At 69.4% G+C, this 98,333-nt stretch carries 85 protein-coding genes, 1 tRNA gene, 2 pseudogenes and 1 other annotated feature; of the genes and pseudogenes, 51 read left to right on the forward strand and 37 right to left on the reverse strand.

Translation table 11 applies throughout. The annotated features are described in order from the left end of the window. Positions 1–504 precede the first annotated feature (504 nt). The 5 genes from U1T56_RS16580 to U1T56_RS16600 all read right to left on the reverse strand — a co-directional run bounded on the left by U1T56_RS16580 (position 505) and on the right by U1T56_RS16600 (position 15,196). Complete coding sequence (locus U1T56_RS16580; RefSeq protein WP_418160686.1) at positions 505–6,099, reverse strand: GH36-type glycosyl hydrolase domain-containing protein; 5,595 nt, start codon at positions 6,097–6,099, stop codon at positions 505–507. Between the two features lie 454 nt (positions 6,100–6,553). Beyond that, positions 6,554–7,390, reverse strand: coding sequence for a nucleoside triphosphate pyrophosphohydrolase (gene mazG, locus U1T56_RS16585; RefSeq protein WP_418160602.1), 837 nt, complete (start codon positions 7,388–7,390; stop codon positions 6,554–6,556). 20 nt (positions 7,391–7,410) lie between these two features. Further along, complete coding sequence (xseA, locus tag U1T56_RS16590) at positions 7,411–8,904, reverse strand: exodeoxyribonuclease VII large subunit (RefSeq protein ID WP_418160603.1); 1,494 nt, start codon at positions 8,902–8,904, stop codon at positions 7,411–7,413. 81 nt (positions 8,905–8,985) lie between these two features. After that, positions 8,986–10,014 carry a glycoside hydrolase family 26 protein gene (locus tag U1T56_RS16595; RefSeq protein WP_418160604.1) on the reverse strand — a complete coding sequence of 343 codons (1,029 nt, stop codon included), beginning with the start codon at positions 10,012–10,014 and terminating at the stop codon, positions 8,986–8,988. A 178-nt stretch (positions 10,015–10,192) separates the two neighbouring features. Then, on the reverse strand, positions 10,193–15,196 hold the full coding sequence (locus U1T56_RS16600) for a PAS domain S-box protein (RefSeq protein ID WP_418160605.1): 5,004 nt from the start codon (positions 15,194–15,196) through the stop codon (positions 10,193–10,195). Positions 15,197–15,512: 316 nt separating this feature from the next. On the opposite strand from U1T56_RS16600, the gene U1T56_RS16605 reads away from it, so the two are divergent. Continuing rightward, positions 15,513–16,151 (forward strand): LysE family translocator, encoded by a 639-nt coding sequence (locus U1T56_RS16605; protein WP_418160606.1) that lies wholly within the window; start codon positions 15,513–15,515, stop codon positions 16,149–16,151. Positions 16,152–16,188: 37 nt separating this feature from the next. Here U1T56_RS16605 and U1T56_RS16610 read toward each other — a convergent pair whose 3' ends face one another. The 3 genes from U1T56_RS16610 to leuB form a co-directional block, all read right to left on the reverse strand. Further along, the gene (locus tag U1T56_RS16610; RefSeq protein ID WP_418160607.1) at positions 16,189–17,205 is read right to left on the reverse strand and encodes an aspartate-semialdehyde dehydrogenase; all 1,017 of its coding nucleotides are present in this window, start codon (positions 17,203–17,205) and stop codon (positions 16,189–16,191) included. Positions 17,206–17,293: 88 nt separating this feature from the next. Next, positions 17,294–17,791 carry a DUF29 domain-containing protein gene (locus U1T56_RS16615; RefSeq protein WP_418160608.1) on the reverse strand — a complete coding sequence of 166 codons (498 nt, stop codon included), beginning with the start codon at positions 17,789–17,791 and terminating at the stop codon, positions 17,294–17,296. Positions 17,792–17,796: 5 nt separating this feature from the next. After that, entirely contained in the window at positions 17,797–18,906 is a 1,110-nt protein-coding gene (leuB, locus tag U1T56_RS16620) for a 3-isopropylmalate dehydrogenase (protein ID WP_418160609.1), read from the reverse strand. 161 nt (positions 18,907–19,067) lie between these two features. Here leuB and U1T56_RS16625 point away from each other — a divergent pair, with 161 nt between their 5' ends. After that, positions 19,068–19,508 carry a hypothetical protein gene (locus U1T56_RS16625; protein WP_418160610.1) on the forward strand — a complete coding sequence of 147 codons (441 nt, stop codon included), beginning with the start codon at positions 19,068–19,070 and terminating at the stop codon, positions 19,506–19,508. A 194-nt stretch (positions 19,509–19,702) separates the two neighbouring features. Then, positions 19,703–20,248, forward strand: coding sequence for a low affinity iron permease family protein (locus U1T56_RS16630; RefSeq protein ID WP_418160611.1), 546 nt, complete (start codon positions 19,703–19,705; stop codon positions 20,246–20,248). A gap of 139 nt (positions 20,249–20,387) precedes the next feature. On the opposite strand, the gene U1T56_RS16635 is transcribed toward U1T56_RS16630, so the two are convergent. Further along, complete coding sequence (locus U1T56_RS16635) at positions 20,388–21,026, reverse strand: rhomboid family intramembrane serine protease (protein ID WP_418160612.1); 639 nt, start codon at positions 21,024–21,026, stop codon at positions 20,388–20,390. A gap of 79 nt (positions 21,027–21,105) precedes the next feature. Further along, entirely contained in the window at positions 21,106–21,735 is a 630-nt protein-coding gene (leuD, locus tag U1T56_RS16640; RefSeq protein ID WP_418160613.1) for a 3-isopropylmalate dehydratase small subunit, read from the reverse strand. 113 nt (positions 21,736–21,848) lie between these two features. Here leuD and mgtA point away from each other — a divergent pair, with 113 nt between their 5' ends. Then, on the forward strand, positions 21,849–24,452 hold the full coding sequence (gene mgtA, locus U1T56_RS16645) for a magnesium-translocating P-type ATPase (protein WP_418160614.1): 2,604 nt from the start codon (positions 21,849–21,851) through the stop codon (positions 24,450–24,452). Next, on the forward strand, positions 24,449–25,111 hold the full coding sequence (maiA, locus tag U1T56_RS16650; RefSeq protein ID WP_418160615.1) for a maleylacetoacetate isomerase: 663 nt from the start codon (positions 24,449–24,451) through the stop codon (positions 25,109–25,111). The genes mgtA and maiA overlap by 4 nt, the downstream gene beginning before the upstream one ends. A gap of 55 nt (positions 25,112–25,166) precedes the next feature. Here the strand turns inward: maiA and leuC are convergent, their stop codons facing one another. From leuC to U1T56_RS16685, 7 genes are all read right to left on the reverse strand, one after another. Beyond that, on the reverse strand, positions 25,167–26,573 hold the full coding sequence (gene leuC / locus U1T56_RS16655) for a 3-isopropylmalate dehydratase large subunit (RefSeq protein WP_418160616.1): 1,407 nt from the start codon (positions 26,571–26,573) through the stop codon (positions 25,167–25,169). Positions 26,574–26,610: 37 nt separating this feature from the next. Beyond that, the gene (rplS, locus tag U1T56_RS16660; RefSeq protein ID WP_418160617.1) at positions 26,611–27,006 is read right to left on the reverse strand and encodes a 50S ribosomal protein L19; all 396 of its coding nucleotides are present in this window, start codon (positions 27,004–27,006) and stop codon (positions 26,611–26,613) included. Positions 27,007–27,062: 56 nt separating this feature from the next. After that, entirely contained in the window at positions 27,063–27,758 is a 696-nt protein-coding gene (gene trmD / locus U1T56_RS16665) for a tRNA (guanosine(37)-N1)-methyltransferase TrmD (RefSeq protein ID WP_418160618.1), read from the reverse strand. Next, the gene (rimM, locus tag U1T56_RS16670; protein ID WP_418160619.1) at positions 27,755–28,303 is read right to left on the reverse strand and encodes a ribosome maturation factor RimM; all 549 of its coding nucleotides are present in this window, start codon (positions 28,301–28,303) and stop codon (positions 27,755–27,757) included. The genes trmD and rimM overlap by 4 nt, the downstream gene beginning before the upstream one ends. A gap of 22 nt (positions 28,304–28,325) precedes the next feature. Then, positions 28,326–28,658: a 30S ribosomal protein S16 gene (gene rpsP / locus U1T56_RS16675; RefSeq protein WP_418160620.1), complete on the reverse strand. Its 333-nt coding sequence runs from the start codon at positions 28,656–28,658 to the stop codon at positions 28,326–28,328. Positions 28,659–28,713: 55 nt separating this feature from the next. Next, entirely contained in the window at positions 28,714–30,066 is a 1,353-nt protein-coding gene (ffh, locus tag U1T56_RS16680; protein WP_418160621.1) for a signal recognition particle protein, read from the reverse strand. 156 nt (positions 30,067–30,222) lie between these two features. Further along, complete coding sequence (locus tag U1T56_RS16685) at positions 30,223–30,774, reverse strand: Uma2 family endonuclease (protein ID WP_418160622.1); 552 nt, start codon at positions 30,772–30,774, stop codon at positions 30,223–30,225. A 306-nt stretch (positions 30,775–31,080) separates the two neighbouring features. On the opposite strand from U1T56_RS16685, the gene U1T56_RS16690 reads away from it, so the two are divergent. The 6 genes from U1T56_RS16690 to U1T56_RS16715 all read left to right on the forward strand — a co-directional run bounded on the left by U1T56_RS16690 (position 31,081) and on the right by U1T56_RS16715 (position 36,355). Further along, positions 31,081–32,169, forward strand: coding sequence for a glycosyl hydrolase (locus tag U1T56_RS16690; RefSeq protein ID WP_418160623.1), 1,089 nt, complete (start codon positions 31,081–31,083; stop codon positions 32,167–32,169). A 67-nt stretch (positions 32,170–32,236) separates the two neighbouring features. Then, positions 32,237–33,076: a diaminopimelate epimerase gene (dapF, locus tag U1T56_RS16695; protein ID WP_418160624.1), complete on the forward strand. Its 840-nt coding sequence runs from the start codon at positions 32,237–32,239 to the stop codon at positions 33,074–33,076. Further along, on the forward strand, positions 33,063–34,340 hold the full coding sequence (gene mtaB, locus U1T56_RS16700) for a tRNA (N(6)-L-threonylcarbamoyladenosine(37)-C(2))-methylthiotransferase MtaB (protein WP_418160625.1): 1,278 nt from the start codon (positions 33,063–33,065) through the stop codon (positions 34,338–34,340). The genes dapF and mtaB overlap by 14 nt, the downstream gene beginning before the upstream one ends. Before the next feature lie 45 nt (positions 34,341–34,385). Then, entirely contained in the window at positions 34,386–35,333 is a 948-nt protein-coding gene (ftsY, locus tag U1T56_RS16705; RefSeq protein WP_418160626.1) for a signal recognition particle-docking protein FtsY, read from the forward strand. Between the two features lie 36 nt (positions 35,334–35,369). Then, a complete protein-coding gene (mlaD, locus tag U1T56_RS16710) occupies positions 35,370–35,903 on the forward strand; it encodes an outer membrane lipid asymmetry maintenance protein MlaD (protein ID WP_418160627.1) in 534 nt (177 codons plus the stop codon). Next, positions 35,900–36,355 (forward strand): DUF2155 domain-containing protein, encoded by a 456-nt coding sequence (locus U1T56_RS16715; protein WP_418160628.1) that lies wholly within the window; start codon positions 35,900–35,902, stop codon positions 36,353–36,355. Before mlaD ends, U1T56_RS16715 begins: the two co-directional genes overlap by 4 nt. Here U1T56_RS16715 and aat read toward each other — a convergent pair. From aat to U1T56_RS16755, 8 genes are all read right to left on the reverse strand, one after another. Beyond that, positions 36,247–36,954: a leucyl/phenylalanyl-tRNA--protein transferase gene (gene aat / locus U1T56_RS16720; RefSeq protein WP_418160629.1), complete on the reverse strand. Its 708-nt coding sequence runs from the start codon at positions 36,952–36,954 to the stop codon at positions 36,247–36,249. The genes U1T56_RS16715 and aat overlap by 109 nt on opposite strands. Positions 36,955–36,990: 36 nt before the next feature. Further along, complete coding sequence (accC, locus tag U1T56_RS16725; RefSeq protein WP_418160630.1) at positions 36,991–38,337, reverse strand: acetyl-CoA carboxylase biotin carboxylase subunit; 1,347 nt, start codon at positions 38,335–38,337, stop codon at positions 36,991–36,993. Between the two features lie 16 nt (positions 38,338–38,353). Next, positions 38,354–38,824, reverse strand: coding sequence for an acetyl-CoA carboxylase biotin carboxyl carrier protein (accB, locus tag U1T56_RS16730; protein ID WP_418160631.1), 471 nt, complete (start codon positions 38,822–38,824; stop codon positions 38,354–38,356). 387 nt (positions 38,825–39,211) lie between these two features. Further along, a complete protein-coding gene (acuI, locus tag U1T56_RS16735; RefSeq protein WP_418160632.1) occupies positions 39,212–40,207 on the reverse strand; it encodes an acrylyl-CoA reductase (NADPH) in 996 nt (331 codons plus the stop codon). Then, complete coding sequence (locus tag U1T56_RS16740; RefSeq protein ID WP_418160633.1) at positions 40,204–40,980, reverse strand: arginyltransferase; 777 nt, start codon at positions 40,978–40,980, stop codon at positions 40,204–40,206. The genes acuI and U1T56_RS16740 overlap by 4 nt, the downstream gene beginning before the upstream one ends. Positions 40,981–41,127: 147 nt before the next feature. Continuing rightward, on the reverse strand, positions 41,128–42,543 hold the full coding sequence (locus tag U1T56_RS16745; protein WP_418160634.1) for a sensor histidine kinase: 1,416 nt from the start codon (positions 42,541–42,543) through the stop codon (positions 41,128–41,130). Next, a complete protein-coding gene (locus U1T56_RS16750; RefSeq protein ID WP_418160635.1) occupies positions 42,521–43,222 on the reverse strand; it encodes a winged helix-turn-helix domain-containing protein in 702 nt (233 codons plus the stop codon). Before U1T56_RS16750 ends, U1T56_RS16745 begins: the two co-directional genes overlap by 23 nt. 108 nt (positions 43,223–43,330) lie before the next feature. Next, positions 43,331–44,755, reverse strand: coding sequence for a DegQ family serine endoprotease (locus tag U1T56_RS16755; protein ID WP_418160636.1), 1,425 nt, complete (start codon positions 44,753–44,755; stop codon positions 43,331–43,333). A 280-nt stretch (positions 44,756–45,035) separates the two neighbouring features. Between U1T56_RS16755 and U1T56_RS16760 the strand changes: the two genes are divergently transcribed. The 4 genes from U1T56_RS16760 to U1T56_RS16775 all read left to right on the forward strand — a co-directional run bounded on the left by U1T56_RS16760 (position 45,036) and on the right by U1T56_RS16775 (position 48,416). Then, positions 45,036–45,827, forward strand: a complete 792-nt coding sequence (locus U1T56_RS16760; RefSeq protein WP_418160637.1) for a nitrilase-related carbon-nitrogen hydrolase — start codon at positions 45,036–45,038, stop codon at positions 45,825–45,827. A gap of 104 nt (positions 45,828–45,931) precedes the next feature. Then, a complete protein-coding gene (locus U1T56_RS16765) occupies positions 45,932–46,786 on the forward strand; it encodes a universal stress protein (RefSeq protein WP_418160638.1) in 855 nt (284 codons plus the stop codon). Positions 46,787–46,831: 45 nt separating this feature from the next. After that, positions 46,832–47,017 (forward strand): hypothetical protein, encoded by a 186-nt coding sequence (locus tag U1T56_RS16770; RefSeq protein WP_418160639.1) that lies wholly within the window; start codon positions 46,832–46,834, stop codon positions 47,015–47,017. A 103-nt stretch (positions 47,018–47,120) separates the two neighbouring features. Continuing rightward, a complete protein-coding gene (locus U1T56_RS16775; protein WP_418160640.1) occupies positions 47,121–48,416 on the forward strand; it encodes an OmpA family protein in 1,296 nt (431 codons plus the stop codon). 12 nt (positions 48,417–48,428) lie between these two features. On the opposite strand, the gene U1T56_RS16780 is transcribed toward U1T56_RS16775, so the two are convergent. Further along, on the reverse strand, positions 48,429–48,938 hold the full coding sequence (locus tag U1T56_RS16780) for a plastocyanin/azurin family copper-binding protein (protein WP_418160641.1): 510 nt from the start codon (positions 48,936–48,938) through the stop codon (positions 48,429–48,431). A 199-nt stretch (positions 48,939–49,137) separates the two neighbouring features. Between U1T56_RS16780 and U1T56_RS16785 the strand changes: the two genes are divergently transcribed. From U1T56_RS16785 to U1T56_RS16845, 13 genes are all read left to right on the forward strand, one after another. Then, positions 49,138–49,782 carry an MlaC/ttg2D family ABC transporter substrate-binding protein gene (locus U1T56_RS16785; RefSeq protein WP_418160642.1) on the forward strand — a complete coding sequence of 215 codons (645 nt, stop codon included), beginning with the start codon at positions 49,138–49,140 and terminating at the stop codon, positions 49,780–49,782. A 129-nt stretch (positions 49,783–49,911) separates the two neighbouring features. Then, the gene (gene betI, locus U1T56_RS16790; RefSeq protein WP_418160643.1) at positions 49,912–50,511 is read left to right on the forward strand and encodes a transcriptional regulator BetI; all 600 of its coding nucleotides are present in this window, start codon (positions 49,912–49,914) and stop codon (positions 50,509–50,511) included. Between the two features lie 126 nt (positions 50,512–50,637). Beyond that, positions 50,638–51,576 (forward strand): choline ABC transporter substrate-binding protein, encoded by a 939-nt coding sequence (locus tag U1T56_RS16795; RefSeq protein ID WP_418160644.1) that lies wholly within the window; start codon positions 50,638–50,640, stop codon positions 51,574–51,576. Between the two features lie 73 nt (positions 51,577–51,649). Then, complete coding sequence (gene choW, locus U1T56_RS16800) at positions 51,650–52,498, forward strand: choline ABC transporter permease subunit (RefSeq protein WP_418160645.1); 849 nt, start codon at positions 51,650–51,652, stop codon at positions 52,496–52,498. A gap of 4 nt (positions 52,499–52,502) precedes the next feature. Further along, on the forward strand, positions 52,503–53,687 hold the full coding sequence (gene choV, locus U1T56_RS16805) for a choline ABC transporter ATP-binding protein (protein ID WP_418160646.1): 1,185 nt from the start codon (positions 52,503–52,505) through the stop codon (positions 53,685–53,687). A 316-nt stretch (positions 53,688–54,003) separates the two neighbouring features. Then, positions 54,004–56,031, forward strand: a complete 2,028-nt coding sequence (locus U1T56_RS16810; protein ID WP_418160647.1) for a calcium-binding protein — start codon at positions 54,004–54,006, stop codon at positions 56,029–56,031. 188 nt (positions 56,032–56,219) lie between these two features. Beyond that, entirely contained in the window at positions 56,220–57,230 is a 1,011-nt protein-coding gene (locus U1T56_RS16815; protein WP_418160648.1) for an ABC transporter permease subunit, read from the forward strand. 3 nt (positions 57,231–57,233) lie between these two features. Then, positions 57,234–58,145: an ABC transporter permease subunit gene (locus U1T56_RS16820; RefSeq protein WP_418160649.1), complete on the forward strand. Its 912-nt coding sequence runs from the start codon at positions 57,234–57,236 to the stop codon at positions 58,143–58,145. Between the two features lie 4 nt (positions 58,146–58,149). Then, a complete protein-coding gene (locus U1T56_RS16825) occupies positions 58,150–59,160 on the forward strand; it encodes an ABC transporter ATP-binding protein (protein ID WP_418160650.1) in 1,011 nt (336 codons plus the stop codon). Further along, a complete protein-coding gene (locus U1T56_RS16830) occupies positions 59,157–60,143 on the forward strand; it encodes a dipeptide ABC transporter ATP-binding protein (protein WP_418160651.1) in 987 nt (328 codons plus the stop codon). The genes U1T56_RS16825 and U1T56_RS16830 overlap by 4 nt, the downstream gene beginning before the upstream one ends. A gap of 27 nt (positions 60,144–60,170) precedes the next feature. Beyond that, complete coding sequence (locus U1T56_RS16835; protein ID WP_418160652.1) at positions 60,171–60,410, forward strand: hypothetical protein; 240 nt, start codon at positions 60,171–60,173, stop codon at positions 60,408–60,410. Between the two features lie 227 nt (positions 60,411–60,637). Further along, on the forward strand, positions 60,638–61,138 hold the full coding sequence (locus U1T56_RS16840) for a DUF2937 family protein (RefSeq protein ID WP_418160653.1): 501 nt from the start codon (positions 60,638–60,640) through the stop codon (positions 61,136–61,138). Positions 61,139–61,397: 259 nt separating this feature from the next. Beyond that, complete coding sequence (locus tag U1T56_RS16845) at positions 61,398–61,799, forward strand: type II toxin-antitoxin system VapC family toxin (protein WP_418160654.1); 402 nt, start codon at positions 61,398–61,400, stop codon at positions 61,797–61,799. Here U1T56_RS16845 and U1T56_RS16850 read toward each other — a convergent pair whose 3' ends face one another. After that, a complete protein-coding gene (locus U1T56_RS16850) occupies positions 61,800–62,282 on the reverse strand; it encodes an Lrp/AsnC family transcriptional regulator (protein ID WP_418160655.1) in 483 nt (160 codons plus the stop codon). 163 nt (positions 62,283–62,445) lie between these two features. Here U1T56_RS16850 and U1T56_RS16855 point away from each other — a divergent pair, with 163 nt between their 5' ends. From U1T56_RS16855 to U1T56_RS16865, 3 genes are all read left to right on the forward strand, one after another. Beyond that, on the forward strand, positions 62,446–65,922 hold the full coding sequence (locus tag U1T56_RS16855; protein ID WP_418160656.1) for an indolepyruvate ferredoxin oxidoreductase family protein: 3,477 nt from the start codon (positions 62,446–62,448) through the stop codon (positions 65,920–65,922). Between the two features lie 118 nt (positions 65,923–66,040). Beyond that, positions 66,041–67,156: a TRAP transporter substrate-binding protein gene (locus U1T56_RS16860; protein WP_418160657.1), complete on the forward strand. Its 1,116-nt coding sequence runs from the start codon at positions 66,041–66,043 to the stop codon at positions 67,154–67,156. Between the two features lie 146 nt (positions 67,157–67,302). Beyond that, the gene (locus U1T56_RS16865) at positions 67,303–68,406 is read left to right on the forward strand and encodes a TRAP transporter substrate-binding protein (RefSeq protein ID WP_418160658.1); all 1,104 of its coding nucleotides are present in this window, start codon (positions 67,303–67,305) and stop codon (positions 68,404–68,406) included. 25 nt (positions 68,407–68,431) lie between these two features. On the opposite strand, the gene U1T56_RS16870 is transcribed toward U1T56_RS16865, so the two are convergent. Both U1T56_RS16870 and U1T56_RS16875 read right to left on the reverse strand, forming a co-directional pair. Next, the gene (locus U1T56_RS16870) at positions 68,432–70,381 is read right to left on the reverse strand and encodes a TRAP transporter large permease (protein WP_418160659.1); all 1,950 of its coding nucleotides are present in this window, start codon (positions 70,379–70,381) and stop codon (positions 68,432–68,434) included. A gap of 21 nt (positions 70,382–70,402) precedes the next feature. After that, positions 70,403–70,969 carry a TRAP transporter small permease subunit gene (locus U1T56_RS16875; protein WP_418160660.1) on the reverse strand — a complete coding sequence of 189 codons (567 nt, stop codon included), beginning with the start codon at positions 70,967–70,969 and terminating at the stop codon, positions 70,403–70,405. A 571-nt stretch (positions 70,970–71,540) separates the two neighbouring features. Between U1T56_RS16875 and U1T56_RS16880 the strand changes: the two genes are divergently transcribed. Next, a complete protein-coding gene (locus tag U1T56_RS16880) occupies positions 71,541–72,584 on the forward strand; it encodes a hypothetical protein (protein ID WP_418160661.1) in 1,044 nt (347 codons plus the stop codon). 105 nt (positions 72,585–72,689) lie between these two features. Here the strand turns inward: U1T56_RS16880 and U1T56_RS16885 are convergent, their stop codons facing one another. From U1T56_RS16885 to U1T56_RS16905, 5 genes are all read right to left on the reverse strand, one after another. Next, positions 72,690–73,460, reverse strand: a complete 771-nt coding sequence (locus tag U1T56_RS16885; RefSeq protein ID WP_418160662.1) for a DUF2182 domain-containing protein — start codon at positions 73,458–73,460, stop codon at positions 72,690–72,692. Positions 73,461–73,471: 11 nt separating this feature from the next. Beyond that, positions 73,472–74,116 carry a DUF1326 domain-containing protein gene (locus U1T56_RS16890; RefSeq protein ID WP_418160663.1) on the reverse strand — a complete coding sequence of 215 codons (645 nt, stop codon included), beginning with the start codon at positions 74,114–74,116 and terminating at the stop codon, positions 73,472–73,474. A gap of 120 nt (positions 74,117–74,236) precedes the next feature. Continuing rightward, positions 74,237–75,625, reverse strand: a complete 1,389-nt coding sequence (locus tag U1T56_RS16895; RefSeq protein ID WP_418160664.1) for a TRAP transporter large permease — start codon at positions 75,623–75,625, stop codon at positions 74,237–74,239. 21 nt (positions 75,626–75,646) lie between these two features. Further along, the gene (locus U1T56_RS16900) at positions 75,647–76,201 is read right to left on the reverse strand and encodes a TRAP transporter small permease subunit (protein ID WP_418160665.1); all 555 of its coding nucleotides are present in this window, start codon (positions 76,199–76,201) and stop codon (positions 75,647–75,649) included. Positions 76,202–76,211: 10 nt separating this feature from the next. Next, complete coding sequence (locus U1T56_RS16905; protein ID WP_418160666.1) at positions 76,212–77,144, reverse strand: SMP-30/gluconolactonase/LRE family protein; 933 nt, start codon at positions 77,142–77,144, stop codon at positions 76,212–76,214. Positions 77,145–77,328: 184 nt separating this feature from the next. Between U1T56_RS16905 and U1T56_RS16910 the strand changes: the two genes are divergently transcribed. Together U1T56_RS16910 and U1T56_RS16915 are read left to right on the forward strand one after the other, a co-directional pair. After that, positions 77,329–78,765 carry an aldehyde dehydrogenase family protein gene (locus U1T56_RS16910; protein WP_418160667.1) on the forward strand — a complete coding sequence of 479 codons (1,437 nt, stop codon included), beginning with the start codon at positions 77,329–77,331 and terminating at the stop codon, positions 78,763–78,765. A gap of 19 nt (positions 78,766–78,784) precedes the next feature. Beyond that, a complete protein-coding gene (locus tag U1T56_RS16915; protein WP_418160668.1) occupies positions 78,785–79,264 on the forward strand; it encodes a GNAT family N-acetyltransferase in 480 nt (159 codons plus the stop codon). 537 nt (positions 79,265–79,801) lie between these two features. Here the strand turns inward: U1T56_RS16915 and U1T56_RS16920 are convergent. Both U1T56_RS16920 and U1T56_RS16925 read right to left on the reverse strand, forming a co-directional pair. Then, a tRNA-Pro gene (locus U1T56_RS16920) sits at positions 79,802–79,878 on the reverse strand. 57 nt (positions 79,879–79,935) lie between these two features. After that, on the reverse strand, positions 79,936–80,955 hold the full coding sequence (locus tag U1T56_RS16925) for a polyprenyl synthetase family protein (RefSeq protein WP_418160669.1): 1,020 nt from the start codon (positions 80,953–80,955) through the stop codon (positions 79,936–79,938). A gap of 124 nt (positions 80,956–81,079) precedes the next feature. On the opposite strand from U1T56_RS16925, the gene U1T56_RS16930 reads away from it, so the two are divergent. From U1T56_RS16930 to U1T56_RS16975, 10 genes are all read left to right on the forward strand, one after another. Further along, positions 81,080–81,310 carry a putative signal transducing protein gene (locus U1T56_RS16930; protein ID WP_418160670.1) on the forward strand — a complete coding sequence of 77 codons (231 nt, stop codon included), beginning with the start codon at positions 81,080–81,082 and terminating at the stop codon, positions 81,308–81,310. Further along, a complete protein-coding gene (locus U1T56_RS16935) occupies positions 81,291–82,058 on the forward strand; it encodes a tRNA1(Val) (adenine(37)-N6)-methyltransferase (RefSeq protein WP_418160671.1) in 768 nt (255 codons plus the stop codon). The genes U1T56_RS16930 and U1T56_RS16935 overlap by 20 nt, the downstream gene beginning before the upstream one ends. Positions 82,059–82,094: 36 nt before the next feature. Continuing rightward, positions 82,095–82,928: a S49 family peptidase gene (locus tag U1T56_RS16940; RefSeq protein WP_418160672.1), complete on the forward strand. Its 834-nt coding sequence runs from the start codon at positions 82,095–82,097 to the stop codon at positions 82,926–82,928. Positions 82,929–82,953: 25 nt separating this feature from the next. Beyond that, the gene (locus U1T56_RS16945; protein WP_418160673.1) at positions 82,954–83,199 is read left to right on the forward strand and encodes a hypothetical protein; all 246 of its coding nucleotides are present in this window, start codon (positions 82,954–82,956) and stop codon (positions 83,197–83,199) included. Between the two features lie 79 nt (positions 83,200–83,278). Continuing rightward, entirely contained in the window at positions 83,279–84,160 is an 882-nt protein-coding gene (locus U1T56_RS16950; RefSeq protein ID WP_418160674.1) for a glycine--tRNA ligase subunit alpha, read from the forward strand. Between the two features lie 3 nt (positions 84,161–84,163). Continuing rightward, entirely contained in the window at positions 84,164–86,257 is a 2,094-nt protein-coding gene (glyS, locus tag U1T56_RS16955) for a glycine--tRNA ligase subunit beta (protein ID WP_418160675.1), read from the forward strand. 136 nt (positions 86,258–86,393) lie between these two features. Next, the gene (gene ppdK, locus U1T56_RS16960) at positions 86,394–89,066 is read left to right on the forward strand and encodes a pyruvate, phosphate dikinase (protein WP_418160676.1); all 2,673 of its coding nucleotides are present in this window, start codon (positions 86,394–86,396) and stop codon (positions 89,064–89,066) included. Beyond that, a complete protein-coding gene (gene meaB, locus U1T56_RS16965) occupies positions 89,063–89,998 on the forward strand; it encodes a methylmalonyl Co-A mutase-associated GTPase MeaB (protein ID WP_418160677.1) in 936 nt (311 codons plus the stop codon). The genes ppdK and meaB overlap by 4 nt, the downstream gene beginning before the upstream one ends. Positions 89,999–90,014: 16 nt before the next feature. Further along, positions 90,015–90,473, forward strand: a complete 459-nt coding sequence (locus U1T56_RS16970) for a GNAT family N-acetyltransferase (RefSeq protein WP_418160678.1) — start codon at positions 90,015–90,017, stop codon at positions 90,471–90,473. A 132-nt stretch (positions 90,474–90,605) separates the two neighbouring features. Then, positions 90,606–92,414 (forward strand): glycoside hydrolase family 15 protein, encoded by a 1,809-nt coding sequence (locus U1T56_RS16975; RefSeq protein WP_418160679.1) that lies wholly within the window; start codon positions 90,606–90,608, stop codon positions 92,412–92,414. 165 nt (positions 92,415–92,579) lie between these two features. Here U1T56_RS16975 and U1T56_RS16980 read toward each other — a convergent pair whose 3' ends face one another. Then, complete coding sequence (locus U1T56_RS16980; protein ID WP_418160680.1) at positions 92,580–92,951, reverse strand: DUF4112 domain-containing protein; 372 nt, start codon at positions 92,949–92,951, stop codon at positions 92,580–92,582. Between the two features lie 149 nt (positions 92,952–93,100). On the opposite strand from U1T56_RS16980, the gene U1T56_RS16985 reads away from it, so the two are divergent. The 7 genes and pseudogenes from U1T56_RS16985 to U1T56_RS17015 form a co-directional block, all read left to right on the forward strand. Then, positions 93,101–94,255, forward strand: coding sequence for a DNA topoisomerase IB (locus U1T56_RS16985; RefSeq protein ID WP_418160681.1), 1,155 nt, complete (start codon positions 93,101–93,103; stop codon positions 94,253–94,255). Positions 94,256–94,315: 60 nt separating this feature from the next. Then, complete coding sequence (locus tag U1T56_RS16990; protein ID WP_418160682.1) at positions 94,316–95,170, forward strand: SDR family oxidoreductase; 855 nt, start codon at positions 94,316–94,318, stop codon at positions 95,168–95,170. Positions 95,171–95,266: 96 nt separating this feature from the next. Further along, positions 95,267–95,446: a hypothetical protein gene (locus U1T56_RS16995; protein WP_418160683.1), complete on the forward strand. Its 180-nt coding sequence runs from the start codon at positions 95,267–95,269 to the stop codon at positions 95,444–95,446. A gap of 117 nt (positions 95,447–95,563) precedes the next feature. Further along, positions 95,564–96,118: a YciE/YciF ferroxidase family protein gene (locus U1T56_RS17000; RefSeq protein ID WP_418160684.1), complete on the forward strand. Its 555-nt coding sequence runs from the start codon at positions 95,564–95,566 to the stop codon at positions 96,116–96,118. Between the two features lie 150 nt (positions 96,119–96,268). Beyond that, positions 96,269–97,636, forward strand: coding sequence for a deoxyribodipyrimidine photo-lyase (locus U1T56_RS17005; protein WP_418160685.1), 1,368 nt, complete (start codon positions 96,269–96,271; stop codon positions 97,634–97,636). A 133-nt stretch (positions 97,637–97,769) separates the two neighbouring features. Then, positions 97,770–97,949, forward strand: a pseudogene (locus tag U1T56_RS17010) (IS630-like element ISAli3 family transposase); the annotation flags it as partial. After that, a pseudogene (locus tag U1T56_RS17015) lies at positions 97,921–98,302 on the forward strand (IS3 family transposase); the annotation flags it as partial. The pseudogenes U1T56_RS17010 and U1T56_RS17015, both read left to right, overlap by 29 nt. Then, positions 98,049–98,164 (forward strand) — a sequence feature (AL1L pseudoknot). It overlaps the preceding pseudogene by 116 nt. Positions 98,303–98,333: the final 31 nt, after the last annotated feature.

Here is a 98,333-nt window from a genome sequence, read left to right on the forward strand (position 1 = left end):
CCGCCGCCTGCGCGGCGTGCTCCCCTTCCTGCTCGCGTCCGAGGCGGACGGCGCGCGCGGCTCCGCCGGGTACGGCTCCGGCTCCGTCGTTCCCATGGCTGTATCCGTCCCAAAGCGGAGCCTTCGGGAAGCCTGGCGCGGTTCGAAGCGCCGGCGCCGCTCGCTGCCGGTGATCAGCTCGATCCGCCGTCGTGCCATGTCGCTTGCCACACGCTTGCCAGCCTGCTTGCCGCGGCCGAGCCCGCAGCCGGCCCAGCATCAGCCTCAGCAGGTGGTTCCTCGCAAGGCAGCCCACGCCGGACGGATACGGTCTACAAGCTGGTCAAGTCGGCCGAGCGCAGCTGGCGTCGGCTGGACGGCCCCGAGCGACTCGCCCAAGTGATCCGGGGCATCCGCTTCCGCGATGGTGAGCCCGGGCAAGCTGCCGAGGAACACGCCGCTGCCTGAACCCGTACACCAAACTTGCGCATAGCCCATACCCGATGGCGCCTGTCCTCATCGGCATCATTCCATGCTGCTCTTGCTGTCGGCGACGCTTCGCTCACCGCCCCCGGCTCCGCACGAGGCAGGGTAGCGGTGGATCTGCGTGGCGGGCTGGCTCGGTGCGGCCAGTACCCGACCGCGATGGATGACCCGATGGAGCCGAAGCGCATCGTGCGGACCCGGGCCGTTCTCCGCGATGCGCAGTTCGCCATCCGAGAGCCGCAGGCCCAGCAACGCGTAGGCTGCGCTCAGCATCCGGCCGGCCGCGCCGGTGTACCAGCTCCAGCCGCCATGGCCTTCGTAGCCGGGGCCGAAGTAGATGTCGGCCGGCTGCTGGTGCGGTGGCAGACCATAGACATCGAGAAGCTCCGCGTCCGTCTTGCCCAAGGGCGAGATCTTGCGCCAGAGCGCGAAGGCGCGTTCCCGCAGGTGCGCAGCCAGACTCTCCTCGCCCGCGGCGTGCGCCTGCTCGGCCAGCAGCACGGCGGCATCGACCAGCCAGGAGGAGCCGTGCGAGTACTGGCCGCCGTTCTCGCGCACCCCCGGCGGATAGTCGGCGATCTTGCCGGGCACGATCGGGGACTGCTCGGTGAAGGGTGGCGTGAGCAGGAGGATCACGTTCTCCTGCTCGAGGCCGGCCAAGGCACCTTCGAGCGCCTCGCGCCCGCGTGCCGGCGCGACCGCCCCGGAGAGAATCGGCCACGAGCCCATGAGAGCATCGAGCCACTGCAGCTCCTCGCCGTCGTCGGTGATGGCCCGGACGTAGCGATCGCCGCGCCACATCCGCTCCAGGCTCGCCTGCAGCCGTTTCGCCTCGGCCATGCAGCGGGCCGCTTCGGCCGTCTCGCCGCGCCGGGCCGCGAGCCCCGAGAACCCGGTGAGCACGTCGTGAAGGAAGAAACCGAGCCAGCCGCTCTCGCCTCGACCCTTATGACCGATGTCGCTCAATCCGTCGTTCCAGTCGTGCGTGCCGATCAGCGGCAGGCCGTTCGTTCCCATGCGGCTCAGCGTGAACCCGATCGCCCGCCGGCAATGCTCGTAGAGCGTGACCACGTCGCGCGAGGGGCGCGGGACGATGACGATGCCCTCGCTGCCGCGCGGCACGGCACGGCCCTCGAGGAACGGGACCGGCTCGTCGAGGATGGCATGGTCGCCGGTCGCCCGCACGTAGCGGGTCACGACATAAGGCAGCCAGAGATGCGGGTCGGAGGCCCGGTTGCGGGCACCCAGCCCGGTCTTGCCCTCCCAGGACCGGTGCCACCATTGCAGGACGTCGCCCTCGACGAACTGCTGCGCGGCATGGAGCAGGATCTGACGTCGTGCGAGTTCCGGCTGCAGGAGCAGCAACGACAGGACGTCCTGCAGTTGATCGCGGAAGCCGAAGGCACCGCCACGCTGATTGGGGCCGGTACGGCCCCACAGGCGGGCACTCAGCACCTGATAAGGCAGCCAGTCGTTGACGAGCCGATCGAAGGCGGGCTGGTTGGTCTCGATCCTGAGCGTGCCGAGGATCGAAGTCCAGAACTGCCTGGTGCGATCGAAGGCGCGCTCGACCGTCGCGACATCGGCATAGGCTCGGGCGAGGCGGTCCGCCTCCTCGAAGCCTGCCACCTGCCCCAGCGCCAGGCTGATCGTCGCCTGCCCGCCGGCCGGCACGTCGACATGCCCGACGAAGCTCGCGACCCGCCTGCCGTCGTCGGGCTGCGACGTGTCGCTCTGCCCGGTCGCGACGAGATAGGGGCACTCGAGATCGTGCTCGGGTCCGCCCAGGAAACGTCGCCGTACGGTTTCCCGATGCTCGCAGGCGAGACTCGTCGCCACGAACGCCCAGCCGCGATGGAACGCGTTGCGCGGGTTGCGGAAGAAGAGCGCGCCCGGAGCCGCATCGGCGCGAACCTCGAGGCCGCCCCGGCTGTCGCTCGGCAGCTCGGCCAGCATCATCTCGAGATAGGGCACCACGCGGTAGCGGGCGGCGGACACGCCGTGATTGCGGATCGTCAGCAGCCGCAACTCGACCGGCTGATCCGGCGACACGAACACGGTGAGCTCGAGCTCGAGATCGTCGCGGCGTTTGCGAAACACGGCGTAGCCGCGGCCGAACGTGACCTCGTGCCGCGCATCGCTTCGGCGGTGCGGCACGAAGCAGGGCGTGTCGACCTCGCCCGTGGCGACATCGACCACGTAGATCGCCTGGCCGGGAAGCTGGCAGGGGACGCTGTCGAGATTGCAGGGAGTGAGCCCGTTCTGCTGAGCGTTCGCGGCGAAGGAGAAGATCTCGCCGTCGTTGCTCACCACCGCACCGTGACCGAGTGGATTGGCGAGGACGTGCGTCCAGGGCCGCGGCGTCGGGCCGCTCAGATGCAGCTCGGTGCCATCGGGCGAGAAGCGGTAGGGAAGCTCGGTCGCGAACGGCGGCCGCAAGGTGCTGTCCAGGATGCGCGGCCGGGTGAAGCGCGCCGCGAGATGGGCACGATCCGGCATCGGCCGGCCGAGACGATGCGCGATCGTACGGGCGGCTGCCGTCTCGTCCGCGGCATAGCCGTCGACGAACAGCAGCTCGGCCGAACCGTCGGGCGGGAGCTCGATCAGGAGCTGCAGGCTCGCGATCGGGTCGAAGCCGTAGAGCTGACCCTCGTCCTCGACGCTTCGCATCCTGCCGCGGGTGAGGGCCTCCGGGTCGGCGAGCGTGCCGGAGCCGATGAAGCAGGGGCGCGCGTCCTGGTAGCCGATCAGATCGACCTTGGCCGCGCCGACGGCGCCGACGGCATGGAAGGCGACCTCGCGTGCGAACGGGTAGGATGCGCCGGGGGCGGGACGGGACGGCTTCAGCAGCCGGTTGCGGGCGATGATGGCGCCGAGCGCACGGACGAAGCAGGTGGCGACATGCAGGTTGTTGTAGGAGGGTGTGCGCCGGTAGCCGTCCCAACCGTTGATCGCCAGCTCCTGGTAACTCGTGAGCTCGATCGTCCTCGGCCGGTCGGTCAGGTTGACGAGCCGCAGCCGCCACAGCTCGAGTGCTTCCCGCTCGGCCACGGTGACCGTCGCCTCGACCCGTACGCCGTCGCAGCTGTTGACGAAGCGGAGGCTGGTCGGGCTCGGCTGAGTCACCTCGTAATCCGGTCCGGCATGGCGGACGGGCTGCCAGCCCACCGACCAGAGCCGCCCCTCCGCCTCCTGCGCGCGGAGATAGAAGAACTTCCCGGTCAGCAGCAGAGGGTCGTCGGAGCGCCGGTTCAGATCGATCTCCGGCCCACGGCCGCCCCGGAGCGCATGGCTGTTGGTGCGACCGTCGGCCGAAGCCGTGAAGGTGTAGAGCCCGTTGCTCAACCGGAACCAGCGATCGGGATCGAAGGGAGGGGCCACTGCCGGCGCCTGCGCCGGCAGCACTCCGACCGCGGCCGCCCGGCTGCGCCGGCGAAGACCGAGCGCCAAACCGAGTGCCACGAGGGCGAAGAGCCCGTAGCCGACGAGAACGGTCCCGACCGGCGGCAGCAGGCCCGGTGCCGCAGCCTGCATGCGCTCGGCCTCGCTCCAGACATAGTCCCACTCGCTGCCGCGAGGAATGTAGAACGGGATCAGGAGCGGCGCCCAGGTGGCGAAGCGGCGGATGGCCTCCGGGATGACGTGGGTGCGCCCGGAATGGCCGAGCGCTCGCGCCGCACGCTCGTCGACGATGTCGCCGCCGATGAACGACAGGTTTACGAGCGTGGCGACCCTGAGCCCCATATGGTCGAACCAGATCAGCACCCGGAACCAGTCGTAGGCGAGAAGGCCCAGGAACACCTGGAGGCTCCAGGCGCGGAACGCGTCGGGAGAGAGATGCCAGGACTGGATCGTGGCGACGACGGTCCGCACGGCGCCGTCCTGGTTGTACCAGGTCGGATCGGGTGCCATACGGAGGAAGGAGTAGATCACCGGCGCCATCCACAAGCCCCAGCGGAGCACCCGGATCGCCTGCTCGACCATGCCCACCAGCCCGCGAGCGCTGAGCAGCCCGCGGAGCGGCTGCAGGCTCCGCTCGACGAGCGCCGTCAGCAGCACGAGGTTGATGCTGAAGAGCGGAGCCGCCAGCGACCAGTTGATGATGCCCGAGAGCGACTCGTCGTAGAGGAGCCTGACCCCGCCCGCGACCGGGCCGAGGTTGGTCGCTCCCCATTTGCTGAACAGGGGGTAGATGACGTAGTTCTCGACCGGACGTCCGTTCGCCGGATAGTAGATGCCGGCATAGCTCCAGAATTTGGTCGTGACCGCGGCGATCTGCGCGGCATCGGCGTACCAGGCAACGGCCCCGCCGACCACGCCGCCGAGGCTCAGGCCCAGGGCGTAGAGGCGCCAGGTCTGAAAGCGCAGCCGACGGCCGCGCACGATGCTCGCGCCATCCACCAGGAGATCGATGCCGCCATAAGCGGCGGCCCCGATCGCGAAGCCGCATGCGAACCGGGTGTAGCTTCCCGCGAGCGGCAGGCCGGCCGCGAGCAGCAGCCCGATCCCGGCGCCGATCACGGTACCGCGTGCGTAGCCGGTCCATGCCGTGGCGTTGCGGGCCAGCCGGGCGAAGAAAGGAGCGCTGCCGTCGAAGCTCTCGATGATCGTGCGCGCGAGGGGAAAGAGCGCTGCGCCCGCAAGCGCGCCGCCGAGCGCCGGGGCCGAGGCGAAGAGCGCGCGCGCCGTCGGGCTGCCCGCGACCAGGGCCAGCACCTGCACGATCAGCATGAAGACGCCGCTGTAGACGGCGCCCTTGGCCGCTCCACCGCGCCAGTGGTCCAGCGCCGCCACGAAGGTCGGACGCCGGCCGCGCAGGGCGTCGAGCACGATGCCCGTGCTCAGGAAGGTCTGGGCCCAGAGGCCGGCCAAGGCGATCGCGGCCGTCGCGGGAACGAGGCCGATCTGGAGCAGCCGGGGCAGCGCCGCCAGCGGCGCGCTCGCGCCGAGGCTCGCGAGCTGCGGCGTGAGGGCCGCGAACAGGGCGCTCGCGACGAGGAGGCCGTGCACCCTGAGATCGCGCGTCCAGCGACGATCCATGAGCCAGCCGATGCCCACGACCATGATCTCGCTCAGCGTGAGCAGCAGGATCGTGCGGCCGAGGACGAGCGCCGCCGTGGGGCCGGCGCCCGCTGCGAGGAAGGAGCCCGGCTCGGCCAGGAGGTGCGGCGAGCCCAGGAGGAACAGGGCGGCGAACAGATAGGGAAGGGCCAGCAGGGTGAGGGTCTGCGCCGGGCCGGGACGATCGTGCCGCCCGGAATGCCAGAGCGATGCTCCGAGAACCATCGCCATGGCCAGCCCGGCTCCGACCGGCGAGAGAGCGAGCACGTCGGCCCAGCGTGCCGGAGCCTGCCAGACCTTGACGCCCGCATCGGCCGAGAGCGCCAGGAGGCCCACCGCCAGCGCCGGACCCAGGGCAGTCCGTCCGGCTGCGGCCCAGCCGAGCCGGTCCTTCGTCCCGAGCCCGAGACCGAGGGTCACCATGGCAGCGGCAAGCACGGCGTGCCACGGCGGCCCGCCCCGGGCCCCGAGCAGGATCGCGCCGACGAGGAGGCTTCCCCCGGCGACGGCGCGGATCGCACGGGTCCAATCCACCTGCGAGGCCCGCGCGGCCGTGAACGGCAGGATCGGCATGCTCACGCGCTACGCCCTTTCTCGATGGCCGGAGCTCCGGCAGCTATCACCACACCTGCCCCAGGCTCGTCCGATGCCATTCTCGGCCATCATCATGAATGTTGTATTAACGGCCGACGGCGCAGCAGTGCGGATGATCACATCCGTGCGGTTTCCGATGCACCGTGGTCGGCGTGCCCGTGCAAGTGTTCAGCTTCGGGTAGCCGGTTATCAGACCTGCCGTGCGGCAAGCCATTGGAAAGCTCGAAGCTGCGACCTTATTGATCTTTATCCACTATTGATTGATGTCGCAAATCGAGCCCCTCGCCTCTTCCGAGGCCGATCGGTCCTTTTCGCCCGATAGGCGCAACTGAAGCGAGAGCGGCGCTCGAGATCGGAGCGGGCCGTCCCCGATCCCACCCGCGACGACGGTCGGCGCCGTTCTCGGTCCGAGACGCCGGGTGCATCCGGCGTCTCACCTGTCGTCCGCAGGCGCCGCCCGGCGTTCCTCGGCCTTCGCCTGCTGCCACAGCGCCTCGAGCTCGTCCAGCGTCAAGGAGCCGACCGGCCGACCCTGCCGGGCCGCCGCCGCCTCGATCCGCCGGAAGCGCCGCTCGAACTTGGCGTTGGTGGCGCGCAGCGCCGCCTCCGGGTCGAGCTGCAGATGCCGGGCGAGGTTGACGACGCTGAAGAGGAGGTCGCCCAGCTCGAGCGCGAGCTCGTCCTTGGACACCGCCTCGGCGAGCGCCGTCTCGAGCTCGTCCAGCTCCTCGCGGAGCTTCGAGAGCACCGGCGCCGCCTCGCCCCAGTCGAAGCCGACACGGGCCGCCCGCTTCTGCAGCTTCAAGGCGCGGGTGAGGGCCGGCAGCGCCACCGGTACGTCGGCGAGCACGCTCGCGTCCGCGCCGCGCGCTTGCGCCTTCGCCGCCCGCTCCCGCGCCTTCCGTTCCTCCCAGATCCCCATGAGCGCCGCACTGTCCGCGACCTCGTCGCTCCCGAACACGTGCGGATGCCGCGCGATCATCTTGTCGGCGATGGCGCGTGCCACGGCATCGAAGTCGAACCAGCCGCGCTCGTCCGCCATCTGCGCATGGTAGACCACCTGCAGCAGGAGATCGCCCAGCTCGCCCTCGAGATCGGCCCAGTCCGCGCGCTCGATCGCATCCGCGACCTCGTAGGCCTCCTCGATCGTGTAGGGGGCGATGGTGGCGAAGCTCTGCTCGATGTCCCAAGGACAGCCCGTCCTCGGGTCGCGCAGGCGCCGCATCACCGAAAGGAGCCGATCGATCCCGCGCCCGTCGCCATCTGCCATCGGTTCGTCCTTGCTCCTCGTCACAACAGGCGGCCCTGCGGCCCGACCTCGTCCTTCGCGTCCGCATGCCGCGGCTTCGGCTTCGTCCTCGTCGGCTGGTCCGCCCGCCGCACCGCGAGCTCGCCGTCCGCGAACACCACCGTGAGCTCGCTCTCGACACCGACCGCGGCGAGACGCGGCAGCACGTGGCCGTCCGTCCGACCCTTGATGATGGCGTAGCCGCGCTCGAGCACCCGCGTGTGGCTCAAGGCCTCGAGCTGCCGGACGCTCGCCTCGAGCCGCTCGCTTTTCCGCCGCAACACGGTGGTGATGGCGGTACCGAGTGCTTGTGCCTCGCGCGCGAGACGCGGCCGCAGCAGCTCGACCCGGCTCGTGATCAGCGCCGGCGCCAGCCGGTCCGTCTGGCATTCGAGCCCGCTCTCGGCGTGCCGGATCCGGTCGCGCACGAGCTCCTCGAGCCGGGCGGCCCTGGCCTCGAGCCGCTCGCCCTGCAGCCGCACGAGCTCCGTGGGGCTGCGCAGCTTCAGCCGCTCGCCGAGATCGTCCAGCCGCTGGGCTGCCATGCCGAGCACCATTTCCGGCCGCGGCAGTCCCCGTGCCAGCCCGTCGAGCTGCTGCCCCAGCACGTCGAGCCGCCGGTCCATCGCATGCTCGAGCCGTGCCTGCAGCGCTTCGACCTGCAGGACGAGATCGCGCCGCACCGGGACCGCCATCTCCGCGGCCGCGGTCGGCGTGGGTGCCCGGCGGTCGGCGACGAAGTCGATCAGCGTCGTGTCGGTCTCGTGGCCGACGGCCGAGATCAGGGGAATGGTGCAGGCCGCCGCCGCGCGCGCCACCCGCTCCTCGTTGAACGCCCACAAGTCCTCGATCGAGCCGCCGCCGCGCGCCACGATCAGCACGTCCGGGCGCGGGACGGGCCCGCCCGGCGGCAGGGCCGAGAAGCCCTCGATGGCCGCCGCCACCTGCTCGGCCGCCCCTTCGCCCTGCACCAGCACCGGCCAGACGACCACACGGCGCGGAAACCGGTCGGCGAGGCGGTGCAGGATGTCCCGGATCACGGCCCCGGTCGGCGAGGTGATCACACCCACGACCTCGGGCAGGAAGGGCAGGGGCCGCTTGCGCTCGGGCGCGAACAGGCCCTCGGCTGCGAGCATCCGCTTGCGCTGCTCGAGCAGCGCCATCAGGGCGCCGAGTCCCGCCGGCTCGATCCGCTCGACCACGAGCTGGTACTTGGAGCGGCCGGGATAGGTGGTGAGCTTGCCGGTGCAGATCACCTCGAGCCCGTCCGCGGGCTCGAAGGTGAGCTTGGGCGCCAGCGTGCGCCAGGCTACGGCGTCCAGGACCGACTTGTCGTCCTTCAGCGCGAAATAGAGGTGGCCCGAGGCCGCCTTCTTGAATCCGGACAGCTCGCCGCGCACGCGCACGAGCCCGAACGCATCCTCGACCGTGCGCTTGAGCGCGAAAGCGAGCTCGGTGACGGTGTATTCGGCGATGTTGGTGACGGTGGCGAGCATGGGCCGGATGTAGCAGAGTGGTCGGGGAGCGTCGACCCGAACCACGAGGGTGCAGAACCCGTGCCCACCGGCGGCAGCGGCTCAGTCCGGACCGCTGCCGCAGTAGGTCGCGAATGCCTCCGCCGCCCTGCGGTTCCTGGGCTCGGTGAGGTCGTACCAGGGCGAGTGGCGGCTGCCGTTGAAATAGACATAGTAGAGGACGTTGTTGGCCGGATCGCGCGCGAACGCACACAGGTTGCGCACGTGCATCGGATTATCGAACCCCTGGATATGGTACGGATCGGCTGAGCCGGTCGTGTTCCAGATCGCCCATTCCGGGATCGCCATCCGCTTGCCCCGCGCCCGCGCGAAGTCGCGCACCATCGTCAAGGATCGCAGCACCCTGCCCCAGCGGCAGGCCGCATCGGTCGCCGGCGCACAAGGGCGGTTGTCGAAGCCCTCGACGCTGACGATGTCGACCACGTCGTCGCCGGGATAGCCGCTGCTCAGGAGCGGCAGCCCGCCCCGGTGCGCGATGCCCGTGGTGCTGTTGAAGTCGAACAGGAGGTTCCTGGCCGAGCCGCCGTAGCCGGCCCGAATGTTGCGTGCAATGTTCCGAAAGCAGCGGCGGTAAAGGGCGGCCCTGCCGCTGTCGCCCTCGATGCCCATGGGATTGGCGCTGCCGTCCCACTCCCAGCCGACGCGCAGCACGATCCTCCCCAGGCCCGCCGCCTGCATGGCCCGGCCATAGCGCCGGTAGCGGGCGTCGTAGGCGCCCTCGGCGCAGTCCTCCAGCGTGGCCCCGCTCTGCGGCATGCCGGCATAGGAGACGAGGATCAGCCGATCCGGGAAGCGGTCCTGCGCTGCCCGAGCCTCGCCGATCCTGGCGGCCTCCCGATCGCTCCCGTCGAACCCGCCCCAGCCGCGATCCGCCTCGACATAGTAGTGGAACACGTGGTTCGGCTTGCCCAACGCCGTGGCCTGGCCGTTGAAGGGCCGCACGCCCAGGAGCGGCATCTGCTGCGCCGTGGCGGGCTTGCCGGCGAGGGTCAGCACCGTCCCGACCACCACCGCCGTCCACCGGCATCCCGTCCTGCCGCCGGCGCGCGTCACCGTTGCCGGATGCTGCATGCTCGTTCCTCCCTGTGACAGGGAAGATGACGGCAGGACCCGGCGACATTATTCCATGTGCCGGCGGCTTCTCGGCAAAGACAATATTGCAGTACGCTAAGTCTTACCGCAGTATGATCTGTGGGCGCTCGAAAGCGAGCGGCTCACGAGTTCGGGCGACGGGCCGGCGTGCGACGTCTCACCTGCCGAGATTCTCCGCAGGCACCCTGATCTGGACGGCTAGCCCCTCCGGTCGCCAATCGTAGGCGATCCGTCCGCCGAGCTGACCCGTGACGCTTCCTTCCGCGAGGAGGCTGCCGAAGCCCCGGCCCGCCGGCGGACCGGCGAGGGCCGGCCCGCCTTTCTCGTGCCATTCCAGCAGAAGCTCGCCGTCTTCCAGTGACCAGCCGACCAAGACACGGCCATCCGGTTCCGACAGGGCACCGTACTTGGCGGCGTTCGTCGTGAGCTCGTGCAAGGCGAGGGCGAGGCTCGTGACAGCGCTGCTGCCGATGCCGACCACAGGCCCCTCGATGACGAACCGCCCGCGGCCCGCATCGGCCCGCGGATCGGCATAAGGCGACAGAACCTCGCGCACGACCTTCTCCAGAGTGACGCTCCGATCGGCCGGGGCCTCCATCCCCGTCAGGCCGGGCCGGATGAGCTCGTGGGCACGGGCGAGCGCATCCAGCCTGCCCCTCAGCGTCTTGGCCAGTTCCTCGGCCGTCGAGGCCGACCGGGCGCTCAACGTCACCATGCTGCCCAGGACGGCGAACAGGTTCTTCACCCGGTGGTTCAGCTCCCTGAGCAGCAGGGCCTGCTGCTCTTGCGCACGCTGGCGCTCCGTGATGTCGATGAAGGTGCAGACCGCACCCTCGAGCTCGCCGTTGCGGAAGATCGGGTGAACCCAGTACTCGACCGGAAGGCTGGTCCCATCGGTGCGGAAGAAGATCTCGCTTCCGACATGAGCCGGGCGGCCGGTCTGCGCCGTCCGATAGATCGGGCATTCCGAGCTCGGGTAGGGCGAGCCGTCCGGATGCGCGTGATGGATCACCGCATGGAGCTGCCGGCCGATGACGTCCTCGGCCCGCTCGAAGCCGAGCATGCGGAGGAAGGCGGCGTTGCAGAGCGTGGTCCTGCCCTCGCGGTCGACACAGTAGAAGCCATCCGCGGCCGCGTCGAGCATCAGGCGGAGATAGGCCTCGCTCTCGCGCAGAGCCTGCTCCTTCTGCTGGAGCGTCTCCGCGAGCTCCTTCTGCTCGTGGATCTCGGTGTTCGAGCCGATCCACATGGAGATGTTCCCGGCCGCATCCCGCATCGCATGCGCGCGGCTGAGATGCCATCGGTGCGCGCCGTCGAAACGCCGGAAACGGTGGACGAGCTCGAAGGGCTCGCCGGTGTCGATGGAATGCCGCCAGACTCGAATGTTTTCTTCCACGTCATCCGGATGGATGAACCGCGTCCAACCCCAGCCTTCGATCTCCTCGAAGGAAAGACCCGTGAACTCCATCCATTGTCGATTAAAGTAGGTGATGTTGCCCTTCGCATCGGCCGTGAAGATCTTCTGGGGCATGGCTTCGGCCATGAACCGGAAGCGCTGCTCGGACTCCGCGATGGCGCGACGGGCTTGCACCTGGGCGGAGATGTCCCGGAAATAGCAGACCACGCCGTAGCCGCCCTCCGGGAGCGGGATGCGGTTGATCTGCCACTCGTAATACTCGGTCACGCCGCGGTCGCGCCGCTCCTCGACCAGCTCGGGGACGAAGTAGGGCTCGCCCGTCTCGAGCGTGTGGCGGAAGCGTTCGACGACCTCGTCGGCGCAGGCTTTCGGCCACAGGATGTGGATCACCTCGTCGAAGTCCCGGCCGATCGGGTCGGGAATGTCGCCGAAGATCGGCCGTGCGGTCGGGTTCACCTGCCGGATGCGGAAATCGGCACCGACCAGATAGACGCCGACGGGTGCTTCGTTGAGCAGAGTCTCGAACTGGGCCGTGCGCCGGCTCAAGGCCGCGCTCGCCCGCCTGCGCTCGATGACGAGCGCGGCCGTTCGCGCGGCGACCTCCTGCAGCTCCAAATCCGATCCAGTGGGCTGGCGCGTCTCGCGACAGTACGTGGCGAAGGTACCCAGCACCTCGCCGCTGCTCGACAGGATGGGGGTGCACCAGCAGGCGCGCAGGCCGTGCGACAGCGCCAGATCCTGGTACCCGATCCAGAGCGGGTCCGTGGCGATGTCGGCGATATGGACCGGCTTCTTCGTGTAGGCCGCGGTGCTGCACGAACCCACGTCCGGCCCGATGGGCAGCCCGTCGATGGCCTTCGTGTACGCCTCGGGCAGGCTCGGCGCCGCACCGTGGCGCAAGTGCCGGCCGTCGGAGTCGACCAGCAGGATGGAGCTGACAATGCCCGGATCGGATTGCGCCTCGACGGTTCGCACCAGCATGTCCAGCACCTGGGCCAGCGGCGCATCTTCGATGGCCAGCTCCAGCGCGCGCTTCTGCGCCGCCTGCAGGGCCTCGGCGCGCTTGCGCAGGGTGACGTCGACGCAGGCACCCGTCATGTAGGCGGGGCGTCCCTGCGCGTCGCGGAACGTCTTGCCCCGGTCGTAGAGCCACCGCACGCTGCCGTCCGGCCAGACGACCCTGAACTCCATCTCGAAGTCGGTGCCCTCGCTGGCGCACTGCCGGCAACGCTCGGCGACGCCGCTGCGGTCGTCGGGGTGCACGAGCGCGAGGAACTGGTCCAGGCTCGGCGCCGTCCTGCCCGGCGGCAGCCCGAACAGACGGTCCAGCGCTTCGTCCCATTCGAGGGCGTTCGAGCGGATGTCCCAGCGGAACGTGCCCGTGCCGCTCGCTTCCAGGGCCGCCCGCAGCCGTTCCTCGCTCCGCCGGATCGCCGCCGTCGCCTCCTGGCGGAGCCGGCTGAGGGCGAGGTTCGCCGCGATACGGGCCAAGAGCTCGCGGGCGCTGAAAGGCTTGACGAGGTAATCGTCGGCACCGGCCTCGAGGCCTTCGATGCTCGCCTCCTCGCCGGCGCGCGCGGACAGCATGATCACCGGCAGGTCCCGGGTCTCGGGATCGGCCCGCAGCGCCTTCACGACCCCGAAGCCGTCGAGATGGGGCATCATGACGTCGGTGATGACGAGATCCGGCCTGCTCGTCCGGACCGCCGCGAGGGCGGCGCGGCCATCGGAAACGGTCACGACCTCGTAGCGCGTCGACAGGAGCCGGCGGACATAGTCGCGCATGTCGGCGTTGTCGTCGGCCAGCAGCACGCGTGCCCGCTCCACGCCCTTCGCGGCCGGTACGTCCGCCGCGGAATCGGCGAAGCTCTTCTCCGTCATCTCCTCGATGGCGGCACCTTCGGGCAGCCAGCGCAGGGCCTCCTCGACGTAGGCGTGCGCGCGGACGGCCGTGGAGGCGAGCGCACGCTCGCTGCGGATGCGCTCTTGCGGCAGGTGCCCGGTGCCGAACGGGATGCCGATAGTGAAGGCGGTGCCGCGCCCTTCCGTGCTCTCGACCTGGATCGTGCCGCCGTGCAGCTTCACGAGCTCCTGCACCAGGGCGAGGCCGATGCCGCTGCCTTCGTAGGAGCGGCCCTTGGCACCTGCGACCCGATGGAAGCGCTCGAACAGGCGCGGCAGCTCGGAGGCGGGAATGCCCGTGCCGGTGTCGCGCACCGTGAGCACGGCGACACCGTCGCCCGGCCGCAGCTCGACCGCGATCGCACCCTCGAAGGTGAACTTGAACGCGTTGGAGACGAGGTTGAGGACGATCTTCTCCCACATCTCGCGGTCGACGTAGACCGGTTCCGGCAGAGGCGGGCAGTCGACCACGAGGTCGAGGCCGGCGCGCTCGCAGGCCGAGCGGAAGTTGCTCGCGAGATCGGTCGTGAGCGCCGCGAGGTCGGTGGCCTCGTAGGCCGCCTGCACCCGGCCGGCCTCGATCCGCGAGAAGTCGAGCAGCGAGTTGACGAGCTTGAGAAGACGCAGGCCGTTCCGGTGCGCCACCTCGATGAGCGCCCGGTCGTCCGGCGGGACCTGATCTTTGGGCTTCGCCAGGACCTCCTCCATCGGTCCCATCATCAGCGTGAGCGGGGTGCGGAACTCGTGGCTGACGTTCGAGAAGAACAGGGTCTTCGCCCGGTCGATCTCGGCCAGGGCCTCGGCGCGCTTGCGCTCCTCCTCGTAGGCCTGGGCGTTCGCGATCGCCGCCGCGATCTGCCCCGCCACGAGGCCGAGAAAGCTGCTGTAGCCTTCGTCGAACAGGCGGAACGGATTGAGGCCGACGACGAGAACACCGGCCCGACCCTTCTCGCCGGCTGGAAAGATCGGCAGCGCCGCGGCCCGGGTCGGAGGCTGGCACCAGGCACCCGTCGGCAGGCGGCTCCCGAACCGCGCCGCCAGGTCCGGAACGAGGCGTACTTCGCGGCCGTTCAGGACGTCGGCGAACGGCCAGACGGACGAATCACCCAGCGGCACGGCTGGCGGCGCCGCGGCATGGCCGGCCTCGATGCCGCACGCGGCCGCGAGCGACACTCTCCCGCCGTCCGGCTCGGCCATGTAGATCATCGCGAAGGGCAGGTCGCGCGGATCGGTCGCGAGCGCTGCAGCGCTCCTTGCGCAGGCGTCCCGCCAGGTGCGGGCATCGGCCGTCCCGGCCGCGAGCTCGCGCAGCAGCAGGAGCTGACGCTCGCCGATCACGCGCCGGGTGTCGTCGGTGTTGGCGCAGATGATGCCGCCCACGCCGCCGTCGTCGTCGGGAATCGGGCTGTAGGAGAAGGTGTAGTAGGTCTCCTCGGGGTAGCCGTTGCGCTCCATGACGAGGAGCTGCTGCTCGACGTAGGTGCCTTCGTCGCCCCGCAGCGCCGTGGCCAGCATCGGGCCGATATCGTCCCAGATCTCCTGCCACACTTCCGAGGTCGGGCGCCCGAGCGCCCATGGATGCTTGCCGCCGATGATCGACTTGTAGGGATCGTTGTAGAGATAGAGCAGCTTCTCGCCCCAGCCGATCCAGATCGGCTGGCGGGAGGTCAGCATGATCCGCACCGCGGTCTTGAGACTCCGCGGCCACCGCGCCGGCGGGCCGAGGGACGTGTTCGCCCAGTCGTGCGCGCGGATGAGGGCGCCGAGCTCGCCGCCGCCGGAGAGGAAATCCGGAGCGGGCTGGTCCGACCGGAGCAGGAGGGGTCGCGCGGCGTCGCTCAAGGCCACCTCGTCGCTGTTGCTGCCGGCGCGCTCCTCCGTGGAGGCGTTCCAGCGGACCCATCCGCCGGGGAGCGCGCACGGGCCATGTACATAGTAGAGGTGGACACGACCGAAACCTAGATGCTTCGGGCTCGGGCGGCCCTGTCGCCGCTGGCCTCTGCCACCCTGCGGCCGCTCGTGCTAGAGGGGCGGCCGCACCTGCTGGAAGCCGCCTCATGCCGGAACCGCTCGCCCGATCCCGCCTTCGCCGCGCACCGCCCTGCGATCGTGCCCGCCACGTCGCGTCGTGCCTTCGTCGGCCGGGGAGCAGGCGGCCGTGAGCGCTCTGCCGGTTCTGTTCGGCAAGGGCGTCGTGCTGGGGCTTTCGATCGCGGCTCCGATCGGGCCGATGGCGCTCTTGTGCCTGCGCACGACGCTGGCGCACGGACTCGTACCGGGGCTTCTGGGCGGGCTCGGCGTGGCGGCGGGCGACGTGTTCTACGCCTCGCTCGCGGCCTTCGGCCTGCAGGCGGCGACCGCGCTCCTCACCGGTCAGTCGCTCTGGCTCGGTGTCCTGGGCGGGCTCTATCTGCTCTGGTTCGGGCTCGGCACGATGCGCCAGCCGCTGCCGACCGAAGCCGCCGCCACGGGCGGACGCCGGCGGGGGCTCGCCACCTTCGTCACCACCTTCCTGCTGACGCTCGCCAATCCGCCGACGATCATGATCTTCGCCGCCATGTTCGCGAGCCTCGGCCTGATCGAGGCGCAGGCCGGAACGGCTTCGGCGGCAGCCGTCATCTTCGGCGTCCTCGTGGGCTCGGCCGGGTGGTGGGTGCTGTTCGCGGTCGTGGTGAGCCGGCTCCGCGGCCAGCTGCAGGGCCCGGTGTTCCTGTGGGTCAACCGGATCTCGGGCGCAGCGCTCGCCGGGTTCGGCGCCTGGGCGCTGCTGAGGGCCGGGCTCGCCGCCGCGGCCTGACGCGGCGCCGCCGGACAGGCGGCGCCGCGGGCGGCGATCAGATCAGGCCGTCCTCGATCAATGCCTCGGCGATCTGGACGGCGTTCAGGGCGGCACCCTTGCGGAGATTGTCCGAGACCACCCACATGTTGAGGCCGTAAGGCACGGTCGGGTCCTTGCGGATGCGCGAGACGTAGACGCCGTACTCGCCGACGCACTCGATCGGTGTCACGAACTCGTCGCGGGCGAGATCGTCGACCACGACCACACCCTCGGCCTCGCGCAGGGCCTCGCGCGCCTCGTCGGGGCTCAAGGGGCTCTCGAACTCGACGTTGACCGCCTCGGAGTGGCCGACGAAGACCGGCACGCGCACGCAGGTCGCGGTGACGGCGATGTTCGGGTCCAAGATCTTCTTGGTCTCGACCATCATCTTCCACTCTTCCTTGGTCGAGCCGTCCTCCATCCAGACGTCGATCTGCGGGATGACGTTGAACGGGATGGGCTTCTTGAAGACCTCGGGCTGTTTGCGATCGTTCATGTAGATCGCCTTGGTGTGGTCGAAGAGCTCGTCCATCGCCTCCTTGCCGGCACCGCTGACCGACTGGTAGGTCGCGACCACCACCCGCTTGATCCGGGCGATGTCGTGGAGCGGCTTCAGGGCCACGACCATCTGGATGGTCGAGCAGTTGGGGTTGGCGATGATGTTCCTGCGCTCGAAGCCCGCGAGCGCTGCCCGGTTGACCTCCGGCACCACGAGCGGCACGTCGGGGTCCATGCGGAACTGCGAGGTGTTGTCGATGACGATGCAGCCCTCGGCCGCGGCCTTGGGCGCGTACTTCGCCGAGACCTTCGCACCCGGCGAGAACAGGCCGATGTCGACGCCGCGGAAGTCGAAGGTGGCGAGGTCCTGGACCTTGAGGGTGTGGTCCTCGCCGAACGAGACCTGTTTGCCGGTCGAGCGTTCGGAAGCGAGTGCGAACACCTCGTCGACCGGGAACTTCCGCTCGGCGAGGATCTGCAGCATCTCGTTGCCGACATTGCCGGTGGCACCGACGACCGCGACCCTGTAGCCCATGACGACCTGACCTCGTTGCGACGGAACAGCCCGCCGCGTTTAAGGCAAGCGGGCCGCGCTGCAAAGGGTCCAAATCAACACGGGGGAGCTAGAGCGGCTCGTCCTCGAGGCCGTGGCGGTTCGCCGGCGGCCAGGACCGATCCAGGAGCTGCTCGAGGTCGTAGGGGCAGGTCGTAGGCAGCCCTCGCGCCGCCTCGATCTCGCCATGGTCGGCGAGCGCCGCGGCCGCCGCCTCCAGGGCGTCGCCGTAGCTCTCGGGCAGCTCCTGCTCGATCAGCCGGTCGATGGTGCGCGAGCGGCGGCGGCCGATCTCGGCACGGGCGCTTCGCACCGAGACGCGCCATTGTCGCCTGGGAGCCGGGGCGGGGCTGTGCTCGAGCTTGAGGAGATGCTCGATTAGGCGCTGCATCTGGCTCGCCACCGACGCGTAGCGCTCGGTCGCCAAGCCCTCCACCGCCTCCGCCAGATGCTCGAGGTCGAGCGGACCGTTCCCGCGCTCGGCCGCCAGCCGCCGCAAGGCCTGCGCCTGGTCCTGCGCCCAGGCGTAGAAGTCGCGCTCGTAGAGCTTATCGACCGTGTCCGCCATGTCCCTCACGCCGCGAGCCGGTCCAGCTCCTTCAAGATCGCATCGCCCATGCCGCTCGTCGAGACCCTGGTGCAGCCATCCTGCGCGATGTCGGCGGTGCGGTAGCCCTGGTCCAGCACGTTGCTGATCGCCTTCTCGAGCCGGTCGGCCTCGGCCCCGAGGTCGAAGGAGTAGCGCAGCAGCATGGCGAAGCTCATCAGGCACGCGATCGGGTTGGCGATGCCCTGGCCCGCGATGTCGGGTGCCGAGCCGTGGACCGGCTCGTACATGGCCTTGCGGCGGCCATTCGCGTCGGCGGCGCCCAGGGAGGCCGAGGGCAGCATGCCGAGGCTGCCCGTGAGCATGGCGGCACAGTCGGAGAGGAGATCGCCGAACAGGTTGTCGGTGACGATGACGTCGAACTGCTTGGGGCGCCGGACGAGCTGCATGGCGCAGTTGTCGGCGTACATGTGCTCGAGCTCGACGTCCGGGTAGTCGCGGTCGCGGAGCGCCTGCACGGTCTGACGCCACAGGACGCCCGTATGCATGACGTTGGCCTTCTCGACCGAATGCACCTTGTTCCGGCGCTTGCGCGCGAGCTCGAAGCCGACCCGTGCCACGCGCTCGATCTCGGACGTGGTGTAGACCTGGGTGTCGACTGCCCGCTTCTGCCCGTCCGCGAGCTCGGTGATGCCGCGCGGCTCGCCGAAATAGACGCCTCCGGTGAGCTCGCGCAGGATCATGACGTCGAGCCCCTCGACCAGCTCGGGCTTGAGCGAGGAGGCTCCTGCGAGGGCGGGGAAGACGATGGCAGGCCGCAAGTTCGCGAACAGGTCCATCTCCTTGCGCAAACGCAGGAGGCCGCGCTCGGGCTTCAGCGCGAACGGCAGGTCGTCGTACTTGGGTCCGCCCACGGCGCCGAACATGACCGTGCCGATCTCGTTCGCTTTCGCCATGGTGGCGTCGGTCAGCGGCACGCCGTGCACATCGTAGGCCGCCCCGCCGACCAGATCCTCCTCGACCGCGAACTCGATCCCGCGCCGGGCGAGCCAGCCGATCACGCGCCGGACCTCGGTCATGACCTCGGCACCGATGCCGTCACCGGGAAGGAAGAGGATGCGACCGACCTGGGCCATGACTGCTCCGCGCTCGTCGTCTCGAAGGGTACCAGAAGGTGGAGGCTCTCTAGCGTTCGGGCAGAGGAAAGGCAAACCCTCAGCCGTCGATCGTGCCTTGGCCCGAACGTGCGATGCCCGAACCAGCGGACATTGCACGCGGAAGTTTCGGTGGGATAGAGATGACGAGAACGCCACAACGAGGCGCATCCAGGCGTTCTGCCATTCTTTCCGGCGTGTTCGTCCTGCTCGTCGTCTCCTCCGTCCATGCCCAGCACCCGCAGCTGTGGAGCGACAGCTTCGTCCTTCCGTCGCCCCGGGCCACCTCGGCCACGCCAGCGCCCGCCGAGCCGCAGACGAGCGCACCGGGCACCACGCAGCGATGGGCGGACCCCGTCTACACCAAACGTCGGACGGATGCCGAAAATCAGGGGATCGTCGACCGGATGGTCGAGCGTGCCCGGCAGGATGCTCGCGCAGGGCGTGGTGTCGGGCTCGATCATCATGGCAACGCTGCAGCGCACCTGCCCGATCGGCTGTGGCAGGAGCACATGGCTCGCGACCGGGCCAACGAGGCATTCCAAGGCAACGAGGACGAGCATTACAGGCGCCGGAAATACTAGAGCGGCAATTGAGGCACGCCCGCCTGGATCATTCGTTTGCCTTGCGCGTTCCCGCAGCAGCATCGAGCGACCACGCTCGAGGTGACGCGCCCTCCTCGCCGGCAGCCGGCGAGGAGGGCACGACGAGGTGGATCGCGGTGGCCCGGACGGAAGCACCCGGACCGATGATGCCAGGGAACGGAGCGAGCCGCATCGTGCTGCGGCCGGAGCCGGCGGCGATGAAACTCCCGGCTCGTCATGTTCGTTTCAGTGAAGCTCGACCGTTCCTGCAGCCGAAGGAGAAGGTGGTGGGCACCCCGAACGAACTTTTCTCCCGGATCGCCAACTGGATTTCGCGACAAGCCGGCCGCTCCTACACTTTCATCCTGGCGATCGCGGTCGTCGTGGTCTGGGCTGCTACTGGACCCTTGTTCGGCTTCTCCGACACCTGGCAGCTCATCATCAACACCGGAACGACCATCGTCACGTTCCTCATGGTGTTCCTGATCCAGAACACCCAGAACCGGGACACCCAGGCCATTCAGCTCAAGCTCGACGAGCTGATCCGGGTCCACCGCGAGGCCCGCAACCGACTGCTCACGCTCGAGGACCTCACCGACGCCGAGCTCGACCAGGTGAAGGAGCGCTTCGCGCGCCTGGCGAGAAGGCATCCGCAGGCGGCGCCGCACCTGCACGACGCCAGGGAGAACCTCGAGGAGGTTGAGGAGTATTTCGAGCAAGCACAGGCGCAGATGCGCTGACGTGCGCCGCATCGGGCCGGGTGCCAGCTTCTCCCGCGGCGGGAGGGAAGCCGTTCCGGAACGCGGGACCGGCTGGGGGGTGACGAGGCTCGCCCTGCTCGTGGGCCTGCCCGGAGCAAGGGCTTTGGCGCTTCGCGCGTCAGCCCCGACGTCCGGCCCGGTCCGGAATCCGGCGACGCCCGCCGCCGTAGAGCCAGCCGGCGAGGAAGCCGCCGGCGTGGGCAGCGTAGGCGATCGGGCTGTCGTGGAAGAGCACGATCCCGACCAGGTTGAAGAGGATGAACAGAGCACCGTAAAGGTTCACCGCCTGGTCGAGATGACCGAACCCGCGATGCTCGCGGATCTGGCGCAAGGACCAGCCGATGAGGGCAGCCGCCGAGGCCGAGGCGCCGATGAGCGCGGCATCGCCGCCGGTCGCGATCTGCACCAGCGTGTGGGCGAGAGCGCCGGCGAAGGCACCCAGAAGAAGGACGAGAATCAAGGCGGCCGAGCCGAGACGGCGCTCCACGAGCGGCCCCAGGATGACGATGCCGAGCAGATTGCCTAAAAGATGCATGAAGCCGGCATGGAGCAAACCGTAGGTGGCCGCACCCGTGACCCAGCGCACCGGTCCGGCGAAGGGGTCGAAGGCAAGATAGTAGAACGCGACGAAGCGCAGATCCGGTACCAGGCTCGCGAGGAAGCCCAGGAGGAGCACGGCCGCCACGAGCCTGGTCGTGGGCGGCAGGTTGAGGATGGGCGGCTGTCGGCGCCCGTTCCCGAGCGGGCGCCGGATCATGGGCATAAAACTCCTCGGTGCCGCGGACCGATGCCGGTCACGCGGGCGGCCGGACGACAGGTCCTCGGTGGCCCGCCGGTCAGGCGGCGGCCTCGCCGCGGTAGAGCCAAGGCGCGCGCATGCGCTGGGCCGCCTCGAAGCGGTCGATCTTCTCGCTCTGCTGCAGGGTGAGGCCGATCTCGTCGAGGCCGTTCAGGAGCTTCTCGCGATGCGCGGGATCGAGCTCGAAATGGATCGGCTCGTTGCCGGTCGGGCGGTCGATGACGTGGTGCTCGAGGTCGACCGTGAAGGTGGGGTCGGCCGCGACGCTGGCCTCGTGGATCAAAAGATCGACCTCGTCCTTGTTGAGCACGATCGGCAGGATGCCGTTCTTGAAGCAGTTGTTGTAGAAGATGTCGGCGAAGCTGGGAGCGATGATGCAGCGGATGCCGAAGTCGAGGAGCGCCCAGGGCGCGTGCTCGCGCGAGCTGCCGCAGCCGAAGTTCTGGCCGGTGATCAGGATCTGGGCCCGGCGGTAAGGCTCCTTGTTCAGAACGAAGTCGGGATTCTCCGAGCCGTCCGGCAGGTAGCGCAACGATTCGAACAGGCCGACACCGAGGCCGGTGCGCTTGATCGTCTTCAGCCACTTGGCCGGGATGATCTGGTCGGTGTCGACGTTGACCATTGGCAGAGGCGCGGCGATGCCGGTGAGCTTCGTGAACGGCTGCATGGGGCGGGACTCGTCAGGATCGATCGAACCTCGGCCTTGTGCCCGGCTTGCAGGCATTTGTCCAGATCGGGCACTGTCGAGGCCCTCATACCGAGCCTGTGGGGAACGGGGCCATGACGCTGTCGGCGAGTCTGCACGCCGCCCGACCGGGAGGCGGGAAGCCGTCCTCGTCCGGAGACGGCGAGGCGTTCTGGAACCGGCCGCTCGCCGCCCTTATGGAGGGCCTCGGAGCGACGTCCAGAGGCCTCACGAGCGCCGAGGCCGAGGCGCGCCTCGAGCGCTTCGGCCCGAACGATGCGCTCTCGCGGCCGGCACGGTCGCTCTGGCTACGGTTCCTGGCCCGGTTCGGCAATCCTCTGATCCTCATCCTCCTGTTCGCGAGCGCACTCTCGGCGGCGAGCGGCGAGACCCTGAGCTTCGTGCTCGTGGTCACCATCGTGCTCATGAGCGTCGTGCTCGACTTCGTGCAGGAGGTGCGGGCCGAAGGTGCCGTGGAGGCGCTGCGGCGTTCCGTGGCGCTCACCGCGAAGGTGCTGCGGGACGGTACCGAGGCAGTGCAGCCGGTGGACCGGCTGGTGCCGGGCGACGTCGTCCGGCTTGCGGCCGGGGACGTCGTGCCGGCCGACGGCCGGCTGCTCGAGGCGCACGACCTGTTCGTGAACCAAGCGCTTCTCACGGGCGAGCCCTATCCTGTGGCGAAGCAGGCCGGTGACCTCGCCGTACCAGCCCCGGATCCGACGGCCGCCCTCAACGCACTCTTCATGGGTACCTCGGTCATCAGCGGCACCGGGCTGGTCCTCGTCTGCCGCACCGGGCGCGACACCGCGCTGGGTGGCCTCGCCGGCGCCCTCGCCGCCCAGCGCCCGCCCGACGCGTTCGAGATCGGCATCCGCCGCTTCGGCTTCTTGATGCTGCGGCTCACCGTGTTCCTCGTCCTGTTCGTGCTCGTGGTGAACGTGCTGTTCGACCGGCCGTGGCTCGAATCCCTGATGTTCGCGCTGGCGCTGGCGGTGGGCCTGACGCCCGAGCTCCTGCCCATGGTCGTCACGGTGACGCTCGCGGGTGGTGCCCGACGGATGGCGCGACGCCGGGTGATCGTGAAGCGGCTCGCCGCCATCCACGATCTCGGCGCCATGGACGTGCTCTGCACCGACAAGACCGGGACGCTGACCGAGGCGCGGATCCGTCTCGTCCGCCACCTCGACGCTCGCGGGGAGGAGAGCGAGCGCGTCTTCCGGCTCGCCTACCTCAACAGCGCCTTCGAGAGCGGGATCAGGAGCCCGCTCGACGAGGCCGTGCTCGAGCACGGGCAGATGGACCTTTCGGGCTGGCGCAAGCTCGACGAGGTGCCGTTCGACTTCGAGCGCCGGCGGGTTTCGGTGCTGATCGAGGGCGAGGAGGGACGCCTTCTGATCGTGAAAGGAGCGCCCGAGGACGTGATCCGGCTCTCGAGCCGCTACGAGGCCGGGCCCGGCTCGGTGCTGCCGCTGGACGGAGGGGCGCACAGGATGCTGCTAGAGCAGTTCGAGCGGTTGGGCGAGGAGGGCTTTCGCGTGCTCGGGATCGCCTCGCGCAGTGTGGGCCCGGAGCACGGAACCGCGCACGTCCCGGACGAGAGCGAGCTCGTGTTCGCGGGCTTCGCCGTGTTCCTCGACCCGCCCAAGGCGGACGCCGCGGCGGCGATCGAGGCGCTCGCGGCCTCCGGCGTCGCGGTGAAGATCTTGACCGGGGACAACGAGCGGGTGACGCGGCACGTCTGCGGCGAGCTGGGGGTGAGCGTGCTCGGCGTGATCACGGGCGAGGAGCTGGCACGGATGAGTGACGAGGCGCTCTTCGCCCGGCTGCCTGCGGTGAACCTGTTCTGCCGGGTGACGCCGCAGCAGAAGCGGCGCGTGCTCCTGGCCCTGAAGCGTCGCGGCCACGTCGCGGGCTTTCTCGGCGACGGGATCAACGACGCCTCGGCGCTGCACGCGGCCGATGTCGGGATCTCGGTGGACAGCGCCGCCGATGTGGCGAAGCAGGCGGCCGACCTCGTGCTGCTGGCGCACGACCTCGGCGTGGTCCATGCCGGCATCCTCGAGGGGCGGCGGACGGTCGAGAACGTCACCAAGTACATCCTGATGGGGAGCAGCTCCAACTTCGGCAACATGTTCAGCATGGCCGGTGCCGCCCTGTTCCTGCCGTTCCTGCCGATGCTGCCGATCCAGGTGCTCTTGAACAACCTGCTCTACGACGGCTCGGAGCTGGGCGTGCCGCTCGACCGGGTGGACGCGGAAGCACTGGCGCGGCCGGTGCGCTGGGACTTCAGGCTGATCGAGCGCTTCATGCTGGTGCTGGGGCCGGTGAGCTCGCTCTTCGACTTTTTGACCTTCGCTGCCCTCTGGTGGCTGTTCGGCGCCGGGGAGACGCTGTTCCAGACCGGCTGGTTCGTGGAATCGCTGGCGACACAGGTGCTCGTGATCCTCGTCATCCGTACCCGCGGCGCGCCCTGGCGCAGCCGGCCGCATGGGCTGCTGCTGGGACTGTCCCTCGGCATCGCGGCCTTCGGCGCCGTCCTGCCGCTGACGCCCTTGGGCGGGCTGTTCGGCTTCGTGCCGCCGCCGCCTCGGTTCTATCTGTTCCTGGCGGCGGCCGTGCCGGCCTATCTGGCGCTGGTCGAAGCGGTGAAGCGCTGGTTCTATCGCCGCCTGGCACCGGCAGCGGGGACGACGGCATGAGGCTCTACGACTTCTGGAGCAGCTCGGCGGCCTATCGGGTGCGGATAGCGCTCGGACTCAAGGGGCTGGCTTACGAGCGGGTGGTGATCAGCCGGCTGAACGGCGTCGAGGACCCGGGCTATTACGCCGTCAACCCGCAAGGCTTCGTGCCGACGCTCGAAGTGGCGGGGCGAAGGTTCATCCAGTCGCTCGCGATCCTGGAATGGCTCGAGGAGCGCCATCCCACGCCGCCGCTGCTGCCGACGACGCCCGAGGATAGGGCGCGGGTGAGAGCGCTCATGGGCGTGATCGCCTGCGACATCCAGCCCTTGAACAACCAGCGCGTGCAGGACGCGCTCTTGCGCGAGTTCGGGCTCGATGCGGCGGGCCTGCGGCGCTGGTACGAGCGCTGGATCGGGGAAGGGTTCGCGGCTCTCGAGCGGCTCTTGGCGGAGAGCCTCGAGACCGGCCCGTTCTGCCATGGCGAGACGCCGACGCTCGCGGACGTGTGCCTCGTGCCGCAGGTGTTCAACGCACGGCGCTGGGGGTGCGATCTGGCATCCTATCCGACCATCCGCCGGATCGATGCCGCCTGCTGCGAGCTGCCGGCGTTCCGGAACGCGGCACCCGAACGGCAGGCGGAGCGTCCGGAAGAGGAAGCTTCGGGCCGCCCGGCGTGATCGGGCGGAGGCCCGCGGCGAGAACCAGGAGCGATCCTCGCCGCGGGTCGGTTCCTCAGACCAGCTTGCGAACGTCCGCGAGGTGGCCCGTGAGCGCCGCGGCCGCGGCCATGGCCGGAGAGAGCAGGTGGGTGCGGCCGCCCTTGCCCTGCCGGCCCTCGAAGTTGCGGTTGCTGGTCGAGGCGCAGCGCTCGCCGGGCTTGAGCTGGTCCGGGTTCATGCCGAGGCACATCGAGCAGCCGGCCTCGCGCCACTCGAACCCGGCCTCCTTGAAGATCCGGTCCAGGCCCTCGGCCTCGGCCTGCTGCTTCACGAGGCCCGAGCCCGGCACGATCATGGCGCGGACCGAGGGTGCCACCCGCTTGCCCGCGACCAGCTTCGCCACCGTGCGCAGATCCTCGATCCGGCCGTTGGTGCAGGAGCCGATGAAAACCGTGTCGATCTTGATCTGCTCCATGGGCGTACCGGGCTCGAGGCCCATGTACTGCAGCGCCCGCTCCATGGCCTTGCGACGGTTCTCGTCGGCGACCGACCTCGGGTCGGGCACAGCGCCCGTGATCGGCACCACGTCCTGGGGCGAGGTGCCCCAGGTGACCTGGGGCTCGATGGTGGCGGCGTCGAGGTGCACCTCGGTGTCGAAGCGCGCCCCCTCGTCGGTCGGCAGCGTGCGCCACGAGGCGACGGCCTTCTCCCAGGCCTCGCCCTTGGGTGCCATCGGTCGACCCTCGAAGTAGCGGATCGTCTTCTCGTCGGGCGCGATCAGGCCGGCGCGGGCCCCCGCCTCGATCGACATGTTGCAGACGGTCATCCGGCCCTCCATCGAGAGGCCGCGGATGACGCTGCCGGCGTACTCGATCACGTAGCCGGTGCCGCCGGCGGTGCCGATCTTGCCGATGATGGCGAGGATCACGTCCTTGGCGGTGCAGCCCACCGGCAGCTCGCCCTCGACGCTGATCCGCATGGTCCTCGGGCGCTTCTGCACGAGCGTCTGGGTCGCCAGCACGTGCTCGACTTCGGAGGTGCCGATGCCGAAGGCGAGCGCCCCGAAGGCGCCATGGGTGCTGGTGTGGCTGTCGCCGCAGACGATCGTGGTGCCGGGCAGCGTGAAGCCCTGTTCCGGCCCGATGACGTGCACGATGCCCTGGCGGACGTCGCGCATGCCGAAGAGCTGGATGCCGAACTCCTTGCAGTTCTGCTCGAGCGTCTCGACCTGGATGCGCGAGGTCTCGTCGGCGATCGGCTCGGAGCGGTCGCTGGTCGGCACGTTGTGGTCGGGTACGGCCAGGGTGGCGTCGGGCCGGCGCACCTTGCGGCCGGTCATCCGCAGGCCCTCGAAAGCCTGCGGGCTCGTCACCTCGTGGACGAGGTGGCGGTCGATGTAGAGGAGGCAGGTGCCGTCGGGCAGCTCGTCGACGACGTGCGATTCCCAGATCTTGTCGAACAGCGTGCGGGCCTCGGTCATGGCGCCCATCCTCCTCAACCTCGTCCTCTCGCCGGCCTCACTCTTCCGCGGCCACGGGCTTCGCCTCGGCGCGCTCTTCCCGGCGCTCCACGATGCGGGCCGCCTTGCCGGTGCGGCCGCGCAGATAATAGAGCTTCGCCCGGCGCACGCGACCGCGACGGACGACCTCGATGCTGTCGATGCGGGGGCTATAGAGCGGGAACACGCGCTCGACACCCTCGCCGTAGGAGATCTTGCGGACGGTAAAGGCCGAGTTGATGCCGCGGTTGCGGCGCGCGATGCACACGCCCTCGAAGGCCTGCACGCGCTCGCGGTTGCCCTCGATCACCTTGACGTTCACGCGCAGCGTGTCGCCGGGCTTGAAATCGGGGATGGCCCGTTCCGCGAGCAGGCGGTCCATCTGCTCCTTCTCGAGCTCTTGGATCAGGTTCATCGCTTCGTCCTCATCTTCTGACCCCGCCGCCGAGCCTTGGGGCCGCTCGTTGCTTCCTAGCCAGAGGTCCCGATCAGATCCGGCCGCCGGGACTTGGTGATCGAGAGCGCCTGCTCGCGTCGCCAGGCGTCGATCTTGGCATGGTGGCCCGAGAGCAGAATCTCGGGCACCGCGCGCCCCTCCCACACCTGCGGCCGGGTGTAGTGGGGGTATTCCAGAAGCCCGCTCGCGAAGCTCTCCTCCTTGAGCGAAGCCTCGTCGCCGATCACACCGGGCAGGAGCCGCACGCAGGCGTCGATCAGCGCCATGGCCGCGAGCTCGCCGCCCGAGAGCACGAAGTCACCGATCGAGACCTCGAGAAAGCCTCTCGCCTCGATCACGCGATGGTCCACACCCTCATAGCGGCCACACAGGAGCACGACGCCGGGCCCCTTGGCCAGGTCCTGCGCCATGGCCTGACGCAGAGGCACGCCGCGCGGGCTCAGGTAGACGAGAGGGCCCGGAGCACCCTCCTGGACCGCATGATCGACCGCCTTCGCCACGATGTCAGGGCGCATCACCATGCCGGCACCGCCGCCGAAGGGCGTGTCGTCGACGGTCTGGTGACGATCGCTCGTGAAGTCGCGGATGTTGACGGTCTCGAGCCGCCACAGATCCCGCTGCAGCGCCTTGCCCGCGAGCGAATGGCCCAAGGGCCCCGGGAACATCTCGGGAAAGATGGTGAGCACGGTCGCGGTCCAGGGTCGGGTCACGACTCCGCCTCCGCCTCGTCCCCACCACCGGCCTCGACCGCCTCCGGCAGCACGATCCGGACGACCCCTTTCGCGAGGTCGACCGTGGGCACCACCGCGCGCGTGAACGGCACCAGCTCCTGCTTCCCGTCCGCGCCCGTGATCTCGAGCACGTCGCCGGCACCGAAGTCGAACACGGCCGAGACCTCGCCGATCGGCCGGCCGCTCGCGTCCTCGGCCACGAGGCCGATCAGGTCCTCGTGGTAGAACTCGTCCTCCGCCGGCTCGGGCAGCTTCGATCGCGGCACGTAGAGGCGCATGCCGCGCAGCGCCAGGGCGGCATCGCGGTCGCCGATACCTTCGGCCATCGCGATCACGCCGCCGTTCGTGCGGCCGACGATGCGGATCTCGAACAGCCGGTTGCCTTGCTCGTCGTGCAAGGGGCCATAGGCCGCGACGTTCTCGGGCGCTTCCGTGAAGCAGCGCAGCTTCAGGGCGCCGCGCACGCCGTGCGCGGTTGCCACCTGCGCCACGCATACCATGGGCTCGCCCCTGCCACCGGCCATCGCCTGCCGTCCACCCGATGGCTCAGGCCGCGCTCTCGGTCTGCTGCTTTTTGGCCGCGATCTCGGCGGCACGTTTGCCGGTGCCGCGATGGCGCGTCGCACCCGGCAGGATGCCTGCCTTGTCGAGGAAGCGGGCGACGCGGTCGCTCACCTGCGCGCCCTGGCCCAGCCAGTAGCGCACGCGCTCCTCGTTGAGCACGACGCGGTTCTCGGCCTCGCTCGGCAGGAGCGGGTTGTAGGTGCCGAGCTTCTCGAGGAAGCGGCCGTCGCGCGGGCTGCGGGAATCCGCGGCCACGATCCGGTAGAAGGGACGCTTCTTGGCGCCGCCGCGCGCCAGACGAATACGAACCGCCATGACTGGTCCAATGCTCCTTTGATGTCGCTTCTTGCCGCTTCGCCGCGAAGGTGCCTCACCGCGGGAACAGGCCGGGCGGCAAGCCCCGGCCGAAAAGGTTCTGCAGGCCGCCCATCTTCTTCATCCGCTTCATCATGTCCTGCATCTGCCGGTGCTGCTTCAGCAGGCGGTTGACGTCCTGCACCGTGGTACCGGAGCCGGCAGCGATGCGGCGCTTCCTGGAGGCGTTGATGAGGTCGGCGTTGCGGCGCTCGGCCGGCGTCATCGAATCGATGATGGCGCACTGGCGCACGAGCAGCTTCTCGTCGATGTTGGCTTCCTCGAGCTGCTTTTGCACCTTCTGGATGCCGGGCAGCTTGCCGAGGATGCCCTTCATGCCGCCCATCTTGCGCATCTGCTGGAGCTGGGTGCGCAGGTCGGAAAGGTCGAAGCTGCCCTTGGCGAGTTTCTTCGCGAGCTTTTCGGCCTCGTCCCGGTCGACGACCTCGGCCGCCTTCTCGACCAGGGAGACGACGTCGCCCATGTCGAGGATGCGGGACGCGATCCGCTCGGGGTGGAAGGGCTCGAGCGCGTCGAGCTTCTCGCCCGTGCCGACGAGCTTGATCGGCTGGCCGGTGACGTGGCGCATGCTGAGCGCGGCACCGCCACGGGCGTCGCCGTCCATGCGGGTGAGGACGATGCCGGTGATGCCGATCCGCTCGTGGAAGATCCGCGCGGTGTTGACGGCATCCTGGCCGGTGAGCGCGTCGGCGACGAGGAGGGTCTCGCTGGGCCTGGCGAGATCGCGGACGGCCGCGAGCTCCTCCATCAGCGCGTCGTCGATGGAGAGGCGGCCGGCGGTGTCGAGGATCAGGACGTCGTAGCCCTCGCGGCGCGCGGTATCGAGCGCGCGCCGCGTGATGTCGAGGGCGCCCTGGCCGGGGATGATCGGCAGGCTCGCGACCTCGCTCTGCCTCGCCAGCACCTCGAGCTGGGTCTGGGCTGCCGGCCGCTGCGTGTCGAGCGAGGCGAGGAGAACCTTCCTGCGCTCCCTCGAGCGCAGGCGCCGGGCGAGCTTGGCGCTGGTCGTGGTCTTGCCCGAGCCCTGCAGGCCCGCCATCAGCACGACCGCGGGCGGACTGCCCAGCCTGAGCTCGCTCGATTCGCTGCCGAGGATGGCGACGAGCTCGTCGTGGACGATCTTCACCACCATCTGGCCGGGGGTGATGCTCTTGATCACCTCCTGGCCGACGGCGCGCTCGCGCACCTTCGCCACGAAGTCCTTGACCACGGGCAGCGCCACGTCGGCCTCGAGGAGAGCTATGCGGATCTCCCGCATCGCCTCGGCGACGTCGGATTCGCTCAGGGCGCCACGCCGCTTGAGGCGGTCGAAGACACCGGTGAGGCGGGTGGTCAGGCTCTCGAACATGAACGCTCAAACGCGCGCTTGACACCGCCGCCTGTTCGGAGGTGCCGGGCGCGCTCCATCTCCTGGCCTTGACGTAAGGCGCCGCGGTGGCGACGCAAGCCCGAAGCTTCTGAAGCGGTGGCCTGCGAAAGTCAAGTCCGGCGCGCGTTCTCGGAGCTACAGCCCCAGCGGCTCGTAGATCTCGTCGAGCGGGATCGGCGAGCCCGTGACGCGCAGCGGCAGCTCCGCCGAACCGATATGGTCCTTGATCGACCAGTTGTCACCCACGCGCTGCCACAGCTCGCACCAACGCTGGTCGAAGCGCACCAAGAGAATCTCGTCCACGCTCGGGATCGAGCGGTAGAAGGCGAGCTTGCCGGTCAGGTCGTGCTTCTGGGTGGAGCGGGAGAGGATCTCGACCACCAGCCGCGGCTCCTCGACCCAGTGCTCCCGGCTGGGTGTGCAGGACACGGCGAGGTCGGGGACACGGTAGTTGAGATTGTCGCCGGGGAGCACGGCACTGCCGGCGGCATAGACGCCGCAGCCACGGGGAAGGCGACGCTCGAGCGCCACCCCGATGACGGCCACCAGGCGCGCGTGCGGCGCCATGGGTGGGTTCATCGCCACGAGCTCGCCGTTCACCAGCTCGTAGCGTGTGTCGCTGCCGTCGTCCCACCGCAAGAACTCGGCCAGGGTCATCGATTCGGTCTGCTGCACCGGCTTGCCCATCGCGACCTCGCTCTCCTGTCGGCAGCGAGCTTAGCGCAGCGCCGCGATCGCGGCACGCCCCTCCGTGGCCGCCTCCACGAGGTGCTGCCGCTGCGACTCGGGCGCGCACCTGTGGCAGAGATGCTCGCGCAAAACTTGGGAAAGAACGGATCTGCAACAAAGAGTGTGGCAGATTCAAGTCACCTTTTGGTTGATAAAACTATCCCATTCACCGGCATGACGCGATAAAAATGACCCAACCGCCGCGACGATGCGGGGCGGCGGGAGGAAACGTCCAAGCAAGAACGTCACTGCGGGAAAGAAACAATGGCGATCACCCCCTCGGGCAAGCCGCAGCGCTCGTGGCGCGCTCTGGCTTCCGGTCTCGTCTCCGTCCTGGCGCTCGCCGGCACCGCCGCGCTCGCTGCCGAAGGAGATCCCGACCAGGGGCTCCGGCCGGCGGCAGCCGGTCCGCAGGCGGAGGCCGCCGCGGTCACGAAGGCCGTCTGGGGCGGCCTGCGCTCGGGCCTGCCATGGGCGTCGGGTGCTTCCAGCGGCGCTTTCCTCCTCGAGAGCCTGCGCGGCCGGCCGCTCGACGTCGGTACGACCTACACCAACCGCAGAGGAAGCTGGGCGGACATGGTCCAGAGCGCCGGCAACATCAAGACGGTGACGCGCTACGGCCTGCCGGTGATCGGCATGGGGCTGTTCCCGGACGCCTATCGCGGTCAGCACGCCCAGTGCGCCGGCGGCGCCTTCGACGGCTACATGCGGCAGATCGGCGCGAAGCTGGTCGCGAGCGGCGGCGCTCGCGCCGTGATCCGGCTGGGCTGGGAATTCAACTTCGTCAACAAGTATTCCTGGGCCGTCACCGGCACGGACGCGATCTCGGCAGGCAACTGGAAGAACTGCTTCCGCCGCTGGGTGCAGAACCTGCGCACCACCCCCGGCCAGGCCTTCACCATCGTCTGGAACGCCGCCACCGAGGGTACCCATCCCGATGTCGACATGCTCTATCCGGGCAGCGAGTACGTCGACGTGATCGGGACGCAGTATTACGATCGTTGTCCGCCCGCGACGACCGAGGCGCTCTGGCAGGCGCGCTACAACAAGCGAACCAGGTCCGGCGCCCCTGCCGGGCTCGGCACCTGGCTCGCCTACGCCAAGGCCAAAGGCAAGCGGCTCGCGATTCCGGAGTGGGGCATCGGCGGGCCCAGGAACGCCTGCCCCAGGCCCGGTATCGACAATCCGTTCTTCATCCGCAAGATGGCCGAGTTCTTGCGCGCCAACGCCGCCTCGATCGCGTTCGAGGCCTACTTCAACGGTGACGGCACGCCCGGTGTTCCCGGCTCGCACAAGCTGTCGCCCGCGACCTACAACCCGCAGTCCTCGGCGGTGTACCGGTCGCTGTGGTGAGCCGGTGCCGGCTCCGGACGGCACGGCCCGGTTGCGCTGCGCCTTCGGGCCGTCTATCCGGAGCGGCATGTCACCCATTGCCTTCCTCAAGATGCACGGCTGCGGCAACGACTTTGTCGTGCTGGACGCGCGAAGAGCGCCGCTCGCCCTGACCCCGGCACAGGTGCGACGGATCGCGGACCGGCACCGGGGGGTCGGCTGCGACCAGCTCGTCCTGCTCGAGCCCGCGGCCGATGCCGACGTCCGGCTGCGCTTTCTCAACAGCGACGGCAGCGAGTCGGGTGCCTGCGGCAACGGCACGCGTTGCGCCGCGCGCCTTCTGTTCGAGGAGGGAGCGCAGGGGCCGCTCTCGATCGTCGTGGGCGAGCGGCGCCTGGTCGCGGAGCGGCTCGCGGACGGCCGGATCGCGGTCGCGATGGGCGAGCCGCGCTTCGACTGGCGGCAGATCCCGCTGGCCGAGCCCTGCGACACGAAAGCCCTGCCGATCGCGGTCGAGGGCCTGCCGCGGCCGGTCGCCGTGAGCATGGGCAACCCGCATGCGGTGTTTTTCGTGCGCGATCTCGCCAGCCTCGACGTGCCGCGGCTGGGCGCCCTGCTCGAACGCCATCCGCTCTTCCCGGAGCGGGCCAATATCGGCTTCGCGCAAGCGCTCGCGCCCGGCCGGTTCCGGCTCAGGGTGTTCGAGCGCGGAGCCGGGCTCACGCTCGCCTGCGGCAGCGGAGCGTGCGCCGCGATGGTGGCGGCACGCCGGCTCGGGCTTGCGGGCGACACGGCCGAACTCATCTTGGATGGTGGCACGCTCGAGATCCGCTGGCCGGGCAACGGGTCCGTCGTCATGATCGGACCGGCCGCGCAGGTCTTCTCGGGCACGCTCGACCCAGAGCTTCTGAACGATGGCGCAGACTGACGAGATCGAGGTCATCACCTTCGGCTGTCGGCTCAACACCTTCGAATCGGAGGTGATCCGGCGCCACGCGGGAGCCGCGGCGCTGAAGGATGCCGTGATCGTCCACACTTGCGCCGTCACGGCCGAGGCCGAGCGGCAGGCACGCCAGACCATCCGCCGGCTGCGTCGCGAGCGGCCTTCGGCCCGGATCATCGTCACGGGCTGCAGCGTGCAGGTGAGCTCGGGCGCCTACGCCGCCATGGCAGAGGTCGACCATGTCGTCGGCAACGCCGAGAAGCTCAAGCCCGAGACCTGGCGGGAGCTCGCGAGCGCGACCGACACGGCCCCGCGGATCCGGGTCGGCGACATCATGACGGTGGGCGAGACCGCGCACCATCTCGTGGACGGGCTGGATGGCCGCACCCGCGCCTTCCTGCAGGTGCAGCAGGGCTGCGATCACCGCTGCACCTTCTGCATCATCCCTTACGGTCGAGGGCCGAGCCGGAGCGTGCCCCTGCCCGTGATCGCCGAGCAGGCGCGGACCCTGGTCGCGGCCGGCTACCGCGAGATCGTGGTGACGGGGGTGGACATCACCTCCTACGGCAAGGACTTGCCGGGACAGCCGACGCTGGGTGCCATGCTGAAGGGCCTGCTCGAGGAGGTGCCGGAGCTCTCGAGGCTGCGCCTGTCCTCGATCGATCCGGCCGAGATCGATGACGACCTTCGCGACCTCGTGGCCGAGGAGCCGCGGCTCATGCCGCACCTGCATCTTTCCGTGCAGGCCGGTGACGATCTCGTCCTGAAGCGCATGAAGCGACGCCATCTGCGCCGGCACGTGCTCGAGGTCACGGCCGATTTGCGGCGCCTGCGGCCCGACATCGTGTTCGGCGCCGACCTGATCGCGGGCTTTCCGACCGAGGACGAGGCGATGTTCCGGAACACGCTCGACCTCGTCGACGAGGCCGGGCTCACCTTCCTCCACGTCTTTCCCTATTCGGCGCGGGTCGGCACGCCCGCCGCGCGCATGCCGCAGGTGCCGAAGGAAGTGCGTAAACAGCGGGCGGCGCGGCTGCGCGAGAAGGGAGAGGCGGCGCTCGACCGATTTCTGCGCGCCCAGCTCGGGCAGCGGCGCCGGGCGCTCATGGAGCGCCACGATACCGGCCACACCGATCATTTCGCGCCGGTGCGCCTCGCCGCCGGCAGCCCCCCCCTGCCCGCCGGCACCATCGCGGAGCTGACGCTCGAGGCCGTGGCCGATGGGGTCCTGCTCGGCCGGCCGGCTTAGGCCGGGGTTGCTTTCGCCGAATACTTCCTGTCTATTCCGCGGCAAATGATCGGCACCGGGAAACAAGGCTGGTTCAGCCGGCTCAAGGCCGGCCTGTCGCGCTCCTCGAGCAGCCTCAAGGAGCAGATCGCGCACGTCGTCGCGCGCAAGAAGCTCGACGCCGAGACGCTGGAGGAGCTCGAGGAGGCCCTGATCATGGCCGACCTCGGGGTCGACACCGCCGCCGTCCTGGTCAAGGCCGTGGCCAAGGACCGGTTCGGCAAGGAGGTGACCGACACCGAGGTCCGCGAAGCCCTCGCCGCGGCGATCGCGAAGGAGCTCGAGCCCGTGGCCGAGGCTCTGCCGCATCGCGCCCGCTTCAAGCCGCAGGTGGTGCTGGTGTGCGGCGTGAACGGCACCGGCAAGACCACGACCATCGGCAAGCTCGCGAACCAGGCCGTGTCCGCCGGGCTCAAGGTGGTGCTCGCCGCCTGCGACACGTTCCGCGCGGCGGCGGTCGAGCAGCTCCAGATCTGGGGCCAGCGGAACGGTGTTCCCGTCATCCGCGGCAAGGAGGGGGCGGATCCCGCCGGCCTCGCCTACGACGCGCTCGAGCAGGCGCGGGCGCAGGGTGCGGATCTCCTCATGATCGACACGGCCGGGCGCCTGCACAACAAGCAGGCGCTCATGGACGAGCTCAGGAAGATCATCCGGGTGCTGAAGAAGCTCGATCCCGAAGCACCGCACGACGTCGTCCTCGTGCTCGATGCCACCACGGGCCAAAACGCGCACAACCAGGTCGAGATCTTCAAGAGCATGGTCGACGTCACCGGGCTCATCGTGACCAAGCTCGACGGCACCGCGAAGGGCGGGGTGGTGGTGGCGCTCGCCCGCCGTTTCGGCTTGCCGATCCATGCGATCGGCGTCGGTGAGAGGATCGACGATCTGCGCTCGTTCGAGGCTACCGCGTTCGCGCGAGCGCTACTCGGGCTCGAATCGCACAAGCAGGCCTGAGTCCGACCCCAACGAGCTGCGTCAGAGGCTAGCCGGATGTCACGCAACATCATCGAGACCGTGCTGGGCGCCGTCGTGCTCCTGGTGGCAGCCGGCTTCCTGTTCTGGGCCTACGGGCGCAGCGACGCCGGCGATCCGGGCGGCTACACGCTTCGGGCCAAGTTCGAGCGGATCGACGGGCTCGAGGTCGGCGGCGACGTCAGGATCTCGGGCATCAAGGTCGGACGCGTGCTGAGCGAGCGGCTCGACCCGCAGAGCTTCCGCGCGGAAGTCACTTTCAGCGTCAAGAAGGGGATCGAGGTTCCCGCCGACAGCTCGGCCGCGATCGTGAGCAGCGGGCTTTTGGGTGGCAAGTATCTCTCGCTGGTGCCAGGCGGCGACGAGCGCGTCCTGAAGGACGGCGAGGAGGTAACCCTCACCCAGTCCGCGGTCAATCTCGAGGACCTGATCGGGCGCTACATCTTCAGCCAGGGCCAGGGGGCCGCCGCCCAGCAGAGCGGGCAGGGGACGCCGCCGGGACAGGGCGGGGCCACCGCGGCACCCGCGGCCCCGGGCGGATCGCCCCGGTGAGCCGCCGTGCCGGAGCGATGGCGGCGCTGGCCGGGATCGTGCTCGCGAGCCTGCCGGTGCGGGCCGACGGTCCGATCCTGCCGCACCGGATGGCGGTGCTGCAGGGGCTCGACAAGATCACCGCACGGACCACGGTGATCCGGGCGAGGGTCGACGAGGAGGTCGCCTTCGGCACGCTGCGCATCAAGGCTCGCGCCTGCCTCACCACGCCGCCGACCGAGCCGCCCGAGAGCGCTGCTTTCCTGGAGATCCGGGCGGTGGAGCCGGACGGCTCGCTCGAGCCCGCCTTCTCGGGCTGGATGTTCGCTTCCAGCCCCTCGATCTCCGCCCTCGAGCATCCGGTCTACGACGTCTGGGTGATCGAGTGCGCGGAGCCCTTGGAGCCGCCCCCGGAAGCAGCGCCCGAGCGCGGCTCCGTCCCGCCGCCCACGAGCGACGGCCAGAACGGGTAGGGCTCGGTCGGGAAGCGGGCGACGAGCGGCAGGGCGCGGCGCAGCCGGTTCATGTACTCGACCCGGCTGATCTCGATGGCGCCGAAGCGCTGCAGGTGCTCGGTGATGAACTGGGTGTCGAGGAGCACGAAGCCGCTCGCGCGCAGGCGGGCGACCAGCTCCACGAGCGCCGCCTTGCTGGCGTCGGTCACACGCGAGAACATGCTCTCGCCGAAGAAGGCACCCCCGAGCTTGACGCCGTAGAGGCCGCCGACGAGCCGACCGTCCTGCCAGGTCTCCACGCTGTGGGCGTGGCCGCGCCGGTGAAGGTCCACGTAGAGCTCGATGAGCTCGGGATTGAGCCAGGTGCGCGGCCGGTCGGGCGTGGGCTCGGCGCAGGCACGTATGACGGCCGGAAAGTCGGCGTCGGTCCGGAACTGGAACCGGCCGCGCCGCAGCGCCTTCCCGAGGCTTCGCGGCACGTGGAAGCCGTCGAGCGGGATGATTCCGCGCCGGCGCGGCTCGATCCAGTGAATCGTGGCATCGTGGTAATCGTTGGCCATCGGGAACATCCCGATGGCGTAGGCGCTGAGCAGGAAATCGGGCGTCAGCCCCAGCAAGGCTCGCCCCCGGCGTGCCGCTGCAGCACCCCCACGTCAGGTGCTCCAGCCGGCGAGGAAGCGGCCGAGCCAGCCCGTGTCGAACTCGCCACTCCTGACGTCGTCCGTGGCGAAGATCGCCTGGTGCAAAGGCACACTCGACGGGATGCCGTCGATCACGACCTCGTCGAGGCAGCGCTCGAGCCGGCGGATGCAGGCAGCACGGTCGACGTCGTGGACGATGAGCTTCGCGATCAGGCTGTCGTAAAACGGCGGGACCGTGTAGCCGGCATAGAGTGCCGAATCCATCCGCACACCAGGGCCGCCCGGCGCGTGGTAGGTCGTGACCTTGCCGGGAGACGGCATCAGCGTGCGCGGGTCCTCGGCGTTGATCCGGACCTCGATCGCGTGGCCCTGGAAGCGCACGTCCTTCTGCGCGAAGCTCAGCCGGTTGCCGGCGGCAATGGCGATCTGCTCGCGCACGAGGTCGATGCCGGTGACGAGCTCGGTCACGGGATGCTCGACCTGGAGGCGCGTGTTCATCTCGATGAAGTAGAACTGGCCGTCCTCGTAGAGGAACTCGACCGTGCCGAGGCTGCGGTAGCCAAGCTTCTTCAAGGCGTTGGCGACGAGGCTGCCCATGCGCTCGCGCGTGGCGGCATCGATCACGGGCGAGGGTGCCTCCTCGACCAGCTTCTGGTGCCGCCGCTGCAAGGAGCAGTCGCGCTCGCCCAGGTGCACGACGTTGCCCTTGCCATCGCCGACGATCTGGATCTCGATGTGGCGCGGCCGCTCGAGGAACTTCTCGACATAGACGCGGTCGTCGCCGAAGCCGGCCTGGGCCTCGGTGCGGGCCATGCGCATCGATTCGGCGAGCTGCTCGGGAGCGCGCACCACGGTCATGCCGCGCCCACCGCCGCCTGCCACCGCCTTGATGAGGACGGGAAAGCCGATCGCGTGCGCGAGCTCGATCGCCTGCGCCTCGTTGCTCACCGGCCCGTCGCTGCCGGGCACGGTGGGGATTCCCAGCTCCTTTGCGGTGGCCTTGGCCACGATCTTGTCGCCCATAAGCCGGATGTGCTCGGGTGAGGGGCCGATGAAGGTGAAGCCGTGCTCCTCCACCATCTGGGCGAAGTCGGCGTTCTCGGAGAGGAAGCCGTAGCCCGGATGGATCGCGTCGGCCCCGGTGATCTCGGCCGCAGCCAGGATCGCCACCGGGTTGAGATAGCTCTCGGACGCCTTGGGCGGGCCGATGCACACGCTCTCGTCGGCAAGGCGCACGTGCATGGCCGAGGCGTCGGCGGTGGAGTGCACCGCCACGGTGGCGATGCCCATCTCGCGGCAGGCGCGCAGGATGCGGAGCGCCACCTCGCCGCGGTTCGCAATCAGGACCTTCTGGAACACGGTCGGCCCCGCCCGGCTATTCGATGATCAGAAGTGGCTCGCCGTACTCGACGGGGGCCGCGTTGGTGGCGAAGATCCGGCTGACGCGGCCCGCGCGGGGAGCGCGGATGGCGTTCATGACCTTCATGGCCTCGATGATGAGCAGGGTCTGGCCTTCCTTCACCATGTCGCCGACCTTGACGAAGGGCGGGGCCGAGGGCTCGGGTGCCAGATAGACGGTACCCACCATCGGCGAGGTGATGGTGCCGGGGTGCGCGGCATCGGCGGCTGGCGCGCTCTCGACCGCAGCCGGCGCCATGGCCGCGGGTGCCGCGGCGGTTGGCGTCGGCATGGAAGCGGCATGGTGCACGTGCTCCACCGCGGATAGCTGCTTGGCGACACGGATCCTCGTGTCGGCCTGGCTGATCTCGATCTCGGTGAGGCCGGTGCGCGCCAGGAGCTCGGCCAGCTTCTCGATGTAGGCGGTGTCGATCTCGACCTTAGGCATCGTGCTCGATCGTCCGGTTTCGCCCCTCGGGCAGGGGCCGCTGGCCGGGGCAGGGCGGCCATGGGCGAATAGGGTGTGGGACAAGCGCCCGGGCATCGGCATGGAGGGCAGCCGCCGGAGCGGCGCGATGCCCGATCCGGAGCGGGCCGGCGCCGCCGGTCCCGGGCCGACACCAGCCCGGACGCTGACGGCTCGGCCCGTTCGGGGCGGAAACCCTGGGCGACATCATGTTCGACGCTTCACCACGTGCGTGACGGCGCGGCGGCCTGGCCGGAGCCGGTAGTTGGGAAGAGGCCGGACGGGCCGGCGGGCCGGATCCGAGGCGCGGGGGCTTATAGCACAGTCCCGCCTCCCTGCAACGTGATGGGAGCCGGAGCACGGCTTCGCTCACGCTCGCGTGTCGACCACGATGCGGCCGCGCACTGCACCCTTCAGGAAGTCGGGTGCCACCCGCGGCACGTCGGCGAGCCCGATCCGCGTCACCATGCCCGCAAGCAGGTCCGGATCGAGGTCGCTCGCCAGCCGCGTCCACACCGCCCCCCGCCGCTCGGCCGGGTAGTAGACGGAATCGACACCGATCAGCCGCACGCCGCGCAGGATGAACGGGAACACGGTACCGTTGAAGTTCGCACCGCCGGCGAGCCCGCAGGCCGCGACCACGCCCCGATACTGCATGCCCTTGAGGAGGTTCACGAGCGTGTCGCCGCCGACCGTGTCGATCGCTCCGGCCCAGCGGGCGGAATCGAGCGGCGCCTTCGAGCCTTCCGCGAACTGCCGCCGGTCCACGACCGCGGCGGCACCCAGCCGCTTCAGATAGTCGGCGAGCGCCGCCCGGCCGGTCGATGCCACCACCTCGAAGCCGCGCTTCGCGAGGAGCGGGATGGCGACGCTGCCGACACCGCCGGCCGCTCCGGTAACCACGATCTCGCCCTGCTCGGGTGTCACCCCCTGCTCCTCCAGCGCCATGACGCAGAGCATGGCGGTGAAGCCGGCCGTGCCGATCGCCATGGCCTGCTCGAGGGAAAGGCCTTCCGGACGGGGCAGGAGCCAGTCCGCCTTGACGCGGGCCTTCCGAGCGAGCCCGCCCCAATGGCGCTCGCCCACCCCCCAGCCGGTCAGGATCACCTCGTCGCCCGGCTCGAAGCGGGGATGCTCGGAGCGGCTCACCGTCCCGGCGAAATCGATGCCGGGCACGAACGGGAACTGCCGGACGATCTTGCCCGCTCCCGTGATCGCGAGCGCGTCTTTGTAGTTCAGGGTCGAGAAGGCGACATCGACCAGCACATCGCCGGGCGGCAGATTCTCCACCGGCAGATCGGCGAGGCGGGCGGTGGTTCTGCCGTCGGCCTGCTCGAGCAGAACCGCCTTGAAGGTCTCGCTCATGGGGCACCTCGTTTCTTGGTGACGGCCTCGGGCCAGGTCGGCCGCTGTGCTTCGCCTGCCGGGGAGAGCGAGCGCCAGACGGGGCCATCCAGCTGCTCCAGAGGCGTGAAACGGGCTTTGTAGGCCATCTTCCGGCTCTCGGCGATCCAGTAGCCGAGATAGACGTAGGGCAGGCCCAAAGCCCGGGCACGCTCGACGTGCCAGAGGATGATGAAGGTGCCGAGCGAGCGCGGCTCGGCCTCGGGCGCGAAGAACTTGTAGACGCCGGAGAGGCCGGAGCGCAGCCGGTCGGTGAGGCTGACCCCCACGAGCTCGCCCGCGGCGTCGCGGAACTCGACCACCCTGGTCGTGGCCGGTGCCATCTCGACCATCTCGCGGTAGGCCTCGCGGTCCATCCGCGCCATACCGCCGTCGCGATGCCGGTGCTGCAGGTAGCGCTGGAACAGCGCGAACTGCTCGTCCGTGCTCTGCGCCGGCAGTTCCTGCCAGACGAGGTCGGCGTTGTGCTTGAGCACGCGGCGGAAGCTGCGGCTCGGGCTGAAGGACGCGACCACGATCCGCACCGGGACACAGGCCCGGCAGCCGGGGCAGACCGGTTTGTAGAGGAAGCCCTGCGAGCGGCGAAAGCCGGTTTCGGTCAGAAGATCGAGCCGGTCGCCGTCCTCCTCGACCAGCGCCACCAGACGACGCTCCTGCCGGTCGGGCAGATAGGGGCAGGGTGCGAGGTCGGTCGTGTAGAACCGGTGGACGCGTGGCGGCTCCGCGGGGCTCATTGCGGCTGGAGAGGGTTCGGGCTTGTCGTCGGGATCCATGGCTTCCGCCAGCGCCAGCGGTAGAGGCCCTACATGCGTCATTCGCCCCGGCCAGGCAAGGCCGGCACCGTCCGCATCTTCCCGTAGCCGCCCATGACCACCAGAGCCTCAGGCGGCGGCCGCGTGGCGCAGCTCGACGGCCTCGGCCGGCGGCGCCGGGCGGAAGGTCAGGCTCACCTTGAGGCCGGGCATGTTATCACCGAGCTCGAGCCTGGCGTCGTGCAGCTTGGCCACCGCCTCGACCAGGCTGAGGCCGAGCCCGCTGCCCGGCGTGGAGCGCTGCGGGTCGAGCCGCACGAAGCGCTCCTTCGCCTTCTCCCGCAGCTCGGGCGGGATGCCGGGCCCGGTGTCGGTGACGGTGACCGACGGAGAGGGGGTGCCGCTGGTGACGATGGTGACGATGCCGCCTTCGGGCGTGTACTTGACGGCGTTGTCGGTGATGTTGGCGATCGCCTGCGCCACGAGCTGCCGGTGGCCCTGGATGACGGCACCCTTGCCGCCGACGAGCTGGAGCGAGATGCCGCGCTCCTCGGCGAGCGGCTCGTAGAGGTCGACCACGTCGCGGGCGAGCTCGGTGAGGTCGATCCGCTCCCATTCGCCGTGCTGGGCGCCGGCCTCGGCGCGGGCGATGGCGAGGAGCGCGTTGAAGGTCTCGATCAGGCGGTCGGCGTCCTGGAGCGTCGCCGCGAGCAGATCGCGCATCTCCTCGGCGGAAGGCTCGCCCATGAGCGTCACCTCGATGCGCGAGCGCATGCGGGTCAAGGGTGTGCGGAGATCGTGGGCGATGTCGTCCGTGACCTGACGCATGCTGACGAGCAGACGCTCGATGCGCTCGAGCATGGCGTTCAGATTCTGCGCGAGCTCGGTGAACTCGTCGCCGCCGTCGGTGCGGATGCGCTGGCTGAGATCGCCCGCCATGATCTGCGCCGTCGCACGGTTGATCCGCTCGAGGCGGTTCAACATCCAGCGGCTCATGATGAGACCGCCGACGATGCCCAGGACCACCATGACGCCGAGGCCCAGGAGGATCGCCATTCCCATGAGCTTCTGCGTCTGGACGTTGTCGTGGACGTCGCGGCCGACGAGCAGCCGGCCACCGCCGTCGAGCGTCACGATCTCGGCGACGGCGACGTGGGCGATGGGCAGGCGCCGCCCGCCTGCCGTGACCTGCACCTCGAAGCTCGAGAACGAGCCGCTTTCGGCCTGACCGATCGGGAACCGGTCGAGATTGCCGGCGAGATAGCTGCCGCTGGCGTCGACGAGAAGATAGATCGCCCGCCGGTTCGGCTCGGCGGCGGCGCGCTCGCTCACGGCCGACCTGAGGGCGCCGAGCCCGCCGCTGTCGTACTGCTCGAGCAGCCACGCCACCTCGTCGCTGATTGTCTCCCTGGTCTGACGCTCCATGAAGCGCACGCTCGCCATGTAGACGACGAGGAGGAGGCTCGCCGCCGACAGGCTGAACAGGCCGAGATAGGCCAGCGTCAGCCGGAAGGTCGAGGTGCTAAGCGGCCTTGTCCGGAGCACGCAGACTGTATCCCGCCCCGCGGATGGTATGGATTAGGGGATGCGCGAAGCCACGGTCGATCTTCTGCCGCAAGCGGCTGATATGAACGTCGATCACGTTGGTCTGCGGATCGAAGCGGTAGTCCCAGACCTTCTCGAGCAGCATGGTCCGGGTCATCACCTGCCCGGCATGGCGCATCAGCACCTCGAGCAGCTTGAACTCGCGCGGCTGCAGATCGATCGGCTTGCCGCTGCGCTCGACCCGCCGCGAGAGCAGATCCAGCACGAGATCGTCGTAGCGCAGCACGGTCTCGGGCCCGCCACCTTGGGGCGCGGCGCCGGCCTTCCTGCGGCCGAGCGCCTCGAGCCGGGCCAGGAGCTCGGAGAAGGCGTAAGGCTTTGCGAGATAATCGTCGCCGCCGCTCCTGAGCCCCTTCACCCGCTCGTCCACGTCGCCCAGCGCCGTGACGAACAGGACCGGCGTCTGGTTGCCGGTGGCGCGGAGCGTCTTCACCATGTTGAGCCCGTCGAGCTCGGGCAGCATCCGGTCGACCACGAGCACGTCGTAATCGGCGCCGGCGGCGAGGAGCAGACCCTCCTTGCCGTTGTGCACGACGTCGACGTTGTGGCCGCTCTCCTTGAGCCCTTTCGCCATGTAGCCCGCGGCGTCGCGGTCGTCCTCGATGACCAGCACGTGCATGTTCGTTCCCTCCTGCCCAAGGTGGCCTGCCGGCTCGTCCGACGCAAGCGTCCCGTGACATCGGGCCGGGTCGGCGCCGCCGATCCGCGCCCGATGTCCTGCCGCCGCTCAAGAGGTCGCGAACGGGATCGCCTCGAACCGCTCGGTGCCGTCGCGCGAGATCAGGAGCAGCACGGCCTTCTTGCCTTCCTCGTGCGCCTTGCGCACGGCGGCGAGCACGTCCTGCGGTCGGCGGACCTCCTTGTGGTCGACGGAGAGGATGATGTCGCCCGGCTGGATGCCCTTGGCCTCGGCCGGCCCGCCGGGCATCACCTGGGCGACCAGCACGCCCTTGACGTCGGCATCGATGCCCAGGCGCTGGCGCTCCTCGGGTGTGAGCGGGGCCAGCGCCAGACCGAGCTTGGGCTGGTCGGAATTCCTGTTCTCCTGCTCGCCGCTCGCGACCTGCTCCTGCGTCGGCATCTGGGCGATCGTCGCCTCGAGCGTCCTCTCCTTGCCGTCGCGCCAGACGACGATCTGGGCGGTCTTGCCGGCCGGGACCTCGGCCACGGCGCGGCTGAGCTGGGTCACCTTGTCGATCGGCCTGCCGTTGAAGGAGAGGACGACGTCGCCGCGCTTGATGCCGGCCTTCTCGGCCGGGCTGCCGCTCTGCACGTCGCTGACCAGCGCCCCCTTGGGCTTGTCGAGGCCCAGGCTCGCGGCGAGATCCTCGTCCACGCTCTGGATCTGCACGCCGAGCCAGCCACGCTCGACCTTGCCGTCGTCCTTGAGATCGTCGATCACCTGCTTGGCGAGGTTGGAGGCGATGGCGAAGCCGATGCCGATACTGCCGCCCGAAGGCGAGAAGATCGCGGTGTTCACGCCCACGACCTCGCCCTTGAGGTTGAAGGTGGGCCCGCCCGAGTTGCCGCGGTTGATGGGCGCGTCGATCTGCAGGAAGTCGTCGTAGGGGCCGCTGCCGATCTCGCGCCCGGTGGCCGAGACGATGCCCGCGGTGACCGTGCCGCCGAGGCCGAACGGGTTGCCGACCGCGATGACCGTGTCGCCGACCCGTACCTTGCTGCTGTCGCCGAAGGTCACGTAGGGCAGGTTTCTCCCGGCGTCGACCTTGAGGAGTGCCAGGTCGGTCTTCTCGTCGATGCCCTTGAGCTTCGCCGGCAGCTCGGTGCCGTCGTCGAGCGAGACGATGATCTTGTCGGCCCCGCCCGCGACGTGCGCATTGGTCACGATGTAGCCGTCGGGGCTGATGATGAAGCCCGAGCCTTCGCCGCGGATGTGCTGGCGGGGCTGCTGGCGGGGCATCGGCACGACGGGCTCGCCGAAGAAGCGCTCGAAGAACCGGCGCAGCTCGGGGTCCATGTTCGGGATCTGCGGCCCACCCATCTCCTCGACGGTCGCGACGCGATCGATGCGGACGTTGACCACCGCCGGCTTGACTGCCGCCACGAGGTCGGCGTAGCCGCTGTTGGCGTAGGTGGTCGTCAGGTTGGCGTTGGCCGGTGGCGGCATCTGCGCCGTGTCTGCGAGAGCCATGCCGCTAGCGAGTACGGCCACGATCGCAGCCGAAGCCAAAGTCTTTGCACGGACGAGTTTCAACATACGGCTCGAGCCGTCAAGTCGGCGAAAGGTAGACATGGCGAGCTCCAGTTGCGCTGCAAGTTACGCTGTCGGTGCGTGGTGAAGTGGTTCTTGCTGGATGTCATATAGATTAACAAAATTACTCGATCATATCCGTTAGATTACGTAATTGTTATAAAAGAACAAGTCCGATCCCATGCACGTGAGTCGAACGTGAACTGGAGATTTGAAACGCATGCGCATCGCCGCCCTCCACGGCGCGCCGCATTCCGGTGACGTCGCCGCGAACCTCGCCCGGATCGACGGTTCGGCCGCGGCCGCGGCGGCACGAGGGGCGGAGCTTCTGGTCTTGCCGCAGTTCTTCCTCGCCGGCGCTCCGAGCGAGGGGCCTTCGGCATCGCAGCTCGCCCAGACCTCGGACGGGCCGGGCGCCCGAGCCCTCGCCGCGATCGCTCGGGCGCGTGCCGTGGCGATCTTGTGCGGTTATCTGGAGCTCTGCACCGGGCGCCTCTACGATTCCGCGCTGCTCGTGGACGCTGCCGGCTGTGCTCGCGCCAACTATCGCCGCACCCATCTCCGCCCGGCGGAGGAGGCGGCAGGACTCACCCGCGGCCACTGGCTCTCGGTGGCGCCGCTCGGCCAGGAGAAGCTCGGCATCCTGATCGGTGCCGACATCGAGGCGCCGGAGCCCGCGCGAGCGCTCGCCCTCGCCGGCAGCCGGATCCTGGTCGTGCTCGCGGCGCACGGGCCGGAGGCCGCGATCGTCGGCTCGGCGCTGCTGCGGACGCGCGCTTTCGAGAACGCCTGCCCGCTCGTCTACGCCAACGGCAGCACGGCGGCGGGAGCGCCGCGGAGCTGCCTTCTGGGCCAGGACGGAAGCGTCCTGGCCGAAGCGGAGGCCGCCGGGCTCGTCGTCGCCGACTTGCCGGTCGCAGCGGCGCCTCCGGCATCGCGGCCGCGCCGGCGCCCGCGCCTCTACCAGAAGCTCGCGGCCGCGATCCCGAGCGAGGACGGGCCTAGGGTCTGACCGACTCGGCACCGAGATTTCATTGGCATCGTGGCGGGGCGGGGCGATAGTCGGACGCGAGCCCCAGAGGGTGGACGCGGCTCACTCAGCATGGAAGGGGACCCATGCGCACCATCCTGGTCAATCTCGAGATCAGCCCGGTGCTCGATTCGGTGCTCGAGAGCGCTCTTCTCGTCGCGAAGCGCTTCGGCAGCTACATCGAAGGGCTGCACATGCGCCCGGGCCAGCCCGACATCATCGCCGCTGGCGCCGACGGCTTCGTGGCGGCAGCGCCCGATCTGGTCGCGAGTTTCGAGCGCGAGGCGCGCGAGCGCGCCGAGCGAGCACGGCAGATCTTCGAGGCGTTCATGGACCGGCACGGCCTGGCGCGCGGGACGGGCGCTCCTGCCGGCGGCATTTGCGCCGACTGGCGGATCGAGAGCTCGAGCGGGCACGCCGCGATCGGCAGCATCGGCCGGGTGTTCGATCTCATCGTGCTCGGCCGCCCGCTCCAGGATTCGGTCTCGCCCAGCATGGCCGCTCTCGAGACGGCGCTGTTCGAGGCCGGCCGCCCGCTCCTGATCGCCCCGCCGCAGCCGCCGCGCACGATGGGCGACAACGTCGTCGTCGCCTGGAACTGCAGCACCGAGACCGCGCGCACGGTGGCCTTCGCCATGCCGATCCTGACCCAGGCGCAGCGGATCACGGTGCTCACGGTCCAGCGCGGCACCGTACCGGGCCCGAGCGCTGCCGAGCTCGCCCACAACCTGCAGCGGCACGGGCTCAATGTCGACTGGCGCGAGGTGCCGCCGGGCACGCGCAGCGTAGGGGAAGCGATCCTGGAGGAGGCGGCCGGGCTCGGCGCCGATCTCCTGATCAAGGGTGCCTACACCCAGAGCCGGCTGCGGCAGATGATCTTCGGCGGTGCTACGAGCCACATCCTGGCCGAGGCCGAACTTCCCGTCATCATGGCGAACTGAGCAGCGCCGGCCCGCCCTTCCCGGCCTGCCGAACGCAGCAACGTCATGAGCCTCGCCGTGGTGCGGCATGCGCTCGCCGCCATCGTCCGGGTCGGCGGCCCGCTCTTCGGTTGTCTCGTTCCGTGCTCCAGCCGCGGCGAGCTCGCCGCGGCCGAGCAGCAGCGCTTGCACGAGAGGATGCTCGGCCTCCTGACGGCAGCGATCGGCGACAGCAGCCGCTATCGCGGCTGATGCGCGAACGCCTTGGATCGAGAGTTGAACGCAAGGCAGGTCGGTTTTACAAGAAGGTGTCCGCGCAGCGCTGCTTGCGCGACGGAAGCACGAGGAACGCCCGATGGTCGATCGGAACGCTGACGGGACACGGAGCAGCGCATGGCTGCGGTTCCGAGCACCGCTCGCCGGTGTCGTCCTCGTCATCGCGCTCGTTCCGCTGCCGATGGCGGCGCTGCCGCTCCTCCTTCGTCCGGTCGTGGGCGCCGGGCCGCTTCTCGCCGCCGAGCAGGAGCCTGCAGCCTCGCTCGGCCAGAGCGCCGACGAGCTGAAGGCAGCGATCGCCGAGATCAAGCGGCGGCTCGCGGAGCAGCGTCAGGCGGCCGCCACCGAGCGCCCCGCGGCCGACCTCGCCGAGGAACTGAAGGCGGCCCGGCTGCAGATCGAGCGGCTGACGCAGACCATGGCCGAGCTGCGCGGCGAGCGCGATGCGCTCCGCAGCCAGCTCGCCGACGCGCGTGGCGAGCAGCAGGCGCTCGAAGGCCGGCTCGCCGCAGCCCAAAAGGAGCTCCTCGAGAAGGAGGAGGGCCTGAAAAAGGCGGAGACCGAGCTGGACCGGGTCCGGGCGGAGAGCGCACGGCTCACCGAGCGGCTGGCGCAGGAGAAGCAGGCGGCCGATGCGCTGCTTGGGCAGCGGGAGGCGACGCTCAAGAGCGAGCTCGATGCCACCAAGGCCAAGCTCGCGGCCCTCGCCAGAGAGGCGGACGATCTGCGCAGCGTGGCGGCCGCCTCGGTGGAGGAGGTCAAGAGCCTGGGCGAGCAGCTCATCACCGCCCTCGGCGAGAACAAGGCGCTGACGGCGGCGGTCCGCGAGCTGCACGCGAGCAAGGATCTGCTCGACAAGGAGCTGCAGACGGCCCACGCCGGCGCGCAGGCCGACGGCGCCCGGACCGAGCCGGCTCGCGGCGAAGCCATGGCCGCGCCGGCCGCGGCAGCCGCGCCTTTGACCAAGCTCGAGGCCTCCGATGTCCCCGCCGTGACACTCGAGCCCGCAGCCGGGCCGGTCACGACCGAGGCTGCCATGACCAGGCTCGACGGCAGCGCTTTCGTCAGCGGCGGCGCCGAGATCCGCCCCGAGGCGGCGCCGATGCTGCAGGCGGTGGCGACGTTCCTGAGCGCCCACCCCGGCAGGGCGATCCGAATCGTCGGCCATACCGATTCCAACGGCGATCACGAGGCCAACCGGACCCTGTCGCTGCGGCGGGCCGAGAAGGTACGGGACTATCTCGCCGCCGAGCTCGGTTTCGATGCCGCGCGGATCAGGGTGGAAGGGGCCGGCGAGGACCAGCCGATCGCATCCAACGACACCGCCGCCGGCCGCCGCGCCAATCGCCGGGTCGAGATCTACGTCGTGCCCTGACCGGCGACGGCCTCACTCGTGACAGTCGTCCCGGTAGTCCGGTCCGAGCCGGCAGGCGGCTTGCGCGAACAGCCGCTCGAACACCTCGGTCGTCATCGGCGGATGGCGCACCGCCCGTGCCGATCGCCAGTTCGCCAGCCGGTCGCCGACCAGGATCAGCGCCACCATCCCGACCTGGTAGTGGGCCGGGCATTTCAGGCCGTAGACGCCCGGCCGCTCCAGATGGAGCACCATCGGCTCGCCCATCTGGCTGCGCCACGGCTTCACGCCTTCGGGCAGCATGCCGGGCACGGACTTGACGGCATGCTGCCGGCTGTCGGGCTCGAACCGCACATCGTCGCCGGGCTGGACGAGCAGCAGGGGCGGTTCGAACCGGAACCGCCCCGCATCGTCCTCGGTGATCAGATGCACCACGTGCTCCGCCGCCCGCGCGGCATGCTCCACGACACCGGGCATCGCCAGCAGCGCCAGCGCTGCGAGCGCGCCCGTCCTGATCGCCGCCATCCGCCCCCTAGCGCCCATCGCTCGATCTGCTCGCCAAGAACCGCCCTTTCGAGGGCTCATTTGAGGGCAAAGCCGCCGGCTGGCGAGACACGTGCTGTCGCGGGAGCATCACATGACTGTGCGCACCGTCACAGCCTTAACCCGATCTTCAGGGGCAGGATGCGACAAGACCCCAGAGACGATCGGTGGGTCCCGTCGGGATGATGGAGGTTCGATCGTGAGCATCGGGAGAACGCGGCGCGCCGCCTTGGCAGGGATGTCGCTCGCGGGTATGGCCATCGCGACCGGACTCGGGGCGGGCAGTGTCGAGGCGGCTCCGGCAGAAGCGCCCGAGACGTTCGTGCAGAGCTTCGCGGCCAACGTGCTGACCGTGCTGCGTGATCGCGCGCGGCCCCTTGAGGAGCGCGTGCACAAGGTCGACGCGCTCGTGAGCGGCGGGGTCGACCTCGACCGCGTCGCACGCTTGGCACTCGGCCGCTACTGGCGGAGTGCCGCCGAGTCGGAGCGCCGGGAGTTCGCGGCGCTGTTCAAGGCCGCCATGCTCGCGAGCTACAGCCGCCGCTTCGATGCCTATGCCGACCGGCGCTTGCGGGTCGCCGGCGCCACCCCGGCCGGAGAGAGCGACGCCATGGTCGAGAGCTATCTCGAAGGCGGCGGCAGTCCCGTCCGCCTCGACTGGCGGCTGACGCCGGCCGGCGGAAGCTGGCGCATCCTCGACGTCGTGGTCGAGGGGGTGAGCCTGCTCGTGACCTATCGGAACGAGTTCGCAGCCGTGATCGAGCGGGGCGGCGGCAAGGTCTCGGCTCTCCTGGCCGAGCTCCGCGGTCGGATCGACGCCGGGCATCTTGCGCTCACCGGCTGAGCGAGGAAGCGCCGAGCCAGCGGGCGACGCGGCCCGTCTCTCCTCTTTCGCTGCCCCTGCTGATTTTTGATTGCTCGACCAATCAAGAATCCGCATAATGGGTGCGTACGGCAGGGAGGAGAGTGGCGGATGCCCAAGATCGGCATGGAGCCGATCCGCAAGCGACAGCTCATCGAGGCGACCATCGCCTCGATTCACGCCTATGGCTTCGCCGACACGACGATCGCCACGATCAGCCGCGAGGCCGGCGTCTCGCCGGGCATCATCCATCATTATTTCGGCGGCAAAGGCGCTCTGCTCGCCGCCACCATGCAGGCCCTTCTGATCGAGTGGCGCAGCTACGTCGTCGCGGCGCTCCGGGCGGCCGACGGCCCGAAGGCGCGCATCGAGGCGATCATCGACGCGAGCTTCGCCGAGCGGCAGTTCCAGCCGCAGGTGATCGTGACCTGGCTCGCCTTCTGGGGCCAGGCACCTCACGATGCCATGCTGATGCGGCTGCAACGACTCTATGCCAATCGTCTGAAGAGCAACCTGCGCTACGATCTGCGCCGCCTCGTGGCTCCCTCGCGGGTGGATGGCGCCACCTTGGGGCTCGCCGCGCTGATCGACGGGTTGTGGCTGAGCTGCGCGCTCGGGCATCCCGGCCTCGGCGCCGAGGCTGCGCGCAAGCTCGCCAAGGACTATCTGCATCGTCAGCTCGCAGAGAAGGTCGATGGCGAGCTTGCCTGAACGCCACCGCCTCGGTACCTGCGGCGCGGACGGCATCATCCGGCCTTTCCAGCGCATGCGTTCCCCGGCGTGGTCGTCCGTCGTACGTGCTCCGAACTCAGCCTCGAGCCCGAAAAGGAAACAGGGATGCTAGGAAAAGCCCTCTTGGGCGCGCTCAGCGCCGTGCTGATCAGCTCCGCTGCTCTTGCGGCCGATCCGGCGAGCTGCAAGGCCGTGCGGTTCTCGGACGTCGGCTGGACCGACATCACCGCCACGACGGCGCTGACCTCGGTCGTGCTCGAAGGGCTGGGCTATCAGCCCAAGTCCGAGATCCTTTCCGTGCCGGTCACCTATCAGAGCCTCAAGAACGGCGACATCGACATCTTCCTCGGCAACTGGATGCCGACGATGGAGGCCGATATCGCTCCCTACAAGAAGGATGGCAGCGTCGAGGTGGTGCGCGCCAACCTCGAGGGTGCGAAGTACACGCTCGCGACCCTGAGCTACGAGGCCGAGAAGGGTCTCAAGGACTTCGCCGACATCGCGAAGTTCAAGGATCAGCTCAAGGGCAAGATCTACGGCATCGAGCCCGGCAACGACGGCAACCGGCTGATCCAGAAGATGATCGACGAGAACAAGTTCGGCCTCGGCGGCTTCGAGCTCGTCGAGAGCTCCGAGCAGGGCATGCTCTCCCAGGTCGAGCGCGCCTCGCGCAGCAAGGAGCCGATCGTGTTCCTGGCCTGGGAGCCGCACCCGATGAACGTGCGCTTCAAGATCACCTATCTCACGGGTGGCGACGAGGTGTTCGGGCCCAACTTCGGCGGCGCCACGGTCTACACCAACGTGCGCAAGGGCTACCTCCAGGCGTGCCCCAATGTCGGCAAGCTCCTGCAGAACCTCGCCTTCACCCTGCCGATGGAGAACGAGGTGATGGGTAGCATTCTCGACGGCGGCAAGGAGCCGGCGGAGGCCGCCACGGCCTGGCTCAAGGCCAACCCGGCGATCCTCGATGACTGGCTCGCCGGTGTGACCACCATCGACGGCGGCGACGGGCTCGCCGCCGTGAGGAAGCATCTGGGTCTCTGATCACGCGACGCGCGGGCCGGCCGTCCCCCGCCGGCCCGCGCCAAGAAGTCCGGCAGCGGACGGGAGGTGAGGGATGGACTGGCTCACGGCCTACAAGATCCCGTTGGGGACGTGGATGAAATCGCTGGTCGATCTCCTGAACGCCCACGCGGCCGGCTTCTTCGATCTCGTCTCCTGGGCACTGGGCAGTCTGATCAACGGCTTCACCGCCCTTCTGGTCGCGATTCCGCCGCTCCTGCTCGTGGCGCTCCTCGCCGGCCTCGCCTGGCTCCTGCACCGCTCGTGGAAACTCGCCGCCTTCGTCGCAGCCGCGCTCCTGCTGATCGCGAACCTGGGCTACTGGCAGGAGACGCTCGAGACCCTGTCGCTCGTCGTGACCGCGACCGTCCTGTGCATGCTGCTCGGTGTGCCGCTCGGCATCGTCGCGGCGCACCGACCGCGCTTCTACACCGTGCTGCGGCCCATCCTCGACCTCATGCAGACGATCCCGACCTTCGTCTATCTCATTCCTACACTTATCCTTTTCGGTCTCGGAGTCGTGCCTGGCCTGATCTCGACCGTCGTCTTCGCGATTCCCGCTCCCATCCGGCTCACCTATCTCGGCGTGAGCCGCGTCCCGCAGCCTCTGATCGAGGCGGGCGAGGCGTTCGGCGCCAGCCGCTGGCAGCTCCTGTGGAAGGTCGAGCTGCCAGCCGCGCTGCCGACCATCATGGCCGGCCTCACCCAGTGCATCATGCTCTCGCTCTCGATGGTGGTGATCGCCGCTCTCGTGGGTGCGGACGGGCTCGGCAAGCCGGTCGTGCGGGCGCTGAACACGGTCAACGTCGCGCGCGGCTTCGAGGCGGGGCTCGCCATCGTCCTGCTCGCCATCCTTCTGGACCGCCTGTGCCGACGGCCGGGCTCCGCGGGCGAGGGGGCCTGAGCCGATGCCCGCGGTCGCCTTCCAGAACGTCGACATCGTCTTCGGCGACAAGCCGGAGCTGGCGCTGCCCCTGATCGATCGCGGTCTCAGCCGCGAGCAGATCCTGGCCGAGACCGGCCAGGTGCTGGGCGTCGCGGGCTGCACGCTCGCGGTCGAGCGCGGACAGATCTGCGTACTCATGGGTCTTTCGGGCTCCGGCAAGTCCACGCTGCTGCGCGCCGTGAACCGGCTCAACAAGGTCGTGCGCGGCTCGGTCCTGGTCGAGGACGACGGCAGGGCCGTCGACATGGCGCGCTGTGACGGCCGCACACTGCGGCGCCTGCGCAGCCAGCGTATCGCCATGGTGTTCCAGCAGTTCGCGCTTCTGCCCTGGCGCACCGTGGCCGAGAACGTGGCGTTCGGGCTCGAGCTGCGCGGCGTGCCGCGCGCCGAGCGCGAACGCATCGTCCAGGAGAAGCTGGCCCTCGTCCATCTCGAGCGCTGGGCCGGCAAGCATGCCCACGAGCTCTCGGGCGGCATGCAGCAGCGCGTGGGCCTCGCCCGCGCCTTCGCGACCGATGCCGACATCCTGCTCATGGACGAGCCGTTCTCGGCGCTCGATCCCTTGATCCGCGACCGGCTCCAGGACGAGCTGCTCGAGCTGCAGGCGAAGCTGCACAAGACGATCGTCTTCGTGAGCCACGACCTCGACGAGGCACTCAAGCTCGGCAACACGGTCGCGATCATGGAAGGCGGCCGGATCGTCCAGGCCGGGCCGCCCGAGGTGATCGTCACTCAGCCCGCGACCGAATACGTCCGGAGCTTCGTCGCCAACGTCAATCCGCTCAACGTCCTGCGGCTCGGTACGCTGATGCGGCCCGTGACGAGCCTCGGGCGCGACGGGGACGGGATGGTCCGGATCGATCCGCGCATCCATCTGACCGCGCGTCTCGACGGATCGGGTGCGCTCGCATCCGTCGACGGGGCCGGTCTGCCCTTGCGCCCGCTGCCGGAGATCGAGCCGTTCACCGACGGCACCAAGCCCACCGACTGGCTCCTGGTGGCATCGCCCGAAGCGCCGATGCGGCTTGCCATCGATGCGGTGCGCATGAGCGGCTGGCCGGTTCTCGTCGTCGACGAGATGCACCGCGTGCTCGGCGTCGTCGGCATCGACGAGCTTCTGGAAGGGCTCCGCCGACGCTCCGCCTGACCGCGCAAAAGCTTGCGATGCGAACCCGCCCTTGCAGGGCGGGTTTTGCTTCGATGCAAGAAAATTATTTTGGGGCAATAGCTTATACGGTTATCCTGTGTAGCTGCTTGCGAATGTGCAATCAAGTTGAAGTAATATCTAGCTTTAACGATATATAACCTAAGATAGAAAAATTCGTTTGAATTTACCGTCTTATTTGTATAACGTTCATTTCAATCAGAGGATGAAGATCTCTGGGGTCCCATCGCAGACGTCAGCATGGCGTGTGAGGGAGAGGGCGGCCGCCAACGGACCGCTCCACAGGAGGCACGACACCATGCAGGCTGAGACTGCGCTCGGGAGGCGGCAAGCACCCACCGCCTCCCGCGAGCCGGGCGACCTTGCCGAAGGGCAGGGCGCCTGGCCCGCGCGGCTGCGGCGGCGGGAGCGGCAGGAGTTCGCGACTCCGCTCGCCGCGAGCTTCCTGGGCCTGCTGCTCGTCCACGGCATGCGGTCCGCCGTGGCCGCCGAGCCGGCCGGAAGTGTACCGGTGCCGGCCGATACCGCGGCGGGTACGGACCACGACCATGCGAGTGCGCTTCCGCCGGCCGCTCCGACCGTGATCGCGATGCCGACGGCAGCGCCGACGATGGCGCCGGGCTCGGTGCTGTCTTTGGGCGGGCTGATCGATCCCGCAGCGCTCACTCGTCTTTCCGGTGAGGCGCGCCTGGCCGATCTCGCTTTGCCGCATCCCGCAGGTGCCGCGCCGGCGGCGCCTGCGCTTCCCGACGACCCGGCGCCGCCGACTGCGGCCGATCTCTCGCTCGGCGGCGGGAGCGTGATCTTCGCCGCGCCGTCCTTGGGGGTATCGGACACGACGGCCGGCAGCGACGAGCCGTCGATCGACCCGATCGGCCGCTACTACCAGGGCGGCAGCAGTGACCAGACCGTCGATCTGACCGACGCGGACGATACGTTCGTCGGTGGCGCCGGCAACGAGCATGTCCGGGGACTGGGCGGCGCCGACCGGCTCGACGGTGGCGATGGCGACGACTGGCTCGAGGGCGGAGCAGGGAACGACACCCTTCTCGGGGGGGGCGGCGCCGACCGGCTCGAGGGCGGCGACGGCGACGACCGGCTCGAAGGCGGCAGCGGCGATGACCGCCTGCTCGGCGGCGCCGGCGCCGATCATCTGCTCGGTGGTCCCGGGAACGACTGGCTCGAGGGCGGACCGGGCTACGACCGGCTCGAGGGCGGGCCCGGCGACGACATGCTCGTCATGGACGATCCGTTCGACACGGCGAGCGAGCTGCCACCGGAGGCCGGCGGCGGCGGGAACGATACCCTGGTGGTCACGGACGGCTACGCGAAGGGGCTCGTCGGCTCGTCGCTGGGCCTGGCGCCGGACGGGCGGGCCACCTTCGTGCTCGGCAGCATCGACGCCGCCTCGGTGCCGGCGGGTCTCGCCGGCTACCGCCAGCTGGTCGACGGGGACATCGAGAACATCCGGCTCGAAGGCGGTGTCGCGCACGATGTCCTCGCCGGCGACGGAGCCAACGTGATCGCAGGCAACGACGCCGCCAACCACCTCTATGGCGGTGGCGGCGACGACCATCTCCTGGGCGGCGGTGGCGACGACTGGCTCTATGGCGGTGGCGGCGACGACCGGCTCGAGGGCGGCGGTGGCGCGGATACACTCGATGGCGGTGCCGGCGACGACGTCTACGTGCTGGGCCTCCGCGAGGCCGCGCCGGATACGATCTTCGACCAGGAGGGCGTCAACACGCTCCGCCTCGAGGGCGCCGATCCGGGCCTGCTCCACGCCGCGATGTCGGGGAGCGATCTCGTGCTGAGCTACGGCGAGCAGACGGTGGCCACGTTGCGCGACTACGCGGCCGATGCCGGGCATTTCGCCGGAATCGATCTCGGCGATGGCGTGCAGCCGCTCGAGGATTTCATGACGAGCCCCGCGACGACGGGCGCTTCGACCACGGGTGCCGCGGAGACGGGTGACTGGCTCGCCGGTTTCCTGCCCGACCGGGCCGGTACGGTCCCGTTGCCCGATCCTTGGACCCTGGCTGCGGAAGCCGCGGACGATTCCAGCCCCGAGGGACCGAGTGGAACCGTGCCGGACGTGGATATGGGGGCGGCCATCTCGCAGCCGATCGACACGCTGCAACGGCAGGGGCAAGGGCTGCTGCCGGCGGCTCTGCCCGATCACCCCATCATCGGCGGCGATCTCTGGCTGCCCGTCGATCCCCTGCCGGATGCCGGCCTCGATCTTCTCGGCCACGTGCCGTCGTCGGACGAGGCGGCTGCCAGCTCGCCCGTCCGGAGCGCGTCCGAGCGCGATCTCGCCGCCTGACGCATCGTCCACTCCCGGATCGGAGGCCGCCCGCGGTTCGTGCTGGCACCGCGGCGGCCGAGCCACTACCTTGCCCGACGTGAAATCCGGACTCGTGGACGGCAGGCTGGGGCATGGACGAGCGGCGGAACCATCGCGGACGGGCCGGGACGGTCCCGGCGGGCCGGTGTGAGGGCAGGAGCTGAGCCATGCTGCGCTTCCTCGCGGCACGGCTCGGCGTGCTGATCCCGACCTTCCTCGGCGTCACCTTCGTCGCCTTCATCCTGATCCGGCTGGTACCGGGCGATCCCATCATGATGATGGTGGGCGAGCGCGGCCTCTCGCCCGAGCGCCATGCCGAGCTGATGACGCAATACGGCTTCGACCGGCCGCTCGTCGTCCAGTACCTTCTCTTCCTCGGCCATCTGCTGCAGGGCGATCTCGGCCGCTCGATCGTCACCCGCGAGCCGGTCCTGCGCGAGTTCCTGAACCTGTTCCCGGCCACGGTCGAGCTCTCGCTCGCCGCCATGCTGCTCGCCGTCGTGATCGGCCTGCCCGCCGGGATCGTCGCCGCCGTCAAGCGCGGCTCGGTGTTCGACCACACCGTCATGGGCATCTCGCTCACCGGCTTCTCGATGCCGATCTTCTGGTGGGGCCTGCTCCTCATCATCCTGTTCTCCGGCATCCTGCAATGGACGCCGGTCTCGGGGCGGATCTCGCTCCTCTACTATGTCGAGCCGGTGACCGGCTTCATGCTGATCGACAGCCTCCTGAGCGCGGACGAGGGGGTTTTCCTCTCCGCGCTCTCGCACCTCGTCCTGCCGGCGATCGTGCTCGGCACCGTGCCGCTCGCGGTGATCGCGCGCCAGACCCGCTCGGCCATGCTCGAGGTCCTGAGCGAGGATTACGTCCGCACCGCCCGTGCCAAGGGCCTGCCGCCGCGCCGCGTCATCGGCCTCCATGCGCTCCGGAACGCACTCATCCCGGTCGTGACGGTGATCGGCCTTCTGATCGGCACGCTCTTCGGCGGCGCCATCCTGACCGAGACCATCTTCGCCTGGCCCGGCATCGGCAAATGGCTGGTCGATTCCATCGCGCGGCGCGACTATCCCTCGGTCCAGGGCGGGGTGGTCCTGATCGCGAGCATCGTCATGCTGGTCAATCTCGGGGTCGATCTGCTCTACGGCCTGATCAATCCCCGCATCCGCCACGCGAGGTGAGCCATGAGCGAGCGCGCCGAAGCCCTGGCCGAGCCTCTGGCGATTGCGGCCCCCCCGTCGCCCCTGGCCGAGTTCTGGCACTATTTCCGCGAGAACGGCGGCGCGGTCGCGGGGCTCGTCATCGTCGTGCTCGTGGTGCTGGCGGCCCTTCTCGCACCCGTCCTCGCCCCGCACGATCCGACCATGCAGTACCGCGAGGCCTTTCTGAAGCCGCCCGCCTGGGCCGCGGACGGCTCCTGGACCCACCCGCTCGGCACGGATGCGGTCGGCCGCGACATCCTCTCCCGCATCATCCACGGCTCGCGCTTCTCGCTCCTGATCGGTGCCGTGGTCGTCGTCCTCTCCTTGAGCCTGGGCGTGGTCCTGGGCCTCGTCGCCGGCTTCGCCCGCGGCTGGGTCGAGACCTTGATCATGCGGCTCATGGACATCGTCCTGGCGCTGCCGAGCCTGCTTCTCGCCATCGTCATCGTCGCGATCCTGGGCCCCGGCCTCGTCAACGCCATGATCGCCGTCGCCGTCACCTATCTCCCGCAGTTCACGCGGCTTGCCCGCGCCTCGGTCATCACCGAGCTCTCCAAGGAGTACGTGATCGCGAGCCGGGTCGCCGGTGCCGGCACGGCGCGGCTGATGTTCAAGACCGTGCTCCCGAACTGCTGGGCGCCTTTGATCGTGCAGGCGACGCTGGGATTCTCGAACGCCATCCTCGATGCCGCGGCGCTGGGCTTCCTCGGCCTCGGCGCCCAGCCGCCCACGCCCGAATGGGGCACCATGCTGGCGGACGCGCGCGAGTTCGTCTTACGCGCCTGGTGGGTCGTGACCTTCCCGGGCCTCGCCATCCTGATCACGGTGCTGGCCTTCAACCTCATGGGCGACGGTCTGCGCGACGCGCTCGACCCCAAGCTCAAGCGGAGCTGAGGCCATGCCGGCGACACCTCTTCTCGAGATCAGGAACCTGTCGGTCGAGTTCCGCACGGCGCTCGGACCGCTCTACGCCGTGGACGGGGTCGATCTCACGGTCGAGGCCGGCGACGTGGTCGGCATCGTCGGCGAGAGCGGCTCCGGTAAGAGCGTCTCCATGCTGGCCGTGATGGGCCTTCTGCCCTGGACGGCCAAGATCACCGCCGACCGGCTCGCCTTTCAGGGGCAGGACCTCCTGCGCCTCGCCCCGCGCCAGCGCCGCCGCCTGATCGGCAAGGATATGGCGATGATCTTCCAGGAGCCGATGAGCTCCTTGAACCCTTGCTTCACCGTGGGCTTCCAGCTCACCGAATCCTTGCGGGTGCACGAGGGCCTGAGCCGCAGGGCGGCGCGGGCAAGGGCGGTCGAGCTCCTCGCCAAGGTCGGCATCCCGTCGCCCGCGGACCGGCTCGAGGCCTTCCCGCATCAGCTCTCGGGCGGCATGAACCAGCGCGTGATGATCGCGATCGCGATCGCTTGCAACCCGAAGCTCCTGATCGCCGACGAGCCGACCACGGCGCTCGATGTCACCATCCAGGCCCAGATCTTGGATCTCCTCCTCGAGCTCCAGCGCGAGCGCGGCATGGCGCTGATCCTGATCACCCACGACATGGGTGTCGTCGCCGAGACCGTCGACCGCGTCATCGTGCAGTATGCCGGCCAGCAGGCCGAAGCGCAGGACGTGAACGGCCTGTTCGCCGATCCCATGCATCCCTACACGGCAGCCCTCCTCGCGGCGCTGCCCGAGCGCTCGGTCGGGCGTTTCCTGCCGACCATCCCCGGCGTCGTGCCGGGCGTGCTCGACCGCCCGAAGGGCTGCCTGTTCAGCCCGCGCTGCCCCAACGCCACCGAGCATTGCCGGCGCATCCAGCCCGTGTTCGGGCACGGGCCGCGCGGGCGGGTGCGTTGCCACTATCCTCTGACCCGCGGTATCCCGGAGAATCATCCCGGCCGTGCGGAGGCCGCGGCATGACGGTCGCATCGGAGCGGGTCCTCGCGGCCGAAGGGCTGGAGCGGCGCTACACGGTGGGCGGCGGCCTGTTCCGCAAGTCCGGCGAGGTGCAGGCCCTGCGCGGGGTGAGCTTCGGCCTGGACCGCGGCCGCACGCTCGCCGTGGTCGGCGAATCCGGCTGTGGCAAGAGCACGCTCGCCCGCGTCGTCACGATGATCGAGCCGCCGAGTGCCGGCCGGCTCGAGATCGACGGTACCGATCCGCAGAAGGCCGACGAGGCCGGGCGCCGGCGGCTGCGCCGCACCGTGCAGATCGTGTTCCAGAATCCTTATGGCTCGCTCAACCCGCGCCGGAAGATCGGCGACATCCTCGAGGAGCCTCTGGTCATCAACAGCGACGCGGACCGGACGGCGCGGGCCGAGGCCGTGCGCGAGATGATGCGGCGGGTAGGCCTGCGCCCCGAGCAGGCGCGACGCTATCCGCACATGTTCTCGGGCGGCCAGCGCCAGCGTATCGCCATCGCCCGGGCGCTGATGCTCCGGCCCAAGATCGTGGTGCTGGACGAGCCGGTCTCGGCCCTCGACCTCTCGATCCAGGCGCAGGTTCTGAACCTTCTGGTCGAGCTCCAGGACGAATTCCGGCTCGCCTATCTCTTCATCGCCCACAACCTCTCGGTCGTGCGCCATTTCGCCGATGAGGTCATGGTGATGTATCTCGGCCGGGCGGTGGAGCAGGGCAGCCGCGATGCGGTATTCGAGGCACCGCAGCATCCCTATACACGAGCGCTCCTGGCCGCGAGCCCGGTGGCCGACCCGTCGCGGCGCGGCGAGCGCACGAAGCTCTCGGGCGAGCTGCCCTCGCCCTTGAACCCGCCGCCCGGCTGCGTCTTCCACCCGCGCTGCCCGCTCGCCAACGCCCGCTGCCGGGCCGAGGTGCCGCGGCTGCAGATGCTGAACGGCCGGCTCGTGGCCTGCCATGCCGTCGAGGAGGGACGGGCGGCATGATGGCTACAACGCCCTGTTGATTCCGACTTGCCGGTTCTCATTCAGGACGACAGTCTGGAGGTCAGCGGGCAATCGGTCGCCGCGCGCATGGTGTGGGATCCGGACGTGAAGCGTTCGATCATCGGCGCCTTGGACGTGCTGAGCAGTCTCCTCGCCGTCCTGATGCTGCTGGCAGGCACCGTGATCGGTGGCCGCGCTGGAGCGGTAGAAGGGGCTGCGATCGTCGGGCCGTGGCGGGGTTCCTCATCAGCTTTGTCGTCGTCATGATAATGTTCGGGACGCTGTTCCTCCTGCTGGAGATCAACGGCAACTTGCGCGCCATCCGCACGGCGCTCACCGAAGCGCAGCGGCCCGAATAGCCGGCATCCGCTTCTGGTGCCGCGTATCATCATGGATGCAGGCGAGGCTTCGACACACCCATACGGGATTGTCGTGATGCAGCGCCGTCTCGGCAGGATGACGAGGCGGCCACTCGAGAAGGGAGGGTCAGCCGGATGCGCTTCTTCCGCGACCTCACGCTGCTCGTCCTCGCCCTCGGCGGGGCCATCGGCTTCAGCCAGGTACCGCGCTTCGTGCAGGAGTACGAGCAGCGGCTGGGCGGCGCGCTGCAGGAGGCACGGCGGCAGCTCGGCCGCTTCGATGCGCTCGCCCAAGGCGAGGGCCTGCCGCTGGAGGCGCTGGGGCGGAGGCTCGAGCGGAGCGCCGACCCGGCCGTGGCCGGAATGGGGCGGGTCGTGGCCGAGCAGGCCGGGCGTGTCGAGAGCCTGACCCGGCAGGCGGAGGCGCTGGGTGGGGCGAGCCGGTTCCTGAAGCCCCTCGTCCTCCTCCGGCACCACGACACGGAACTCCTGGCCGCGACCTGGGCCAAGTACGAGTACACGCTCACCCTCGACGTCGGCTTCGCCGCGCTCGGGGCGTTGGTAGGGCTTCTCCTCAATGCCCTGCTTTGGGCGAGGCCGGGGCGGCGTGCGGCGCAGCCGTTGGCGCGCTCGTAAAAACCGAATGCGTTGACCATGGAAGGCATGATGGAAAACCGCGTCATGAAGGCCTTGGAATTCAAGGCCAAATGCTTGGAGCTGATGGACGAACTGAACGAGCATGGTGGCTCCATCACCATCACGAAGAACGGCAAGCCGTGGCGGTGTTACTCTCCGTTCAACCTCGCCCGCGTACTCTCTGGAGTCTGCATGCCGGTGAGGTGGAGATCCTAGGGGATAGCATCGGTCCGGTCCTGGAGGAGTTCGAGGCGCCGCGGTGATCCTCATCGACACGCATGCGCTGATCTGGCTCGACCGTGGGGACTCTTCTTTGGGCAGGAAGGCGCGCACCGCCGCTGCCGACGCGTTGACGAACAGCCGTCTTCGGGTATCGGCCATCGGCTACCGTGAGGTCGCCCTGTTTGTCGCACAGGGCAATCTCCGCGTTCGTCTACCTGTCGAGCGATGGCGCACGGACCCGATGCAGAATGGGATTCGCGAGCGCATGATCGACGGCGCGCTCGCAATCGCTGCGATCCAACCAGATGGCCTGCATAAGGACCCCGCCGACCGCCTCATCGTCGCCACGGCGCTCTCGCTCGATGCCACGCTGCTCACTGCCGACGAGCATATCCTCGCCTGGCCCGGCCCGCCCCGGCGCCTCGATGCCCGCCTCTGATCAGCGCTGCTCCGACTCGGGCAAGGGCAGGGCGGTGTCGTACTTGACCTCGCGCAAGGTGAAGCTCGACTTGACGTGCTTCACGCCGGGTATGCGGAAGATCACCTCGTTGAGCAGCCGGTCGTAGGCGCGGATGTTGGGGACGTGGACCTTCAGGATGAAGTCGGCGTCGCCCGTGATCGCGTAGCACTCCAGGATCTCCGGCCGGTCCTTCACCGCCTGCTCGAAAGCGGCGAGCGAATCGCGGTTGTGCATCTCGAGATTGATCAGCGTGAACACGCACTCGGATACCCCCACCTTCTCCGGGTCGAGGATCGCGGCATAGCGCCGGATCACGCCCTCCTCCTCGAACTCCTTCACCCGCCGCCAGCAGGGTGAGGGCGAGAGCCCGACCCGCTCGGCGAGCTCCTGGTTGGTGAGCCGTCCATGGCGTTGCAGCGTCTGCAGGATTCGCCGTCCGATCGCATCGCTCACCGCCGACATCGCAAGTTCCTTTCTCAAAGATGCAAGGTTCCGAAAGGATCTTGCTTATTTCATGGTATCCTAAGCAAGCTTTGCAAGAACATTTCCGCCCGTCGGTCATAGACTTCCGCGCAAGGCAGGTACCGGCGCGCCCTTCGCGCCGCAGGCAGGCTAACGGATCGACATGCTCGCAGCCCCGACCATCGATCGGCACTATACCCTCGACGACCGCTACCGCCGCACTTCCGGCCGGATTTTTCTCACCGGCATCCAGGCCCTGGTGCGATTGCCCTTGATGCAGCGCCGGCTCGACCGGCTCCAGGGTCTGAACACGGCGGGCTTCGTCACCGGCTATCGCGGCTCGCCCGTGGCCGGACTCGACGAGGCGCTGGTCCAGGCCGAGAAGCTCCTCGCGGAGGAGAACGTGCGCTTCGAGCCCGCGATCAACGAGGCGCTCGCCGCCACCGCGATCCTGGGCACGCAGCAGGTCGAGAGCGAGCCGCGGCGCAAGGTCGACGGCGTGTTCGCGCTCTGGTACGGCAAGGGCCCCGGCGTGGACTGGGCCGGCGATGCCATCAAGCACGGCCACGCCTATGGCAGCTCGCCGCACGGCGGTGTCCTCGTCGTCGCCGGCGACGATCATGGCGCGGTGTCCTCGACCATGTCGCACCAGAGCGATCAGGCCTTCGTCGCCTGGTGGATGCCGGTCCTGAACCCGGCCGGGATCGCCGACTATCTCGACTTCGGCTTGTGGGGCTGGGCCGCGTCGCGCTTCTCCGGTGCCTGGGTCGGGTTCAAGGCGATTTCGGAGACGGTGGAATCGGCGGCCACGGTCGAGCTGTCCGACCGCCTGCCCGTGTTCGTGACGCCGACCGACTTCACCCCGCCACCGGGCGGGCTGCATTTCCGCTGGGTCGATCCGCCCTCGGTCGCGATCGAGGAGCGCCTGGCGGCGAAGCTGGAGGCGATCCGCGCCTTCGCCCGCGCCAACCCGCTCGACCGGCTCGTGGTGCCGGCATCTTCGGCGCGGCTCGGCATCGTCACCGTCGGCAAGGCGCACGGCGACGCGATGGAGGCCCTGCGCGAGCTGGGCTTCGCCGAGCGCGACCTCGCTGCCATGGGTGTCCGTATCCTGAAGGTGGGCCTGAGCTTCCCGCTCGAGGGCGACGGGATCCGCCGCTTCGCACGAGGCCTGCGCGAGATCCTGGTGATCGAGGAGAAGCGGCCTCTGGTCGAGGGGCAGATCAAGGATCTGCTCTATGGTCTCCCCGAAGCCGACCGACCGGCCGTGCTCGGCAAGCGCGACCGCGAAGGTCGGCCGCTTCTGCCCGAGACCGGCGAGCTGCGCCCCCATAAGCTCGCACCACTCCTGGCCGAGCGGCTCGAGGCCAACGTGCCGGGCCTCGACCTCGGCCTGCGGCTGAAGCGGATCGCGACCCCGCTCGCCGAGGCCCCGCTCGTCCGCCGCACGCCTTACTTCTGCTCGGGCTGCCCGCACAACACCAGCACGCGGGTGCCCGAAGGCAGCCGCGCCTTCGCCGGCATCGGCTGCCACATCATGGCGACCTGGATGCCGGGGCGGAACACGGCGGGTGTGACGCAGATGGGCGGCGAAGGCGCCACCTGGGTCGGGCTCGCCCCCTTCACCGACACGCCGCACGCCTTCCAGAACCTGGGCGACGGCACCTTCTTCCACTCCGGCCAGCTCGCGATCCGCCAGGCGGTCGCGGCCGGAGTCAGCATGACCTACAAGATCCTGTTCAACGATGCCGTCGCCATGACCGGCGGCCAGAAGATGGAGACGAAGGGGCTCACCGTTCCGCAGATCAGCCGGCAGGTCTTCGATGAAGGCGTGAGGCGGATCGCGGTCGTCACCGACGAGCCCGAGAAATATCGCGGTATCACGGGCCTCGCCGAGGGGACCACGATCCATCACCGCCGCGAGCTCGACGCCGTGCAGCGCGAGCTTCGCGAGTACAAGGGTGTCTCGGTCCTGCTCTACGATCAAACCTGTGCCGCCGAGAAACGCCGCCGCCGCAAGCGGAACGAGTATCCCGATCCGCCGAAGCGCGCCTTCATCAACGAGCTGGTCTGCGAGGCCTGCGGCGACTGCTCGAAGAAGTCGAACTGCCTCTCGGTGGTACCGCTTCAGACCGAGTTCGGTACCAAACGCGCCATCGACCAGTCCTCCTGCAACAAGGATTTCTCGTGCATCGAGGGCTTCTGCCCTTCGTTCGTGACGGTCGAGGGCGGGCGCTTGCGCCGGCCGGCCGGCCTCGCCGGTTCCGAGGTGGAGGCGGCGCTGGCGGCCCTGCCGCTGCCGACCCTGCCCGCGATCCGCGACACTTACGAGATCCTGGTCACCGGTGTCGGCGGCACCGGGGTCCTGACGCTGGGAGCACTCCTCGGCATGGCGGCCCATCTCGAGGGGCGGAATGCCACCGTGCTCGACTTCACGGGTCTTGCCCAGAAAGGCGGGGCGGTGCTGGCGCACGTCCGGCTCGCAGCCCCCGGAACTGGGCTCAACCAGGGCCGGATCGAGCCCGGCGAGGCCGATGCCGTGCTCGCCTGCGATCTCGTCGTCGCCGTGGGCAGCGAAGCGCTCGGCACCATGCGGCAGGGGACCACGCGCGTGGTCGCGAACGAGCACGTCCTGCCCACGGCCGATCTCATCCGCGATCCGCGCGCGCGCATCGACGCGGGCCTGCTCCTGCGGCGCCTGGCGCAGGCCGTCGGGCAGAACCGGGTCGAGAGCCTCGATGCGCACGACCTCGCGCTCGCGGTCACGGGTGACGCGATCGGTGCCAACCTGCTGCTCATGGGCTATGCTTGGCAGAAAGGACTGCTGCCGGTGAGCCTGGAGGCGATCACGCGCGCGATCGAGCTCAACGGTGTCGCGGTCGAGGCCAACCGCCGGGCCTTCGCTTTCGGCCGGCTCGCCGCGCACGATCCCGATCTCGTGGCGCGGCTGACCGGCAGGGTGCCCCGGCCCGAGCCCGACCTCGAGACCCTGGTCGAGCGCCGGCGCGCGTTCCTGGCCTCCTACCAGAACGAGGCCTATGCCGCCGACTACGCCGCGTTCGTACGCCGCGTCGCCGAGGCCGAGCGGGCGCTAGGTGCTAGCGACCGGCTGCCGCTGGCCGAGGCGGTGGCGCGGAACCTGTTCAAGCTCATGGCCTACAAGGACGAGTACGAGGTCGCCCGGCTCTACACCGAGGGCACGTTCCAGCGCCGGATCGCCGAGACCTTCGAGGGTGACGTGCGGCTCAGGTTCCATCTGGCCCCGCCGCTCCTCGCAAGGCGTGATCCCGTCACCGGCGAGCCGCGGAAGAGCACGTTCGGGCCCTGGATGCTGCGCGCGATGGCGGTCCTGGCCCGCGGCAAGGCTCTGCGCGGGACCGTGCTCGATCCGTTCGGCTGGACCGAGGAGCGCCGGCTGGAGCGGCGTCTGCGCGACGAGTATCGGGCCACGATCGCCTCGCTGCTGCCGGGCCTCGCGCCCGAGAACCACGGGGTGGCGGTGCGGATCGCGAGCCTGCCCGACCTGGTGCGCGGCTTCGGCCACGTGAAGCGGCAAAGCGTCGAGCGCTACGAGAGCGAGCGCGCGGCGCTGCTCGCCGAATGGCATGCGCCGGCGCCTCTGCCGCTGGCGGCGGAATAGGTGCTACGGCCGGTTGCCAGGATCGGACCGGAACTCTAAGTTTCCCGGCGATTTTCGCCGGCTCGAAGCGGGAAGCTGGGCCCCGTTCCGCGAATCCGATCTGCTGGAGGCAACGAAGATGACCGACCGTCGCAAGTTCCTGAGCGGTGCCGCGGCCACGTCCGCGGGCGTGGCCGCGGCTGCCGTCACCGCCGCATCGAGCTTCCCGAAGCCCGCGATCGCGCAGAGCACGCCCGAGCTGAAGTGGCGGCTCACCTCGAGCTTCCCGAAGTCGCTCGACACCATCTACGGCACGGGCGAGACCTTCGCAAAGGCCGTCTCCGACCTCACCGACGGCAAGTTCCAGATCCAGGTCTTCGCCGCGGGCGAGATCGTGCCGGGCCTGCAGGCGGCGGATGCCGTCACCAACGGCACGGTCGAGATGTGCCACACCGCCTCCTACTACTTCGTTGGCAAGGACCCGACTTTCGCGCTGCCCGCCAACATTCCCTTCGGGCTGAACGCACGCGGCCAGGTCGGCTGGCTCACGACGGGCGGCATGGATCTCGTCAACGAGTTCCTGGCGAAGTTCAACCTCCACGGCATCACCTGCGGCAACACCGGCGCTCAGATGGGGGGCTGGTTCCGCAAGGAGATCAAGACCCTCGCCGACCTCAAGGGCCTCAAGATGCGCATCGCCGGCATCGCCGGGCAGGTGATGCAGAAGATCGGGGTCGTGCCGCAGCAGATCGCGGGCGGCGACATCTATCCCGCGCTCGAGAAGGGCACGATCGACGCCGCGGAATGGGTCGGGCCCTACGACGACGAGAAGCTCGGCTTCGTCAAGGTGGCCCCCTACTACTACTATCCCGGCTTCTGGGAAGGGGGCCCCTGCCTCCACGTCTTCGTCAACAAGCAGAAGTACGAGGAGCTGCCGGCGAGCTACAAGGCGGCGCTCAAGGCCGCGGGCGATCTCGCCACGCTCTCGATGCAGGGCAAGTACGACCTCCTGAACCCGCAAGCGCTCAAGAAGCTGGTGGCGCAGGGTGCTCAGCTCCGGCCGTTCTCGGCCGAGATCCTGGAGGCGGCCTACAAGGCGGCGCAGGAGGTCTATGCCGAGATCTCGGCCAAGAACGCCGACTTCAAGAAGATCTACGACCACCAGATCGCCTTCCGCAACGATCAGTATCTCTGGTGGCAGGTGGCCGAGTACACCTTCGACAGCTTCATGATCCGCGCCCGCGCCAAGGGCTGAGCGGACACCATCGCGCCTTGCCGCGCCCGCCTCGGGGCGGCAGCCCCGAGGCCCTTTCTTTTCCTCTCCCCTCGCATAAGGCTTGCATTGTGCGCATGAGGGGAATGCGCAATGATGCCGCCTGTCACGCGAGGCAGGAGAGGAATATGGCAAGAAGAAGAAACGTGCTCGGCGGGGCGGGCGCGGCCGTGGCGGTTGCCGCCACGGCATCGGCTTTTCCCAAGCCGGCGATCGCGCAGAACGCGCCCGAGCTGAAGTGGCGGCTCACCTCGAGCTTCCCGAAGTCGCTCGACACCATCTACGGTGCGGCCGAGGTGCTCGCGAAGGCGGTCGCCGACATGACCGACAACCGGTTCCAGATCCAGGTCTTCGCCGCGGGCGAGATCGTGCCGGGCCTGCAGGCGGCGGATGCCGTCACCAACGGCACGGTCGAGATGTGCCACACTGCCTCCTACTACTATGTCGGCAAGGACCCGGCCTTCGCGTTCGGCACCGACGTGCCGTTCGGGCTCAACAGCCGGATGCGCAACGCTTGGCTGCTCGAGGGCGGTGGGCAGGAACTGCTCAACAAATTCTACCAGAAGTACAACATCCACAGCATCCCTTGCGGTAACACCGGCTGCCAGATGGGCGGCTGGTTCCGTAAGGAGATCCGCACCCCCGCCGACCTCGACGGCCTCAAGATGCGCATCGGCGGCTTTGCCGGCCGGGTGCTGCAAAGGCTGGGGCTGGTGCCGCAGCAGATCGCGGCCGGCGACATCTATCCTGCGCTCGAGAAGGGCACGATCGACGCCGCGGAATGGGTCGGGCCCTACGACGACGAGAAGCTCGGCTTCTACAAGGTGGCGCCCAACTACTACTACCCCGGCTTCTGGGAGGGCGGCCCGACGCTCCATCTGTTCATCAACGCCGGCAAGTGGGCCGAGCTGCCGAAGAGCTATCAGGCGATCCTGGTCAATGCCGCGCATCAGGCCAACACGATCATGCAGGCGCGCTACGACCGGCTGAACCCGGCGGCGCTCAAGCGGCTCGTCGCCAGCGGCGCCCAGCTCCGGCCGTTCTCGCCCGAGATCCTGGAAGCCGCCTTCAAGGCGGCGCAGGAGGTCTATGCCGAGACCGCGGCCCAGAACCCCGACTTCAAGACGCTCTTCGAGAGCATGGCCGCCTTCAGGAGCGACGAGTATCTCTGGTGGCAGGTGGCCGAGTACAGCTTCGACAGCTACTCGATCCGACTGCGCGCCAAGGCCTGAGCCGGACCCGACACCCGCGGCCGGCCTACTGGCCGGTCGCGGGCGGGGTGCCTCCGTCCTGCTGCGGTGGCGCGGGCTCCGCCGGCGGTGCCAGGCCCGGCGGGGGTGCGAGATCGGCGGGCGGGGTCAGGCCGGGCAGGCCGCTGCTGCCGGGCCCGAGGTCGAGCGGCGGCAGGCCCTCGATCTGCGGGATGTCGAGCTGCTTGATCTCCTCCGGGTTGATGCCGGTGCCGGCCCCTTTGTAGTGCATCACCATGCCGGGGAACGCGATCACGAGGCCCACCATGACGACCTGGATCACCACGAACGGCACCGCGCCCCAGTAGATCTGGCCCGTGGTCACGGGCTCCATGCGTCGGCCGGTGATCTTGTCGAGATAAGGCGCCCTGGGCGCCACCGAGCGGAGATAGAATAGCGCGAAGCCGAAGGGCGGGTGCATGAACGAGGTCTGCATGTTCACGCCCAGGATCACGCCGAACCAGATGAGATCGATGCCGAGCCGGTCGGCCGCCGGGCCGAGGAGCGGCACGATGATGAAGGCGAGCTCGAAGAAGTCGAGGAAGAAAGCGAGGACGAACACGAGCACGTTCACGAACAGAAGAAAGCCGATCTCGCCGCCCGGCAGGGAGACCAGGAGCTCCTCGACCCATTTGTGGCCGTTGACGCCGTAGAAGGTGAGCGAGAAGACGCGTGCCCCGATCAGGATGAAGACGACGAAGGCCGAGAGCTTCGCGGTCGAATCCATGGCCTGGCGCAGGAGGCTCCAGGAGAGGCGGCGCTTGAACAGGGCGAGCAGCAGCGCCCCGGTCGCTCCCATGGCTCCGCCTTCGGTCGGGGTCGCGACACCGATGAAGATGGTGCCGAGCACGAGGAAGATCAGTGCTAGCGGCGGCACCATCACGAACACGGCCTGCTCGGCCAGGCGCGAGAGCAGGTGCAGGCGCGAAAGGTGGTTCAGCGCCGCGATCCCGAACGCGATCGCGACCCCGATCGACATCATGATGACGACGTAATCCGCACCCGCCTTCACCGCGACGTAGCGCATGGCCCAGCCGGCGAGGACGGTCGCGATCGCGATCACGAGCACGAGCGAGACCGTAAGCGTCGCGACTACGGCCCGCATCGGCGCCGCGAGCAGGACGATGAGAATCAGGAAGCACAGAATTCTGGCCGCATCGGGACCGACCCCGGCCCAGGCCAGAGCGGCGGCCGGCCAGTCCGCGGTGCCGGCGAGCAGCCAGGCGAATCCGGCCGCGACCAGGACCGCCACGGGCAGGATCGCCCGGCTCTTCAGCGTCTCGGGCTCGCGCAGGCTCTGTGCCTCGAGCGGCAGGGCCGGAGCCGCCTTGGGTGCGAGGATCGTCGCGAGCAGGACGTAGCAGGCATAGAGTCCCGTGAGCACGATGCCGGGGATGAAGGCGCCGGTGTACATGTCGCCCACCGAGCGGCCGAGCTGATCGGCGAGCACGATGAGGACCAGGGACGGCGGGATGATCTGGGCGAGCGTGCCCGAGGCGGCGATGACGCCGGTGGCGAGCCGGCGGTCGTAGCCGTAGCGCAGCATGATGGGCAGCGAGATCAGGCCCATCGAGATGACGGAGGCGGCGACGACGCCCGTGGTGGCGGCGAGCAGCGCACCGACGAAGATCACGGCATAGGCGAGGCCGCCGCGCACCGGCCCGAAGAGCTGGCCGATCGTGTCGAGCAGGTCCTCGGCCATGCCGGAGCGCTCGAGGATCAGGCCCATGAAGGTGAAGAAGGGGATGGCCAGGAGCGTGTCGTTGGTCATCACCCCGTAGACGCGCTCAGGGAGCGCTTGCAGGAAGTCGGTCGGGAACAGGCCGAGCTCGATGCCGAGAAAGGCGAAGGCGAGGCCGTTGGCGGCGAGCGCGAACGCTACCGGGTAGCCCAAGAGCAGCAGCACGACCAGCGCCGCGAACATGATCGGCGCCATGTTGTGGATGAGGAATTCCATGTCCGGCTCCGGGTCCCGTGCTCAGCCCGCGTGCTCGTCGGCGATCATGTCGTGGCCATGGCCCGATTCGCCGTGCGGGTCCGGGATCGCTCCCTGCATGACGGCGATGCGCTTGATGATCTCGGAGACGCCCTGGAGGAAGAGGAAGAAGAAGCCCAGAGGGATGAGGAGCTTGGCCGGCCACTGCGGCAGGCCGCCGGCGTTCAGGGACTGTTCGTTGATGCGGTAGGAGCCGAGGAAGAACGGGATGCCGTCGAAGATCATGATGACGACGAACGGCATCAGGAACAGGACGTGGCCCAGAAGGTCGATCCAGTCGCGCACCCGCTTGGGCAGGAGGTTGCTCACGATGTCGATGCGGATGTGCTCGTTCTTCAGGAAGGTGTAGGCGGCGCCCAGCATGAACACGGCGCCGAACAGCTGCCATTGCAGCTCGAGCCAGGCGTTCGAGCTGACGTCGAAGAGCTTCCTGATCACGGCGTTGACGGCCGAAATCAGGACCGCGGCGAGCACCAGCCAGTAGACGGTCCTGCCGATGGTCTCGTTGAGCCGGTCGATGCCGGCGCTGAAGCGCAGTGCCGCATCCAAAGGCGCATTCTCCCCTGCTGTGGTTCCCGGGCCCCTTGCGCACGGGCCGCTCCGAGGCTGGCGAGGCGAGCATAGCAGCCATGCGCGGCGACTCACAGTGGGGGCGGGCACGGACGGCCTCGAGTCTTCACGCGAATTCGTTCGTGGAATTTTCGAGCGAAGATTGCGATCGGGTTCGTTCGGGGCGGAACTCGAACTTTCAAGAATTATAATCCTATGATGGCGCCCGAGGCGAGATCGCTTATCAAGAGCATCCGTCAGCGACGGGTCCTCGACGATCCTCTCCCTAGCGGTGTCAGCGAGCGCGCCATCTCCACAGCCCCATCGATCGGCGACAGCAAGGAGCGGCCTTCCCGCTCCTTTCCATTTCGATGCAGCCGATGATTCGAAGATTCGCGCCGGTCATCTCGGTGAGAAGAACGAAACGCCCAGGATGCTCGGAATAAAGCAGCCGGAACGGTGTTGATGTCAGTGACCGATCCTCGGCGATATGCTTGTGAACCGCCTGCGCAGGGCTGGCCGAGGCGGCTGATTTGTCCTGTTATTTCATTGAGATCGTGGGAGAAGGATCATGAAGGATTTGACAGCACGGACGACCGCGGCCGGCAGCACCGCTCGTCGCCGCCGTGTCCTGGGCCTGGCCGGGCTCGCCGCGACCGGCCTGATGGCGCTGCCTGGCGCATCACAGGCCGCGGAGGAAGTCGTGCGGTCCGGGCATCCGACCCGGCGCGACATCGCGATCCTGCGGTTCCTCGCCGCTGCGGAGCTGGTCGAGACCGACCTCTGGCAGCAATATGCCGAGCTCGCGGTCGGCAATCCCGCTTATCGTGAGGCGCTGGAAGCGATCGACGACGATCTGCCGGTCTATACCGTCGATATCACCGAGGACGAGCTCAGCCACGCCGAGTTCATCAACGCCTTTCTCCGCTCGGTGGGTGCGGAGCCCGTGAACCTCGACCCGTTCCGGACGATCGAGCCGCCCCGCGTCCAGGGGTTGCGGCCGACGCGACGCCTCACGAACCTCACGGCGCTCACGATCGACACGAGCTATTACACCCGCTACCAGAGCATGCGGAACCCGGACTTCGGCGCGACCTTTCCGCAGATCGCGACGATCCGCGACCAGCCCGCGATTCCGACCGCGGATGGGCTCAGCGACCGGATACTCGCCGGCATCGCTCGCGTGGCGGCGTTCCATTTCCCTTCGATCGAGGTGGCCGGCACCAGCCTCTACGACCAGTTCGTTCCGTTCGTCGCCAATCGCGACGTGCTGCGGATCGTGAGCTCGATCTACGCGACCGAGGCCATCCATTATGCCATCTTCCGCGACTCGCTCACCGGCGTCTCGGCGTTCCGAAGCGGCGACGGCAAGCTGATCGTCCCCGACCTGACCGAGGGCGGGCACGGCTCGGCGCACGTCATGCCCAAACGCTGCGACTTCCTCGACCGGCGTTTTCCGACCTGCTCGGTGATCCGCCCCTCCTCGCAGGAGAAGGCCGGGGCGCAGGCCGTAGCCAGAGGGCTCACCGCCTCGAATCTGTTCAAGGGTCAGTCACCGGCCTTTTTCAGGGCGCTGTCCAGTTTGGCCAGGGCAGCCGACGGGGGCGCGGCGTAGAGGCCACCGCCGGATTTCCCGCCGTCGTGACGCCGGAGACCTGCATCGCCCGCTCGGGCAGCCGGCCAGGGGACTGCCCGCGGGCAATCGGGCAAAGGGACGGGCTCACGCTGCCTGCCAGAGGAGCAGGCAGCCGGCGGCCAGCAGGAGGAGGCCGGCGGCGCGGCCGAGCCGGTCGCCGTGGGGGCCGAGCTTCTCGAGCAGGACGTAGAGGGCGAGAGCGCCGATCCAGAACGGGCTCATGACGCCGCCCACGAACAGGAGCGCCATGAGCAGCCAGCAGCAGCCGAGGCACCAGGCGCCGTGCACGACGCCCATGCGAAGCGCGCCCATGGCACCGGGACGCCAGTGCGTCGCGACGAAGGCGAGCGGGGAACGGCAGTGGCGCAGGCAGGCCTGCTTCAGCGGGGTGAACTGGTAGAAGCCGGCGCCGAGCAGGAGCGCGCCGGCCAAAGCGTCGCCCGCCGTCATGCTCATGGAATCGACGAGGCCCGTGCGCTCGAGCGCCCACTGCGCCGCGGTGGCGGCGAGGCTGAACAGGCCCCAGATGCCGAGATAGCCCGCCGTGGCGAGCACGAGCGCCGGGTAGGGCCAGGCCGCGGGCTGGCGGCGGCGCTGCGTGGCAGCCTGCAGAAGCAGGATCGGGGCGGCGGCGGGGAGCATCATGGCCGCCATCATGATCCACCACATCAGCAGCATCATCATGGCGTGGCCGGGCGTCCAGGCCATGAACATCGGCATGGGCATGTCGTCGTCCGCCACCCGGCCGGCCGTGAGCAGCCAGACCCAGGCCAGGGTGGCGACGGCAGCGAGCCCGAGCGTGGCGAAGAGGCGGTCGCGGCGCACGGCCGCCTCGATCAGGGCAGCGGTGGTCACGACGGCGGCCTTCAGGCGTGGGCCGGGCCGTGGCGGGTCCAGTGCAGGCGGGCGAAATGGGCGTGCCGGCCGGACCAGGCGAGGGCGATCGGGGCGGCGGCATCGGTGCGGACTTCGCTGCTCGCGTACTCGGCCTCGTGGTACTCGAAGCCGTGGGGCAGGATGACCCGGGCCTGGTGCGGCTCGCCGGTGACGGGATTGCGGATGGGCGCCACCTCGGCCGCGACGAGCCCCGCGACGCTGAAACGGCCTTCGCGCCTGGCGATGTCGGCTGCGAACTCGATCCGGCCGCGCATGGGCTCGTGATAGGTCTCGACCACGTTCGAGAACACGTTGAAGATGATGGCGCCGGGATCGGTCTCCTCGCCGCGGAAGATGGCATGGACCGCGGCGCGCTGCGCCTCGTCGGCGCGCTCGTCGACGATCAGGGCGGCCTGCCCGTGCCCTTCGTGGATGGCGCCCGGAAAGGCGAACAGGGCGACGAAGCGGATGCCGTCGAGCGGGGTGTCGCCGAACCGGCCCTTCTCGATCGCGAAGGCCGCGGTGGCGTGGCAGTTGCCCCGGGTCGGACGGGCGTTGAACTGGCAAGGGCAGCCCCAGTCGCAGTTGCAGGTGACGATCTCGACGCCCTCGAGCTCCCAGTCGATGCCGCTCATCGTCCTCGCCTCTCTGACCAGCGGTCGGACCAGGCCGACCTCGGCCGAGTATAATACGCCGTGACATACGCTGCCGCCAGCATCGGCATGCCCGGTGCCGGGCTCTGCGGAGAGGCAGGCCTATCCGAATACCACCTTCGGCAGCCAGGTCGCCAGCGCCGGGAAGAGCCAGACCAGGAGCAGGGTCAGGAGTTGGAGGGCCACCGGAACGACGACGCCGCGCCAGAGGGTGCCGGTCGGGATCGCGGGCGGGGCCGCACTGCGCATGTAGAACAGAGTGGCGCCGAAGGGCGGCGTCAAGAAGCTCGTCTGCAGGTTGAGGCCGATCATCACACCGAGCCAGAGCGGATCGCAGCCCATGACGAGGAGCGGCGGGCCGAAGATCGGCACCATGACGAAGACGATCTCGAACGTGTCGAGGAAGAAGCCCAAGACGAACATCACGGCCATGAAGACGGCCATCGCACCGATGCGGCCGCCCGGCATGGCGCGCAAGCTCTCCTCGACCAGGGCCTCGCCGCCGAGGCCGCGAAAGACCAGGGAGAAGACGGAAGCACCGAGGAGGATCACGAAGATCATCGAGGTCGTGAGTGCCGTGCGCAAAGAGGCCTCGCGCACGAGACCGAGACTCAGGCGGCCGCGCAGGGCGGCGAAGAGCAGGGCCCCCGAGGCGCCGAGCGAGGCGGATTCGGTGGCGGTGGCGATGCCGGCCAGGATCGAACCGAGCACGCTCACGATCAGGAGCGAGGGGAAGACGAGAGCCACCACGACGCGGCGGCGCAGCGCCCAGCGCTCGGCGTCGGGCAGGGCCAGGGGCGGGCAGCTCGCAGGATCCACCAAAGCGTGAAAGGCCACCCAGAGCAGGAGGAGGGCGACGAGGACGAAGCCGGGGAGAAAGGCGCCGGCGAAAAGATCGCCGACCGAGACCGGCTCGGGCGCCTGGTTGCCGAGCCGGAGCTGGGCGGCCTGGTTCACGCCCTGGAGGATGTCGGCCACGAAGACGAGCACGGTCGAGGGCGGGATGATCTGGGCGAGCGTGGCCGAGGCGCAGATGATGCCGGTAGCGAGCTTGGGATCGTAGCCGGCCCGGAGCATGGTCGGCAGGCTGATCAGGCTCATGGTGACGACGACGGCACCCACCACGCCGGTGGAGGCGGCCAAGACCGCGCCCACGAGCACGACGGCGTAGCCGAGGCCGCCGCGCAGGTTTCCGAAGAGGACGCCCAGGGTCTGCAGCAGCTCCTCGGCGATCCGCGAGCGCTCGAGGACGAAGCCCATGAAGACGAAGAGCGGCACGGCGACCAGGGTCTCGCTCGTCATCACGCCGAAATAGCGTGGGGCGAGGCTCAGGAAGAAGGCAGGATCGAAATGGCCGAGAAGATAACCGATCGCGGCGAACAGGAGCGAGGTACCGGCGAGCGTGAAGGCGACCGGGAAGCCCAGCATCAAGGTGCCGCATAAGCTCGCGAAGAGGCCGAGGGCCAGGAGCTCGCCGGTGGTGTCGATCAAGAGGATGCTCCGGAAAGGGCCTCAGTCGGCGGGGGCAGGCGGGACGTGCTCGGGCGCGGGCAGAAGGTCGGCGCGGCCCAGAAGGAGCAGTGCCCTGCGGCCGATCACGGCGAGGGCCTGCAGCGCCATGAGGGCGGCGAACACGAGGAGGACGGATTTCACGAGGTAGAGGCCCGGCAGGCCGCCGGGCTGGGCCGAGGGCTCGCGGACCCGCCAGGAGAGGCGCACGAACGGCAGGCTCGACCAGGCGACGAGCCCGAGCCAGGGCAGGAGGAAGAGGAGGCAGCCCAGGATCTCGATCCAGGCCCTGGTCTTCGGGCCGAAGCGCCGGTGCAGGATCTCGATGCGGATATGGTCGTCGTTGGCGTAGGCATAGGGTGCGGTCAGCATGAAGCCGACCGCGAAGCAGACGACGTAGAGCTCTTGCAGCCAGATCCGGCCGAAACCCAGAAGATAGCGGGCCAGCGCCACGCCGGCGCAGATCAGGACGGTCGCGAGCATCAGCCAGGCGGCGCTGCGCCCGACGATGCGGGTGATGCCGTCGGCGATCCGGACGAAGGCGGCGATGGCTCGCATCGGTGCGGCTTCAGGGAAGCTGCGCGCCGTTGACGTGGGTGTAGACGGCATAGAGCGAGGTCGTGCCGCAGACGTAGAGGCGGTTGCGCTTGAGGCCGCCGAAGCAGACGTTGGCGACCACCTCGGGGACCAGGATCTTGCCGAGGAGCTGGCCGTCGGGGGTGTAGCAGTGGACGCCGTCCCCGGCGCTGGTCCAGATCCGGCCCTCGGTGTCGACGCGCAGGCCGTCGTAGAGGCCGACGTCGCAGGTGCAGAGCACGGCACCGCCCGAGAGCCGGTTGTCCTCGTCGACCTCGAACACGCGGATGTGGCGCGGGCCTTCGGGGTCGTGCGAGGCGCCGGTGTCGACGATGTAGAGCCGCCGCTCGTCGGGCGAGAAGGCGAGACCGTTGGGCTTGACGAAGTCGTCGCAGACGACGTCGAGCCGGTCGGTCTTGGGATCGAAGCGGAAGACGTGGCAGCCGCCGTACTCGAGCTCGCCGCGCCAGCCCTCGAGGTCGGAGAGGATGCCGTAAGGCGGGTCGGTGAACCAGACCGTGCCGTCGGACTTGACCACGACGTCGTTGGGCGAGTTGAGACGCTTGCCCTGCCAGCGGTCGGCGAGGACGGTGATCCTGCCGTCGAGCTCGGTGCGGGTCACGCGCCGTGCGCCGTGCTCGCAGGAGACGAGCCGGCCCTCGCGGTCGCGGGTATGACCGTTCGTGTTGTTCGAGGGCTGGCGATAGACCGAGACCGTGCCGCCGAGCCCGCTGAGGTCGGGAACGAAGCGCATGATCCGGTTGTTCGGGATGTCGCTGAAGAGGAGATAGTCGCCGTCGCGGAAATAGACCGGGCCTTCGGCCCAGGCAGCGCCGGTCCAGAGCTTCACGAGCCGCGCGTTCAGGCTCACGAGGTGGGTGAAGATCGGGTCCGCGATCAGGTATTCGCCTACGATCTCGCTCATGGCGGAAGCCTCCCTGGCTTTGGCGTGTCGTGCTGCCGAGACGCGAGGCTAGGCGGAGCGGCCGGGCGGCGGCAAGCCGGGAGATGCGCGGGGCCGGATCGCGCATCTCCCGGCTTGCCGGAAGGGGTTTCGGCATTATGGTCCGGCACGGGGCGCGTCGCGCGCGAAAGGGGAAGGGAAGGCCATGCTGCACAAGAACTTCATCGCCGGGAGCTGGGTCGAGGGCAGCTCCACGACCCGCAACATCAATCCTTCCAACACCGACGACGTGATCGGCGAGTACACCCAGGCCGACCGGGCGCAAGCCGAGCAGGCGATCGCCGCGGCCAAGGCCGCCTTCCCGGCCTGGCGGAAAAGCGGCATCCAACAGCGCGCCGAGATCCTGGACCGGATCGGCACCGAGATCCTGGCACGGAAGGAGGAGCTCGGCCGCCTGCTCTCGCGCGAGGAAGGCAAGACCCTGCCCGAGGGCATCGGCGAGGTGGCCCGTGCCGGGCAGATCTTCAAGTTCTTCGCGGGCGAGGCGCTGATGCAGGCGGGCGAGATCCTGCCGTCCGTGCGGCCGGGGATCACGGTCGAGATCACGCGCGATCCTTTGGGTGTCGTGGGCCTGATCACGCCCTGGAACTTCCCGATCGCGATCCCCGCCTGGAAGATCGCGCCGGCCCTGGCGTATGGCAACTGCGTCGTGTTCAAGCCCGCGGACCTCGTGCCGGGCTCGGCCTGGGCTTTGGCCGAGATCATCGCGCGCGCGGGCCTGCCCGAGGGTGTCTTCAACCTCGTCATGGGCCGGGGCTCGGTCGTGGGCGAGACCTTCATCCAGTCGCCGGACGTGGCGGCGATCAGCTTCACGGGCTCGGTCGATACCGGAAAGAGGATCGCGGCCGCCTGCGGGGCGGGAATGAAGAAGTTCCAGCTCGAGATGGGTGGCAAGAACCCGCTCGTGGTGCTGGACGACGCCGACCTCAAGGTGGCGGTGAACTGCGCCGTCCAGGGGGCCTACTACTCGACCGGGCAGCGCTGCACGGCGAGTTCGCGCCTGATCGTGACCCAAGGCATCCACGACCGGTTCGTGGACGCGGTCACGGCGGAGCTGAAGCAGCTCGTGGTGGACGACGCCTTGAAGCCCGGCACGCAGATCGGCCCCGTGGTCGACCAGAAGCAGCTCGACCAGGACCTCTATTATATCGGTTTGGCCAAGGACGAGGGGGCGAAGCTCGCTTGGGGCGGCGAGCGGCTGAACCGTGAGACGCCGGGTTTCTACCTGCAGCCGGCGCTGTTCACCGAGACCCGGAACGACATGCGGATCAACCGGGAGGAGGTGTTCGGGCCGGTCGCGACCGTGATCCGGGTCGAGGACTACGAGGAGGCGCTCGCCGTCGCCAACGATACCCCATTCGGCCTGACGTCGGGTATCTGCACGACCTCCCTGAAGCACGCGCAGCACTTCAAGCAGAACGTCGAGACCGGCATGACGATGGTGAACCTGCCGACGGCGGGGGTGGACTACCACGTGCCGTTCGGCGGCCGGAAGGGCAGCTCCTACGGCACGCGCGAGCAGGGGCGCTACGCGGTCGAGTTCTACACCACCGTCAAGACCAGCTACACGCTGCCCCTGTGAGCGGGAAGGAGGAGCTGCGATGACGGCAGGGCTCGTCGTGCGCCGGGCGGTCGAGGCGGATGCGCCGCTGATCGCCCAGATGATCGACGAGCTCAACCGGCACCAGGGCGAGGAGACCGGCCACGTCACGGCCGAGGCCGTGCGCCGTGACGGGTTCGGTGCGCGGCCCGAGTTCGGGGTGCTGATCGCCGAACTCGATGGAAAGCCCGCCGGCTACGCCCTGTTTCATCCGACCTGGTCGACCGAGGTCGGCGAGCGCGGCTTCTATCTCTACGATCTCTATGTGCGGGACAGCGCCCGCGGCCACGGCGTCGGGCGGGCGCTGATGCGGGCACTCGCCCGCGCCGCGAAGGAGGAGGGGCGCACCTTCCTCTGGTGGAACTCCAAGGCCTGGAACGAGGAGGCGCGGGCCTTCTACCGCACGCTCGGCGGGATCGAGGAGGAGGTTCGGGCACACGCGCTGTTCGGCGAGGCGTTCGAGCGGCTGGCGGAAGGGTGACGCGCGGCAGTCAGGGAAGGGCGCCGATCGCCCGCACCAGCGAGGGTGTCCATGCTCGGAGCATAAGGGCTCGGCTCGGGCCCTTCCAGCGCCGAGCCACCCTCCTCCTCGGGCTGTTCGCCTGTTCCACCGTGACCGGTCCCTTTGTACGCTCTCTTGGCTGTGGCAAAGGTGAACGAGCCTCGAGGAGCCTCGGCCCAAACGGAGGTTATGCCGCCAGCCTCGCGAGGTCCGGCATTGCGCGCCGGGCGGTCCTGCCGTCCCCAGCCCGCGGCATCCGGCCGGTCATCCGCTTCCTTGCCACTCCTGCACGCCCATCGCCATTGACGTTCGTAATGGTTGCATGAAAGCTTGTATATGTCATGCTATAGGTGGGGTCGACCTGGTGAAGCGCCGCGGCGACGTGCTCGCGGCCATGCAGCGCGACCCCGGCCAGAACCGGCGCCGGGGGGCGTATCGAGAAGAAGAGGGAGGGATATCACCGCCGTGGCGCTGCCCTCGTTCGAGGGCGCTCGGGATCGACGATGAAGGGGAGAATGGTCGGAGTGGCGTGATTCGAACACGCGACCCCAGCGTCCCGAACGCTGTGCTCTACCAGGCTGAGCTACACTCCGATCGCGTGGCCGTGTGTTTAGTGGGGCGAAGGACCTTCGGCAAGCCCTTATTTTCGCTCAATACGCCCGTGCTATGCAGAAATCGAGCAGATCGAGCATGGCCTGCTTCGCCCGGCTGTAGGGGAAGATGGCGAGCGCCTGACGCGCGCGCTCGCCGTATTCCTCGGCGCGTGCGATCGTGGCCTCGATGGCGCCGTGACGGGCGAGGAGTGCCTGCGCCCGCTCGAGATCCTCGGGCGTCTGGTCGAGGTTCTCGAGCGTGCGCCGCCAGAAGGCGCGCTCCTCCTCGTCGCCGCGCGCGAAGGCGAGGAGGACCGGCAGCGTGATCTTGCCCTCGCGGAAATCGTCGCCCACCGACTTGCCCAAGAGTGCCTGCTTCGCATGGTAGTCGAGCGCGTCGTCGACGAGCTGGAAGGCGATGCCGAGATTGTCGCCGTAGGCCGCGAGCGCCATCTCCTCGATCTCGGGCCGGTCGGCGACGACAGCGCCGATCTGGCAGGCCGCCTTGAACAACGCCGCGGTCTTGGCTGCGATGACCTGGAGATAGGCCGCCTCGGTCGTGGCGGTGTCGTTCGCGGTGACGAGCTGATGCACCTCGCCCTCGGCGATCACGGCCGAGGCGTTGGAGAGGATCGCCAGCACCTTGAGGCTGCCGTCGGCCACCATGAGCTGGAAGGCGCGGGAGAACAGGAAGTCGCCGACCAGCACGGGCGCCTTGTTGCCCCAAACCGCATTCGCGGTAGGATTGCCGCGCCTGAGGTCACTCTCGTCGACGACGTCGTCGTGAAGCAATGTCGCGGTGTGGATGAACTCGACGCAGGCGGCGAGCCCGATCTGGCGCGTGCCGCGATAGCCGCAGAGCCTCGCGGCGAGGAGGGTGAGGATCGGCCGTACCCGCTTGCCGCCGGCGGCGACGATGTGCCGGGCAAGCTCGGGGATGAGGCTGATCTCGCTCTGCATCATCTCCAGGATGATGCGGTTGACCTCGTGGAGCTCGCCATCCACGAGCGCTCGGATCTCCTCGAGCTTGTCGGCCGAGCTCTCCGCGGCGACGTGACGGGCGGGCAGAGCGGTCAAGCAGCGTCCTCCTCTCAACGAGCGGTACCGCCCGGTGGCGTCTTGGGTTAAGGCGTAGCTATCACGCGCTCCGGGCTAAGGCAAACCTGCGCCCGTGGCCATCCTAGCACGCAGGCACAAGGCTTTGGTCGAACTGTTTCGCAGCAACGATCCCGTCCACCTCTCCTGGGCGATGGCCATGCTCGAGGCCGAGGGCATCGATTGCCTTCTCGTCGATGCGCACATCAGCGCCATCGAGGGCAGTATCGGCGCCTTCCCGCGGCGGCTCCTCGTGCGCGCGCGGGATCTGGAGCACGCCCGACAGATTCTGGCGCGAGCCGCCGAGGCCGAGCTCGATGATCATCTGCCCGAATGACCCGGATGAAGAGAGGTACAGCGAGGACTCGCTGCTCGGCGGCCGCCTGCGCTTCCTCCAGCCGGTGCGGGGCTATCGGGTAGCCATCGACCCGGTGCTGCTCGCCGCCGCGGTTCCGGTCGGCGGCGGGCCGGAGGAGGTGCTCGATGCCGGAGCCGGCACCGGCGCCGCCGCCTTGTGCCTCGCGGCGCGTGCGCCCGCGGTCCGCGTCACCGGCCTCGAGCGTCAGCCGGAGCTGCTCTCGCTCGCGGTCCGCAACGCCGCCCTCAACGGTCTCGACGAGCGCGTGCGGTTCGTGGCGGGCGATCTCCTGGCCCCCCCGCCGGTGCTGAAAGCGCGCGGCTTCGATCAGGTCATGACCAACCCGCCGTTCCATCCGGCCGGCCGCTCGAGCATACCGCAGGAGGCGACCCGGCACGGAGCCCATCTCGCCGAGGTCGGGATCGGCACCTGGCTGCGCGCCTGCCTCGCCCGCCTGCGGTCCGGGGGGCGCTTGACGCTCGTCCACCGCGCGGATCAGCTCGACGCGATCCTCGCCGCGCTCGCCGGCCGTGCGGGCGACGTCACGATCTGCCCGCTGTGGCCCGATGCCGGGGCGCGGGCGGCGAAGCGGGTGATCGTCGTCGCCCGCAAGGGCAGTCGGGCGCCGATGCGCCTCGCGCGCGGCCTCGTTCTGCACGAGCCCGGCGGGCGGTTCACGCCCGAGGCCGACGCCATCCTGCGCGAAGGATGCGCGCTGCCGCTGTGATCCGTTTTCGTCCCTTCTCTTCGTGAGCGTTTGCCGATGACTCCTTTTCTACGTCTTGCCGCCTTTTGGCGTCGTAAGCCCGTCATCCCGGTCCTCCGGCTCTCGGGTGTCATCGGGCAGATCGGCCTCGTCGGGCGGGGGATGACGCTCGGGAGCCTCGAGCGCGCGATCGATGCCGCGTTCGCCGTGAAGCGGGCGCCGGCAGTGGCGCTTCTCGTCAACAGCCCCGGCGGCTCGCCGGTGCAGGCGGCGCAGATCGCGGGCCGGATCAGGGATCTGGCTGACGAGAAGAAGCGCCACGTCATCGCCTTCGTCGAGGACGTGGCGGCTTCGGGCGGCTACTGGCTCGCCTGCGCCGCCGACGAGATCTTCACCGACGCTTCCTCGATCGTGGGCTCGATCGGCGTGGTCAGCGCCGGCTTCGGCTTTCAGGACGCGATCCGGCGACTCGGAATCGAGCGCCGCGTGCACACGGCGGGCAAGCGCAAGGCGCTGCTCGATCCGTTCCAGCCCGAGCGGCCCGAGGATCTGGCGCTTCTGCAGGCGATCCAGCGCGACATCCACCAGCGCTTCATCGCCCAGGTCCGCGAGCGCCGCGGCGACCGGCTCAAGGGCACGGACGAGGAACTGTTCGACGGGCGGATCTGGACCGGCGCGGCGGCGCTGGAGCAGGGGCTGATCGACGGTCTCGGCGAGGCGCGGGCTACTCTGCGCGCCCGTTTCGGCAAGGAGGTGCGCCTCGTGCCGGTCAACCCGCGGCCGGGCTGGCTGTGGCGGCGGTTGCGTTTCCGCTCCGAGCCTGCGCATATGCTCGAGGAAGCGTTCGCGACGCTGGAAGCGCGTGCGCTCTGGGCGCGCTTCGGTCTCTGAACCTCCGGTAGGAGCCGTGTTCGAGTTGAGTTTCAGCAAGATTCTCCTGACGATTCTGGTGATCGTCGCGGTCTGGCGCGGTCTGCGTCTCTATCACCAGTTACAGAGCCGGCTCGCCAATACCGGCAACCGCGCGACGCCGGCGGCGAAGCCTGCGGGCCGCGCGGCGGCACAGGCGACCGATCTCGTCGAGTGCCCGCGCTGCGGCACCTTCGTGCCCAACGGCACGTTCTGCCGGAGCCGCGAGGAGTGCCGCTACCGCCGGACCTGATCCGGCCCTGGTCGCCTTGACCCTCAAGGTGCGGCTCTTTAAGTTGCGCCGCAGCAAAACCGGCCGAGAACGCGCGCTCGTGGCATCCGAACATCCTCTGAGCTTCCAGGACCTGATTCTTCGGCTCCAGAGCTACTGGGCCGAGCGGGGCTGCGTCATCCTCCAGCCTTATGACATGGAGGTGGGGGCGGGCACCTTTCATCCCGCCACCACCTTGCGGGCGCTGGGACCCGAGCCTTGGAACGCCGCCTACGTGCAGCCCTCGCGCCGACCGACCGACGGGCGCTACGGCGAGAACCCGAACCGGCTGCAGCACTACTACCAGTTCCAGGTGATCCTGAAGCCCTCGCCGCCCGATCTCCAGGAGCTCTATCTCGAGAGCCTCTATGCGCTCGGGATCGATCCGAGCTTGCACGATCTGCGCTTCGTCGAGGACGACTGGGAGAGCCCCACGCTCGGCGCCTGGGGCCTCGGCTGGGAGGTCTGGTGCGACGGAATGGAGGTCTCGCAGTTCACCTACTTCCAGCAGGTGGGCGGGATCGACTGCCGGCCGGTCTCGGGCGAGCTCACCTATGGCCTCGAGCGGCTCGCCATGTACGTGCAGGGCGTCGAGAACGTCTACGATCTCGACTTCAACGGCAAGGGGCAGACCTACGGCGAGGTGTTCCTGCAGGCCGAGCGGGAATATTCGGCGTTCAACTTCGAGGTCGCCGACACCGAGCTCCTGTTCCGGCACTTCGCCGACGCCGAGCGCCACTGCCAGCTCATTCTCGAGCGTGGCCTGGCGCTGCCGGCCTATGATCAGTGCCTGAAGGCGAGCCATCTGTTCAATCTTCTGGACGCGCGCGGTGTGATCAGCGTCACCGAGCGGCAGGCCTATATCGGCCGGGTCAGGGCGCTGGCCAAGGCGTGCGCCGAGGCCTGGCTCCGTTCCCGCGGCCATCTCGCGGGCGAGGGCTGAAATATGGCCGAGCTGCTTTTGGAGCTGTTCTCGGAAGAGATCCCGGCTCGCATGCAGGACCGGGCGCGCGAGGACCTGGCGCGCATCCTGGGCGAGCTGCTCACCGAGTCGGGCATCGCCTTCGAGCGGCCGATCCGGAGCTTCGCGACGCCGCGGCGCCTCGCCGTGGTGGTGGACGGCCTACCGCTGCAGCAGGCCGATCGGGTGATCGAGCGCAAAGGTCCGCGCGCGGACGCGCCGGAGCAGGCGAAGGCCGGCTTCCTGCGCGGGCTCGCCGGCCTCGACTACACGCTGGAAGAGCGCGAGGAGAAGAAGAGCCGCGTCGTCTTCGCGATCGTCCGCGAGCGCGGGCGGAAGGTCGGAGAGCTGCTCGCCGAGCTCGTGCCGCAGGCGGTCCAGCGCCTGCCCTGGCCCAAGTCGATGCGCTGGGGCTCCGGTGATTTCCGCTGGGTCCGCCCGCTCCATGGCATCCTGTGCCTGTTCGACGGCAAGGTCGTGCCGTTCGCGGTGGGCGGCATCGAGAGCGGCGATACGACCCGCGGCCACCGCTTCATGGCGCCCGAGCCGTTCGCGGTGCGCGACTTCGCCGACTATGTCGTGAAGCTGCGCGAGGCGAAGGTGATGCTGGACGGGGCCGAGCGTCGGGCCCTGATCGAGAAGGCCGCGCACGAGCTGGCCGCCGCCGAGGGCTATGTCGTCGAGGACGACCCGGCGCTCCTCGACGAGATCAAGGGGCTCGTCGAGTGGCCGGTGCCGCTCGAGGGCTCGATCGACGAGGCCTTCATGAGCGTACCGTCCGAGGTGCTGGTGAGCACCATGCGGGCGAACCAGAAATATCTGGCGCTCAGGACGAAGGAGGGTGCTTTGGCGCCCCGCTTCGTCGTCGTCGCCAACATGCTGGCCAGAGACGGCGGGGCCGCCATCGTCGCCGGCAACGAGCGCGTCCTGCGGGCACGCCTCTGGGATGCCCGCTTCTTCTGGGAGCAGGACCGGAAGGTCCCGCTCGAGAGCCGGCTGCCGGCCCTGGACAAGATGGTGTTCCACGCCGAGCTGGGCTCGCTCGGCCAGCGTGTCGAGCGGCTCGTGGCGCTCGCAGGCGTCCTGGTGCCGCACGTGCCGGGCGCCGACCGGCTGCTCGCCGAGCGGGCGGCGCTCCTCGCCAAGGCCGACCTCGTCACCGGCATGGTGGGCGAGTTCCCCGAGCTCCAGGGCATCATGGGCGCCCACTACGCCCGCGTGCAGAACGAACCCGAGGCGGTCGTGGCCGCGATCCGCGACCACTACGCGCCGAAGGGCCCGGAGGACCGCTGCCCGACCGCACCCGAGAGCGTCGTCGTGGCGCTCGCCGACAAGCTCGACACGCTCGTGGGCTTCTTCGGCGTCGGCATCAGGCCGACCGGCTCCAAGGATCCGTTCGCACTGCGCCGGGCAGCCTTGGGTGTCATCCGCCTCATCCTCGAGAACCGGCTGCGCCTGCCGTTGCGCGAGGCGTTCGCGGCGGCGCGCGCGGGCTACGGTGCCAGGCTCGAGACCGTGGACGGCCAAGCACTCGCGCAGGAGCTCATGGCCTTCTTCGCCGACCGGCTGAAGGTGCATCTGCGCGAGCGCGGTGTGCGGCACGACCTGATCTCGGCGGCGTTCGCCGTGGCCGAAGACGACGATCTCGTCCGCCTGCTGGCCCGCGTGGATGCGCTGCAGTCCTTCCTCGACACCGACGACGGCCGGAACCTGCTCACCGCCTACAGGCGCGCGAGCTCGATCGTCTCGATCGAGGAGAAGAAGGACGGGCGGCGCTATGTCGGCCACGCCGTCGCGGGCGCTCTCGTAGAGCCGGCCGAGGAGGCGCTCCATGCGACGCTCGAGGCGGCGCGGGCCGCGATCGACCGCTCACTGGCCGCCGAGGATTTCGCCGGTGCGATGGCAGCGCTCGCGGCCCTGCGCGGCCCGGTGGACCGCTTCTTCGACCAGGTGATGGTCAACGTCGCGGAACCCGATCTGCGGACCAATCGTTTGCTGCTGCTCGGCCAGATCCGCTCGGCGCTTGAGCGCGTGGCCGGTTTCTCCCTGATCGAGGATACCGGTCGGGCGGGCGGCTGAGGCGGACGGACCGAGCCTTTCACCGAAGGGCCCGCCTCTTGCTCCCCACGCGAGGCCGGGTACGACGAAGTGGGGACGGATCGACCGTGGGCTCTGCCGGTGGCAGAGCCCCGCCAGCGCGGATGGGTGAGGACCGATGACGAAGTGGGTCTACGGGTTCGGCGGCGGTCGCGCCGAGGGTGACGCCTCGATGAAGGCGCTCCTCGGCGGCAAGGGGGCCAATCTCGCCGAGATGAGCAATCTCGGTCTGCCGGTCCCGCCGGGCTTCACGATCAGCACCGAGGTCTGCACCTGGTTCTACGCCCACGACCGCTCCTATCCGGCGGACCTCGCGGAGCAGGTCGCGGCGGCGCTGAGCACGATCGAGCGCGAACTCGGCAGCCGCTTCGGCGATCCGTCGAGCCCGCTTCTGGTCTCGGTCCGCTCGGGCGCTCCGGTGTCCATGCCGGGCATGATGGACACGGTGCTCAATCTCGGCCTCAACGACCGGACGGTCGAGGGCCTCGCGGCCGCGAGCGGCGATGCGCGCTTCGCCTACGACAGCTATCGCCGCTTCATCCAGATGTACGGCGACGTCGTCCTGGGCGTGGATCACTATCTGTTCGAGGAGGCGCTCGAGGAGGCGAAGCAGGCGCGCGGCGTGCGCTTCGACACCGAGCTCGACGCGGCGGCGCTCGCCGAGCTGGTGCGGACCTACAAGGGGATCGTCGAGAAGGAGACCGGCAGGCCGTTCCCGCAGGACCCGAACGACCAGCTCTGGGGGGCGATCGGGGCCGTGTTCGGCTCCTGGCAGACCCAGCGCGCCGTGACCTACCGCCGGCTGCACAACATCCCGCACGACATGGGCACGGCCGTGAACGTGCAGGCGATGGTGTTCGGCAACATGGGCGACGACTGTGCCACCGGTGTGGCCTTCACCCGCAATCCCTCGACCGGCGAGAAGGCCTATTACGGCGAGTTCCTGATCAACGCCCAGGGCGAGGACGTGGTGGCCGGCATCAGGACGCCGCAGCCTCTGACCCGCGCCATGGGGGCAGCGAGCGGTGCCGCCGGCCGGGCGATGGAAGACGCGCTGCCGCAGGCCTTCGCCGAGCTCGTCGCCGTGTTCGAGCGGCTCGAGCGGCACTATCGCGAGATGCAGGACATCGAGTTCACGATCCAGCGCGGCAAGCTCTACATCCTGCAGACCCGGACCGGCAAGCGTACCGCCCCGGCGGCGCTCAAGATCGCGGTCGACATGGCGAACGAGGGGCTGATCACCAAGGAGGAGGCGGTGTTGCGGGTCGATCCGGCCTCGCTCGACCAGCTCCTCCATCCCACGCTCGACCCCAAGGCCGAGCGCCAGGTGATCGCGAAGGGCCTGCCGGCCTCGCCCGGTGCCGTCTCGGGCAAGGTCGTGTTCAGCGCCGACCACGCCGAGAGGATGGCGGCCGCGGGCGAGCCCGTGATCCTGGTTCGGATCGAGACTTCGCCCGACGACATCCACGGTATGCATGCCGCGAAGGGCATCCTGACCTCGCGCGGCGGGATGACGAGCCATGCGGCCGTGGTGGCGCGCGGCATGGGCAAGGCCTGCGTGTGCGGTGCCGGCGACATCACCATCTCCTACGCCGAGAAGGCTTTCACCGCGAAAGGGGTAAGGGTCGCCGAGGGCGACACGATCACGATCGATGGCGGGCAGGGCACGGTCATGCTGGGCAAGGTGCCGACCGTCGATCCGCAGCTCTCGGGCGACTTCGCGACCCTGATGGAGTGGGCCGACGCCTGCCGCCGGCTCAAGGTGCGCACCAACGCCGAGACGCCGCTCGACGCCAGGACGGCGATCAGGTTCGGGGCGGAAGGCATCGGCCTCTGCCGCACCGAGCACATGTTCTTCCAGCCCGAGCGGATCGTCGCCATGCAGGAGATGATCCTCTCGGACGATGCCGAAGGGCGGAAGAAGGCGCTCGCCAAGCTCCTGCCGATGCAGCGTGCCGACTTCGTCGAGCTGTTCCTGATCATGGGCGACCTGCCCGTGACCATCCGGCTCCTCGACCCGCCGCTCCACGAGTTCCTGCCGCACGACGAGGAGGAGCTCGGCATCGTGGCGAAGGAGGCCGGGGTCGACGTCAAGGTCGTGCGCCGCCGGCTCGCCGAGCTCAAGGAAGCGAACCCGATGCTGGGCCTGCGCGGCTGCCGGCTCGGCATCCTGTTCCCCGAGATCTACGAGATGCAGGCGCGCGCCATCTTCGAGGCCGCGTTCGAGGTCGAGGCCCGGAAAGGCCGGACCGTGGTGCCCGAGGTGATGATCCCGCTCGTGGGTGCGGAGCGCGAGCTGCAGATCCTGAAGGAGCGGATCGACGCCGTCGCGGCCGAGGTCGGCCGGGAGCGGGGCGGCGAGCTGAATTATCTCGTCGGCACGATGATCGAGCTGCCGCGAGCGGCGCTCCGTGCGGGCGAGATCGCGAAGCACGCCGCCTTCTTCAGCTTCGGCACCAACGATCTCACCCAGATGACGTTCGGCCTCTCGCGCGACGATTCCGGCAAGTTCCTCGAGCCTTATCTCCGCGCCGACATCTTCAAGGGCGATCCGTTCCAGACCCTCGATCAGGACGGTGTGGGCGAGCTCATCAAAATCGCGACCGAGCGCGGCCGGGCGGTCCGGCCCGACATCAAGCTCGGCATCTGCGGCGAGCACGGCGGCGATCCCGCTTCGGTGGCGTTCTGCGAACGGGTCGGGCTCGACTACGTCTCGTGCTCGCCCTACCGCGTGCCGATCGCCCGGCTCGCCGCCGCCCAGGCCGCGCTCAAGGCCAAGAAAACGCATTGAGCGCACCCCTGGCATCCTTGCGCGCGGGTGGTAAGGCCGCCCTCGCGCGCGCGCTGGCGCTGATCGAGGCGGCACCCGGCGCCGAAGCGACGCTCGAGCTCCTCGATGCCGCCTGGGGGGCGTCGCGCGCGGAGGTCATCGGCCTCACCGGGCCGCCGGGGGTCGGCAAGTCGACCCTGGTCTCGGCGCTGGTCCGCGCCTGGCGGGCCCGTGGGCGGACGGTCGGCGTCGTCGCGGTCGACCCGTCTTCGAAGCGTACGAAGGGGGCGCTTTTGGGCGACCGGACCCGGATCGACGTCGATCCTCTCGACCAGGGTGTCTTCGTCCGCTCGATGGCCGCGCGCGATCGGCTGGGCGGCCTCGCCGATCTCTGCGCTGCCGCCATGGTGCTGATGCGCTCGGTTTTCGACGTCGTTCTCGTCGAGACCGTGGGTGTCGGCCAGTCCGAGACCGAGATCGCGGAGCTGGTCGACACGGTGCTGCTCGCCGTCCAGCCCGGCTCCGGCGACAGCCTGCAGTACATGAAGGCCGGCATCGTCGAGATCCCCGACATCGCCGTCGTCACCAAGGCCGATCTCGGCGAGCTCGCGGCGCGCACGCGGCGCGACCTCGAGGGAGCGCTCAGGCTGACGCTCGGCCTCGATCCGGGCTGGCGGCCGCCCGTGCTCATGGTCGCGGCACAGGACGGGCAGGGGATCGACGCCCTTGTCGACGCCGCGAGCCGCCATGCCGCGTTCCTGGCCGGGGAGGGACGGCGCGAAGCCAAGCGGAGAGCGCAAGCGCGCCTCTGGCTCGAGCGCTGGGTGCGCGAGGAGTTCGGCCGCCGTGGAGCTGCCCGTGCTGCTGCCGTCCTGCCGGGCATCACGGCCGATCCCTCCGTGTCGCCCTTCCGCTGGCTCGCCCGCACGGCGGCGGCGCTCGAGGCAACCTGATCTCCGGAGCTGCCCGTTGTCCGAGCCCGTCATCGCCGTCGAGCCGCCACACCAGCCCGAGGTCGCCCGTCTGATCGAGGCACTGGACGATTATCTGGGCAGCCTCTATCCGGCCGAATCCAACCACCTGCTCGACCTCGACGCCCTGGCGGCGCCGGACGTCCGCTTCTTCGTGGCCCGGATCGCGGGCAGAGCCGTCGGCTGCGCGGCGCTTCGTCTGGCGGCCGACTACGGCGAGCTCAAGCGGATGTTCGTCCTGCCCGAGGCGCGCGGACGGCAGGTGGGCCGGCGGCTTCTGGCGCGCATCGAGGCGGAGCTGCTCGCCCACGGGCTCGGGATCCTCCGCCTCGAGACCGGCGGCCGCCAGCCCGAGGCGCTCGGGCTCTACCGTGCTGCGGGCTTCGCCGAGCGCGGGCCGTTCGGCGACTATCCCGACGATCCCTTGAGCATCTTCATGGAGAAGAGGCTGCGCTAGGCGCAAGCGCCGGCCGAAATCGCTGCGCGGTGATGCGACGGCGACGCTGCCGTCGTGGCTTTCCTCGAGCATCCATGCTCGGATGTCGTCTTGGCCGGCCGGAAAAGGCGGCATGCGGAGGGAAGACGAAGGATGCCTCTCAGGATCGAGGACTACGCGCTGATCGGTGACTGCGAGACGGCGGCCCTCGTCGGCCGCGACGGCTCGATCGACTGGCTGTGCTGGCCGCGCTTCGACTCCGGCGCCTGCTTCGCGGCCCTTCTCGGTCGGCCGGAGCACGGCCGCTGGCTTGTGGCGCCCGCTGACCCGGACGCCGGGGCGAGCCGCCGCTACCTTCCGGGCACGCTCGTGCTCGAGACCGAGTTCACGACCGAGGACGGCTCCGTCGCGGTCGTCGACTTCATGCCGCTCAGGAGCAGGGTCTCCGACCTGATCCGGCTCGTGATCGGGCGGCGCGGCAAGGTCGAGATGCGGACCGAGCTGATCCTGCGCTTCGATTACGGCTCGATCGTGCCCTGGGTGAGCCGGCTCGAGGACGGGGCGCTGCGCGCCGTCGCCGGCCCGGACATGACGGTGCTGCGGACGCCGGTGCCGCTTCGTGGCGAGGATCTGACCACGCGCGGCAGCTTCACCGTCGCCGAGGGCGAGCGGATTCCTTTCGTCCTGACCTGGGCGCCCTCGCACCTGCCGCCGCCCGGTGCCATCGACCCCGAGCAGGCACTCGCCGACACCGAGGAATTCTGGCGCGAATGGTCCGGGCGCTGCGCACCGGCGGGCCTCTGGACCGAAGCCGTGCGCCGGTCGCTGATCACGCTGAAGGCGCTGACCTATGCGCCCACGGGCGGGATCGTGGCGGCCCCGACCACCTCGCTGCCCGAGCAGCTCGGCGGTCCCCGCAACTGGGACTATCGCCTGTGCTGGCTGCGCGATGCCACGCTTACCCTCCTCGCCCTCATGGGAGCGGGCTACCAGGAGGAGGCCAAGGCCTTTCGCGACTGGCTGGTCCGCGCGGTGGCCGGGAGCCCGGCGCAGATCCAGATCCTCTACGGGCTCGCCGGCGAGCGCCGCCTGCCCGAGCTCGAGCTGCCGTGGCTGCCGGGCTACGAGGGCTCGAGGCCGGTGCGCATCGGCAACGCCGCCCACAACCAGCTCCAGCTCGACGTGTTCGGCGAGCTCATGGACGGGTTGCACCAAGCGCGGCGCATGGGCCTGCCCGGCACCGAAGCCGGCTGGGGGCTGGTCAGAGCGCTGTTGGCGCACCTCGAGAAGATCTGGCACGAGCCCGACGAGGGGATCTGGGAGGTGCGTGGCGGCCGCCAGCACTTCACCTATTCCAAGGCGATGGCCTGGGTCGCCTTCGATCGCGCGCTCCGTATCGCCGAGAGCTTCGGGCTCGACGGCGAGCTCGACCGCTGGCGCGCCGCCCGCACCGCCATCCACGCCGAGGTCTGCGAGCGCGGCTTCGATCCCGAGCAGGGCTCGTTCGTCCAGGCCTACGGCTCGAAGGCTTTGGATGCGAGCCTTCTCCTCCTGCCGCAGGTGGGCTTCCTGCCGCCGGACGACCCGCGCATCCGGGGCACCGTCGCCGCTATCGAGCGCAAGCTGGTCAAGGACGGCTTCGTGCTGCGCTACGACACCACCGAGACCGAGGACGGCCTGCCGCCGGGCGAGGGGGCGTTCCTCGCCTGCAGCTTCTGGCTCGCCGACGCCTACGTGCTCATGGGCCGGGTCGAGGAGGCGCGGACCCTGTTCGAGCGCCTGCTGGGTTTACGCAACGACGTCGGCCTGCTCGCCGAGGAGTACGACACCGACGCACGGCGCCTCGTCGGCAACTTCCCGCAAGCCTTCTCGCACGTGGCGCTGGTCGATACCGCCTACAACCTGAGCCGGGCGGCGAAGCCCGCCGAGCAGCGCGCCGGCCGGGAGGCGCTCCCGGCCTGAAGCCCGCCCCGCATCGCCGGGACGGGATGTCCTCCCGCGGGGGCGGTGCTCCGTTCGTGCTCGCGGCGGATCGCGCTGGGCCATGCGCCGAGCGGATGACGCCGCGCGAGCCGATCGACAACGTGTCACGGTATGGCGATGACGCAATTGGGCGCCGTGACGGGGTCAGCGCGCGGCGAGGTGCCGGCGCAGGAGCTCGACGTTGCGCCGGTTGGCCTTGAAGCCGACGTCGAAGATGTCGCCCAGCACCGGGACGGCGCCCACGGCCACGTCCACCCCGAGATTGGCGAGCATCCGGGCGATCAGGTGGGCCGGGGCGCCGTATCGCCAGGCCTCCAGCACCGGGTAGAGGGCAAGAAGGCCCGTCACGGCGTCGCCGATGCCGGGGACGATCCCGATCAGGCCGTCGAGGCCGATCCGCCAGCGCGTGCCCGGAATCCGGACGGCCTCGTCGAGGAGGAAGGCGAGGAGGTCGAGCCTGCGGAGCGTGTGCTCGATCGAAGACGCCGGGCTGCCGGCGAAGCTGCGCTGGGCCATGCCCGGTCTCCGTCGTCGTGAGCGGCAGCCGAAGGGGCTCGCTGATGACGAGCAAACCGGCCGATGCGACCGGAGGTTCCGGCCGGCCCGCGGAACCCGATCGGCCCCATATCCGTTGCGACCGCCACAGAGCCGTATGGGCGACGATCATGGAAGCCACGACCCGAGCGGGCCCGGATCGGCCGGTCGTGCCGCCGCCGGCCGCCGACGAGCCCCTGGCGGCGGCGAGCGACGTGGCCAGGGAGGAGCTGCGCGAGCTGGGCCTGCGCTACGTCTCCGACGCGATGCCCGGCATCACCCGCCGCCGTGCCGGCAGCGGCTTCGCCTACCGGCAGCCGGACGGCCGGCCGCTCAAGGACGAGGACACGCTGCGCTGGATCAGGCGGCTCGCGCTTCCCCCGGCTTGGCGGCAGGTCTGGATCTCGCCGTTCAGGGACGGCCATCTCCTCGCCACCGGCCGCGACGCCAAGGGCAGGAAGCAGTACCGCTACCATCCGCGCTGGCGCGCCATCCGCGACGAGGCCAAGTTCGACCGCATGCTGGCGTTCGGCCGGGCGCTGCCGCGCATCCGCGCCGAGGTCGAGGCCGAGATGAAGCGTCCCGGTCTCGGCAAGCGCAAGGTGGTGGCGACCGTCGTCCATCTCCTCGAGACGACATTGATCCGGGTCGGCAACGACGAGTATGCCAAGGCCAACAGGACCTTCGGCCTCACCACCATGCGCGACCGGCACTTCAAGGCCGAAGGCAGCCGGCTCCGCTTCAGCTTCCGCGGCAAGGGCGGCAAGCGGCACGTGATCACGCTGAAGAGCCGGCGGCTCGCCCAGCTCGTGCGCCGGATGCAGGAGCTGCCGGGGCAGGAGCTGTTCCAGTACGTGGACGAGGAGGGCAGGCCGCAGCCGATCGATTCCTCGGACGTCAACGCCTATCTGCGCGAGGTCGGCGGCAGCGACTTCACGGCCAAGGATTTCCGCACCTGGGCCGGCACGGTGCTGGCGGCCTGGGCGCTCAGCGAGTTCGAGGCCTTCGACAGCCAGGCCGCGGCCAAGCGCAACGTGACCCAGGCGATCGAGCGCGTCGCGAGCCGCCTCGGCAACACGCCCGCGATCTGCCGCAAGTCCTACGTCCATCCCGAGATCGTGGGTGCTTATCTCGACGGCTCCTTGATCGAGAGCCTGAGGGCCGAGATCGAGGAGGAGCTCCGCCAGGAGCTCGAAGGGCTGGTACCCGAGGAGGTGGCGGTCCTGGTCTTCCTGCAGCAGCGGCTCGCGCACAATGCAGGCAAGGCCGAGAAAGCCGCGGCCTGAGGCGAACCTCCGGCCGTGTGCCGTGTTGCTTCGCGAGACCGCCGATCGAAGGAGCGAGCCATGCCCGGCCAAGAGACCCTTCCGCCGCAAGGCCAGTCGCAGCAGCCCGGCCGCGAAGGCCCGATGCACCCCCAGCCCCGATACGAGCCGCGTTTTCCGGGCTCCGGCCGCCTCGAGGGCAAGGTGGCGATCGTGACGGGCGGCGACAGCGGCATCGGCCGCGCCGTCTCGGTCCTGTTCGCCCGCGAGGGGGCCAAGGTCGTCATCGTCTATCTCGAGGAGAACGAGGACGCGAAGGCCACGGCCGAGGCCGTGCGGCGCGAGGGCAGCGAGTGCCTGACCATGGCCGGCGATGTCGGCGACGAGAGCTTCTGCCAGAAGGTGGCGGAGGAGACCGTCCGCCGCTTCGGCCGGCTCGACGTGCTCGTCAACAACGCCGCCGAGCAGCACCCCAAGGAGAGCCTCGAGGAGATCGGCGCGGCCCAGCTCACCCGCACCTTCCAGACCAACATCTTCGGCTACTTCTTCCTGACCAAGGCGGCCATGCCGCACCTCGGGGAGGGAGGCGCCATCGTCAACACCACCTCGGTGACGGCGTATCGCGGCAGCAGCCATCTCCTCGACTACGCCTCGACCAAGGGTGCGATCGTCGCCTTCACCCGCTCGCTCGCCCAGAACCTCGCCGAGAAGAAGATCCGGGTGAACGCCGTGGCGCCAGGACCGATCTGGACGCCGCTCATCCCCTCGACCTTCCCGCCGGACAGGGTGAAGCAGTTCGGCGCCGACGTGCCCCTGAAGCGGCCGGGTCAGCCCAACGAGGTGGCGAGCTGCCATCTGTTCCTCGCCTGCGACGACAGTTCCTACATGACCGGCCAGGTGCTGCACCCGAACGGCGGCGAGATCGTGGGCGGCTGAGCAGGCGCGGAACCCGCCCACGGCCGTGCCGTTGAGATGGGCCGGCGGCGATGTCCGCCCGCCGGCTCCGTCCACCAAGAGAGGAATCGCCCGCGAATGACCTGGATGCGCAAGCTGACCCTGGCCCTCGTGCTGGCCACCGGCACCATGAGCCTTGCCGCCTGCGAGCAGGAAGGCCCGGCCGAGCGGGCCGGCAAGGCCGTCGACGATGCCGCCGGGAACGCCGGCGAGGCCATCGAGCGTGCCGGCGAGAAGATCCAGGACGAGACCCGGTAGCGAGCCCGCCCGCAGCGCGGGTGGGGAACCGGCGCGGCCGACGGCTCGTTCCGGCGCTGCAGCACCGGAGTTCGCGGACGCCGGCCGCTCACCTTCATCACCGAGAGGAGGCAATCGATGCCCGTCAAGACCGTGCAGGATCTCTTCGTCGACGAGCTGCGCGACATCTACCATGCCGAGAAGCAGATCCTGAAGGCTCTGCCGAAGATGGCGAAATCGGCGCAGCATCCCGAGCTGAGGCAGGCCTTCGAGCAGCATCTGGAGCAGACCAGAGGCCAAGTCGAGCGGCTCGAGCAGGTGTTCGACCAGCTCGACGTCGCCAAGCGCGGCAAGCGCTGCGAGGCCATGGAGGGGCTGCTCGAGGAGGCGCGCTCGACCATGGAGGAGATCGAGGACAACAGCGTCCTCGATGTCGGCATGATCATCAACGCCCAGAAGGTCGAGCACTACGAGATCGCGGGCTACGGCAGCCTCGTGGCGCTCGCGAACCAGCTCGGCCTCAAGGACGCGGCCCAGCTCCTCGAGCAGACGCTGAGCGAGGAGAAGGAGGCCGACAGGAAGCTGAACGAGGTGGCGCTCCGGGTCGCGAACCCGTCTGCCAGAGAAGGCCGGATGCGCGATCCCGACCAGGCCGGCGGCAAGAGCGGCAAGGGCGCTGCCGCCCGCACCTGATCGCCTGCGAGCGAATGCACGGGCGCCGCGGCTCCGGCCGCGGCGCCTGTTTTTCGGCGAGGCGGCCGAGCTCCCCGGCGAGCGAGAGATCCGGCTCGGGTCATGTCACGTATGAAGTGGCTGCCCGATCATGAGACGCGGGGGGGAACGATGGAGCCGGAACGGATCGCGCTTCTGAACGATGAGCCGCCGGCCGAGGGCAGGCGCTATGTCCTCTACTGGATGCAGGCCGCCCAGCGCGCCGCCTGCAACCACGCCCTCGAGCACGCGATCGCGCTGGCCGACCGCCGCCGCGAGCCGCTGCTCGTGGCCTTCGGGCTCATGGACGACTATCCCGAGGCCAATCTGCGCCACTACCGCTTCATGCTCGAAGGCCTCGCGGAGACCGCGGCGAGCCTCGCGGGCCGCGGCATCCGCTTCGTGCTCCGCAAGGGCCACCCGGCCGAGGTGGCGCTCGCGCTGGCGCAGGACGCCTCGCTCGTGGTCTGCGACCGGGGCTATACCCGCCACCAGCGCGCCTGGCGCCGGCAGGTGGCGACCGAGGCCGGCAGGCAGGTGATCGAGGTCGAGGGCGAGGTCGTGGTGCCGGTCGAGACCGCCTCCGCGAAGGCCGAGATCGCCGCCCGCACGCTCCGCCCGAAGATCCTCCGCCTGCGCGAGCATTTCCTGCAGCCGCTCGCGGAGAGCCGTCCGGCCGTGCCGAGCCTCGACCTGCCGGTCCGCGGCGACCTCGATCCCGTGGACGTGGAAGGGAACCTCGCAGCACTCGGGCTCGACCGCTCCGTGCCGCCGACATGCCGTTTCAAGGGCGGCACGGCTGAGGCCAGGGCCCGGCTCGACCGATTCCTCGCCCGCAAGCTCCGCGGCTATCGCGATGCGCGCAGCGATCCCTCGCTCCGGCAGAGCTCGGCGCTCAGCCCCTATTTCCAGTTCGGCCAGATCTCGCCCGTCGAGGTGGCGCTGCGGGTCGTGGCGGCGACCCCGGCGGCTGATCCCGACCGCGCCGCTTTCCTGGAGGAGCTGATCGTCCGCCGCGAGCTCGCCCACAACCTCGTCTGGCACCGCCCGGACGACTACGACCGCTACGAGGGCCTGCCGGCCTGGGCACGGCGCTCGCTCGACCTGCATCGGAACGACCCGCGCCCGCGCACCTACGGCATCGAGGAACTCGAGGCCGGCCGGACGCACGATCGCTACTTCAACGCCGCCGCGCGCGAGATGCGCATCACGGGCTACATGCACAACTACATGCGCATGTATTGGGGAAAAAGGATCATCGAGTTCACGCGCACGCCCGAAGAGGCCTATGCCACGGCGCTGACGCTCAACAACCGGCATTTCCTGTGCGGCCGCGGTCCCAACGCGTTCGCGAACGTGGCCTGGCTCTTCGGTCGCCACGACCGCCCCTGGATGGAACGGCCGATCTTCGGCCAGGTCCGCTACATGAACGACAGGGGACTGCAGCGGAAGTTCGACATCGAGGCTTATGTGCGCTGGACCGAGCGGCTGGAGGAATGATGCCAACGGCTCTGGATCTCGACCGCCGGGGCTCATCGCTCTTCCCCTGACGCCGTGGCTATGGCTCTCTGCCGTCTTCTCGCAAGGGGAGAGCCGATGGCAGTGGCGGTGACACGGCAGGTGCCGGGCGCGGATGATCCGTGCCGGAAGGCGGCGTGCTGCCGAGGCAGCACGCCGCATGCTCGCCTTGGCGCTGGTCGTGGCGGGCGCCTCGCGGGAGGATGCGGCCCGCTCTGCCGGAATGGACCGGCAGACGCTGCGGTCGATCGCGCCACGGGCGGCGGGTGCGCCGGGCCGAGCGCGATCAGGGGCCACGCGCCGGCCTGACCACCGACGAGCGCGAGCGCCCGAAGACGCTCGCGCGCGAGAACCGCGAGCTGCGCCGGGCCAACGAGATCCTCAGGAAGGCATCGGCGTATTTTGCGGCGGCGGCGCTCGACTGCCGCCCGAGCCATGGTCGCGTTCATCGACGCGCACCGGGGGACGTACGGGGTCGCGCCGGTCTGCAGGGTGCTGCCGATCGCCCCGTCGACCTACCACGCCCATGTCGCCCGGCGCGCCGATCCCGCCAAGGCGTCGGCACGTATGCGGCGAGACCAGATCCTCGGCGGGCACGTCCACCGGGTCCGGGGGGCGGACTTCGGCGTCCACGGCGTGCGCGAGATCTGACGGCGGGAGGGCGTCGCCCGTCGCACCG

Origin of the sequence: Benzoatithermus flavus (genome assembly GCF_037908215.1) — a bacterium.
Classification (GTDB): Bacteria; Pseudomonadota; Alphaproteobacteria; order Geminicoccales; family Geminicoccaceae; genus Benzoatithermus; species Benzoatithermus flavus.

Excerpts from the sequence above, each read along its gene's own strand:
- U1T56_RS16580 (WP_418160686.1), bottom strand. The coding sequence starts at position 6,099 with ATGCCGATCCTGCCGTTCACGGCCGCGCGGGCCTCGCAGGTGGATTGG.
- mazG (WP_418160602.1), bottom strand. The coding sequence starts at position 7,390 with ATGGCAGATGGCGACGGGCGCGGGATCGATCGGCTCCTTTCGGTGATG.
- xseA (WP_418160603.1), bottom strand. The coding sequence starts at position 8,904 with ATGCTCGCCACCGTCACCAACATCGCCGAATACACCGTCACCGAGCTC.
- U1T56_RS16595 (WP_418160604.1), bottom strand. The coding sequence starts at position 10,014 with ATGCAGCATCCGGCAACGGTGACGCGCGCCGGCGGCAGGACGGGATGC.
- U1T56_RS16610 (WP_418160607.1), bottom strand. The coding sequence starts at position 17,205 with ATGGGCTACAGGGTCGCGGTCGTCGGTGCCACCGGCAATGTCGGCAAC.
- U1T56_RS16615 (WP_418160608.1), bottom strand. The coding sequence starts at position 17,791 with ATGGCGGACACGGTCGATAAGCTCTACGAGCGCGACTTCTACGCCTGG.
- leuB (WP_418160609.1), bottom strand. The coding sequence starts at position 18,906 with ATGGCCCAGGTCGGTCGCATCCTCTTCCTTCCCGGTGACGGCATCGGT.
- U1T56_RS16625 (WP_418160610.1), top strand. The coding sequence starts at position 19,068 with ATGACGAGAACGCCACAACGAGGCGCATCCAGGCGTTCTGCCATTCTT.
- U1T56_RS16635 (WP_418160612.1), bottom strand. The coding sequence starts at position 21,026 with ATGATCCGGCGCCCGCTCGGGAACGGGCGCCGACAGCCGCCCATCCTC.
- leuD (WP_418160613.1), bottom strand. The coding sequence starts at position 21,735 with ATGCAGCCGTTCACGAAGCTCACCGGCATCGCCGCGCCTCTGCCAATG.
- mgtA (WP_418160614.1), top strand. The coding sequence starts at position 21,849 with ATGACGCTGTCGGCGAGTCTGCACGCCGCCCGACCGGGAGGCGGGAAG.
- maiA (WP_418160615.1), top strand. The coding sequence starts at position 24,449 with ATGAGGCTCTACGACTTCTGGAGCAGCTCGGCGGCCTATCGGGTGCGG.
- leuC (WP_418160616.1), bottom strand. The coding sequence starts at position 26,573 with ATGACCGAGGCCCGCACGCTGTTCGACAAGATCTGGGAATCGCACGTC.
- rplS (WP_418160617.1), bottom strand. The coding sequence starts at position 27,006 with ATGAACCTGATCCAAGAGCTCGAGAAGGAGCAGATGGACCGCCTGCTC.
- rimM (WP_418160619.1), bottom strand. The coding sequence starts at position 28,303 with ATGGCCGGTGGCAGGGGCGAGCCCATGGTATGCGTGGCGCAGGTGGCA.
- rpsP (WP_418160620.1), bottom strand. The coding sequence starts at position 28,658 with ATGGCGGTTCGTATTCGTCTGGCGCGCGGCGGCGCCAAGAAGCGTCCC.
- ffh (WP_418160621.1), bottom strand. The coding sequence starts at position 30,066 with ATGTTCGAGAGCCTGACCACCCGCCTCACCGGTGTCTTCGACCGCCTC.
- U1T56_RS16685 (WP_418160622.1), bottom strand. The coding sequence starts at position 30,774 with ATGGGCAAGCCGGTGCAGCAGACCGAATCGATGACCCTGGCCGAGTTC.
- U1T56_RS16690 (WP_418160623.1), top strand. The coding sequence starts at position 31,081 with ATGGCGATCACCCCCTCGGGCAAGCCGCAGCGCTCGTGGCGCGCTCTG.
- dapF (WP_418160624.1), top strand. The coding sequence starts at position 32,237 with ATGTCACCCATTGCCTTCCTCAAGATGCACGGCTGCGGCAACGACTTT.
- mtaB (WP_418160625.1), top strand. The coding sequence starts at position 33,063 with ATGGCGCAGACTGACGAGATCGAGGTCATCACCTTCGGCTGTCGGCTC.
- ftsY (WP_418160626.1), top strand. The coding sequence starts at position 34,386 with ATGATCGGCACCGGGAAACAAGGCTGGTTCAGCCGGCTCAAGGCCGGC.
- mlaD (WP_418160627.1), top strand. The coding sequence starts at position 35,370 with ATGTCACGCAACATCATCGAGACCGTGCTGGGCGCCGTCGTGCTCCTG.
- accB (WP_418160631.1), bottom strand. The coding sequence starts at position 38,824 with ATGCCTAAGGTCGAGATCGACACCGCCTACATCGAGAAGCTGGCCGAG.
- acuI (WP_418160632.1), bottom strand. The coding sequence starts at position 40,207 with ATGAGCGAGACCTTCAAGGCGGTTCTGCTCGAGCAGGCCGACGGCAGA.
- U1T56_RS16740 (WP_418160633.1), bottom strand. The coding sequence starts at position 40,980 with ATGAGCCCCGCGGAGCCGCCACGCGTCCACCGGTTCTACACGACCGAC.
- U1T56_RS16750 (WP_418160635.1), bottom strand. The coding sequence starts at position 43,222 with ATGCACGTGCTGGTCATCGAGGACGACCGCGACGCCGCGGGCTACATG.
- U1T56_RS16755 (WP_418160636.1), bottom strand. The coding sequence starts at position 44,755 with ATGGCTCTCGCAGACACGGCGCAGATGCCGCCACCGGCCAACGCCAAC.
- U1T56_RS16760 (WP_418160637.1), top strand. The coding sequence starts at position 45,036 with ATGCGCATCGCCGCCCTCCACGGCGCGCCGCATTCCGGTGACGTCGCC.
- U1T56_RS16765 (WP_418160638.1), top strand. The coding sequence starts at position 45,932 with ATGCGCACCATCCTGGTCAATCTCGAGATCAGCCCGGTGCTCGATTCG.
- U1T56_RS16770 (WP_418160639.1), top strand. The coding sequence starts at position 46,832 with ATGAGCCTCGCCGTGGTGCGGCATGCGCTCGCCGCCATCGTCCGGGTC.
- U1T56_RS16775 (WP_418160640.1), top strand. The coding sequence starts at position 47,121 with ATGGTCGATCGGAACGCTGACGGGACACGGAGCAGCGCATGGCTGCGG.
- U1T56_RS16780 (WP_418160641.1), bottom strand. The coding sequence starts at position 48,938 with ATGGGCGCTAGGGGGCGGATGGCGGCGATCAGGACGGGCGCGCTCGCA.
- betI (WP_418160643.1), top strand. The coding sequence starts at position 49,912 with ATGCCCAAGATCGGCATGGAGCCGATCCGCAAGCGACAGCTCATCGAG.
- U1T56_RS16795 (WP_418160644.1), top strand. The coding sequence starts at position 50,638 with ATGCTAGGAAAAGCCCTCTTGGGCGCGCTCAGCGCCGTGCTGATCAGC.
- choW (WP_418160645.1), top strand. The coding sequence starts at position 51,650 with ATGGACTGGCTCACGGCCTACAAGATCCCGTTGGGGACGTGGATGAAA.
- choV (WP_418160646.1), top strand. The coding sequence starts at position 52,503 with ATGCCCGCGGTCGCCTTCCAGAACGTCGACATCGTCTTCGGCGACAAG.
- U1T56_RS16810 (WP_418160647.1), top strand. The coding sequence starts at position 54,004 with ATGCAGGCTGAGACTGCGCTCGGGAGGCGGCAAGCACCCACCGCCTCC.
- U1T56_RS16815 (WP_418160648.1), top strand. The coding sequence starts at position 56,220 with ATGCTGCGCTTCCTCGCGGCACGGCTCGGCGTGCTGATCCCGACCTTC.
- U1T56_RS16820 (WP_418160649.1), top strand. The coding sequence starts at position 57,234 with ATGAGCGAGCGCGCCGAAGCCCTGGCCGAGCCTCTGGCGATTGCGGCC.
- U1T56_RS16825 (WP_418160650.1), top strand. The coding sequence starts at position 58,150 with ATGCCGGCGACACCTCTTCTCGAGATCAGGAACCTGTCGGTCGAGTTC.
- U1T56_RS16830 (WP_418160651.1), top strand. The coding sequence starts at position 59,157 with ATGACGGTCGCATCGGAGCGGGTCCTCGCGGCCGAAGGGCTGGAGCGG.
- U1T56_RS16840 (WP_418160653.1), top strand. The coding sequence starts at position 60,638 with ATGCGCTTCTTCCGCGACCTCACGCTGCTCGTCCTCGCCCTCGGCGGG.
- U1T56_RS16850 (WP_418160655.1), bottom strand. The coding sequence starts at position 62,282 with ATGTCGGCGGTGAGCGATGCGATCGGACGGCGAATCCTGCAGACGCTG.
- U1T56_RS16855 (WP_418160656.1), top strand. The coding sequence starts at position 62,446 with ATGCTCGCAGCCCCGACCATCGATCGGCACTATACCCTCGACGACCGC.
- U1T56_RS16860 (WP_418160657.1), top strand. The coding sequence starts at position 66,041 with ATGACCGACCGTCGCAAGTTCCTGAGCGGTGCCGCGGCCACGTCCGCG.
- U1T56_RS16865 (WP_418160658.1), top strand. The coding sequence starts at position 67,303 with ATGGCAAGAAGAAGAAACGTGCTCGGCGGGGCGGGCGCGGCCGTGGCG.
- U1T56_RS16870 (WP_418160659.1), bottom strand. The coding sequence starts at position 70,381 with ATGGAATTCCTCATCCACAACATGGCGCCGATCATGTTCGCGGCGCTG.
- U1T56_RS16880 (WP_418160661.1), top strand. The coding sequence starts at position 71,541 with ATGAAGGATTTGACAGCACGGACGACCGCGGCCGGCAGCACCGCTCGT.
- U1T56_RS16890 (WP_418160663.1), bottom strand. The coding sequence starts at position 74,116 with ATGAGCGGCATCGACTGGGAGCTCGAGGGCGTCGAGATCGTCACCTGC.
- U1T56_RS16900 (WP_418160665.1), bottom strand. The coding sequence starts at position 76,201 with ATGCGAGCCATCGCCGCCTTCGTCCGGATCGCCGACGGCATCACCCGC.
- U1T56_RS16905 (WP_418160666.1), bottom strand. The coding sequence starts at position 77,144 with ATGAGCGAGATCGTAGGCGAATACCTGATCGCGGACCCGATCTTCACC.
- U1T56_RS16910 (WP_418160667.1), top strand. The coding sequence starts at position 77,329 with ATGCTGCACAAGAACTTCATCGCCGGGAGCTGGGTCGAGGGCAGCTCC.
- U1T56_RS16915 (WP_418160668.1), top strand. The coding sequence starts at position 78,785 with ATGACGGCAGGGCTCGTCGTGCGCCGGGCGGTCGAGGCGGATGCGCCG.
- U1T56_RS16935 (WP_418160671.1), top strand. The coding sequence starts at position 81,291 with ATGATCATCTGCCCGAATGACCCGGATGAAGAGAGGTACAGCGAGGAC.
- U1T56_RS16940 (WP_418160672.1), top strand. The coding sequence starts at position 82,095 with ATGACTCCTTTTCTACGTCTTGCCGCCTTTTGGCGTCGTAAGCCCGTC.
- glyS (WP_418160675.1), top strand. The coding sequence starts at position 84,164 with ATGGCCGAGCTGCTTTTGGAGCTGTTCTCGGAAGAGATCCCGGCTCGC.
- ppdK (WP_418160676.1), top strand. The coding sequence starts at position 86,394 with ATGACGAAGTGGGTCTACGGGTTCGGCGGCGGTCGCGCCGAGGGTGAC.
- U1T56_RS16975 (WP_418160679.1), top strand. The coding sequence starts at position 90,606 with ATGCCTCTCAGGATCGAGGACTACGCGCTGATCGGTGACTGCGAGACG.
- U1T56_RS16980 (WP_418160680.1), bottom strand. The coding sequence starts at position 92,951 with ATGGCCCAGCGCAGCTTCGCCGGCAGCCCGGCGTCTTCGATCGAGCAC.
- U1T56_RS16985 (WP_418160681.1), top strand. The coding sequence starts at position 93,101 with ATGGAAGCCACGACCCGAGCGGGCCCGGATCGGCCGGTCGTGCCGCCG.
- U1T56_RS16990 (WP_418160682.1), top strand. The coding sequence starts at position 94,316 with ATGCCCGGCCAAGAGACCCTTCCGCCGCAAGGCCAGTCGCAGCAGCCC.
- U1T56_RS16995 (WP_418160683.1), top strand. The coding sequence starts at position 95,267 with ATGACCTGGATGCGCAAGCTGACCCTGGCCCTCGTGCTGGCCACCGGC.
- U1T56_RS17000 (WP_418160684.1), top strand. The coding sequence starts at position 95,564 with ATGCCCGTCAAGACCGTGCAGGATCTCTTCGTCGACGAGCTGCGCGAC.
- U1T56_RS17005 (WP_418160685.1), top strand. The coding sequence starts at position 96,269 with ATGGAGCCGGAACGGATCGCGCTTCTGAACGATGAGCCGCCGGCCGAG.